We start from the raw sequence: 113,775 nt of genomic DNA, 5'->3' as shown, positions 1-113,775 counted from the left end.
CTGATCGTCGTGGTGCCGGTCATTCTGATGACACTGTTTTTCGCGTGGCGTTATCGCGCGTCGAACAGGAACGCCGAATACAAACCGGGGTGGACTCATTCGACCGCTGTCGAAGTCGTCGTCTGGACGATTCCGACGCTGATCATTCTGTTCCTCGCCGTGCTGACGTGGCGGACGACGCATGAGCTCGATCCGTATCGTCCGCTCGACTCGCAGGTCAAGCCGATCAACGTCGAAGTCGTCGCGCTCGACTGGAAGTGGCTGTTCATCTATCCGGACCTGGGCATCGCGTCGGTGAACCAGCTCGCGGTCCCGGTCGGCACGCCGGTCAACTTCCGGATTACGTCGGACACGGTGATGAACTCGTTCTTCATCCCGCAGTTGGGCGGCCAGGTCTACGCGATGGCGGGCATGCAAACGCGCCTGCACCTGATCGCCGATCACGCCGGCGACTACGCAGGTCTCACCGCGAACTTCAGCGGCAAGGGCTTCTCGGACATGAAGTTCCGCACGCTCGCGACCTCGCCTGAAGACTTCAACGCATGGGTTGCCAAGGTGCGCGCTTCGTCGGACCGCCTCGACATGGACCGCTATCACGCGGTGTCCCAGCCGAGCGAAAAGGACCCGGTGCGGTACTTCTCGACCGTCGATCCGAAGCTCTTCAACAACATCATTGCCCGATACAACAACGGCAACGTCCTCGACAACATGAAGGACGCCAACTGTGCGCCTAAGGGGTAACGCATGTTCGGAAAACTAACGCTCGATGCGATTCCGTATCACGAGCCAATCATCGTTACGGCCGGCGCCGGCATGGTGCTCGCCGCGCTGGCGGTGCTCGGCGGAATCACGTATTTCGGCAAATGGCGCTACCTGTGGAGCGAATGGCTGACGTCCGTCGATCATAAGAAGATCGGCGTGATGTACATCGTCATCGCGTTCATCATGCTGCTGCGCGGCTTCGCCGACGCAATCATGATGCGTATGCAGCTGGCGCTGTCGTACCTGAGTCCTGGCTTTCTGCCGCCGCATCACTACGACCAGATTTTCACCGCGCACGGCGTCATCATGATCTTCTTCATGGCGATGACGTTCATGGTCGGTCTGATGAACCTCGTCGTGCCGCTGCAGATCGGTGCGCGCGACGTCGCGTTCCCGTTCATCAACTCGCTGAGCTTCTGGATGACGGCAGTCAGCGCGGTCCTGATCAACATCTCGCTGGTGATCGGTGAATTCGGCCAGACCGGCTGGCTCGCTTATCCGCCGCTGTCCGAACTGCAGTTCAGCCCTGGTGTCGGCGTCGACTATTACCTGTGGAGCCTGCAGCTCTCCGGTATCGGCACGTTGCTGACCGGTGTGAACTTCTTCGTGACGATCGTGAAGATGCGCGCGCCCGGCATGTCGTTCATGAAGATGCCGGTGTTCACGTGGACCGCGCTGTGCACGAACGTGCTGATCATGGCGTCGTTTCCGATCCTGACCGTCACGCTCGCGCTGCTCGGTCTGGACCGTTACCTCGGCATGCACTTCTTCACGAACGATGCCGGCGGCAACGCGATGCTGTACCTGAACCTGATCTGGGCCTGGGGTCACCCCGAGGTGTACATCCTGATCCTGCCGGCGTTCGGTATCTTCTCGGAAGTCGTCGCGACCTTCGCGAAGAAGCCGCTGTTCGGCTACAAGACGATGGTGTGGGCGACCTGCGCGATCATGGTGCTGTCGTTCCTCGTGTGGCTGCACCACTTCTTCACGATGGGTTCGGGCGCTGACGTCAATGCGTTCTTCGGTATCGCGACGATGGTGATTTCGATTCCGACCGGCGTCAAAGTGTTCAACTGGCTGTTTACGATCTACAAGGGCCGTCTGCAATTCACGACGCCGATTTTGTGGACGATCGGCTTCATCATCACCTTCACGATCGGCGGTATGACCGGCGTGATGATGGCGATTCCGGGCGCGGACTTCGTGCTGCACAACAGCCTGTTCCTGATCGCTCACTTCCATAACGTGATTATCGGTGGCGTGCTGTTCGGCTATCTGGCCGGCTTCAACTACTGGTTCCCGAAGGCGTTCGGCTTCAAGCTGAACGAGAAGCTCGGCAAGGCCGCATTCTGGTTCTGGCAGATCGGCTTCTGGGTCGCGTTCACGCCGCTGTACGTGCTCGGCTTCATGGGCATGACGCGTCGTCTGAACCACTACGACAACCCGGCATGGCATCCGTGGCTGATCGTCGCCGCGTTCGGCGCGGTGCTGATCGCAATCGGTATTGCTTTCCAGCTGCTGCAACTGGCCGTCAGCATCCGCGATCGCAACCTGCCGGAAAACCGCGACCTCACGGGCGATCCGTGGAACGGTCATACGCTGGAATGGGCGACGAGCTCGCCGCCGCCAGCTTATAACTTCGCGCATATCCCGACGGTTCGCTCGCTCGACGCGTTCACCGAAATGAAGTCGCGCAAGGGTGCCCAGAAGGTGCCGGTGTATCGCGACATTCACATGCCGTCGAATACCTCCGCGGGTGTGCTGGTGGGTCTGTTCTCGCTCGTGCTCGGCTTTGCAGCCGTGTGGCACATCTGGTGGCTTGCGATCGTCGGCTTTGTCGGCGCGATCGTCACCGTGATCGTCTACAGCTTCCAGGACAACGATGGCTATTACATTCCGGCCGACACTGTCGCGCTGATTGAAGAGAAACACAGCGGCGGTGCTGGTGCCGTGGCCGGTGTCGGCGCGGGTGCCGACGCGAAGGTCGCCCTGGAGGTGGACTGATGTTACAGAAGACTATTGCGGTTGAGCCGCAACTCGCGCCGGACCACGTTCCGTCGCACTCGGTGTTCGGTTTCTGGCTGTACCTGATGACCGACTGCATCATCTTCGCGGCGCTGTTCGCAGTGTTCGCGGTGATGAGCCATCAGTTCGCGGGCGGTCCGAGCGGCAAGGACCTGTTCGAGATCCCGGGCGTTGCGCTTGAAACGGCGATGCTGCTGCTCTCGAGTATCACGTACGGCTTCGCGATGCTCGGCGCGCACAAGAACCGCAAGGGTGCGCTGCTCGGCTGGCTCGGCGTGACGTTCCTGCTGGGTCTTGCGTTCCTCGTGCTGGAAATGCGCGAGTTCTCGCACCTGATCGCCGACAGCGCGGGTCCGGGCCGCAGCGCGTTCCTGTCGTCGTTCTTCACGCTGGTCGGCACGCACGGTCTGCACGTGACGTTCGGCCTGATCTGGATGGTGGTGCTGGCGCTGCAGGTGATGCGTCATCGCGACCTGACCGAACGCGACATGATCCGTCTGACGTGCCTGAGCCTTTTCTGGCACTTCCTCGACGTCGTGTGGATCGGCGTTTTCACCTTTGTCTATCTTGCGAGCGTGATCTAAATGGACCATAGTCATAGCGCCCATGGCGCACACTCGGAAGGCGGCCACGGCAGCTTCGGCAGCTATACGGCGGGCTTCGTGCTGTCGGTCATTCTGACCGTCGCGGCATTCGCGCTCGTGATGACCGGCACGTTGACGGGCCAGAGCGCTCTGATTGCAATCGCAGGGCTCGCGTTCGTGCAGATCCTCGTGCATCTGGTGTTCTTCCTGCATATGAACACGTCGTCGTCGCAACGCTGGAACGTGACGGCGTTTGCGTTCACCGCGCTGACCGCGGTGATCGTGATTGGCGGCACGTTGTGGGTGATGCATAACGTCAGCATGCATATGATGTCGCGATAAGCGGATAACGCTTTAGCGCTGGCCTCGAAAAAAGCCCCGCAAGATTTCGGTCTTGCGGGGCTTTTGCTTTGTCCGCCGAAACGTGCGCGCACATGCGCGTCCTGGAGGCCATGTTGATGTAATTCGGCCTCGATCAGGTTGCTTACGATGTTCACGCGCGGGTCTTCAAGTCCCTTGCTCATTTTGCCGAGCATGACCGACGAGATGTTCGGCGAGCTATCGGTTATCGCGTACCGATCGATCCGGCATTCGAGTAAGGTGAATGAATCGTGCGATGCGGCCCAGTCGTACCAACCCGGGCCGTATGCATGACCGCGCCGTCGCACGCGATGGCGCAAGCCCTGGTGCTTACAGCGGCACGATTTTGCCCGGCTCCCGATGGCAGACCGGGATGTAGACCGGCCCGCAGCCGTAATGTACCGGCTGGCAGGGGTTGAAGTAGGGCGGGCCGTAGTGCGGCGGGCTGTAAATCGGCGGCTTGTCGCCGTAGCACGAAGGCGGGTATTCGCGCTTGAAGCACGAACTGCCGCCGCGTACGGACTGTGCATCGGCATGGTCGAGATCGTTGCAGCGCGACAGGTCGGCGAGGGTCAAGGTGGTCATGATGGATCTCCGGCAACGTTGAATGGGCATCGAGCGCGCAAATGCTTTGCGCTCGGGTGCTCCAGTTGCACGCACCATGCCACGCGGCGCGATCGACCGCCCGTGCTGACTCGAGCGCTGATCGTCCGCATCTTCATACCCGCAAACTGACCGCAGTCAGCCAACTTACGACGGACCGGTGTCGTTCAGCCGCCAACACGTCGCCCGCTCAGCGCGTGACCCATCCCGCGAGCAATTCCGGTAACTCGGCCATATGCCTGAACACATGCACCGCGCCCGCGCCATGCAACGCGGTCGCGCTGCTATGGCCGAGGTGGCGCGGGCAATAGCCGAACACAGTCGCACCGGCCGCGACGCCCGCGGTCGCGCCCGTCACCGTATCCTCGATCACCGCGCAGCGCGCCGGATCGACGCCGAGTCCCGCGGCCGCGGCGAGGTAGACGTCGGGAAACGGCTTGCTGCGCGGCATTTCGTGGCCGCTGAAGATGTGTCCGCCGAAGCAGTCGAGGAGGCCAGCCTTCACGAGCTGCAATTCGATCTTGACGCGATCCGCGCCCGACGCCACCGCAATACGTCCGTTCAACGTTCGCTGCAGCGCGAGCACCGCGGCGGGCGCGCCGTCGATAGCGCGCAACTCGTTGTCGAGCGCCACGTTGCGCCGTTCGCGGAATTGCGTCAGCCACTCTGCTGTGATCGCGAATCCGGTGCGTGCCTCGATCAGCGCAGCTTCGTCCTTGACCATCTTGCCGACGAAAATGCGCATCGTCTCGTCGACGCTCAAATGCCAGCCGAGCTCGCCAAGCATCTCGGTGAGCACGCGGTTCGTGATGGGTTCGGAATCGACGAGCACGCCGTCGCAGTCGAAGAGTACGGCGTCGAAGGGAAAATCGGCCATCGGGGAGGGGAGGGATAAAGGTCGCGGACCAGGCAAGGATACCTCACCGGCCCGCGTACCGCAGTCTGGAAGCGGCATCGGCAGCGTCCAGATCAGCGACTCATTCCTTGTATCCGTCGCTCAGCGTCTTCATGAACGCGATGATGTCCTCGATGTCCCGATCGGTCATCGCGGGCGGGTCGCCGAACTTGCGGTCGAACGGTGCATCGGCGACATCCACGTTCGCATGATATTGAGCCGGCAGATCGTCGTACTTCTGCACCTTGCCCGACGCATCGCGCGGATAGATCCTGTCCGGCGACGTATTGCGCAGGTTGTAGAAGTCGAGTACCTGCTTGAGGTCGTGATACACGCCATTGTGAAAGAACACCTTGCGCTCGGCGGCATTGCGCAGTGTCGGCGTCAGGAACATGCCGCAATACTGCGTCTCTTTGGTCATGTCGGTCCGGAATGGACCACAAATGCCCATGTCGTAGAACTTCGGATCCTTATTCGGCGCAAGTTCGCGATTGCGCGGCACGCCGAGCGCTTCGTACTGCGTGTCCGTAAAAAGAGGCGGCAAACCGTCCGACGTCGGCTGGCTCAAGTGGCAACCCGCGCAATTGGCCTTGTCCTTGTCGTTGAACAGACGCAAGCCGCGTAGTTCGGCTTGCGTGAGGCGTGCACGTCCTTCGAGCCAGGCGTCGTATTTGCTCGAGAACGGATGGAAGGCCGGGTCTTCGAATTCGTACCGGCCGATCGCGAACATGGCTTCCGACACGAGCAGATCAGGGTCGTTGACGACGCGCGGACCGAAAAGTTGCCTGAGCGTATCGATGTGCTTCGAGTGCATGAGCTTGTCGGCAACCGAAGCCAGATCCGGGTTCGCCATCTCGACCGGGTTCGTCAGCGGTCCGAGCGCCTGCTCCTGCAGCGTGCTTGCCCGGCCGTCCCAGAAGAATCCGCCTTGCGGCACCATGGCCGGCGCGGCAGGCGCAACGCCCGCGGTTTTCTGGGCGCGCTGCACCCCTAGCGCGGCGGACGCGAGCGTGTCGAGATTGACCGGTGCGGCGTCGTTATCGCCCTGATCGGGACCGATGCTGAACGGCGCCTGGCGATACAGGTAAGCGAGCGATGGCACCGGCCGATAGCCCGCTTGCGCCATGTGAGGGCCGCCTGGCTGTACCGTCAGATCGTTGGGAGGCGAGAAAGCATGCGCGGCGCTGTGGCACGACGCGCACGACTGTCTGCCCGACGCCGAAAGCGACGGATCGTTGAACAGTTCCCTCCCGAGCACGGCGACCGCGCTAAGCGGCGCGACGGGGGGACGCAGGAGCTTGACCGGGTGGGCATTGGCGCCCGTCAGATTCTCGACCCTGGCGCCGATCGCCGCGGGCATACGCTCGGGGTGGACCAGCGCGTAGCCAACCACGACGGCGAGCGCGAGCACGATGCCCAGCAATATCTGCATGATCCGGCGACGCAGCGTGCCGCTGGCAGCGCGAGGGGACGGGGCGCTTCCAGCGGGTAGTTGCGAAGACAAGGTGGGGTTCGAAGGACGATTCATGGCGATAGCGGTAGCAAAACCGAACTGCAAATAAGCAAATCGAGCCACCGTACCGGCTGGCTCGACGTCATGACTGATAAACGAGGTGTGGCGCTTTAGTTCGTTGCCGGAGCCGCCGACAGCTTGGTGCCGAGGTTCGTGTCGAGGTACAGCACCGGCGTATTGCCACCGTTCGTGAAGTCGAACAGCGACATGATGCTGCCCGTCGTCGCATCGTGCGAACCGCTGCCGATGCGGGTGCCGCCGAGCCAGTTGTCTTCGATGAACCGGACCACCGAAGCCTGCGTGATCGCCGTATGGTCGATGTAGTTGCTACGTGCGTACGGCGAGATCACGATGAGCGGAATACGCGTTCCCGGACCGCAACGGCCGTTGACGACAGCGCCTGTCACCCCGACACCTTGCGTCGCGCCCGTTGCATTACAGGTGCCCGTGCCGTTCAACTGGTCGGCGGTCGCGTCAAACGACGAAGTCGTCGGCGTCGCGTAAGCGTGGTCGTACCAGCCATCCGAATCGTCGTACGTGATGATGACGGCGGTGTTCTTCCAGTCCGGCTGTTGTTGCAGGAAGTTGACGACCTTCGTCACGAACGCCTGCTCGTCGATCGGATCCGAGTTGCCCGGATGCGCATCGCCGACGGCCGGTGCCTTCAGGTAGCTGACCGACGGGAAGTTGCCCGCCGAGACGGCCGTGAAGAAATCGTTGACGTCGTATTGATGGTGAACCGGCGTGGCCGTCGAATCGAGCGGGTCGGTCTGGCCGATCACCGCGGTTGACGTCGGGCGGGTGTGCGCCAGGTTGGCCGTCGTCGCGTAGTACTGGAACCAGTTGTGGTGAGGTATGTAGTCCGTCTTCGTTGCGCCGAGGACCGATGAGTAGGTGCTGCGCTTGCACGCCGTGGTGCCGTTCGAGTTGGTGGCCGTCAGGTCAAAGCCACCCATGAAGCCGCCCCAGGTGATGTTTTTCGCGTTGAGGAGGTCGCCGATGTTCTTGTTGTTCGAACTGAGCGTGGCCTGGCTGCTCGACGTCGAGGTGTTGCACACGTCGCCGGTCGGATCGGAGTCGCCATTCATCGTGAAGCTGCCCGCGCCGTCGGCAATCACGTTGTCACCCTGCGCGGCGCCGTTCGCCGGAATAGCGCCGTTGGTCTGGCCGGAAATCACCTCGAGCGCGCCCGGCGTCGACGGACCGTAGGTGTCCGTGTACATGTTGTCGCTCATCGCGAAGTTCTGGGCGTAGTTCCAGAGCGCGGTGACCGTGTTGCCGTCGAAGTAGCCCATCACGAGACCCGGGGTGCCGAACGTCGTGCCGCTACCGGCGCTGTTGTTACCCGTGTACTTGGGGAACAGGTCCGCCGCGCCGTTATTGTAGGCGAGCTGTTCCTTCATATAGTCGTGCGACTGGCCGTTCGTGTTGGCCTGGCTGCGGTCGAGGCGGAACGGATTGATACCGCTACCCGCGAAGGCCGCGTTGTTCGCCGTGTTGAGGAAGTTCGGGTTGCTCGTCAGAAGCGACTTCTGATTCAGATTGTTGACCTGGGTCGGCGTGCTCGCCGCCGCCGTGAACGCCGGTTCACCGACCGGGTTCTGCGCGTTCGGATAGGTGCCGAAGTAGTGATCGAAAGAACGGTTCTCACCGAAGATCACGACCAGGTGCTTGATCGGCGTTGCGGTGGTCAGCGCGTCCTGAGCGGATACGGTAGCAGCCGGCGTAGTGGATGCAGCAGAAGAAGAGCTAACGCCGCTGTTTCCGCACGCGCTCAGCACAAACAGTGCGGCGGCAAACGGAATGGGCAAAAGGGATTTGCGAAACATTTTTGTGGGCTCCACAGTCGCGGTCCAGCCCGTTCCATCGTTAGGTATGGACGGTGCTGGGAATTGTTGTTAGAAGCGTAACGGCCGACGATTCGGATTGAAGCCCGCGCATTGAAGCATCGAAAAGTGAAAATCTTCGGTCAGAACGCCGACTATTGCCTTTCGTTGACGCGGCCTATGTGCCCTTTCCCACAAATCGCGCGACGGATTTCTTGCGCTGCCGCGTTAAAGAAGAAACGGCGCGCCGCGAGTGCAACGTTTGCGATCAGGCGAAATCAACATGGCGGCAGAAGGAGTGGCGGCAAGTGAATGACGTCCATACACCCGGACGGTTCAAGGCGGGGTACATCGTGCCGCGATGGAGCCGCGCGTCTTGAACGAAGCCCCTCCCGATCCGGACGCCGAGCTGATCGCGCGAGTGGGCCGCGAGGAGCCCGGCGCGGTGCGCTCGCTGGTCGCGCGCAAGCTGCCGCGGCTGCTCGCGCTCGCCACGCGCATGCTCGGCGATCGCATGGAAGCGGAGGACGTCGCGCAGGAGGTCTTCGTGCGAATCTGGAAACAGGCGGCGCGCTGGCGTGAAGGCGAAGCGAAGTTCGACACGTGGATGCATCGGGTCGCGCTCAATCTTTGCTATGACCGTCTGCGCGGCCAGCGCGAAGACCCGAGCGACGAGCTGCCCGATTGCGCCGATCCCGCCGCGCTACCCGATGCGCGGCTCGAAGCACGCGCCGACCACGCGCGCGTGCGCGCGGCGCTCGCCGCGTTGCCGACGCGACAGCGCGAAGCGCTCGTGCTGACCTATTACCAGGAAATGCCGAACGTTGACGCCGCCGCCTTGATGGGCGTCAGCGTCGATGCGCTGGAAAGTCTGCTGGCCCGCGCGCGCCGCAGTCTGCGCGCTCAACTGGCCGGCAGCGGCCTTAGCAAGGACAAGTCATGACGCCCGAAAGATTCCATCAGATTGTTGCAGCGTACGGTGCCGACTCGCGTCGCTGGCCGGAGCGGGAACGCGAAGCCGCGCAGGCGTGGGCGCGCGCGCATCGCGTCGAAGCCGACGCGGTGCTGAGCGACGCGGCCGGCCTCGACGCATGGCTCGGCGCCGACCAGTTCGAGCCGCCGAGCCGCGCATTGCAAAGCCGCATCATCGCCGGCGCGCCGTTACGGCGCCCGGCCGCGCGCCGGCGTCTGTGGTGGTCGGGTGCGGCGGTGGTCGGCGTCGGGCTGCTCGGCGGCGTGGCCGGCGCGTTCGCGGTGTCGTTCTTCGTGCTGACCGAAAACGCGCCGCTCGTGCATGAATTCTCGTATCTGACTTCGAGCTTCGGCGGTACCACCGCCGATTGGAGCGGCGAATGAACGGGTGCTCGTGGAAATATGCGCTGCTGGGCTCCGCGGCGCTCAACGTGTTTCTGCTCGGCTCGATTGCCGGCGGCGCGTATCAATGGTTCGCCGCGCACGGTGCGAATCAGCCGGCGGCGGCACAGGACCAGCGCGCGCTGCGTTTCGCTGCCGGGCCGCTGCCGGTCGAGCGGCAGCAGGCGTTTATCGATGGCCTGAAGAACGCGCGTCGCGAAGGGCGGCAGTATGCGCGCGATGGGCGCGAGGGGCGTCGCGAGGTACTGCGTCTGCTGGCCGCGCCGCAGCTCGATCGCGCGGCGCTCGATGCCGCGCTCGCGCGCACGCGCGCGGCTGACAGCAGCCTGCGCGCGATGGTCGAAGCGAGCGTCGCCGATTTCGCGGCGACGCTGACGCCCGAAGAGCGCGCCGAGTTCGCCGAGAGTCTGAAGCTGCGTGGGCAATGGCGCGAACCGCAGCCGCCGCCGAACCCGAAGAAGCCGGAGGCGAATGCCGCATCGGGGGAATAAAAAAGTGCATGCGATTGCGACGGATTCCGGCGTATCGGCCGTTTAACGGATAAGCAGGCGTCTTACATGTCGACGAGGATCGTATGGCCAACTCACCGAACCTGAATTCCGCAGCGGTCGCACTGAACCGCTTCGGCCTCGGCGCGCGCGCGGACGAGACGCCGCCCGCCGATCCGAAGGGCTGGCTGCTCGCGCAATTCGAGCAGTACCAGGCGCGGCCGGCCGCGTGGGCGAACCAGCCCGATTCGATCGCGTTGTCGAAGGAGCTCTTGCAGCAACGCATGCAGATCGAGCAGCAGGCGAAACAGACGGCGGGCGAGGGGACCAACGCTAGCAGTGCCGCGACCAACACCGCAGCCGCCATCCAGACCGACGCGCAAGCTGCCAGGCAATCCGAACGAAAGGCGCTGCGAGTCGAAATCCTCGACATGTACCGCTCGTCGGTCAACGCGCGCGTCGCCAGCGCGCTGACCACGCCGACGCCGTTCATCGAACGGCTCGTGCATTTCTGGGCAAATCACTTCGCGGTGTCAACCGAAAAGCCTGGCGTCGCGGCGCTCGCCGGGTCGTTCGAAGCGGAGGCGATTCGCCCGCACGTGCTTGGCCGTTTCGAGGACATGCTGGTGGCCGTCGAGCGTCATCCGGCCATGCAGCTGTTCCTCGACCAGGCCCGCTCGGTCGGCCCCGACAGCATGGCCGCGCTGCGCGCCGTGCAACGCAATCCGGACAACAAACGCGGACTCAACGAGAACCTCGCGCGCGAGATCATGGAACTGCATACGCTCGGCGTGCGCAGCGGCTATAGCCAGGACGACGTGACCGAGTTCGCGCGCGCCCTGACCGGCTGGAGCCTCGTCGGCAATCCGGGGAACGGCGGCGCCAACGCGAACCGCCGCGCGCTGGAGCAGAACGGCGAACCCGGCAGCTTTGTGTTTCGTCCCGCGCTGCACGAGCCCGGCTCGCGCACGATCATGGGACGCCGCTACGACGATGCCGGCGAACAGCAGGCGCTCGCGATCCTGCACGACCTCGCGCACGCGCCGGCCACCGCGCGGCATATCGGCACGAAGCTTGCCCGTCATTTCGTCGCCGACGATCCGCCTGCGGGCGTGAGCGAACGTCTCGCCGACGCGTTCACGCGCAGCGACGGCGATCTGCCGACCGTCTATCGCGCGTTGATCGATACGCCGCAAGCGTGGTCGCCGGGCGCGATGAAGTTCAAGACGCCGTGGGAGTGGACCATTTCGTCGATGCGCGGACTCGGCTGGCACGACCTCGGCAATCAGCAGAGCGCGCCGATCCTCACGCAACTCGGCCAGCCGGTATGGCGTCCCGGTTCGCCCGCCGGCTACGACGATATCGCCGCGAGCTGGGCCGCACCCGATGCGCTCGTGCGCCGCGTCGAAGTCGCGCAGCGTTTCGCCGCGCGCGTCGGCGACCGGCTCGATGCGCGCTCGCTCGGCCAGACCTTGCTGGCTGGCTCGCTCAGCGAGCCGACGGCCACGGCGGTGTCGCGAGCTGAAAGCGCGTCGACGGCGATCGCGTTGCTGCTCGTATCGCCCGATTTTCAACGGAGATGAATGCCATGCTGTCACGCCGCCGGTTTCTGAGCGTCGCCGCCGCTGGTGCCGGCGCGCTGTTTGTGTCGCCCCATATTGCGTTCGCGCACGTCGCGACCGACCGCCGCTTCGTGTTCGTGATCCAGCGTGGCGCGGCCGATGGCCTGAACATCGTCGTGCCGTACGCGGACCCCGCGTATGCGACGCTGCGCGGGCCGCTCGCGATCGACGCGTCGACCGCGCCGCATCTGGATGGCACGTTCGCTTTGCATCCGGCGCTCGCGCAAGTCGCGAAGCTGTACGCGGATCGCGAAGTGCTGTTCGTGCACGCGGTCGCCTCGCCCTATCGTGACCGCTCGCATTTCGATGGACAGAACGTGCTGGAAACGGGTGGCACGTCGCCGTATCAGATGAACGACGGTTGGCTCAACCGGCTCGCCGCGCAACTGCCCGCCACCCGCGAAAACGCGATCGCGTTCGCGCCGACCGTGCCGATGGCGCTGCGCGGGCCGGCCGCGGTGACGTCGTATGCACCGTCGGCGTTGCCGCAGGCGCCCGACGATCTGCTCGCGCGCGTGTCGCAGCTCTACGAGCAGGACGCGCAGTTGCGTCCGCTGTGGGAATCGGCGATGGCGGCGCGCGGCCTCGCGGGCGATGCCGGCGCGCGTCAGGACCCAGCGAGCCTCGGCAAGCTCGCGGCGAGTTTTCTGGCGCGCGACGACGGTCCGCGCATCGCGATGATCGAAACCGGCGGGTGGGACACGCATAGTGCGCAGAACGCGCGGCTCGCTAATCAGCTGAAGGCGCTCGACACGATGCTCGCGGCGCTGCGCGACGGCATGGGGTCATCGTGGAGCAAGACCACGGTGCTGGCCGCGACGGAGTTCGGCCGGACCGCGGCCGCGAACGGCACGGGCGGCACCGATCATGGCACCGGCTCGGTCGCGATGGTGCTTGGGGGTTCCGTGCAGGGTGGTCGCGTGATCGCGGATTGGCCGGGCCTCGCGCCGCATCAGCTTTATCAGTCGCGTGACCTGAAGCCGACCGCTTCGCTCGATGCGCTGATCTCCGGCACCGCGAGTGAAAGTCTCGGACTCGATCCCGAACGCACCGCGGCGGCGCTGTTTGGCCGAACCGTGGCGGGCAGACCGATGACGGGAGTCGTGCGAGCGTGATGCCTTGATTGACGCAAGGGGGGCAGACGTTTCGCGAGGGTTCGCTGACGTACCGGCTCGAAGCGGGAGACGCCGCATGCATCGCATGTTCGCGGCGCTCCCTTCGCGAGTCAAAGGCCGGCGCTCAGCCTCCTCCACCATTGCCGCCGCCGGCCGGCACGCCCAGCGTGAGCCTGTTGTTCACCGAGGTCACGCCCGGAACGCCTTTGGTGACGTCGGCAGCCTGCTGGATCATGCTGCCGTCCGGCACCGAGCCCGTCAACGTCACCGCGCCGCTGCGCGCCCGCACGAACACGTTCGACACGTTGAAGCCCTGCGCTCTAGCGAGCGCGCGCCGCACGTCGCGGCCGAGCTTGCGATCCGCCGCTCGGTTCGACGTGGCGGGCGCGGCTGTCGTGGCGGCGGGCGCCTGAGCATCGCTTGCCTGGGCATAGGCGCTGGATGCGCTCGCCACGCACAAGGCAATACCGAGCGCCTTCACAAGATTGAGTGTTTTCACGTTTTCACCTTCCTCGATAAGTTGATCTCGCTTCGTTACATGTTAGAAACGCCGCGCTTTGTCGAGCAGGTCTGGACTCTGGGAAGCGCCGGTCTTATAGAGGAGTTCCGGATTTGGCGCTTCCGGCGCGCTTAAACAATACTCCAGGACTCACGGGGATGCTGAAAAAAACTGCGCGTGGCAGGATGCTCTGCACTGCCGTGCGACGTCGGTCAGAACCACTGCGGCGCCATGCTGAGCGTCGTATCGTCGAGCGTGCGCAATAGCGCCAGCATCGACGCCACGCGCGGCAGCTCGCAACGGAAGAACCACTGGCACGCGTGCAGCTTGCCGCGATAGAAGTCCTGATCCGCCGCGCCGTTCGCGCGTGGCAACGCCGCGTTGGCCACCAGCGCCTGCCGCAACCACGTCCACGCCAACACAATATGTCCGAATGCTTCGAGGAACGCGTTCGCGTTGGCGAGCGCGCGGTCGGTATCGCTTGCGAGCGCGGGCAGCAGCGCTTCGAGCGTGCCGCTCAGATCGCGCCATGCCGCGCCGAGTGCATCGGCGTGGGCCTGTAGCGGTGCATGCTCGCGCGCGGCGTCGATCGTTCGCTGTAGCTCGCGGGCGAGCAGCTTCAGCGCGGCACCCTGTTTCATCGTGACCTTGCGGCCGAGCAGGTCGATCGCCTGAATGCCGTGCGTGCCTTCGTGAATCATGTTCAGGCGATTGTCGCGATAGAACTGCTCGACCGGATATTCGCGCGTGTAGCCGTAGCCGCCGTGAATCTGGATCGCGAGGCTGTTCGCTTCGAGACACCATTGCGACGGCCACGACTTGACGATCGGCGTGAGCAGATCGAGCAGCAGCCCGGCCTCGGCGCGCGCGTTCTCGCTTTCGCCGGTGTTCTGTTCATCGACGAGCCGCGCCGCGTAAAGGCTCAACGCGTAAGCCCCTTCCACGTAGGCCTTTTGCGCGAGCAGCATGCGGCGCACGTCCGCGTGTTCGATCAGCGGCAATTGCGGATCGAGCGGATTCTTGTTGGTCGGATGACGTCCTTGCGGCCGCTCGCGCGCATAGTCGAGCGAGGCCAGATAGCCGCGATAGCCGAGCATCACCGCGCCGAGACCGACGCCGATGCGCGCCTCGTTCATCATATGGAACATATAAGCGAGCCCGTGATGCGGCTCGCCGACCAGCTCGCCGACGCACTCGCCATGTTCGCCGAACGACAGCATCGTCGAGGTCGTGCCGAGCCAGCCCATCTTGTGAATCAGGCCAGCGAGCGCGACGTCATTGCGCTCGCCGAGGCTGCCGTCGTCGTTGACGCGGAACTTCGGGACCGTGAACAGCGAAATGCCCTTGACCCCCGGCGGCCCGCCGGGAATACGCGCGAGCACCAGATGCACGATGTTCTCGCTCAACTCGTGATCGCCGCCCGAGATGAAAATCTTGTTGCCGCGAATCGACCAGGTGCCGTCCGGGTTCGGTGTCGCCGTGGTGGTCAAGTCCGACAGACTCGATCCCGCCTGCGGCTCGGTCAGCGCCATCGTGCCGAACGCGCGGCCTTCGAGGAGCGCGCCGAGGTACTTGCGCTTCTGCGCCTCGGAGCCAAACCGTTCGATCACGTTCGCATTCGCGCTCGTCAACATCGCGTAAGACGACGTCGCGATATTCGCGCTCTGGAACAGCGACAGACACGCGAACGAAATCACCGACGGCAGCTGCATGCCGCCCCATTCGTAATCCTTGCCCGTGGCGAGAAAGCCGGTCGTGCGCAACGCGTCGAGCGCGTCCTTGACCTCGTGCGGCATCGTCACGCGCTGGCCGTCGAACTGCGGCTCGTGCTCGTCCAATAACCGGTTGTGCGGCGCGAATTTCTCGACCGCTACGGCATGCGCGGTTTCGAGCGCCGCGTTGAAGGTCTCGCGGCTGTGATCGGCGTGACGCGCACGCTGCGTCAGCGTCTCGGCTTCGAGCACTTCGAATAGCTGGAATTCCAGATCCCGCGTGTTGATGATCAGCGCGTCTTGCATCAGTGAAAGCCCGTTTAAAGGTAAGCCGCTGTGCGCAATTGCATGGCGAAGCGCGTCAGTTTATAACGAAAAAGAATGATCGTGCTTTTATTTACATGCCGAATTTCGGCACGTATGATGGCCGCAAACCGTGGAATACCAATCTGCAAGGCAGAACACCTGGAGGAGCGACGCATGTCAGTGAAGGATCTGTTTCAACTCGACGGCAAGATTGCATTGATCACCGGCGGTTCGCGCGGGCTCGGTCTGCAAATGGCCGAAGCGCTCGGCGAAATGGGCTGCCGCGTCGCGATCACCGCGCGCAAGGCTAACGAGCTCGAGGAAGCGAAAGCGCATCTGCAAGGCCGCGGCATCGAGGTGCGGACCATCATCAACGATCTGCAGCGCTTCGAGGGCATTCCCGCGCTCGTCGATGAAGTGATGAGCGCGCATGGGCACATCGATATTCTGGTCAACAACGCGGGCGCCACGTGGGGCGCGCCCGCCGAAGACTACCCCGACGAAGCGTGGCACAAAGTGATGAACCTGAACGTCAACGCGCCGTTCTTTCTCGCGCGCGAAGTCGGCAAACGCAGCATGATTCCGCGGCGCGCGGGCAAGATCATCAACGTCGCGTCGGTGGCCGGGTTGAAGGGCTCGCCGCCGGGCATGAACGCAATTGCGTACAACACGTCGAAGGCCGCGGCCATCAATTTCACGCGCGCGCTCGCGGCGGAGTGGGGCAAGTACAACATCAACGTCAACGCGATTTGCCCCGGCTTCTTCCCCTCGAAAATGTCGGCAGGACTGCTTGACAAGCTCGAAGACGCGATCGTCGCGAACACGCCGCTGCGGCGGCTCGGCGGCGACGAGGATCTGAAGGGCCCCGTGGTGTTCCTCGCGAGCGAGGCCTCGCGGCACATCACCGGTCAGTATCTGGCGGTGGATGGCGGGTCGATCATCGTCTGAGTAGCGCAAAAACAGTATTGCTTCTCGCTCACCTCACGCTTTAGGGCCTTTTCGGTCCCGGCGGTGGAATCGGTTACGCTTTGCCATCAGCAACGCGACCGCCGGGGCATGTGATCATGGCCACGAAGCACGAAGTCAGGCGTTACAAGGCGAATCTCTCCGACGAACTGCACAGCGCCGCCCTGTATGAGACGCTCGCGAGCGTCGAGAAAGACGAGACCCGCAAGCAGGTCTATCAGGATCTCGCACAATCCGAACACAGCCACGCACAAGTGTGGGCCGACAAGCTCAGGGCCAACGGCGTCGAACCGAAAGGCCGTGGGCATGCGCTCAAAACCCGTCTGATGAAGGGGCTCGTGCGCCTGTGCGGCGCGGACTTCGTGCTGCCGACGCTGGCTGCCGCCGAATACGCGGACCGCAACAAATATCGGGGCCAGCGGGACGCGGGCCGCATGTCCGCCGATGAACATCATCACGCGGCCGTCGTGCAGACGCTCGCAAGTAACCATGATTCGAACCTGTCGCCGGGCAGCCGCATCACGGCGGCCGAGTCGTGGCACAAAAGCGCAGCGTCGGGCAACGATCTGCGCGCGGCCGTGCTCGGCGCGAACGATGGCCTCGTGTCCAACTTCTGTCTGATCATGGGTGTCGCCGGCGCGGGCACGGGCAACCAGGCGATCCTGCTGACCGGCCTCGCCGGGTTGATCGCCGGGGCCTGTTCGATGGCGCTCGGCGAATGGCTGTCGGTCACCAATGCGCGCGAACTCGCCAGCACCCAGATCGCCAAGGAAGCCGAGGAAATCGACGAACAACCCGAAGCGGAGGAACACGAGCTTGCGCTGATCTACCGCGCGAAAGGGCTCGACGCGGACGAGGCGAAACGCGTGGCCGCGCAGATGATGCGCGACAAGGACAAGGCGCTCGACACCCTCACGCGCGAGGAGCTAGGGCTCGATCCGGCGGAATTGGGCGGTAATCCGTGGTCGGCAGCGGGGGTGTCGTTCTGTCTGTTCGCGCTCGGCGCGATCTTTCCGGTGATGCCTTTTCTGTGGACGCATGGCGTCAATGCGATCGTGCAGTGCGTGGTGCTGAGCATGGTGGCGCTCGCGTCGATCGGGGTGTTCACGTCGTTGTTCAACGGACGCAGCGCGGGGTTTTCGGCGCTGCGCCAGATCGTCATCGGGCTCATCGCGGCGGGGTTTACGTTCGGCGTCGGGCGCTTGCTGGGCGTGTCGATTTCCTGAACGAATCGGTTCGCAGGCGCCGGACGCTCGCCGCCGTCCGCGACCGCGCCAACCCTTTGTCCCACAAGGCTTTTCTCGTCGCGCCGAGCGCTCTCGCCGCGCCCGGGTGTCGCATTTCCTCATGTGCCTGTCGGAATTAGTCGGCTAGCCGCACTTTTTTCTGGCAACTATGTAGGCACAGCGCGGACCGACGTCCGCACGCGAGGAGAGCATTCGATGAATTCCCCCAAGGTCGTGGTCGAAGGGCTGTGCAAGGTGTTTGGCGCCAACCCGAAACAGGCGCTCGCGATGCTGGCCGGCGGCGCCACGAAAGAGGAGGTGTTCGCCCGCACCGGTCAGATCGTCGGCGTACACAACGCGTCGTTCGAGGTTCGGGAGGGCGAGATCTTCGTGCTGATGGGCCTGTCCGGCTCGGGCAAGTCGACGCTGATTCGCCTGATCAATCGGCTCGTCGAACCGAGCGCCGGCAAGGTGCTGATCGACGGCCGCGATGTCGCGAGCGTGCCGCGCGCCGAGCTGACCGCGCTGCGGCGCAAGGACATGAGCATGGTGTTTCAGTCCTTCGCGCTGATGCCGCAGCGCAACGTGCTGGCCAACGCGGCGTTCGGGCTCGAGGTCGCGGGCGTCGGGCGCAAGGAGCGCGAAGCGCGGGCGCTGACGGTGCTCGAACAGGTCGGCCTCGCGCCGTTCGCGCAGAAATTGCCCGCCGAGCTGTCGGGCGGCATGCAGCAGCGTGTGGGACTCGCGCGGGCGCTCGCGGTCAACCCGTCGCTGATGATCATGGACGAGGCGTTCTCCGCGCTCGATCCGCTCAAGCGCAAGGAAATGCAGAACGTGCTGCTCGAACTGCAACGCGAGCAGCAACGCACGATTCTGTTCGTGTCGCACGATCTGGAGGAAGCGATGCGCATCGGCACGCGTATCGCGATCATGGAAGGCGGCCGCGTCGTGCAGATCGGCACGCCGCGGGAAATCATCAAGAACCCGGCCGACGACTACGTGCGCGCGTTCTTCGAAGGCATCGACACGAGCCGCTATCTGACGGCCGGCGATCTGATGCAGACCGACGCCGTGCCGCTGATGCACGCGCCGCAGATCGATGCGTCGAGCGTCGCCGCGATGCTCAACGGCAGCGCCGACTACGCGTTCGTGCTCGACAGCGAGCGCCGGATTCGCGGCTTCGTGTGCCGCGATGCCACCGGCAGCGCGTCGCCGCAGCTCAACCAGATCGAATGCATCCGCCGCAGCACGCCGCTCAACGACGTGGTCGAGCGCGTCGTGGCGAGCCGCGCGCCGCTGCCGGTCGTCGAAGCGGACGGTTCCTACTGCGGCTCGGTCAACAAGACGAACGTGCTGAACGTTCTCACGCGCCATCGAGGTTCCCATGTCTGAAGTCATTCCACTTGGCGCCTGGGTCGATCACGGCGTTCACTATCTGCTCGATCACGACGCGAAGACTTTCGACACGATCGGCAAGGTCATCGAGAGTTTCGCCGCGGCGGTCGAGCACGGATTGCAGGCCGTGCCGATGTGGGCGCTGATGGCGTTTTTCGTCGGCATCGGCTTGTGGCGTGTCGGCTGGCGCTTCGCGCTGTTCACGCTGGCCGCGCTGCTGCTGATCTACGGCACCGGCTTCTGGGATCAGATGGTGATCACGCTCGGCCTCACGCTGTCGTCGACGGTGATCAGCCTCGTGCTGGGTGTGCCGCTCGGCATCTGGATGGCGAAGAGCCGCACCGTCGAGATGATCGTGCGCCCGGTGCTCGATCTGATGCAGACGATGCCCGCTTTCGTCTACCTGATTCCGGCCGCGATGCTGTTCGGCCTCGGCCGCGTGCCGGGCATCCTGTCGACCGTGATCTTCGCGATGCCGCCCGCGGTACGTCTGACCGCGCTCGGCATCAAGCACGTGAATCACGAAATCGTCGAAGCGGGACAGGCGTTCGGCTGCACGCCGTGGCAACTGTTGTACAAGGTGCAGTTTCCGAACGCGCTGCCATCGATCATGACCGGCGTGAATCAGACCATCATGATGGCGCTGTCAATGGTGATCATCGCGTCGATGGTCGGCGCGGGCGGCCTCGGCAACGACGTGCTCGCCAGCATCCAGCGGCTCGATATCGGGCTCGGCTTCGAAAGCGGGATGTCGGTCGTGATGCTGGCGATCATTCTGGACCGCATCACCGAGAGCTTCGGCCGGGCGCCGGGCAAGTCGCGCGCGCCGCTGTTCGCGGGATTGCGCCAGGCGCTGAAAGTGCGCCGCGAGCCGGCGCCGCAACACGGCTGATCGATCCGCCCATGAAGCGCGACCCAATCGCCTGCGCCGAAGCCGATGCACGGCTGTCCGCCGTCGCGCACGTCGGCTTCCTGACGCTGCCGAACTTTTCGATGATCGCGTTCACCAGCGCGGTCGAGGTGCTGCGCATGGCGAACTACGTGGGCCGCGCACAGCACTACCGGTGGTCGGTGATCACGCCGGACGGCGAGCCCGCGCGCGCGAGCAACGGCATTACGGTGAAGCCGACCACCACGCTCGCCGAAGCCGGCATGCCGGACCTGCTGCTCGTGTGCGCGGGCTGGTACGTGCGCGACTATGTGAACGACGCGGTGGTCGCGCTGCTGCGCGAAGTCGCCGGACAACGCGTGCCGCTCGGCGGCATCTGCACGGGTCCGTACGCGCTGCTCGCGGCCGGGCTGCTCGACGGCTATCGCGCGACCGTGCATTGGGAGGACATGTCGCCGTTGCACCAGCGCTATCCGCACGTGCATTTCGACGACGAACTGTTCGTGATCGACCGCGACCGGCTGACCTGCACCGGCGGCACCGCGCCGCTCGATCTGATGCTGCATCTGGTCGGCAAACGGCTTGGGTCCGCGGTGGCCGCGCAGGTGTCGGAGCAGTTCATCGTCGAGCGGATTCGCGGCTCGACCGATTACCAGCACATTCCGGTCGACGCGCGGGTCGGTCTGTCGCGCGCCGAACTGATCGAAGTGGTGCGGCTGATGGAAGCGAACATCGAGGAACCGCTGTCGCTCGACGAACTCGCGCGGCTCGTCAACCTGTCGCAGCGTCATTTGCAGCGGATGTTCAAGCTCTTCCTGAACGTGTCGCCGACGCATTACTACCTGAGCCTGCGACTGCGCCGCGCGCGCGACCTGCTGCGCAATACCGACGCGTCGATCGCGCGCGTGACCACGGTGTGCGGTTTTCATTCGCCGTGTCATTTCAGCAAGGCGTATCGCGCGCAGTTCGGGCATGCGCCGAGCGTCGAGCGGCGGCAGCCGGTGTAGCGGCCGAATTCAGATCGCCTGCGCGCGGCCCGGAAACGTTTCGTCGTAGCACGAGCCATCGTCAGCTTGCGCCGCCGTGCCGCGCTGCTCGCGATACATCATCGGCGGCAGGCCGAACTGCTTGCGAAATTCGCGTCCCAGGTGCGAGGCGTCGGAAAAGCCGCAGCTCGATGCGATATCGGCGACGGTCTTGTCCGAACTCGTCAACAGCCACGCGGCGGTGCGCAGGCGCACCTGCTTTGCGTAGGCCTGCGGCGCCTTGCCGGTCTGCGCCTTGAACAGCCGTTCGAGCTGACGCGGCGACAGATCGAGCTTGCGCGCCAGTTCGTCGAGCGACAGCGCGCGGCCCACGTGCTGCTCCATCAGCAGAATCGCGCGCTTGACCTTCGGATGCGAGGCCGGCGCGAGACCGGGCGGATGCGGCTGCGGCGCGTTGCCTTTCTGCAGGTCGTCGACTAGCAGGATGCGCAGCGCCTTCTGCACCGTGGCGGGTTCGAAATGACGCAGCAGGATTGCGGCGGCGACGTCGATCGACGCGCGCCCGCCGGAGCACGTAATGCGCCGGCGGTCGATCACGAACAGCCGGTCGGCGACCAGCATCTCTTCGTCGACCGACGGAAAGCGCTCGATGAAATCCCAGTAATGAAACCAGCTCACGCAGATGCGATGCCCGGCGAGCACGCCCGCGCGCATCAGCGAGAACACGCCGGTGCACATGCCGACCAGCGTCGCGTCGTCAGCGGCGGCGCGCCGGATGAACGCGAGCGTCGCCTCGCTCGCCGTAGGCCCCGAGTGCAGCAGTCCGCCGACCACCACCACGTAGTCGAACGGCTCAGCGGTCTCGAAGGTTTCCCACGGCGTGATCTGGATGCCGCAACTCGCGCGCACGGGAGCAAGGGTTTCCCCGATCACGCTCCACGAACAGCGCACCGGCTTGCTGAAGTCACCTTCGTCAGCGGACAGCCGCAGCAGGTCGACGAAACCCGAGAACGCGGTCAGCGTGAAGTTCGGCAGCAGGATGATGCCGAAGCGGATGCGCTGCTTCGCGGCCGCGTCGAGCGATGGAGGAGGAAGCGTTTCAGCGGAATTCATGCGCGCGGCGGGTCGGCGAAAAGAACTGCGAAAGAGGAGCGAACGCAAATCAGAAGGGTGGCAGCAAGCATAGCACCGCGGACCTTCGGCATCGCCGGCCGCAATCGGGGCGCCTGTCGCAAATGCGTCGGAAGTCATCGCAAATGCGTCGCGAGGCTTGTCGGGCGGGCCGTCCGATGGCTCACTTGACGAGGCCATCCCACCGCGATGCCGTTTTTGTTCTATCGATCCAGCCCGGCGTGCGGTGCAATAGGCGCACATTCCATCCGGCCATCGCAACTCGCAGGGCACAACGCACAGGGCACGCCATGAACGTCAGCGTCTTCGATCTGTTCAAGATCGGCATTGGTCCATCGAGCTCACACACGGTCGGGCCGATGATCGCCGCGTGCCGCTTCGTGTCGCATATCGAGGACGCGAATCTGCTCGGCTTCGTGCGGCGCGTGAGGGTTGAACTGTTCGGCTCGCTCGGCGCGACCGGCAAGGGTCACGGCACCGACAAGGCGGTGCTGCTCGGCCTCGAAGGCAATCTGCCCGACCGGCTCGATCCGGACCTGATCGAGCCGCGGCTGCGGACGATCCGCGAGACCAGACAGCTCGCGCTGCTCGGCAAGCATCCGGTCGCGTTCGACCCGCGCGAACATCTTGGCTTCTTCCGCAAGCTGATGCCGGGTGCACCGGGCTCGGGCGTCGTGCATCCGAACGGCATGCGCTTTCAGGCCTTCGACGAAAACGCTCAGCTACTCGTCGAAAAAGAGTATTACTCGATCGGCGGGGGCTTCGTCGTCAATCGCGAAGGGGATCGCGTGAATGGCCGGCGCGCGGGTGCGGAGGTGCCGTATCCGTTTCGCACCGGCGCCGATCTGATGCGCGTGTGCCGCGAAAGCGGTCTGTCGATCGCCGAAGTGACGTTGCGCAACGAGTGCGCGACGCGGCCCGAGCACGAAGTGCGCGAAGGCCTGCTGGCGATCTGGCGCACGATGGCCGCGTGTGTCGAGCGCGGCTGCAAGGTGCGCGGCGAACTGCCCGGCCCGATGCACGTGAAGCGCCGCGCGGCCGACCTGTGCGAGCGTCTGCGCGCACGCTCGGAGGAGTCGCTGCGCGACCCGCTGTCGATGCTCGACTGGGTCAACCTCTATGCGATGGCAGTCAACGAGGAGAACGCCGCGGGCGGCCGGGTCGTTACCGCGCCGACCAATGGCGCAGCCGGCGTGATCCCGGCGGTGCTGCACTACTACGTGAAGTTCATGCATGCGGCGAACGATGCAGGCATCGTCGATTTTCTGCTGACCGCCGCCGCGATCGGCATCATCTACAAGGAAACCGCGTCGATCTCCGGCGCTGAAGTGGGCTGCCAGGGCGAAGTTGGCGTGGCCTGCTCGATGGCCGCCGCGGCGCTCGCAGCCGTGATGGGCGGCACACCCGCCCAGGTCGAGAACGCCGCCGAAATCGGCATGGAACACAACCTCGGCATGACGTGCGACCCGGTCGGCGGGCTCGTGCAGATTCCGTGCATCGAGCGCAATGCGATGGGCGCGATCAAGGCGATCAACGCGGCGCGACTCGCGATGAAGGGCGACGGCAAGCACGTGGTGTCGCTCGACAGCGTGATCCGGACGATGCGCGAAACCGGCGCCGACATGAAGACGAAATACAAGGAGACGTCGCGCGGCGGTCTGGCCGTGAACGTCATCGAGTGTTGAACCGCCCGCAGTATCAGCAAAACCGCAAAGGACCGACGATGAGCCGCTATTCGATATTCAGCCTGCTGCGCAACGGGATGTCGTATCACGAGAACTGGGAGCGGCAATGGCGCAGCCCCGAGCCTAAACGTGAGTACGACGTCGTGATCGTCGGCGGCGGCGGGCATGGTCTCGCGACCGCGTACTACCTCGCGAAGGAACATGGCGTGCGCAACGTCGCGGTGCTCGAGAAGGGCTGGATCGGCGGCGGCAATACCGCGCGCAACACCACGATCGTGCGTTCGAACTACCTGTGGGACGAATCCGCCGCGCTCTATGAGAAGGCCATGAAGCTGTGGGAAGGGCTCGCGCAGGATCTGAACTACAACGTAATGTTCAGTCAGCGCGGCGTGATGAATCTCGCGCATACGCTGCAGGACGTGCGCGACACCGAACGCCGTGTGAACGCGAACCGCCTGAACGGCGTCGACGCCGAATTCCTCACGCCCGCGCAGATCAAGGAAATCGAGCCGACCATCAATCTGAACAGCCGCTATCCGGTGCTCGGCGCATCGATCCAGCGGCGCGGCGGCGTGGCCCGGCACGATGCGGTGGCGTGGGGTTTCGCGCGCGGCGCGGATCAGGCGGGCGTCGATATCGTGCAGAACTGCCAGGTCGTCGGTATTCGCCGCAACGGCAACCAGGTGACGGGCGTCGACACGACGAAGGGCTTCATCAAGGCGAAGAAGGTCGCGGTGGTCGCGGCCGGCAATACGTCGACGCTCGCCGATATGGCAGGCGTGCGGCTGCCGCTCGAAAGCCATCCGTTGCAGGCGCTGGTGTCGGAGCCGATCAAGCCGGTCGTCAACACAGTCGTGATGTCGAACGCGGTGCACGCGTATATCAGCCAGTCCGACAAGGGCGATCTCGTGATCGGCGCGGGCGTCGATCAGTACACGGGCTTTGGGCAACGCGGCAGCTTCCAGATCATCGAGGGCACGCTCGAGGCGATCGTCGAAATGTTCCCGGTGTTTTCGCGCGTGCGGATGAACCGGCAGTGGGGCGGCATCGTCGATGTGTCGCCGGACGCGTGCCCGATCATCGGCAAGACCGACGTGAAGGGGCTGTATTTCAACTGCGGGTGGGGGACGGGCGGCTTCAAGGCGACGCCCGGCTCGGGATGGGTCTATGCGCACACCATCGCGAAGGACGAACCGCATCCGTTGAACGCGCCGTTTTCGCTGGATCGGTTCTATACCGGTCATCTGATCGATGAGCATGGCGCTGCCGCCGTGGCCCATTAGTCGACAAGGAGACACACATGCTGCTGATCGAATGCCCGTGGTGCGGTCCCCGCGCCGAAACCGAATTCTCCTGCGGCGGCGAGGCGGATATCGCCCGCCCGCTCGACACCGAATCGCTCACCGACGAGGAATGGGGCGACTACCTGTTCATGCGCAAGAACCCGCGCGGCTTGCATCGCGAGCAATGGCTGCACGCGCAGGGCTGCCGGCGCTGGTTCAAGGCGCAGCGCGACACCGTCATCTACGCGTTCCAGGGCTACGAGACGTTCGAGCGGCCGCTGCTGGCGCTGGACAGTAGCGACGCACAGATGGCACAGGTAAAGGCACAAGAGGGCAAGGCATCATGAGCCAGAAAGACCGACTCCCGACCGGCGGGCGCATCAACCGAGCCGTTGCGCTCAAGTTCACGTTCAACGGCGTCGAGTATCAGGGTTATCAAGGCGATACGCTCGCGTCCGCATTGCTCGCGAACGGCGTGCATTTCGTCGCCCGTAGCTGGAAATATCATCGGCCGCGCGGCATCGTGACCGCGGGCGTCGAGGAGCCGAACGCGGTCGTGCAACTCGAGACCGGTGCCTACACGGTGCCGAACGCGCGGGCCACCGAAGTGGAGCTGTACCAGGGGCTCGTCGCGAGCAGCGTGAACGCGAAGCCGAGCATCGAGAAGGACCGCATGGCGATCAACCAGAAGATCGCGCGCTTCATTCCGGCGGGCTTCTACTACAAGACCTTCATGTGGCCGCGCAAATTCTGGCCGAAGTACGAGGAAGCGATTCGCGATGCGGCCGGCCTCGGCACCGCGCCGCAACAGCGCGACGCGGACCGCTACGACAAGTGCTTCGCGCATTGCGACGTGCTGGTGGTCGGCGGCGGCCCGACCGGGCTCACGGCCGCACACGCTGCCGCTTTGTCCGGCGCGCGCGTGATGCTCGTCGACGATCAGCCTGAGCTTGGCGGTTCGCTGCTGTCGTGTAGCGCGCAGATCGACGGCAAGCCCGCGCTGCAATGGGTGCAGAAAATCGAGGACGAATTGCGGCAGTTGCCCGACGTGAGGATCCTGAGCCGCAGCACCGCGTTCGGCTACCAGGACCACAATCTCGTCACGGTCACGCAGCGCCTGACCGATCATCTGCCCGTGTCGCAACGCAAGGGCACGCGCGAACTGCTGTGGAAGATCCGCGCGAAACGCGTGATTCTGGCGACCGGCGCGCATCAGCGGCCGATGGTGTTCGGCAATAACGATCTGCCCGGCGTGATGCTCGCGTCGGCGGTGTCGACGTATCTGCATCGGTATGCGGTGCTGCCGGGGCGCAACGCGGTCGTGTTCACGAACAACGACGACGGCTATCAATGCGCGCTCGACCTGACAGCGGCCGGCGCGCAGGTGAGCGTCATCGATCCGCGCGCAGGCGAATCGAAGGGCACGCTGCCTGCGCTTGCGCGTCGCCTCGGCGTCAAGGTGATGAGCGGCACGGTCGTCACGTCGGCGCACGGCAAACTGCGCGTCGCTTCGGTGACGCTCGCCTCGTACGCGCAAGGGCAGATCGGCGCGCAACAGGGCGAGCTGCCGTGTGATCTGGTCGCGATGTCGGGCGGCTGGAGCCCGGTGCTGCATCTGTTCGCGCAGTCGGGCGGTAAGGCGCATTGGCATGACGACAAGGCGTGCTTCGTGCCGGGTAAGGCGGTCCAGGCAGAGACCAGTGTCGGCGCGTGTGCGGGTGACTTCGCGCTCGGCCGGGGGATCCGTTTCGCAGCGGATGCCGGTGTCGAAGCGGCGCGCGCGGCCGGGCACATCGTCGCGCGGCCGAAGCCGCTGCAGGTCGCCGAGTTGAACGAAGCGAAGCTGGAGCCGCTGTGGCTCGTCGGCGGACGTGAGCTGGCCACGCGCGGACCCAAGCAGTTCGTCGATTTCCAGAACGACGTCGCCGCCGCCGATATTTTCCTCGCCGCGCGCGAAGGCTTCGAGTCCGTCGAACACGTGAAGCGCTACACCGCGATGGGCTTCGGCACCGACCAGGGCAAGCTCGGCAACATCAACGGCATGGCGATTCTCGCGCAGGCGCTCGGCAAGACCATTCCCGAGACCGGCACGACGACTTTCCGGCCGAACTACACGCCGGTCACGTTCGGCGCGTTCGCCGGCCGCGAACTGGGTGAATGGCTCGATCCGGTGCGCAAGACGGCGGTGCACGAATGGCACGTGGAACACGGCGCGGCGTTCGAGGACGTCGGCAACTGGAAGCGTCCGTGGTACTACCCGAAGACGGGCGAGGACATGCACGCGGCGGTCGCGCGCGAAGCGCTCGCGGTGCGTACGAGCGTCGGCATTCTTGATGCATCGACGCTCGGCAAGATCGACATTCACGGCCCCGACGCCGCGAAACTGCTGAACTGGGTCTACACCAATTCGTGGACCAAGCTCGAAGTGGGCAAGTGCCGCTATGGCCTGATGCTCGACGAAAACGGCATGATCTTCGACGACGGCGTGACCGTGCGCCTCGCCGAGCACCATTACATGATGACGACCACCACCGGCGGCGCGGCCCGTGTGCTCACGTGGCTCGAACGCTGGCTGCAAACCGAATGGCCCGACCTGCGCGTGCGGCTCGCGTCGGTCACGGACCACTGGGCGACGTTCGCGGTGGTCGGACCGATGAGCCGCAAGGTGCTGCAAAAGGTCTGCGGCGACATCGACTTCGCGAACGCGGCGTTTCCGTTCATGACGTATCGCGAAGGCACTGTCGCGGGCGCGGCGGCGCGCGTGATGCGCATCAGCTTCTCGGGCGAACTCGCTTATGAGGTGAACGTGCCAGCGAACGTCGGGCGTGCGGTGTGGGAAGCGCTGATGGCTGCGGGCGCGCAGTACGACATCACGCCGTACGGCACTGAGACGATGCATGTGCTGCGCGCGGAGAAGGGCTACATCATCGTCGGCCAGGATACGGACGGCTCGATGACGCCGCATGACGTCGGCATGGGCGGGCTCGTCGCGAAGTCGAAGGACTTCCTCGGCAAACGCTCGCTCGCCCGCTCGGACACCGCGAAGGCGGGGCGCAAGCAACTGGTCGGGCTGCTAGCGGAGGATGCGTCGTTCGTGATACCCGAGGGCTCGCAGATCGTCGCCGGTCCGTTCCAGGGCGACACCGCGCCGATGCTCGGGCACGTGACGTCGAGCTATTACAGCCCGATCCTGCAGCGCTCGATCGCGATGGCGGTCGTCAAGGGCGGTCTCGACAAGATCGGTACGACCGTCACGATTCCGCTCGCGAGCGGCAAACAGATCGCGGCGAAGATCGCCAGTCCGGTGTTCTACGACAGCGAAGGAGCACGTCAACATGTGGAATGAAAGAGGCGCAACGGTATCGATCGTGGATCGCACGATTGGGCGGCAAAGCGGCGTGTGGCAGGAGTCTCCGCTGGTCGGCGCGGTTGCGTTGCTGAAGCAACACCAGGCCAACGCAACGGCCGCGTTCCGGCTCGGCGAGCGGCCGTTTCTCGAACTCGTGAACGTGCGCGGCGATACGCGCGACGCGGCGTTCATCCGCGCGGTAGAACAGGTGATCGGGTGCAAGCCGCCGGAACAGGCGAACACGGTTGCGCGCGGCAACGGCTACGACATGGTGTGGCTCGGCCCGGACGAATGGCTCGTGCGCTCGGAGGCCGCGCACGACGCGACACGTACTGCGCCGTTGCAGGGCAAGCTCGGCACGGCGTTCGCGGGGGTGTTCGCATCGGCGGTCGATGTCGGCAGCGGCTATACGGTGCTCGAAATCAGCGGCACACGGACGCGCGAGGTGCTCGCGCGCGGCTGTCCGCTCGATCTGCATCCCAAACTGTTCGGCGTGGGGCAGTGCGCGCAGAGCCACTATTTCAAGGCGTCGATCACCTTGCTGCCCACTGGCGCGGACAGCTTCGATATCGTCGTGCGCCGCAGCTTCGCGGACTACTTCGTCAGGATCATGCTCGACGCCGCCGAGCCGTTGATGTCCTGAGCGATGCACGTTTCGCGTTGCTGATTTCGCCATGACGTCGACACGGGCGGCCACCGCTCGTCTCACGGCGCGCGCGTGCGACGAGCGCGATGCCGGCGCCGCGCTTGCGCTGCTCGATCAAAGCATCGCGTTGCGTCACCGGCGCATTGCGCTGATCCGCTATCTGCTCGCGCGCGAGCTCGGCGCGCCGCTCGAAGCACGGCATCACGCGTACGTCGAAAAGGTCGCAGCCCGTCTGAGCGCGGATGCGCTTGCGCGGATCGCCGGCGCCGCGCGTGCGCGGCTGCGCGCGTAACTACACGGCGTATCAATGGCCGCCGCCATCCAGCGCCGTGAGGATCTGATGCGCGGCGCTCACGCGCGCCTCGTTCGGGAAGTTGCGGTTGGCGAGTATCACGATGCCGACGCGCTTTTGCGGCACGAACGCGACATACGCACCGAAGCCGTTGGTCGAACCGGTCTTGTTGATCCAGACGTTCTGCTGCGGCGGCAACGGCGGTTTGATTTCGGTCGACGGAGTCCCGTTGAGGACCATCTGCAGCGAATTCCCGGCGAGCAAGGTCTGCAACTCGACCGGATAGGGGTACTGCTCCCAGATCAGATCCTGGGTCAGCACGCCGGCCTGAAAGTAGCCGGTATGCGTCTGTGTGATCGCGCGCTGCAACTGACTGTCGACAGGAATCAGGTTCATGTTCGCCTGCACGAACCGCAGCATATCCGCGGCGGTCGACCTCACGCCGTAGGCTTCGGCGGAAAGCACGCCGCCCGTCAAGCGGACCGGCGCACCGTCTTTCGCATAGCCCTGCGCGTAGTTATTCATTTTCGCCGCGGGGACGTCGAGGTAGGTGCTGTTCATACCGAGGGCCGGAAACACGCGTTGCTGCATCAGCACGGTGAAGTCCTGTCCCATGCTCTTCGCGGTGATCAGCCCGAGTGTTCCGATGCCGGGATTGGAGTAGGTCCGGAACGTGCCCGGCGCATGAGCGGGCTGCCAGTCGTGGAAGTACTGCAGCAATTGCGCGTCGTTATGAATGTCGTCCGGCACCTGTAGCGGCAGACCGCCAGGGGTGTGCGTACCGAGGTTCAGCAGGCTGACTTTGCCGAACGGGCGGCCGCGCAACGTCGGCAGATAGCGCTCCGTGCCGTCCGACAACGACAGCTTGCCGTCGAGCTGCGCATACGACGCGAGCGTCGCCGTGAAGGTCTTGCTGATCGAGCCGAGTTCGAACAGCGTATCGCGCGTGACCGGCTTGCCGGTTTGCGTCCACGCGACGCCGTAGTTGTACACGTATGGCTTGCCGTCGTCGATCACGCCGACCGCCATCCCGGCGATATGGTACTTCGCCATCAGCGGCCGGATCGCGGCATCGACGGTGGGCTTGAGTTGCGCGGCGATCGGCTCGGCCGCGTGGCTCACGGGTGAGATCGCACACAGCGTGAGCATTGCGAACGTGGCGGTCGAGATGAGATTGAGCGCGCGGGTCTTCATTGCAGACGGGTCCTTGTTTCTGGGGCGTGGATCGGCGATTCGGCTGAGGTCGCCACTATCGGGCTTGTGCGAACGGCTGGCAAACGAGGATAAGTTGGGCGTGGGTAAAGAAAAAGTTGTGGGCTTCGACTCGCGCGACGCAGGCGTTGTCGGTTCAAGCCAAACGCGTGTCGTGTTCGGCACAGGTGCCGCTGCGGGCGAACGCTACGCTCGTGGAACGGTACGCCGCGCGGCGTGCATGGCGTGCCGCTCACAGACATGGAGACGAGACAATGAGCAGCAACCGCGGCGTCGTGTATCTGGGGCAGGGCAAGGTCGAAGTGCAGTCCATCGATTATCCGAAGATGGTCGATCCACGTGGCCGTTCGATCGGTCACGGCGTGATCCTGAAGGTGGTGAGCACGAATATTTGCGGCTCCGATCAGCACATGGTGCGCGGTCGCACGACCGCCGAGGTCGGCCTCGTGCTCGGCCACGAGATTACTGGAGAAGTGATCGAGTTGGGGCGCGACGTCGAGACGCTGCAGATCGGCGATCTGGTGTCGGTGCCGTTCAACGTTGCCTGTGGACGTTGCCCGACCTGCAAGGCGCAGCACACGGGAGTGTGTCTGAACGTTAATCCGTCGCGCGCGGGCGGCGCGTATGGCTATGTCGACATGGGTGGTTGGATCGGCGGCCAGGCCGAATACGTGCTGGTGCCGTACGCGGACTTCAATCTGCTCAAATTTCCGGACCGCGCGCAGGCGATGTCGAAGATCCGCGACCTGACCTGCCTGTCCGACATTCTGCCGACCGGCTATCACGGCGCCGTGATGGCCGGCGTAAAGCCTGGCGCTACCGTCTATATCGCCGGTGCGGGACCGGTCGGCATGGCGGCGGCTGCGTCCGCGCGTCTGTTGGGCGCGGCCTGCACGATCGTCGGCGACATGAACGAGGCGCGCCTCGCGCATGCGCGCATGATGGGCTTCCAGACCATCAATCTGTCGAAGGACGCCACGCTCGGCGAACAGATAGAGCAGATCCTCGGCAACCCCGAAGTGGATTGCGCGGTGGATTGCGTCGGCTTCGAAGCACATGGTCATGGCAGCAGTGGCTCGCACGAGGAGGCCCCGGCCACGGTGCTCAATTCGCTGATGGAAATCACCCGCGCGGCTGGCGCGATCGGCATTCCTGGCCTCTACGTGACTGACGATCCGGGTTCGGCCGATGCAGCCGCTCGCAAGGGCAGCCTCAGTTTGCGTTTCGGACTAGGCTGGGCCAAGTCGCATTCGTTCCACACCGGGCAGACGCCCGTCATGAAGTACAACCGCAACCTGATGCAGGCGATTTTGTGGGATCGTTTACCGATCGCCGATATCGTCAACGTGACGGTGGTGTCGCTCGACGATGCGCCCGACGGATATCGGCAATTCGACGGCGGCGCGCCGAGGAAGTTTGTGATCGACCCGCATGGGCTGTTGAAGGCGGCCTGAGATTCGTTGGCCGCTCATGCGCTGCGTGGCCTGCTGCGCACGCAGCGCGTGCGTGCGTTGTTCAAGCCGCCAGCACCGGCGCACTCGACAATGAAGGCGCCTGCTTGCGACGCTCGCGGGTCGGCGCGGTGCCGAACGCATCGCGATAGCTCTTCGAGAAGTGGCAGGCCGACTGGAAGCCGCACGCCATCGTGATGTGCATGATCGACATGTCGGTCTGTAACAGCAGCTCGCGCGCGCGCCGCAAGCGCAGCGTCAGATAGTAGTGCGTAGGCGTCATGCCCAGATGCTCGCGAAACACGCGTTGCAACTGCCGTTGCGACATGCCGGCGAGCCGCGCGAGTTCTTCGCGCGACAGCGGCTCTTCGATGTTGTTCTCCATCAGCGAGATCACTTCGAACAGCGACTTGTTGGCCGAGCCGAGCCGCGCGACGAGCGGCATCTTCTGCTGCGCGCTGGTGTCGCGCACGTGTTCGACGATGAACTGCTCAGCGATCTGCGTGACGCGCGCAGTACCGACGCGCGGCCCGATCAGGTTCAGCATCATATCGAGCGGCGCGACGCCGCCGGTACAGGTCACGCGATCGCGATCGATCACGAAGAGCTCTTTCAGAAAGCGCGTAGCGGGAAACTCCTCTTTCAGCGCCGACATGTTTTCCCAATGAATCGCGCACGCGTAACCCGCCAGCAGACCGGCGCGCGCGAGCGCGTAGGTGCCTGTGCACAGACTGCCGAGCACGCAGCCCATGCGCGCGAAACGGCGCAGCGCGGACAGATGATCGGCGGTGGTGGAGCGCTGCACGTCGATGCCGCCGACCACGAACACGATATCCGGTTGACCGACGCATTCGACCGGGCCCGTATCGACGGATAACCCGTTGCTCGCCATCACCGGTCCGCCTGCGGGACTCACGATCGACCAGCGGTAAAGCGTCTGGCCCGTCAGATAGTTCGCCATGCGTAGCACTTCGATCGCATTGCTGAAGGCGATCATCGTGAAGTTGGGAACCGGCATGAATGCAAAATGCGACAGCGACGCCATGCGATCGGTGGACATGAGAACGGTCATTCCTGAGCTGAATTTCGCGTCGCCGTAGGGAGGGCGACTCTGTCAATTCTGAGTATCAGGGCAACTACCGTGCCATCAGGCTAAACCCCTGGATGCTGCACAAAACGCCTGGAATGACTAAGCAATCGCCTGATGAAAGGGCACCCGCGCGGCACCAGAACGACGCGGCGCCGCCCGCGCACGCACCCGATCGGCGCAGCAAAACCGCTTTCCAGTGCAGCCCTGCGCGTGCGAATCGCGCCGACTTGTCGAAAAAGGACTCGCATGGCGGAAAAGGCAAAGAACACGTCTGAATTCATAAATCGGCGCGCGGGCGGACCGTCAAGAATAGACGCAAGGCGAAGCGGTGGCGCTACCCCACCGCAACCCGCAGCGGCCTTTCCGTCAACGATCTCACGGACCTTCCATGTCGAACCCGAATCCCTTCTTCGAAGACTCGCTAGCGGCGCACGATCCGGCGGTGCGCGGCGCCATTCTGAAAGAACTCGAGCGCCAGCAGTCGCAAGTCGAGCTGATCGCGTCGGAAAACATCGTGTCGCGCGCGGTGCTCGACGCACAGGGCTCCGTGCTGACCAACAAATACGCGGAAGGGTATCCGGGCAAGCGCTACTACGGCGGTTGCGAATACGTCGACGCGATCGAGACGCTCGCGCTCGATCGCCTCAAACAGCTTTTCAATGCGAAGTTCGCCAACGTGCAGCCGCATTCCGGCGCGCAGGCGAACGGCGCGGTAATGCTCGCGCTCGCGAGGCCGGGCGATACGGTGCTCGGCATGTCGCTCGACGCGGGCGGGCATCTGACGCACGGCGCGAGGCCCGCGTTGTCGGGCAAGTGGTTCAACGCGGTGCAGTACGGCGTGCGGCGCGACACGATGCTGATCGACTACGAGCAGGTCGAGGAACTGGCGCAACAGCACAAGCCCGCGCTGCTGATCGCCGGCTTTTCCGCCTATCCGCGTGCGCTGGATTTCGCGCGGCTACGTGCGATTGCCGATGGCGTCGGTGCGAAGTTGATGGTGGACATGGCGCATATCGCCGGCGTGATCGCGGCGGGCCGTCATGACAATCCGGTCCCGCATGCGCACGTGGTGACGTCGACCACACACAAGACCTTGCGCGGTCCGCGCGGCGGCTTCGTGCTGACGAATGACGAGGAGATCGCGAAGAAGATCAACTCGGCGGTGTTCCCCGGCTTGCAGGGGGGGCCGCTCATGCACGTGATCGCCGGCAAGGCGGTCGCATTCGGCGAGGCGCTGCAGCCGGGCTTCAGAACTTATATCGACAACGTGCTCGCGAACGCGCGGGCGTTGGGCGAAGTGTTGAAAGCGGGCGGCGTCGATCTGGTCACGGGCGGTACCGACAACCATCTGCTGCTGGTCGATCTGCGGCCGAAGGGGCTCAAGGGCAATCAGGTGGAACAGGCGTTGGAGCGTGCGGGCATCACCTGCAACAAGAACGGCATTCCGTTCGATACGGAAAAGCCGACCGTTACCTCCGGCATTCGTCTTGGCACGCCGGCGGCCACGACACGCGGCTTCGGCGTCAGCGAGTTCCGCGAGGTCGGGCGTCTGATCGTCGAGGTGCTCGATGCGCTGCGCGCGTCCCCCGACGGCGACGCCGCAACGGAACAACGCGTGCGCCGCGAGATTTTCGCGCTGTGCGACCGCTTTCCCATCTACTGAGTCCGCGCGGAGCAAACGATGAGTCAACTGCACGAGAACAGCATCATCATCGACGGGCTGAACATTTCGAAGTTCGAGCGCTCGGTGTTCGAGGACATGCGCAAGGGCGGCGTGACCGCGGTGAACTGCACGGTCTCGGTCTGGGAGAGTTTTCAGAAGACCGTCGACAACATCGCCGAAATGAAGCAGCAGATCCGTCAATACAGCGAGATCCTCACGCTGGTGCGCACCGCCGACGATATCTTTCGCGCGAAGAAAGAGAACAAAACCGGCATCATTTTCGGCTTCCAGAACGCGCACGCGTTCGAGGACAACCTCGGCTATATCGAAGCGTTCAAGGATCTCGGCGTCAACGTGGTGCAGCTTTGCTACAACACGCAGAACCTCGTCGGCACCGGTTGCTACGAGCGCGACGGCGGTCTGTCCGGTTACGGGCGCGAAGTGATTCAGGAGATGAACCGCGTCGGCATCATGGTCGACCTGTCGCATGTGGGCGGCAAGACGTCGTCGGAGGCGATCGCGGCGTCGAACAAGCCGGTCTGCTATTCGCATTGCTGTCCCTCGGGGCTCAAGGAGCATCCGCGCAATAAGACCGACGAGCAGTTGAAGGAAATCGCCGATGCGGGCGGCTTCGTCGGCGTGACGATGTTCGCACCGTTCCTGAAGCGTGGAGCGGAGGCGACCGTCGAGGACTATATCGAAGCGATCGAGTACGTAGTCGACCTGATCGGCGAAGACCAGGTGGGAATCGGCACCGATTTTACGCAGGGCTATAGCACCGAGTTCTTCGACTGGATCACGCACGACAAGGGCCGTTATCGCCAGTTGACGAACTTCGGCAAGGTCGTGAATCCCGAAGGCATCCGCACGATCGGCGAGTTTCCGAACCTCACGGCCGCAATGGAACGCGCCGGTTGGAGCGAGACACGCATCCGCAAGATCATGGGTGAAAACTGGGTACGGGTGTTCGGCGAAGTCTGGAAGGTGTGAGCTTTGCCCCTTCTTTATAGCGGATAACAACGGAGCCCCCACATGCAACCCCAACTGCCTATCGACGTTGATCCGGACACCGGTGTTTGGACCACCGACGCGCTGCCGATGCTCTACGTGCCGCGTCATTTCTTCACGAACAACCACGTCGCTGTTGAAGAAGCGCTCGGCCGCGACACGTACGAGCAGATTCTCTACAAGGCCGGCTACAAGTCCGCCTATTTCTGGTGCGACAAGGAAGCGAAGCAGCACGGCCTTGCCGGCATGGCGGTGATCGAGCATTACCTGAACCGTCTGTCGCAGCGCGGCTGGGGCCTGTTCAGCGTCATCGAAGCCGATCCCGCGAGTTCGCATGCGCGCATCGAATTGCGCCACTCGTCGTTCGTGCTCGCGCAGCCGGGCAAGACCGGCAAGCTCTGCTACATGTTCGCGGGCTGGTTCGCGGGCGCGATTGACTGGGTCAACGATACGGCGCCCGACGGCACGCGCAAGGGGCCGCCGTCGCGATCGCAGGAAGCGCGCTGCGCGGCGGAGGGGCACGAGCACTGCGTGTTCGAAGTCTCGCCCCACACGTCAATCTAATCCGGGCATTCCGAGGTCGATCGCGATGCGTTACCCGAACCTTTTCAAGCCGCTCACGTTGAACAAGCTGACGCTGCGCAACCGCATCGTCAGTACCGCGCATGCGGAGGTCTATGCGGAGCCGGGTGGCCTGCCCGGCGACCGTTATATCCGCTACTACGAGGAAAAGGCGAAGGGCGGCGTCGGACTTGCGGTGTGCGGCGGTTCGAGCCCGGTGTCGATCGACAGTCCGCAAGGCTGGTGGAAATCGGTGAATCTCGCCACGGATCGAATCGTCGATCCGCTCGCGCGGCTCGCCGAAGCGATGCACGCGCATGGCGCGAAAATCATGATTCAGGCCACTCACATGGGACGCCGCTCGGCGTTTCACGGCGAGCACTGGCCGCATCTGATGTCGCCGTCCGGTGTGCGCGAGCCGGTGCATCGCGGCAACGCGAAGATCATCGAGGTCGAAGAGATCTGCCGCATCATCGGTGACTTCGCGGCGGCCGCGAAGCGCGTCAAGGATGCGGGCATGGACGGCATCGAAATCTCGGCCGCGCACCAGCATCTGATCGATCAGTTCTGGAGCCCGCGTACCAACTTTCGCACCGACGAATGGGGTGGCTCGCTCGAAAACCGCCTGCGTTTCGGCGTCGAAGTGTTGCAGGCGGTGCGCGCGGCGGTGGGCGCCGATTTTTGCGTCGGCCTGCGCATGTGCGGCGACGAGTTCCATGAAGACGGGCTCGATCACGAACAACTGAAGGAAATCGCCCAGGCGATGAGCGAGAGCGGCCTGATCGACTATCTCGGCGTGATCGGTTCCGGGGCGGACACCCACAACACGCTCGCCAACTGCATGCCGCCGATGGCGCTGCCGCCCGAGCCGTTCGTGCATCTCGCGGCGGGCATCAAACAGGTCGTGAAGGTGCCGGTGATGCACGCGCAAAGTATTCGCGACGCGGGCCAGGCCGAGCGGCTGCTCGCGAGCGGTATGGTCGACCTCGTCGGCATGACGCGCGCGCAGATCGCCGACCCGCATATGGTCATCAAGATCCGCGATGGCCGCGAGGACGAAATCAAACAGTGCGTCGGCGCGAACTACTGCATCGACCGTCAGTACAACGGGCTCGACGTGCTGTGCGTGCAGAACGCCGCGACGTCACGAGAAGCGACGATGCCGCACGTGATCGCCAGGTCGCGCGGACCGAAGCGCAAGGTCGTCGTGGTCGGCGCGGGACCGGCGGGACTCGAAGCAGCGCGCGTCGCGAAGTCGCGCGGTCACGACGTGGTGCTGTTCGAGAAGAACGATTACGTGGGCGGCCAGATCATGCTCGCGGCGAAAGCGCCGCAGCGCGAGCAGATGGCGGGCATCGTGCGCTGGTTCGACATGGAGACGAAGCGCCTCGGCGTGGATCGCCGTCTCGGTGTCGCCGCCGACGAGCGCATCATCATGGCCGAGAAGCCGGACATCGTCGTGCTTGCCACGGGCGGCTCGGCGTTCACGTCGCAGGTCGCGGCGTGGGGTGTCGATACAGGGCTCGCGGTCAGTTCATGGGACGTGCTCGCCGGCAAGGTCGAGCCGGGCAGGAACGTGCTCGTGTACGACGGTGTCAGCACGCATGCGGGCGCGGGCGTGGCCGATTTCATCGCGAGCCGCGGCGCGAACGTGGAGATCGTCACGCCCGACGTGAAGGTCGCCGACGACGTCGGCGGCACGACGTTCCCGATCTTCTATCGCCGCCTCTACGCGCAAGGCGTGATCCACACGCCGAACTACTGGCTCGACAAGGTGTACGAAGAGGACGGCAAGAAGATCGCCGTGATCCGCAACGAGTACACCGAGGAGCAGGAAGAGCGCGCGGTCGATCAGGTGGTGATCGAAAACGGCAGCGTTCCGAACGACCAGCTTTACTGGAAGCTGAAGCCGGAATCGGTCAATCGTGGCCAGGTCGACGTACACAAGCTGTTCGCGTCCGAACCGCAGCCGTGTCTCGACGAGGCGCTCGGCAACGGTCGCTTCCTGCTGTTCCGGGTCGGCGACTGCATCTCGATGCACAACATTCACGGCGCGATCTACGACGCGCTGCGCCTTTGCAAGGATTTCTGACGATGAGCCCCGTGTTTGTCATCACCGTCCTGCTGTGGGTGTCGGTGGCCGGTCTAGCGTTCGCGCTCGCACGCCGCGCCGCCTACTGGCGCGAAGGCCGCGCGAGCGCCGCGGGCGCGTATGGTTGGGCCAATCTGCTCGCGATCCCGAAGCGTTACTTCGTCGACCTGCATCGTGTGGTCGCGCGCGATCCGTACATCGCACGCACGCACGTTGCCACGGCTGGAGGCGCGATCCTCGCAATGGCGCTCGTGTTCGTCAACTACGGGCTCGCGATCTACTCGCCGTGGCTCGACAAGCTGATTTTTCTCGCCGCGCTGGCAATGTTGATCGGCACGGCGTTTGTGTGGCGCCGCCGGCATGGCGCGAAGGTGGTTCCCGCGCGGCTCTCGCGCGGGCCGTGGGATCAGTTGCCGATGCTGCTCGGCGCGTTCGCGCTCGGTCTCGCGCTGTTCACCGCGCTGCCCGCGACGGCCCTGTCCGGCGCGTTCGCCGTGCTCGTCGCGCTGCTGATCGCGGCCGGCGCATTCACGATGACGTTCGGCGCGGCGCGTGGCGGTCCGATGAAACATGCGTTGGCGGGGCTCCTGCATCTTGCGTTTCATCCGCGTCAGGAGCGCTTTGCCGATTTCGCCGCATCTCGCGAGGCCGTGCCGCCCACCGCGCTGAAAACACCGCAGCTCGACGCGAAAGAATACGGTGTCGGCAAACCGGTCGAATTCCGCTGGAACCAGTTGCTCAGCTTCGACGCCTGCGTGCAATGCGGCAAATGCGAAGCGGCGTGCCCCGCCTTCGCTGCCGGTCAGCCGCTCAATCCGAAGAAGCTGATTCAGGATCTCGTCACCGGCATGGTCGGCGGCACCGACGCGCACTACGCGGGCAGCCCGACGCCCGGCATTCCGGTGGGCACGCACGCGGGCGCACCCGGCAAGCCGCTCATTTCGACTTTGATCGAAGCGGACACGCTGTGGTCCTGCACGACCTGCCGCGCCTGTGTGCAGGAGTGTCCGATGCTGATCGAGCATGTCGACGCGATCGTGGACATGCGCCGCAATCAGACGCTCGTCGAGGGCAGCGTGCCGGGCAAAGGGCCGGCGACGCTCGCGAATCTGCGCGAAACCGGCAGCGTGAACGGCTACGACATCGGCGCGCGTTACGACTGGGCCGTCGATCTGCAGGTGCAGGTCGCGCAGCCGGGGCGTCACGTGGACGTGCTGCTGATCGCCGGCGAAGGCGCGTTCGACATGCGCTATCAGCGCACGCTGCGCGCGCTCGTCAAGGTGCTGAACCGCGCGGGTGTCGATTACGCGGTGCTGGGCGGCGTAGAAACCGATACCGGCGACACCGCGCGGCGGCTCGGCGACGAAGCGACATTCCAGCAACTGGCCCGCACGCTGATCGGCACGCTCGCGCGGTACTCGTTCACGCGCATCGTTACAGCCGACCCGCATGTGCTGCATAGCCTGCGCAACGAATATCGCGCGCTCGGCGGCTTCTATCGGGTTCAGCATCACACGGCCCTGATAGACGAGTTGATCGCTTGCGGCAAGCTGTCGCCGCGCGCGGCCGCCGCGGTCGCAGAGCGCAGCATCACGTATCACGACCCCTGTTATCTAGGCCGCTACAACGGCGAGACGGAAGCGCCGCGTCGCGTGCTGAAGAGCATCGGCATCAAGGTGGTCGAGATGGAGCGTCACGGTCTGCGCGGGCGCTGCTGCGGTGGCGGCGGCGGTGCACCGCTCACGGATATTCCCGGCAAACGGCGGATTCCCGACATCCGTATCGAGGATGCGCGCGCGAGCGGCGCGGAGATCGTCGCGGTCGGCTGCCCGAATTGCACGGCGATGCTCGAAGGGGTGGTGGGGCCGCGTCCGGAAGTGCTCGACGTGGCCGAACTGGTCGCGGCGGCGCTGGAGTAACGCGATGATGAATACGCTCAAACGGATCGATCCGCGCCGCCCGTTCACGCTGACGGCGGAGGGACTCAAACGCATCACGCTCGGCGCGGTTGGCGTCGCGGACGCCGGGGCCGCCACGCTATCGGCTGCACGTCGGACCGCGCATCACGAACAGCCGAAGCCGCGCCGCACGATAGCCACGCCGAATCATGTGCTGCTGGTCGCCGCCCATGCGGAGCGCGGCGCACTCGATGTACACGCACGCCAGACGCTCGCCGGCGCCGCACTGATCGCGGATGACTTCACTGAGGTCGTGCTGCTCGTGTTCGGCCAATTCTCCGGCGATGCCGCCGCGCTCGGTGCCGACAAGCTGATCGAATTGCCGATGTTCGATTGCCGCACGTACGCGCCCGCCGATGAACTGAACGCCTTGGCCGCCTGCGTCGCGGCCTACGCGCCAACTCATGTCTTTCTGCCCGACAACGCGACGGGCGATGGCGACCTCGGCCGGCGTTATGCGGCGGCGGCCGATGCAAGCGTTGCGACGCATGTCGTCGAGATCGATGCCGGGCACGTCGCCAGTTATGTTCGCGCGAATACGGCGCTCGCCTATCGCGCGCTGCCCGAGGTCGTGCTGCTCGCGCCGAATGCGGTCGATCCGAAGCTGCCGTTCGTCGGCGCGGGCGAGCGGGTCGCGTGGCGCTTCGACCGCGAGGCAGACGCCACAGCGGCGCAGCGCGCGGTACGCGATCTCGGCATCGACGAAATCGACGCCGCGCAAGTCGCACTGGAAGAAGCGGACTTCATCGTGTCGGCGGGCAACGGCGTGAGCGACGTGCCCGCGTTCGAGCGGCTCGCGGGCACCCTCGGCGCCGCGATCGGCGCGAGCCGGGTCGCCGTCGACGATGGCAAGTTCACGCGCGACAAACAGATCGGTGCGACCGGCAAGACCGTCGAGGCGAGCGTGTACATCGCGTTCGGCATCTCGGGCGCGGTGCAGCATCTGCAGGGCATCAAGGATTGCCGCCACGTGATCGCGGTGAATCTCGACGCGAGCGCGCCGATCGCGAAGCGCGCGAATCTGACCGTGATCGCGGACGCGCAGGAAACCATCGCGGCGCTCAACGAAGCGGCTGCGGCGGCGCGCGGCGCGCGCGCGACCTCGGCCGCGCTGCTGGAGCCGGGCAGGCTCGCCGAAGGAGTGCTCGCATGAAGATCGCCGTGCTGGTATCAGTCGGACGTCATCCGGTCAGTGGCGTGGCGCGCTACAGCCGCAACGATGCGGCCGCGTTGGCGCTGGCGCTGTCGCTCGCCAGAACGCATGGCGCGACGCTCGACGTGCTGCACGCGGGCGATCCGTCGAACGCTGCGTTGAAGGAGTATCTGGCGCTCGGCGCGCGCTCGGTCGAAGCGCTCGACATGCCGCCCGACGCCGATCCGGTGCCGCACCTCGCCGCGCGCTTGCGTGGGTACGAAATGGTGCTGACCGGCACGCGTGGTGAAGGCGGCTTCGATAGCGGCATGCTGCCATATCGCGTCGCGCATGCGCTGGCGGTGCCGCTCGTTGGCGCGGTCGTTGATCTGAGCGTCCGCGCCGCTTGCGCGCAGGTCCGGCAGTACATGCCGAAGGGCGTGCGACGGCGCGTCGAGGTGCAACTGCCCGCGTTGATCGCCGTGCATCCGCTCGCGAACGCCGTGACGTCGTACGCCTATGCGCGGCTGCGCGAAGGCACGATCCAGTGCAACGCCGCGCCTGCCGCGAACCACCAGCACAGTACCGCTCCCGACCAGTCCGCATGGACCATCCGCCCCGCAACCCCGAAACCGGTGCGGCTCGCCGCCGCCGAAAAGCGCTCGGGCCACGCGCGCATGCTCTCGGCGACGACGACCGAGAGCCGCGGCGGCAGCGTCGTAATTGAAGGGAGTTCCGTCGAAAAAGCACAAGTGATCCTCGCGTATTTGCGCGAGCATCAACTGGTGGATTACTAGGGCCTGGCGCGGCGCCAGACGTGACACGCAACGGAGCACAAAATGAAAGTTTCCGCAGACGTTCGCACAATGATCGAACGCCGCAAGCCGAATTACACACTCGAAGCGCCGTTCTATACGAGCGAGGATATTTTCGCGCTCGACCTCGACGCGATTTTCCGGCGGCACTGGATTCAGGTGGCGGTCGAGCCCGATGTGCCCGAACCAGGCGACTACGTGACGGTGGAAATCGGTGACGATTCGATCCTGATCGTGCGCGACGATGACATGCAGGTGCGCGCGTTTCACAACGTGTGCCGCCATCGCGGTGCACGTCTGTGCAATACCGGCAAGGGCTCGCTCGGCAATATCGTCTGTCCGTACCACAGCTGGACTTACAGCCTGAACGGCGACCTGATGTTCGCCGAACACATGAGCGAGCAGTTCGACCGCTGCAAGCATAGTCTGAAAGCAGTGCACGTCGAGAATCTCGCCGGGCTGATTTTCATCTGCCTCGCCGAGCAGCCGCCCGCCGATTTCTCCGTGATGCGCGCCGCGATGGAGCCGTATCTGTTGCCGCACGATCTGGCCGGCTGCAAGATCGCCGCGTCGATCGACATCATCGAAGAGGGCAACTGGAAGCTCACGATGGAGAACAATCGCGAGTGCTATCACTGCGTCGCGAACCATCCCGAGTTGACCATCTCGCTGTACGAGTACGGCTTCGGTTATCAGCGCACACCAGCAAACGAGGAGGGCATGGCCGCGTTCGATGCGACGGTCGCACGCCGCACCGCGCAGTGGGAGGCGATGCGGTTGCCGTCGGCCGAAATCGAGCGGCTCGCCGATCTCGTCACCGGGTTTCGCACGCAGCGTCTGCCGCTCGATCGCGACGGCGAATCGCAGACGCTCGATGCGAAGGTCGCGTCGAAGAAACTGCTCGGCGGTTTCGAGCTGCCCGATCTCGGTGGACTTTCTTTCTGGACCCAGCCGAACTCGTGGCATCACTTCATGAGCGACCACATCGTCACGTTCTCGGTAATTCCGCTGTCGGCCGGCAAGACACTGGTACGCACCAAGTGGCTCGTGCACAAGGACGCGCGCGAGGGCATCGATTACGCCGTCGACAATCTGACCGCCGTGTGGCGCGCGACGAACGACCAGGATCGCGCGCTCGTCGAATATTCGCAGCGCGGCGCGATGAGCAGCGCATATGAGCCCGGTCCGTACTCGCCGTTCACCGAAGGGCTCGTCGAGAAGTTCTGCGAGTGGTACGTCGGCCGTCTTGCGGATTACGACGCGAACCCGCAGACGTTGCACGGCGAGAAAGTCGTGTCGTTCGTGCGCTGAGCGCAACACCGCAATGAGGAGCGGGGGGACAACCATGATGCGCGATCAGGCCATGTTTCAACCGGGCATCGATCAGACTTTAGCCGACGCGTCGAGCCGCGTCACGCAGCCGCGCTTCTGGGACGCGCTGCCCGCACGCTGGAGCAGCGACGCAGACGACACGCTAGTGTGCTGCCAGGTCCGCAACGAAACGCACGACGTGAAGAGCTTTTTCTTCCGCGCGCCATCCGGTCGGGCGTTCGTGTTCGAGCCGGGGCAGTTCATCACGCTGGAGTTGGAGATCAACGGTGAGACGATCAATCGCTGCTATACGATCTCGTCGCCGCCCACGCGGCCGCATACGATCTCGATTACCGTGAAGCGCGTGCCGGGCGGCACGGTGTCCAACTGGTTGCACGACCATCTGCATGCGGGTATGCAGGTGCGCGTGCTGGGTCCGGCCGGCGAATTCACCTGCGCGCGGCACCCGGCGCGCAAGTTTCTGTTTCTGTCGGCGGGCTCGGGCATCACGCCGCTGATGTCGATGAGCCGCGCGCATCATGAACTCGGCGAGGACAGCGATATCGTGTTCGTGCATAGCGCGCGCACGCCGGACGACATCATCTTCGCGCGCGAGCTCGATCTGATCGCCGCGAATCAGGCGCATTTCCGCACCGCGTTCGTGTGCGAACGTGTGGGAGCGCGCACCAATTGGCCTGGCGTCACCGGCTTTCTGACACTGCCGCTGCTGAAACTCATCGCGCCGGATTTTCTGGAGCGCGAGATTTTCACCTGCGGCCCCGCGCCGTATATGCAGGCCGTGCGCAATCTGCTCGATGAGGGCGGTTTCGATCGCAAGCACTATCACGAGGAAAGCTTTTCGTTCGAGACCGTCGGCGAGGTGGCCGCCCCGGTCGAAACCGCAACCCGTTTCAAGGTGAGCTTCACCCGCAGTCATCGCGAGATCGAGTGCGGCAGTGGCCAGCATGTGCTCGATGCCGCGAAGCAGGCGGGCGTGCGGCTGCCGGCGTCGTGTACGCAAGGCATGTGCGGAACCTGCAAGGTGAAGCTCGTATCCGGCGAAGTGGCGATGAAGCACGCGGGCGGGATCCGTCAGCGCGAGATCGATCAGGGCATGGTGCTGCTGTGCTGTAGCAAGCCCCTGACCGATCTCGTCGTCGACAAGTAACCCGACGACAACATGGCAAGCATTGGGCGGATTCGCGTGGAAGTCGCGTGCGGACAACTGCATGTCGCAAAACAACGCTACCCGGCAATTCTGGTTGGCGATTCTGGATACGCGATGACCGGTTCGATGGCAAACGCGTCAATGGGCAAATGGTGCAACGGGAGAACGGCGATGAGACTGATCGGAAGGATAGTGGTGGCAAGCGCGTTGGGGGCGATGCTGGCGGCGGGCAGTGTGAGCGTGTCGGCCGATTCGAAGCCGACGATCAAGATCGGCTACGTGGAGGGCTGGGACGATAGCGTCGCGACGTCGAACGTGGCCGCCGAGGTGATCGAAAAACGCCTCGGTTATCAGGTGCAGCTGGTGCCGGTCGCGGCCGGCGTGATGTGGCAGGGCGTGGCGCGCGGCGATCTCGACGCGACGCTGTCCGCGTGGCTGCCGGTCACGCATGGCGCGTACTGGAACAACTTCAAGGAAAAGGTGGTCGATCTCGGGCCGAACTTCACCGACGCGAAGATTGGTCTGATCGTGCCGGACAACGTGGATGTGAAGAGCGTCGGCGATCTGGAGGCGAAGAAGGCGGAATTCGGCGCGCGCATCGTCGGTATCGACGCCGGCGCGGGCGTGATGCAAAAAACCAGCGAGGCGATCAAGGCCTACGGACTCGACTATCAGCTGATGCCTAGTTCAGGCAGTGCGATGACCGCGGAGCTGGCGCGCTCGGAGGCGGCCAGCAAGCCGATCATCGTGACCGGCTGGAAGCCGCATTGGATGTTCGCAAAGTACAAGCTGAAATTCCTCGACGATCCGAAGAAGGTATTTGGTGAGGCGGAGCACGTGGATAGCGTGGTGAATCCCGAACTCGAGAAAAAAGCGCCGACGGTAGTAGCGTTTCTGAAGAAGTTTCAATGGAAGCCGGGCGAAATCGACACGGTGATGCTCGCCACGCAGAATGGCGAAAAGCCGGCCGCGGCCGCCAATGCGTGGATCAGCGCACATTCGGATCGCGTCGATAGTTGGGTGAAGTGAGTCGGACAGCGTAGACGCAGCACGCGCAAACGCCGCTTGTTAGCGGCGTTTTTCTGTTTATCGCAGCACGACGGTCCGCTCGCCGTTGATGAAAACGCGCCGCTCGATGAACGCCTTCACCGCGCGCGCGAGCGTAATGCATTCGACGTCTCGCCCGGTCGTCAGCAGCCGTTCGGGACTGTACGAGTGATCGACCGGTTCGACTTTCTGCTCGATGATCGGACCTTCGTCGAGATCGTCGGTGACGAAATGCGCGGTGGCGCCGATCACCTTGACGCCGCGCGCATGCGCCTGATGATACGGTCTCGCCCCCTTGAAACCGGGCAGGAACGAATGGTGGATATTGATCGCGCGTGCGGCGAGCGCCCGGCTCGTTTCAGCGGACAGGATCTGCATGTAGCGCGCGAGAATCAGCAGCTCCGCGCCGGACGTGTCGAACAGATCGAGCAGCCGGGCTTCCTGTTGCGGCTTCGTGTCGGCTGTCATCGGCAGATGATGGAACGGCACTCCGTGCTGCCGCGCGAGCGGTTCGAGGTCGCGATGATTCGAGCCGATCCCGACGATGTCCATCTTCAGCTCGCCCATACGCCAGCGAAACAGCAGATCGGCGAGACAGTGTTCGAGTTTGGACACCATGATCAGGACTTTGGGCCGGATCGCGAGATCGTGGATCGCCCACGTCATCCGGAAACGCTCGGCGATCGGCGCGAATTCCTGCTTCAACGTCGCCAATTGCAGCGCATCGTCGCGATCGACATGGTGAAACACGCAGCGCACGAAAAAGCGCTCGCTGAGTTCGTCGTCGAATACGGTGAGTTCGTCGACATAGCAACGATGCCGCTCCAGAAAGCCAGCGACGGCGGCAACCTGGCCCGCCGCGCTCGGACACGCGACGGTGAGAACCAGCTGAGCAGGACGGGAAACGGCTGACATAAGCTCTCCACATGGACGATCAGGCGATACCGCGGGGCGCGGCACGCATCGTCGCAGTAGAGCAAATCGGGCGCTTGCGCGGCTAGAAGCTAACCGCCGTTGCGCTGGAACGGCAACGCCAAGGGATCGGCGGGCTGGCTTTCGTTCTAATCTGCGGGGGCCGCCGCGAGTCTTCGCTTGAGCGTATCGATCAACGCGCGCACCTTCGCCGGCGGGTGGCTCGTCGGCGGAAACACGGCCTGGATGCTCGCGGGCGCGGTCGCCCACTCGGGCAGCAGCCGGATCAGCCGCCCGGCCTCGACGTCTTCGCCGATCGAAAATTCCGTCAACAGACCGATGCCGCCGCCGGCAAGCGTCGCCGCGCGGCAGGCATTGGCGGTGTTGACGCGCAATGCGGACGCGCAGCGCACACTGGCCGTATTGCCATCGACGTGCCGCAGATCGAGTGTCAACGGATGCGGCAGCACCGACAACGCGCAAAAGGGCAGCGCCTCCAACGCGGCCGGGGTGCCCGGCACGCCCCATGTGCGGACGAACTCGGGACTCGCGACGACCCATCGGACGAAGCTCCCGAGCTTCACCGCGCGATAGTTGGAATCCGCGAGACGTCCAAGCCGGATCGCGACGTCGATACCGTCGGCAATCAGATCGACGTACCGGTCACTGCTGAGCAGTTCGACGTCGAGCTGCGGATGCGTGCGGCGCAATTCAACCAGCGCGGGGGCGACGACGAGCGTCCCGTAGTCGTTCGGCGCACTGACGCGCAGCGTGCCGCTGACTGGCGACGTTTCCCCGCCGAGCGCGTTCAGCGCGTCTTCCGCGGCGCGCAGGATCTTCACGCTCGCCTCGTAGAACGCGCGGCCCGACTCGGTGACGCTGAGCCGCCGCGTGGTGCGCACAAGCAGGCTCGCGCCGACCTCGGCTTCGAGCCGCTGGATGTGCGTGCTGACCATCGTCTTGGTGAGTCCGAGCCGCGTGGCGGCGGCGCTCAGCGAGCCTGCGTCGATGACCGCGACAAAGATCGCGAGGCGGTTCAGGTTCACGTTGCGCACATCGGCCATGATCGATTGTCCAACTTCGCTTGACTGTGTTTCCCGGATTATCAGGCTTCCGCGCGACAGTGCCTACCCGTTATTCTCGGGCTGTCCCTCATCGCAAACGGAGCCTGCCATGCCTGCCGCCAGACCCGCCGAGCCCATCAAGCTGTATACGACACTGCTTTCAGGCCACGGTCATCGCGTGAAGCTGTTTCTGACACTGCTCGACCTGCCGTTCGAAGTCATCGAGCTGCACATGATGGCTGGCGATCACCGCAAGCCCGAGTATCTCGCGCTCAATCCGTTCGGCCAGGTGCCGACGATCCAGGACGGCGAACTCACGCTGTTCGATTCGAACGCGATTCTTGTCTATCTGGCGAAGCGCTATGGCGACGAGTCGTGGCTCCCAGACGATCCGGCCGGCGCCGCGGCGGTGCAGCGCTGGCTGTCGCTCGCGGCTGGCCAGATCGCATACGGTCCGTGCGCGGCGCGACTCGTCACCGTGTTCGGCGCGCCACTCGATCACGAGGACGCGAAGCAGATCGCCGTCAAGCTGTTCGACGTGATCGACGAGGAGCTTGCCGGCAAGCCGTTTGTCGCCGGTGCGCACGTGACGATCGCCGATATTGCCGCGCACACGTATATCGCTCACGCGCCCGAGGGTGGCGTGTCGTTGCAGCCTTATCCGAACATTCGCGCCTGGCTGCGTCGCGTGGAGGCATTGCCGCGTTTCATCGCGATGCCCTCGACGAAGGCTGGATTGCTCGCGGCGTGATTCGAATTTGGAGCCGCCAGATTGTGCATCGGAGTCCGACCATGTCCGAGTTCGTTCCACTGAACAGTTGGGGGGCCGACGTGTCGCCGTTTCACGCCGGCGAGCAGGCCGTGCAGCAGCGCGCGGGTGTGCGTGAGCTGGCGGAATCGATGGGGCGTCGCGGGATTCGCCGCTTCATGCCGGAGCAGCACCGCGAATTCTTCTCCGCGCAGCCGTTCGTCGTGATTGGTGGCGTCGATGCGGGCGCTCAGCCGTGGGCGACGCTGCGTGCGGGTGCGCCGGGTTTCGTCTCCTCACCCGATGCGAAAACGCTGCGTATCGAAGATGGCGTATTGGCTGGCGACCCGCTCGCCGCCGGTTGGCGCGAAGGCGCGCTGCTCGGTGCACTCGGCATCGAGCCGCGCACGCGGCGCCGCAATCGGGTCAATGGCGTCGTAAGGGCCGTGGAAGGGAAGACGTTGCAGATCGAAGTAATGCAGAGCTTCGGCAATTGCCCGAAGTACATACAGAGCCGCACGCCGTCGTTCATCGCGCGGGACGCGGCCGCGACGCGCGCGCAGCCCGAGATCGCCACGCATCTGGGCAGTGACGAGCGCGACTTGCTCGCGAGTGCGGACACGTTCTTTATCGCCAGTGCGAATCTGAGCGAGGAGGCGGGGCCGGGCAGGGGCGTCGACGTTTCGCATCGCGGTGGCGCGCCGGGCTTCGTGCGCGTGGACGACGCCAATACGTTGACCACGCCCGACTACAGCGGCAACCGCTTTTTCAACACGATCGGCAACCTCACGCACGATCCACGCGCGGGACTGCTGTTCATCGACTTCGCGAACGGCGATCTGCTTTACCTGGCGGTGCAAGCGGAGATCATCTGGGACGGGGACGAGCTCGCGGCATTCGCTGGCGCGCAGCGGCTCGTGCGGTTCCATGTGAGCGAAGTGCGACGAAGCCGCGGAGCATTGCCGTTCCGATGGTCGGGTGTCGAACTGGCGCCGCAGTTTCTGCCGAAAGTTCGCGAAAGCGCATGAGCCCACGCGTATGCGCGCGGTTTAGCGCGGTACGGCGATCGCTTTAATGCGCATTCCTGCCGAGCCGATAAGACACGCCGAGCCGGGTAGCCAGTTGCCACACATACACTCGGGAATACGAAATACCGAACTGACGGCTTATCAGCTCGCGCATGCGTGTATTGCTCCAGCCGTCGGCGTCGAAGCCGTAGTCGCGAGGCGAGGCCTTAAGTGCCTGCGCAAGCCAGTCAAGATCCGCCATGGCGAGCGCCGAATGGCGGCCGCCGACGCTCATGTTTCTGAGCGCGTCGAGCCCGCCTTGCTCCAATAGCTTTCGATATCGCTCGACTGTGGTCTTTGCCATGCCCATCTCTTTCGCGACCTCTGTCGCAGCGGCGCCGTCGAGCAGCTTCTTTCCAGCCGCGAGACGCCGTGCGACGGTCGGCAATTCGTCATTCGGTCGATGCATCGCAGAACTCCGTCGTTGGGTTCGATCACCGGACTGCAAGCAGTTACTGGGGTAGACAGAGAGAGGGCGCATAACTTACAGATAATCGAAAATTCCTCAACTGTGTCCAGAAGAATGAAAAATCAATCACGTCTTTTGTCTGATAGGGAAAAGACGCAAACCTGCGAAACCCCGTAGTTCGACCCTTGCTTTCAAAAATGTTAAAAGATTTTCTTGCGATTGAATTTAACGTTTGCTAACCTGATTGAAATGATTTAAATAGCAGTATCAATTCGCCAGCCGGCCTTGCCCGGGCGGGCCGGCCGTGGCCGGATCGTGCGCGTGTCGACGTCTGGCGCTTTTCAACATGGCAGCCTGTCACAAGCCCGAGCCATTTCAAAGCGCGGCTTCTTGTTTTGCGAATGTTTTTAACGCATTTCCCGATGCAGGACAGCGACGTTTTCCGGAAACCTGCGAAAAATGGCGCGGACGATGGAAAACCATTTCGCGGCGTTTTTTCAGCAGGATTATAGGTAATTTTGGCAGTCCTGCAGAGCGTCACGGGAAATATCGAATTCATTAACGATCTGCTTAATCTGGCTTCATCGTTTAATTACCTCTACGCCGGGCACTTTCTGACTCGATACGCATAGCTGCAATTAAAGATGGCTGCGCTTTCAACGGTTGCCGTTGCCCGCCGTGGGCGTTGCAAGCGGACGGTAAGGAGAGCGACATGAACACGGACAGGACCCGCGATATCGCCGCGATGCTAATGCATGCCGCGAGGCGCAAAAGGCTTGTGACGTATCAGGAACTGCATGCGCTTTTTAGTCGGGACGAACCGTTGCAAAGCCGTTATCGGGCATTGGAGAACGCAGCACGCTCGTTGAGCGATTGCGCATCGCTCGACTATGGCTGCCTGATGAGCCTCGACAACGGTCTGCCTGGCGATGACTTCTTTAATCGTTTCAGGCACGGCAGACCGCGTGAATACCAAGAGGTGATGGGCTTTGGGTCGGCGGGGCGCTCGACGACCAGGAAACGACTGATTGCGGATGCCGAGCGCCGCCGTGTGTTCGAACACGCATCACAGATGGCGGGAAGTGGGAACGCGACGAGCACGTTGCGTCCGTACGGCCACGCCACAAGAGCAAAGCCGGCAACGAAAAATCCGCCGCAAAGGCAATAGCAATTTTTGAATTTTCCGCAAAACTTATTCTCTCCGCATGCAGAAAAAGATTTAACAATCGGCTAATTGCTTCATATGGCGCGCATGAATTAACCGATATGCGAAATGGTTCGCAATGCGTCAAGGCTCGTGATTGAGCACGGAACAAAATTGGTATTAAATTGTCTGGCCACTTTCGTTTTGATTACTGCGGCGGCCAGCGCCCGGTGGCAGGGACCCGCGCGAAGTATGTGCAATGTTCGCTAGCGCTGAGATCCACACTTCGAGCCGTTCTCCGAAAATACCAGATTTGACATAATGTAATTTATCACCAGAATGCATGTAGCTCCCAAATAGAAATATCTGATTCCTGCCCCTGATCCGGCGCATGCTGCCGCGTGGCGTTGCCAGGAGCCCCGAGATGAACGGCCGTGAACTGATCACGGCAACCATGCGCAGTTCGATCTCGACCCGCGATCAGCACTTTGCGCCGAACTCCAGCAAAAATCGACGCTGTCACGGCAATCGTCAATCGACCCGTAAATCTTTACCAAACGGGTAAGAGAAAATCGGCTTATGATTTGATGACCGCGTTCAATCGCTTGATCGCTCCGTGTAAGGTGGCGCTCATTGCTTGCGCCTCGTACGGCATATTTTTTGATTACGGTCGTAGAAGAAAAAGCAATTGGAATGTGGGCTATGGACACCCTGACAGACGTACGTGGGCATTCTGAGACTAAGCGGATTCGAATCGACAAAAGTGTCGCTTTGAAGTCTTTCGATGACGTGGTTCCACTGGAGACGATCAGCGAAATCAACCAGCGCATCGATCAATTGTTTGGCAACACGCCGCAGCGTTCGCTGTCCGGCGAGAAGATCGCCGAGATACTGCGTCGGGGCCAGGCCTTTCGGGAGCTCGAGCGGTCGATCTGCACGAATGCGCGGGCGATGGCTGCGAAGAACGGTCTGACAAATTTACCGCTAGAGCCGTATCACGTACTGCGTTGTGCGAGCACGTCGGCGCTGGTGGAGAGCCATTGCCGCCATTACGACTCGCATCTGCTGACGCTGCTGATTCCGCTGCAGCTCGCACCCGACGGTGTTCACAACGGCGACCTCGTGATGTACCGCAAGCCGCGGCTGTCGGTAACGACAGTCAGCAACGTGATCTGCAAGGTGCGTCATGGCTTCCTGCACAGCCTGCCGCTCAGCTGGCGCAGCTGGCATACCTTGCATGATCTGCGTGTCGGCAACTGCAAGCGCATCCCGGTCAAACCCGGCAGCGTGTACGAATTCAACGGCTTCGCAATCCAGCACGCGAACCTCGACGTGCAGAGCGGACAGCGGCGCACGCTACTGATCCACTACTACGACCCCGGCCACTCGCTCGGTCTGAGCGCCGTGCTGCGACGCGGGCGCATCGGCTGAGCTCCGCCTTGCAAGCCTGAAGTCCCCCACTGTTCATTGCCTGTTCCGCAAGCGCATATTGCGAACCCTCCTGAATCGAACAGGAGGCCCTGCGTGCGATCGCAATGCACGAGGCAAGAGGATTTCACTTTGCTTTTAATCCGGCATAGACTGAATTCAGACTTTTTCCGTTAGCCGCTTTCTTCGCACTTGTCGTGGCACTTGCCGTGCGCGGCGACGGACGTCTTTTGTCGTGCTCCACGAGCCGATGCCAGCCGTGCCGGTTCGTGTCTAATCACCAATCGAAAGGGACGACTCATCATGGCCGCTTCCGGTTACATGGCACGCAAGACCGTTGCCGATATCGTCGGCAGCGCCGACGTCGAAGAAGGCCGCAAGCTGTCGAAAACGCTGGGCGCGACCAGTATCACCGCGATGGGCATCGGCGCGATCATCGGCGCCGGCATCTTCGTGCTGACCGGCACCGCCGCCGCGCAGTTCGCGGGACCGGCCATCATGCTGTCGTTCGTGCTAGGCGGCATCGCGTGCGCGTTCGTCGGCCTGTGCTATTCGGAGCTGGCGGCGATGCTGCCCGTGTGCGGCAGCAGCTACACGTACACGTATGCGACGCTCGGTGAGATCTTCGCGTGGATCATCGGCTGGGACCTGATCCTCGAATACGCGATGGGCGCGGCAACCGTCGCGGTCGGCTGGTCCGGCTACATCGTGAGCCTGTTGCGCAACGTCGGCATCGAGATTCCGCCCACCCTCGCCGCCGCACCCGGCACCGTCGTCAAACTGGCCGATGGCTCGACGATCACCGGCGTCATCAACCTGCCAGCGGTGCTGATCATCGCGATCCTGACCACGTTGCTCGTCTTGGGTACGAAGGAATCGGCGCGGCTGAACAACGTCATGGTCGCGATCAAGCTGACCGTGGTGGTCGCGTTCATCGCCATCGGCGTGTTTTTCATCAAGCCGGAACACTGGCATCCGTTCATTCCTGCGAACACTGGCCAGTTCGGCAGTTACGGGATGAGCGGGATTCTGCGCGGCTCGGCCGTGGTGTTCTTCGCGTTCATCGGCTTCGATGCGGTGTCGACCGCCGCGCAGGAAGCGCGACAGCCCCAGCGCGACATGCCGATCGGCATTCTCGGTTCGCTGATTATCTGTACGGTGCTGTATATCCTCGTCGCGGCCGTCCTGACCGGACTCGTTCCCTACACCGCGCTGAACGTCCCCGATCCGATCGCCAAAGGCGTCGATGCGATCGGGCTGACCTGGTTCGCGATCCTGATTAAAATCGGCGCGCTGACGGGGCTGACCACCGTGATCCTCGTGCTGCTCTATGGACAAAGCCGCATTTTCTTCACGATGTCGCAGGACGGTCTGTTGCCGCCGCTGTTCGCGCGCGTGCATTCGCGTCTGCACACGCCGCATCTGAGCCAGATGCTGATCGGCACTGTCGTCGCGATCGTCGCTGCGCTGACACCGATCGGCGTGTTAGGCGAGATGGTCAGTATCGGCACGCTGTTCGCGTTCATCCTCGTGTGCGGCGCGGTGATCTATCTGCGGCGCAGCGACTCCGATGCGTTGCGTCCGTTCCGCGCGCCCGGCGTGCCGGTCGTGCCGGTGCTCGGCATCCTGTTTTGTCTACTGCTGATGCTTGGCTTGCCGCTCGTCACATGGCTGCGGCTCGTCGTGTGGCTCCTGATCGGCATGACGATCTATCTGTCGTACGGGCGCAACCATTCCGTGTTGCGGCATCCGGAGTTGCGCAAGCGGTGAATGATCGGGGCGGGGCGATAGAGGGATTTCAGCGCCCCGCCCTGCTCGTTCGCGAGACGCTGTGTAGAGACGATATGAAAGCTGCCCATCGTGGTTGGTGACAGCCTCCTTTTCTTCTAGGTATCGAAGTACAGGTAAAACTCCCACGGATGCGGGCGCAGTTTGATTGTGTCGATCTCTCGTTTTCGCTTGTATTCGATCCAGGTCTGGATCACGTCGTCGGTGAACACATCGCCTTGACGCAGAAACGCGTGGTCGGCTTCGAGCGCGGCCAGCGCCGCTTCGAGGGAACCCGGCACCTGCCGTATGGCGCTGGCTTCTTCGGGCGGCAGGTCGTAGATGTTCCGGTCAAGCGGATCGCCCGGGTCCATCCTGTTCTCAATGCCGTCGAGGCCCGCCATCATCATCGCCGCGAACGCCAGGTAAGGATTCGCGGACGGGTCCGGACAACGAAACTCGACGCGCCGCGCGTTCGGCGAATCCGAATACATCGGGATGCGCGCCGCAGCCGAACGGTTGCGCTGGGACATCGCCAGATTGACGGGTGCCTCATACCCCGGCACCAAACGCTTGTAGGAATTCGTCGTCGGCGCGCAGAAAGCCATGAGCGCTGGCGCATGGTGGAGCAGTCCGCCGATGTACCAGCGGCATACGTCGGAAGTCAGCGCCCAGCCGCCTGCGTCGTAAAAGAGATTCAGGTCTTCTTTCCACAGGCTCTGGTGACAATGCATGCCGCTCGCGTTGTCGGCAAACAGCGGTTTCGGCATGAAGGTGGCCACCTTGCCGTGCCGACGCGCGACGTTCTTGCAGATGTACTTGTAGATCATCACGTTGTCGGCCATGCGGGTGAGCGTCGCAAAGCGCATGTCGATTTCGTTCTGTCCTGCAGTCGCGACTTCGTGGTGGTGCACTTCGATCTGCACGCCCGCCTGCTGCAGCGTCAGCGCGATCTCCGAACGGATCTCCTGCAGCGTGTCATGGGGCGGTACCGGGAAGTAGCCCTCCTTGTAGCGTTGCTTGTAGCCGAGATTGCCACCGCCGTATGCGCCTTCGTCCCGACCGGTGGTCCAGTCGCCTTCGGCCGATTCGACATAGTAGTAGCCGCTGTGCTGGTCCTGTCCAAAGCGGATCGAATCGAAAATGAAGAATTCCAGCTCTGGCCCGAAATAGCAGGTTGTCGCAATGCCCGTCTGACGCAGATAGTTCTCAGCCTTTTTCGCGATGTAGCGCGGATCGCGCGAATACGGCTGCCGCAGCACCGGATCGACTACGTCGCAAATGATCGACAGGGTCGGCGTGCCACACGCCGGGTCGACGAAGGCAGTTGCCGGGTCGGGCAGGAGCAGCATGTCGGACTCGTGGATCTCCTGGAAGCCGCGGATCGACGAACCGTCGAAACCGATGCCGGCGTTGAACAGATCGTCGTGAACCTCGGGGAGCGTGATCGAGAAATGCTGCCAGAGTCCGGGCAAGTCGGTGAACTTCAGATCGACGATCTGGATACCGTGCTTCTGGAGCAGGTCGATCACATCGCTTGCCTTTTGTGGGCGCGTGACGCGATAGCTGCCCGCCTCGACGGACACCGCAAACGGCGATCCGGTAGTTCCTTGCGTACTGGCCATGACTTTGTCCTCTTCCGCCCCTCGACCCATAGCCCAACGTTAGTACGTCTGCGCGCGAAAACAAGGCAGAAGTGAGTGGGTCTAGCGGTCTTCCGCCAATGCCTTCAGATGGGCTTCCCCTGCGTCTTTTGCAGCGGCGTGAGTCGCATACGTCTCGTCCGAAACGAGCGAACGTTTGACTTCCCGAGCCCCGAAGTCGACCAGCGTGATTACCCAGACATGCTCGCCACCCTGCTCGGCTGTTTGCACGAAAGCGCGCACGTCGCCCTTGTCGTCTGATTTCATCGTGACCTCCTTGTGGAAAAGTCGAACGCGAGAGTGTTAGCTACTCCGCGCGTAAGTCGATCTTAGGCGATGGAATCGCACAAATGACGGTTTTCTCGCTTCCGATATCGAACACCGGCCGTGCGTTCGGTCTCGATCCGGGATTCAGGTGTTTTTTGTGAACGGCGCTTCTATGGCTTACTGGTGCCGTTCATATCAGACAGACTGATTGGATATCAAAGGACGCATGCAAACTGACTGTTAATTCCATTGAAATCGAAAGAAAACTTCTATCGTCACCTGTCCCGGACAAGGCGGCGTTAGGGCTTCTCGGGGCACCTCCGCCGCCATTGCGAGTCCATTCCACTCGCATCGGCCAAGAATGAATTGACAAGTCACCCAGACTCGGTAGGATCAACGGAAATCTCTTCCGGGCATCATCCCGCCTGCCACTTCCCAATAACTAAACCGACCGCAAACCGTTAAACCGTCACCGATCTCACGCGCAAAAAAGACTGCCTTGATCAAAGGAGTTTCTCTTGCTTAGCTCCGCATTCCGCCTGCGTAGTCGTGCCGCATCGCTGCTGATCATCGGTTTGCCGCTCCTGCTTGCTGCCTGCAACGACCGGCAGAGCACTCCCACCGCCGCATCGATGCCGCCGGTTCCCGTGCTGGTCGAAACGGTTTCCACCACCGCTGTCGCCGACGTCGTCGAGTTGCCGGGCCGCATCGAGGCCGTGCGCAGCGCCGAAGTTCGCGCGCGCGTCGACGGCATCGTCGAGCGCACGCTCTATCAGGAAGGCACGGACCTGCCGGCCAACGCCCCGCTCTTCCAGATCGACCCGCGCGACTATCGCGCGCAGTTGGAGCAGGCCAAGGCCGCGTTGTCGCGCGCGACCTCCGTGCGCGACAATGCGACCTCGGTGGTGGATCGATTCAAGCCGCTCGTCGGCCGGCGCGCGGTCAGCGCGCAGGAATACGACGCCGCGCTCGCGACCATGCAGCAGGCGCAGGCCAACGTCGCCGACGCGCAGGCCGCCGTCTCACTCGCGCAACTGCGGCTCGATCGCTGCATCGTGCGCACGCCCATCGCCGGGCGCGCGGGCCGCGCGCTCGTCACCGAAGGCGCGCTCGTCAGCGCCGGCGCGGCCACGCTGCTCACCCAGGTCAACCAGCTGACGCCGATCAACGCGGTGTTCACGCAGTCGAACACCGCGATGCTCGACATCCGGCAGCAGATCCAGTCGGGCACGCGCAACCCGATCAGCATGAAGCACGTCGAGGTGCAGCTGATCCTCGCGAACGGCCAGCTCTACGACGAGCCAGGCTTTCTGGATTTCACCGATCTCGTCGTCGATCCGTCCACCGGCACGCAGACGGTGCGCGCGCGGTTCGCGAATCCGGACCGCACGCTATTGCCGGGGCAGTTCGTGCGCGGGCGCATCATGGCGGCGGGTAATCTGCAGGGCATCCGCATTCCTGAGCGCGCGGTGCAACTCGAGCACGGCATCGCCAGCGTTGCGCTCGTCGCCGACGACGGCACCGTGGTCCGCCGTAACATCGATCTCGGCGAACAGGGCGAAGGACGCTGGACCGTGCGCGCTGGTCTGAAGGCCGGTGAGCGCCTGATCGTCGACGGGTGGCAGAAAGTCCAGCCGGGTCAGCATGTCGACGCGCGGGCCGCGCCCAATGCGTCGCCAGCGGCGCAGCCGGCCGCGTCAGCCGCCGCCGCATCGACCGCACACTGACGGGCTCGCCGATGAATCGATTCTTCGTCGCCCGGCCGGTTTTCGCGTGGGTCATCGCGCTTTTCATCGTGCTGTTCGGCGCGATCGCGCTCGCACTGCTGCCGGTCGAGCAGTATCCCGACGTCGCTCCGCCGTCGCTGAGCATCTCCGCGGTTTTCAGCGGCGCGGACGCGAGCACGCTCGAGCGCGCCGTCACGTCGATCGTCGAAGACGAGATGAACGGCATCGAGAATTTCCTGTACATGTCGTCGGTGAGCCGCGCGAACGGCACGATGCAGATCACCGTGGTGCTGAAGCCCGGCACCAATCTCGACATCGCGCGCACCCAGGTACAGGACCGTCTGAGCCGCGTCGAACCGCGCCTGCCTCTCGAAGTCCGCCAGGTCGGCTTGACCGTGACGAAGGCGTCGTCGGGCTTTCTGATGCTGGTTGCGCTGCAGGCGACCGACGCCACCACCAGCGCTGTCGCGATGGGCAACTTTGCGTCGAACAACATCGTCAACGAGCTGCGCCGTATCGACGGCGTCGGCGACGTGCAACTGTTCGGCTCGTCGTACGCGATGCGCATCTGGCTCGATCCGCGCAAGCTCGCGGGCTTCGGCCTGTCGGCGAGCGAGGTGCTGCAGGCGATCCAGGAGCAGAACAGCCAGACCGCGGGCGGCGGCCTCGGCGACCAGCCGATCGCGCCGGGCTCGGAATTCACCGCGCAGATCGTCACGCAAAGCCGCTTCTCGACGCCCGAGCAGTTCCGCGAAATCATCGTGCACGCGAATCCGGACGGCTCGACCGTGCGGGTGGGCGACGTCGCGCGCGTCGAGCTCGGTAACGACAGCTACGGCAACCGGCTGACCGTCAACGGCAAGGTGTCGGCCGGCATCGCGATCCAGCTCGCGAGCGGCGCGAACGCGCTCGCGGTCGCCAGGGCGGTACGCCAGCGCATGACCGAGTTGCAGCCGATCTTCCCGCGCGGCGTCACGTGGACCGTGCCGTTCGACACCACGCCGTTCATCACGACCTCGGTGAACGGCGTGCTGCGCACGATGGTCGAGGCGCTGCTGCTCGTGACCGTCGTGGTGTTCCTGTTCCTGCAGGACTGGCGCGCGACCGTGATTCCGACGATCGTCGTGCCGATCGCGCTGATCGGCACCTGCGTGGGGCTCTATCTGTTCGGGCTGTCGATCAACATTCTGTCGCTGTTCGGCATGGTGGTCGCGATCGGTATCCTCAACGACGACGCGATCGTCGTCGTCGAAAACGTCGCACGCGTCATGCGCGAGGAAGGGCTCAGCGCGCCGCGCGCAACGGTCAAGGCGATCGGGCAGATTTCGGGCGCGGCGATCGCGAGTACGCTGGTGCTCGTCGCGGTGTTCATTCCGATGGCGTTTTTCCCGGGATCGACGGGCGGCATCTACCGGCAGTTCTCGGTCACACTGGCGGTGTCGATCACACTGTCGACGCTGCTGGCGCTGACGCTCGGCGCGGCCATGTGCGCGGCGCTGTTGCGCAGCGAGGCGGCCGCCAACGCGCCGCCGAAGAACGCGGCTTCGCGTCTGCTGCACCGCGTATTCGACGGCTTCAATCGCGGGCTCGACGCCGGCACCACGCGCTATATCGGCGGCGTCGGCGCGATGTTGGGCTCGCCGTTGCGCTGGCTGCTCGTGTTCGTGGCGGCCTGCGCGATCACCGTGTTTTTCTTCATGCGGCTGCCGACCGGTTTTCTGCCGACCGAAGATCAGGGGCATATCTTCATCACATACACCAGCGCGCCGGGTTCGACCGAGCAGCGCACGCAGCACGCGATCGACCAGGTCGAGGCGTTTCTGCGGCAGCAGCCACAGGTGCGCAACATCGCGTCGGTGACGGGCTTCAGCTTCTTCGGCCAGGGACAATCGGCGGCACTGTCGTTCGTTGATCTGAAGCCGTGGGACGAGCGCCCGGGCGAGGCGAATTCGGCGAGCGCGCTGGTGCGTCGCGCGAATGCCGCGTTCCAGCAGATTCCCGATGCGTTTATTTTTGCGCTCGACCCGCCTGCGATTCCGTCGCTCGGCAACGCGACCGGCTTCACGATGAAGATCCAGGATCGCAGCGGCGTCGGTGGCGAAGCGCTGCAGCAGGCCGCGCGGCGCATGATGATCGAGGCGTCACAAAGCCCTCTGCTCGCGGGCGTACGCGCCGAGGGCATGCCGGAAGCGCCGCAACTCTACGTCGAGATCGACCGCGTGAAGGCACGCGCGCTCGGCCTGCAGATCGGTCAGGTCAATCAGGCGCTCGCGTTGACGTTCGGCGCGAACTACGTGAACGACTTCGTGTTCGAGGGCAACGTGCTACGCGTGCTGTTGCAGGCGGATGCCGAGCAACGGATGCGCGCCGAGGACGTGACCTCGCTGCGCTTGCGCAACAACCGCGGCGAGATGGTGCCGTTCTCGGCCTTCACGCGCGTGCGCTGGATTTCCGGCCCGCAGCAGCTCGAACGCTATAACGGCTTTCCGTCCTCGACACTATCGGGTCAGGCCGCGCCCGGCCGTTCGAGCGGCGCGGCGATCGCCGAGATGGAGCGCATTGCGTCGCACGTGTTGACCGGCAACCTGACCTACGAATGGACTGGCACCGCGCTCGAGGAAAAGCAGGCGGCCGGCCAGATCGGTATGCTGCTCGGGCTGTCGCTGGTGGTCGTGTTCCTGCTGCTCGCGGCGCTGTACGAGAGCTGGGCGATTCCGGTGGCGGTGTTGCTGATCATTCCATTCGGCGTGATTGGCGCGGTGGTGCTGACGATGCTGCGTGGACTGTCCGCGGACGTGTACTTCAACATCGGCCTCGTGACGATCATCGGCCTCGCTGCGAAGAACGCGATTCTGATCGTCGAGTTCGCGATCAAGGAGGAGTCGGAAGGAAAGGACGCGCTGGCCGCGGCCAGGAACGGCGCACAGCAGCGCCTGCGCCCGATTCTGATGACCAGCGTCACGTTCGTGTTGGGCATGATGCCGCTCGTGCTCGCAACCGGCGCGGGCGCCGCGAGCCGACGCGCGGTCGGCACCGGCGTGATGGGCAGCATGCTGACCGCCACGTTATTCGGCATCTTCTTTACGCCGCTGTTCTACGTCGCCGCGCGGCGCTGGCTGAGTCGCAAGAAGCGCAGCATCGATCTCGACGATGACGATTCGACGGCTGCGCCGGGGGGAATGGGTGGAGGACAGCCCGATGCGTAAGAGCCTGCTGTTGCCCCTCTTCTGCTGCTCGCTCACTGCCTGCAATTTTGCGCCGAAGTATCAGCAGCCCCCAGTGCCGATCGCCGATCACTTCGACATAACGGAGACTGCCAATCCGGCCAATGCGACTCTGGCAAAGCAGGTCGACTGGCGGACGTTCTTCGCCGATCCGCAATTGAAGCTGCTGATCGAGACGGCGCTCGAACACAACCGCGATCTCGCCGCGTCTATCGCTCGCATCGAACAGGCGCGCGCGTTCTATCGCATCCAGAACGCCGCGCGTTTGCCGCATGTCGATGTGAACGCGGGCGCGACCCGCACGAAAGCGCCGCTCGGTTCGATCGAACCCGAGTTCGAAGATACCGACATCTCGGTCCAGTTCAACCAGTACAACGTGCAGGCCGCGGTGACGTCGTTCGAACTCGACTTCTGGGGACGCGTGCGCAACAGCAGCGAAGCGGCGCGGCGCCGGTATCTGGCGAGCGTCGACGCACAGCACGCGTTCCGTTTGTCGCTGATCGGCAATGTCGCGTCGAACTACTACGCGATCCGCTCGGGCGAGGAAGGCGTCGAGCTCGCGCAACGGACGCTCGACAGTCGTCGCTACGCGCTCGAAGTCGCCAGGCTGCGGCTCGACGCAGGTGTCACCTCGACGGTCGATTACGACCAGGCCGCCATTCTCGTCACGCAGGCGCAGACGCAACTCGCGGAGCTGCAACGGACCACCGCGCAGCAACGCCATCTGCTCGAAGTGCTGATCGGCGGGCCGCTTGCCGAAGCGCTACCGCACGCGCCGCCGATCGCCGACGCCGCGCAGTTCCGCGCGCTCGATGCAGGCTTGCCCTCCGCGTTGCTGATCGATCGGCCGGACATCCAGCAGGCCGAGCAGCAGCTGCGCGCGGCCGATGCCGACATCGGCGTCGCGCGCGCGGACTTCTTTCCGCGCATCGCGCTGACGGGCAGCTTCGGTTACGTGTCGCCGGAACTCGGCGATCTGTTCGAGCCGGCCAAGCAGGCGTGGACGTTCGGCGCGCTGATCGGCATGCCGATCTTCGATGCGGGTCAGCGCCAGGCGCAACTAGCGGCGACGCGCGCGCGGCGCGACGAACTGGTCGCCGATTATCAGCGCACCGTGCAGAACGCGTTTCGTGAGGTGTCCGATGCACTGGTCGCACGGCAACGCTACAAGGAGCAGATCGCGGCGCAGGAACAGGCGGTGCAGGCGCAGCGGCAACTCGCCGAAACGGCCGAGCTGCGCTACGAAAATGGAATCTCGATCTATCTCGAGGTGGTGGATGCGCGACGCAATCAGTTCGCCGCCGAGCAGCAGCTGATCCAGCTTCGGGCGACGGCGTTGCAGAACGGGGTGTCGCTTTACGTCGCGTTGGGGGGCGGCCCCGACGAGCCGCAGAACGTTTCGCAAGGCACGTCACAAGCGGATCGGGCCCAGCCTTCCAACTGAGGCACGCGCGCTACATCAGCGCGCCGTGCCGGCCGCCGGCATTGCACCGGCGGCTTCGACTCATCAGCCAAGCGTCACTTCGACCGACGCTTGCGCACCGTCGCGCACCACGGTGACGGACACGCTGTCGTCAGCCTGCGCGATCATGCGGCGCAGCTGCTCGACGCCGTGAATCACCTTGCCGTCGACGGCAACGATGATGTCGCCTGCCTGAATGCCGGCTTCGGCGGCCGGACCGGTGGCCTGCTGCACCACCACGCCGCCAGGCAACTGCGCTTCCTGCTGCTCGTCTTCGGTCAGCGGTCGCACGGCGACGCCGAGACGCGGACGGTTTTGCTGCTGCGGCTGTTCCTGCTGCTGTTCGCGCGGCGCGGCCGACGCCACGTCCGACGCTTGCTGCGCGCCCACCGTCACCGACAGCTTGCGTTCGCCGCCGTTGCGCCAGACGCTGATCGTCGCTTCGCTGCCCGGCGAGAGCTGCGCGACCTGCCCGACCAATTCAGTTGCATTGGCGATACGCTTGCCGTTCACGCCGACGATCACGTCGCCTTGACGCAGACCGGCCGCTTGCGCGGGGCCGTTCGGATCGACCGAGCCGACCAGTGCGCCGCCCGTCGAGTCGAGGCCGAGCGCCTTCGCCTTGTCGGCGCTGAGCGGCTGCACGCCCACGCCGATGCGGCCGCGGCTCACGTGACCCGTGCGCACGAGCTGATCTTTCACATGCATCGCCGCGTCGATCGGAATCGCGAACGACAGGCCCTGGAAGCCGCCGGTGCGCGAGTAGATCATCGAGTTGATGCCGATCACTTCGCCGTTCAGGTTGAACAGCGGACCACCCGAGTTGCCCGGATTGACCGGCACGTCGGTCTGGATGAACGGGATCGGGCTGTCGTCGGACATCGAGCGCGATTTCGCGCTGATGATGCCCGAGGTCACCGTGCTGTCGAAGCCGTACGGCGAACCGATCGCCACGACCCATTCGCCGACCTTGCTGTTGTCCGGGTTGCCGATCTTGACCGTCGGCAGATTCGTCGCGTCGATCTTCACGACGGCGACGTCGGTGGTCTTGTCCTTGCCGATCACGCGTGCGTGGAATTCGCGGCCGTCGGTGAGCTTCACGCTCACGCTGGTCGCGCCGTCGACGACGTGATTGTTGGTCAGAATGTAACCGTCCTGGCTGATGATGAAGCCCGAGCCGAGCGCTTCGCCGCCGCTCTTGCGCTGACCGTTTTCATCGACGGACGCGGCTTCTTTCACGCCGATATGCACGACCGCCGGGCCATAGCGCGACACGATGCTGGAGAAGTCCGGCGCCGACGAGCGCGAGCCGACGATATCCGCCGTCGCGCGCAGTGCCGACGTGGAGCCCTGCGCGTCGCTCACGGACGCATCGGCATTGCGATGGCTGAGCGCATACGCGCCGCCGATTGCGAGTGCAACGCAGATCGCAGCGCTACCGCGCCAATAGTTTTTCGTGGTCATAGTCAGGAAGTGTCGCCGATGGTTACGTGATGGGTGCGTAATGTAGTGGCCTCCACTTAAAGCAGGCTTAAAGATGGTGTTCGATCAGGATCAGCGCGCGAGCCTTGATTTACGGGCTATTTGCGTGTCATGCGCGTATGCGGCGATCGATGCACGTGCATCTTTCGCGCGATGTGAGGATGAGTCGCGGCGTAAGTCGTCGTACCCGCCCCGTAATTTCCCCAGGATTGACCTCACCGAAACCGGTTCTGATAATAACCATATCGTGGACGCTTAATCCACAATGTGGACATTCGGTTTTTCAGCACACTTTGCGAGGAATTTCCCCATGCCCGAGGCCAATCGATCCGACCTGACGCCATACCAGTTGCCGTTCCCCAAGGAAGCGCAAAAGGAAATCGTGGTGCCCTTCGCGATTCCGGCCGACGAACGCGTATGGGTTCCGCAGGCCGAAAACGTGTCGTTCCGCCCGCTGTGCCTGAATGCGTCGCAGGGATACTGGATGAATCTGCTGCGCGTGCGCCGCTCGGGCGTGCTGAGCCGGCACCGTCATCCGCAGGGCGTGCACGGCATGGTGCTGAAGGGCCGCTGGCGATATCTCGAGCATGACTGGATCGCGACCGAAGGCAGCTACGTCTACGAACCGCCGGGCGAAACGCATACGTTGTATGTGCCGCGGGACGTCGAGGAAATGATCACGTACTTTCAGGTCAACGGCGTGATGTTCTATTGCGATCCGTACGGCAACTACACCGGCTATGAAGACGTCTTCACGAAAATCGACATGTGCCGCAAACACTACGCGGCCGTCGGCCTCGGCGAAGACTACGTCGACCAGTTCATCCGGTAACAGGCCGCGCAAGCCGCCAACAAAACAACACCGACAACACCGCAACACCGCAAGACCGAGAGGCACGGCAGCACCATTCCCACACCAGCAGGACACATTGCGCAGGAGACAAACATGCTTCAGAAGTCGCAGCGTCTGAAACGTATCCAGGTGGTCGCCGTCACCTTCCTGACGGTCGCGGGCATCGTCAACTATCTCGACCGCAGCACGTTGTCGATCGCGAATCATCTGGTCAGCGAGGAATTGCATCTGTCCGCTTCGCAGATGGGGCTCCTGCTGTCCGCTTTCTCATTGTCGTACGCGTTCGCGCAGTTGCCGGTCGGCGCGCTGCTCGACCGTTTCGGTTCGCGCGTGATGCTCGGGCTCGGCATGCTCGTGTGGTCGATCGCACAAGTTGCGGGCGGCTTCATCCAGACGCTCAATCAGTTTCTGAGCGCGCGCGTCGTGCTCGGCATCGCCGAAGCGCCGCTGTTTCCGGCCGGCGCGAAGGTCGTCAGCGAATGGTTCGCGGTACGTGAGCGCGGCACGCCGATCGGCACGTTCATCTCGTCATCGACCATCGCGCCGATGATCGCTCCACCGCTGCTCACGGTGCTGATGCTTTCCTTCGGATGGCGAACGATGTTCGTGATCATGGGCGTGGTCGGCATTGTCGTCGCGCTCGCCTGGTACGTCGTTTATCGCAATCGCAGCGAAATCGCTCTGAGCGCGGAAGAAACCGCGCATCTGAACGAAGGCACGGCCACCCAGGAAAACCCGCCGGACCTGAGCTGGTCAGAATGGGGCGCGCTGTTCAAACTGCGTAACACGTGGGGCATGATTTTCGGCTTCATGGGCGTGATCTACATGGTGTGGCTCTATCTGACTTGGCTGCCGGGCTATCTGGAACGCGAGCGTCATCTGAGCATCGCGCACACCGGCTGGGTCGTTGCGATTCCGTATGTGTTCGGTACGATCGGCATGGCGAGCAGCGGCCTGATCGCCGACTATCTGTTGAAGCGCGGCATGGCGCCGATCCGCAGCCGCAAGTGGCCGCTGTGCATCGGCCTAGTCGGTGCGGCTGCGTTTACGGTGCCAGCCGCCTATACGCCGAGCACGACGCTCGCGATCGTCTATGTGTCGCTCGCGATGCTGTTCGTGAACCTCTCCAGCGGCAGTGCATGGGCGCTAGTCAGTGTCGCCGCGCCGCGGCACCTGGTGGCGTCGCTCGGCAGCATGCAGAACTTCGGCGGCTATCTGGGCGGCTCGTTCGCGCCGGTGATCACCGGCATCGTCGTCGATCAGACGCATTCGTTCGTCAACGCGCTGCTGATCAGCGCGGCCGTCGCGTTCGCTGCGGCGCTCGTCTATCTGTTCGTCGTCAAGGAAGTGGCGCCCGCGCCGCTCGCGAGTTCGATCGAGCCTCAACCCACCTGATGCGGCTTCCCACATGACATTCCAGAACCAGCTACTCGAAGGCAAGGCCGCGCTCGTGACCGGCGGCTTGTCCGGCATCGGCGCGGCGATCGCCAACGCGCTTGCGCAACTCGGCGCGCGTACGGTGGCGGCTGGCTTGCCGCTGCCCGAAGGCACGCCCGATACGCTCAATCGCGAGATCCCGCGCGTCGCGCTCGATGTACGTTCGGGCGACGCCGTCACCGCCGCGGTGAGCGCGTTCGAGCGTCTCGACATCGTGGTCAACTGCGCGGGCGTGATCAGCCGCGTCGAAGAGCACCGGCTCGACGTGTTCGAACGCGTGATGGATATCAACCTGAACGGCACGATGCGCGTGTGCACGGCCGCGCGTTCCTTGCTGAAGGCGTCGGCGGGCTGCATCGTGAATACGGCGTCGATGCTGAGTTTTTTCGGCGGTGGTCTCGTGCCTGCGTATAGCGCGAGCAAGGGCGCGGTCGCACAGCTGACGAAGTCGCTCGCGCTTGCGTACGCGGCCGACGGCATTCGCGTCAATGCAATCGCGCCGGGCTGGATCGCGACGCCGCTCACGCAGGCGTTGCAGGACGACGATGGCCGCTCGCAGGCGATCCTGGAGCGCACGCCGCTGCATCGCTGGGGTACGCCCGAGGAAGTCGCGCAGGTCGCGGTGTTTCTGTGCACACCAGCGGCATCGTTCATGACGGGCGCGATCGTGCCGGTCGACGGTGGGTATCTCGTCGCGTGATCGAGCCGCGTGAAGGCATAATTGCGTACCCCTCCCCTGCCTCCGTGTAATGTCGAGCTCCGCTTCCAAACCCTCTTCGCGCGCCCGCGCTGTTGCTGTCGAGCAGATCGATGATAAAACCGGCAACAAGGGCGTCGCTGGCGCCGCCGCGTTCTCGAAGTTCATCGCGGTGCTGCAACTGATCGCCGATGCGCAAACGCCGCCCAACGTCGCGAAGCTCAGCGCGGCGAGCGGCTATCCGCGCCCGACCGTGCATCGCATCGTTGCCGCGTTGCAAGCCGAAGGGCTGATCGTCGCGACGGCTAGCGGCAACACCTTTGGCCTCGGGCCGCGCCTGATCAATCTCGCCAGCCATAGCTGGGAGCGCTCGGACCTGCGGCTCGCGGCCGTCGACGTGTTGATGGAACTGCGCGACCTCACCTCGGAGACGATTCACCTCGCGGTGCCGAGCCAGGGCCAAATGGTCTACATCGAGAAGCTGGAGAGCCCGCACGCGGTGCGCATGGCCTCGCGCATCGGCACGCGCGTGTCGCTGACGTCGAGTTCGGTCGGCAAGGCGTATCTGGCGACACTGACGCAGGCCGAGCGCGAGGCGCTGCTGAAGGTCGCGCCGCTCGAACGTTTCACTGAGCACACGCTGACCGACCTCGACGCCGTGCGCCGGGAACTCGACGCGACCGCGCAACGCGGCCACGCGGAGGATCGCGAGGAGAACGAAGCATCGATCTCCTGCTACGGCGCGGCGATTCGCGGCCCGGACGGCCGCGCGGTCGGCTGCGTGAGCATCAGCATGCCGACCTTCCGTCGTCGTGACGATGTGCAAGCCGCTTACATCGAACCGCTGCTGGCGGCGTGCCGCACGATCGCGGGGCGGCTCGGGCCAGCGAGCGAAAGATAGCCAGAGGTAGCGCCGCCACGCGGCCGCGCGCGTCGATAAACTGCTATTCTTTCTGTCGCGCGGCCGCTCTTGCCGCCCGCCGCGTGCAAGCGGCAGACCCCGACAGCCTCCGGGCGGCGCTCACGCGCCCGACTACGCAAAGACAGGAATACGCATGTTCGGTTTTCTGCGCGGCTACTTTTCAAACGACCTCGCGATCGACCTCGGCACGTCGAACACGCTGATCTACATGCGCGGCAAGGGCATCGTGCTCGACGAGCCGTCGGTCGTGTCGATCCGCCAGGAAGGCGGCCCGAACGGCAAGAAGATCATTCTCGCCGTCGGCCGCGAAGCGAAGCAGATGCTCGGCAAGGTGCCGGGCAACATCGAGGCGATCCGCCCGATGAAAGACGGCGTGATCGCCGATTTCAACATCACCCAGCAGATGATCAAGCGCTTCATCCAGATGGCGCACGAGTCGCGGCTGTTTGCACCGTCGCCGCGCATCATCATCTGCGTGCCGTGCGGCTCGACCCAGGTCGAGCGTCGCGCGATCAAGGAGGCCGCGCATAGCGCGGGCGCCTCGCAGGTCTATCTGATCGAGGAGCCGATGGCCGCCGCGACCGGCGCGGGCCTGCCGGTGTCGGAGGCAACGGGTTCGATGGTCGTCGACATCGGCGGCGGCACGACCGAGGTCGGCGTGATCTCGCTCGGCGGGATCGTCTACAAGGGCTCGGTGCGCGTCGGCGGCGACAAGTTCGACGACGCGATCGTCAACTACATCCGCCGCAACTACGGCATGCTGATCGGCGAGCAGACCGCCGAGGCGATCAAGAAGGAGATCGGCTCCGCGTTTCCGGGCTCCGAGGTCATGGAGATGGAAGTGAAAGGCCGCAACATGTCCGAGGGCATTCCACGCAGCTTCACGGTGTCGAGCAACGAGATTCTCGAAGCGCTGACCGATCCGCTTAACCAGATCGTCTCGTCGGTGAAGATCGCGCTCGAACAGACGCCGCCGGAACTCGGCGCGGACATCGCCGAGCGCGGCATCATGCTCGCGGGAGGCGGCGCGCTGCTGCGCGATCTGGACCGCCTGCTCGCCGAGGAAACCGGCCTGCCGGTGTTCGTCGCCGAGGGGCCGCTGACCTGCGTCGTGCGCGGCTCGGGCATGGCGCTCGAGCGGATCGAGAAATTCGGCAGTTCGTTTTCCTATGACTGACACGCGTGCCGAAGACTGAGCGATGACGACCCTGCCCGCCTACGAGCCGCCCCTCGACGAAACCGAGTTGCTATTGAAATGGATCCGCCGCGCGCGCGAATCGCAGATGAGCCATTACGACATGGCGGACCTGCTGTCGGCGCGCGAGCGCGGCATCGGCTGGCTTGTGACCGCGCTGACCGCATTCGTCGGCACGGCGGTATTCGGGTCGCTGAGCACGGCGCCGGTATCGATCGAGATGCGGATTTTCGTTGGGCTCGTCAGCGTGACGGCGGCACTTTCAGCCGCGCTGCAGACGTTCCTGCGCTATGCGGAGCGTGCCGAGAAGCATCGCGCGGCCGGTGCGCGCTATGGCGCGGTGCGTCGTCGGCTCGAAGCAGTGTTTGCCGGCGACGCCGACGCACGCGAAGCGCACTACCTCACCGCGATCCGCACCGAACTCGACCGGCTCGCCGAAGATTCTCCGAACGTGCCGCCGCGTATCTTCTATCGCACGCAGCGCACCTTGCTGGTCGACAGACCACGTCGGCGGGATGTGTGAAACGGGCGGGTTTTCGTTTCCGTTTCAGGTCACGTCGATCGCTTCCAGTCACAAATCGTCCGCGCTGATCCCCAACTCCGTCGCCATGCGCCGCACGACGGTCTGCAGCCGCATGACTTCATCGGCGAGACGCTTCTGCTCGGCTTTCAGCGCCTCGTATGCGGACGGCGGCACGCTGTCGTCGGCGGCAGCGGACTGGGCAGTCTCGCTGATGCTGACCTCGCCGCACAACAGATGCATCCAGCGAGGCTCGCGCTCGCCCGCCATGCGCGGCAGCCGGATGACGCGTGGCGGCTCGCTCGCGGCAAGCTCATCGAGAAACGCCTCGACCGACGAAATATCGGCAAAACCATGCAGGCGCGCGCAGTTCAGGCGCAATTCGGCGGCCGTTTGCGGGCCGCGCAAGAGCAGCATGGTCAAGAGCGCGATCGACTGTCCCGGCAGCCCGAGCACGCGGTTCATGTTGTGCTCGAAGCGCGGCACGCGGCTGCTGCTGCCTTCAAACACGAGGCTCACGCGTTTCAATCCGTCTATCGCGGTCAGCACCTCGGCCTCGGTCGCGTTCATCACCGGCGCGCGGCCGGTCTTCTGATTGCAGCCGAGCGTCAGCGCGTTCAGCGACAGCGGATAACTATCAGGCACGGTGTGCTGTTTCTCGACAAGCACGCCGAGAACACGTCCTTCGAGCACGGTCAGCGCACGCAGCGAGGGTCGGGAAGGAGCGTCGGGAGTCGAATTCATGGGGATGCGAGGTCTCGTGGAAGATGTGCGCGCCGTTCGCAGGGGACGGCGCGTTCTGTCATGTGGGCACTATGATAAACGCGGCGAGGCCTGCGCGGTGCGCAATTCTGCCCTCCCCCGGCTAGCGAGCACACGGGCAAAATCCGCCGCATCTGCTAGTGTGAATGGATCAGTTCCGTTTCGTGGGGACTCCGTGACGTCCACCCGTCTGACCGATGCGCAAATCGCCGCCGAAGCGGCGCGCCGTCTCGCGTGGGACGCGGCCGTTCCGCCGCGCGCCGTGCGCGTGAAAGTCGCGCGGGGGCGCATCACGTTGTCGGGCGAGCTTCAGCGCGAAGCACAGCGCGCCGCGATGCTCGAAGACGTGACGCGGCTGTTCGGCGTCACCGGCGTCGCGGACCGGACCGTCGTCAGAACGGCCTGATGCGGGTCAGCCGACGCCCGCCTGTTGCAGCAGAGCCCGGCAGTGCCGCGCGATCTGTTTTTCCTCTTCGGTGTGCAGCACCCTCACCTTGCCGGCCGGATCGTGCTCGACGAGCCCCGCGAACGCGAGCCCTTCGCACACGCGCCGCCGGACCTCGGTGCTGTGCTCACCAATTCCGCCCGTAAACACGAGCAGATCGATGCCGCCAAGCAGTGCCGCATATGCGCCGATCGTCTTGCGCACCGCGGTCGCAAACGCATCGAGCGCGAGCGACGCCAGCGCGTCGCCAGCCGCCACGCGTTTTTCGAGCGCCTGCATGTCGCTCTCGCCGTCCGCGTAACCGGCGAGACCACTGTGGCGATTGAGCAGCGTTTCGAGCGCGTCGGCGCCGAGGTGTTCCGCACGCATCAGATACAGCAGCACGCCCGGATCGAGGTCGCCGCAGCGCGTGCCCATCGGGATGCCGCCGGTCGGCGTCAAGCCCATCGACGTATCGACCGAACGACCATCGAGCAGCGCGCACAGGCTCGACCCATTGCCGAGATGCGCGAACACCGCACGCGACGGCAACGCCGCACCGAGCTGCCTGACCAGCGATTCGTACGACAGCCCATGAAAACCATAGCGGATCACCCCGGCGTCCGCGTAGCGGCGCGGCAAGGCGAACTGCGCAGCGCGCGGCGGCAGCGTCGCGTGAAACGCGGTGTCGAAGCACGCAAAATGCGGTGCGTCGCCGAAAATCTGCGCGGCTTCGTCGATCAGCGCGAGTGCCGGCGGGATATGCACTGGCGCGTAGTGAAGCGCGTCGTGCAACTGCCGGCGCACGTCGTCGGTGATGCGCTGGTGCGCGCGCAAGCGCGGGCCGCCATGCACGACGCGATGCCCCACCGCGACGGGCCGCGCATGATGCTGTTGCGCGAGCACCTGCGAGAGCGTCTGCAACGCCTCGGTTTGCGATTCGAGAATGTGCTCCTGTTGCAACAGCACGCGGCCGTCGGCCGTTCTGATCCGCAGGCGGCCGTCGGCGCGGCCGATGCCCTCGGCCGCGCCTTCGAGGAGCAGCGTTTCGTCGTCGTCCGAGTGCGCAAAGAGCCCGAACTTCAACGATGACGAACCGCTATTGAGCACCAGAATCGTCCGTTCCTGATCGTGGTTATGCATGACGTCCTCGCTCAACCTTTCCACATCCAGTTGCGGATTTCTTCCTTGTCGATCCCTTCCTCATGCGCATACGCGAGATGCTCGATGATCTGCCCGCGCAGCCATTCCTTCGTATGATCGCCGACGCCGCGTAGCGTCGGCACGCGATCGATCGCATCGATTGCAAGCGTGAAGCGATCGACCCCGTTGATGATCGCGAGTTCGAGCGGCGTGTTGATATTGCCCTGCTCGCGATACCCATGCACGTGGATGTTCTCGTGATTCTGACGGTTGTACGTGAGCTTGTGCACGAGCGTCGCGTACGAGTGGAAGTTGAAAATCACCGGCTTGCTGGTCGTAAACAGCGAATCGAAATCGCTGTCCGACAGTCCATGCGGATGCGCATGCTCGGGCATCAGGCGGAACAGATCGACCACGTTGACGAAGCGGATCTTCAGGGTCGCGAAGTGCTCCTTCAGGATCTGCACGGCGGCGAGCGCTTCCATCGTCGCGATGTCGCCCGCGCACGCGATCACGACGTCCGGCTCGACGCCCTGATCGGTCGACGCCCAGTCCCAGATGCCGATGCCCTTGGTGCAATGCGTGACCGCCGCGCCCATGTCGAGATAGGTCAGATGCGGCTGCTTGTCGGAGACGATCACGTTCACGTAGTCGCGCGAACGCAGGCAGTGATCGGCGACGCTCAGCAGACAGTTGGCGTCGGGCGGCAGATAGATGCGCACGACGTCCGGGCTCTTGTTCGTGACCACGTCGAGAAAGCCGGGATCCTGGTGCGTGAAGCCGTTGTGATCCTGGCGCCATACGAGCGACGTGATCAGCAGATTGAGCGACGGCACCGGCTGTCGCCAGCCGAGATCGCGCTTGGCTTTTTCGAGCCACTTCGCGTGCTGGTTGAACATCGAGTCGATCACATGCACGAACGCCTCGTAGGTCGCGAACAGCCCGTGGCGGCCGGTCAGCACGTAGCCTTCGAACCAGCCTTCGAGCGTGTGCTCGCTGAGCATTTCCATCACGCGGCCATCGGGCGACAGGTCGCCGCCGTCGGCGTCGCTCGCTTCGAGCGCGGCGAGCCAGGTCTTGCCCGATGCTTCATAAACCGCCTGCAGCTTGTTGCTGGCGGTCTCGTCGGGACCGAACAGCCGGAAGTTCGACATGTTGTTGCGCATCACGTCGCGCAGGAACGTGCCGAGCACCGCGGTCGGCGACGTATTCGCCCTGCCCGGTTTCTTCACGGGCACCGCGTAGTCGCGAAACGGCGGCATGTCGAGCATCTTGCACAGCAGCCCGCCGTTCGCATGCGGATTCGCGCTGATGCGGCGCGCCCCAACGGGCGCGAGCGCGCGCAGTTCCTCGACGAGCCGGCCGTTCGCGTCGAACAGCGTGTCGGGGCCGTAGCTGCGCAGCCACTCCTCGACGATCTGCAGGCTCTTGCGATTGGTCGCCGGATCGGGCACCGGCACCTGATGCGCACGCCACGAGCCTTCCACCTTGTGACCGTCGACTTCCTTCGGCCCGGTCCAGCCCTTGGGCGAGCGCAGCACGATCATCGGCCAGCGCGGCCGCGTCGTGTCGTTGTTCTGCCGCGCATGCTGCTGGATCGCACGAATTTCGCCGATGCACTGTTCGAGCGTCGCGGCCATCTGCTGATGCATCGTGTCGGGATCGTCGCCCTCGACGAAATACGGCTTGTGGCCATAACCGACCATCAGCGCTTCGAGTTCTTCACGCGGAATGCGCGCGAGCAGCGTGGGATTGGCGATCTTGTAGCCGTTCAGATGCAGCACTGGCAGCACCGCGCCGTCGCGAATCGGATTGAGGAACTTGTTCGAATGCCAGGAGGTGGCGAGTGGGCCGGTTTCCGCTTCGCCGTCGCCGATCATCACGGTGACGATCAGCTCGGGGTTGTCGAACGCGGCGCCGTAGCCGTGCGACAGGCAGTAGCCGAGTTCACCGCCTTCGTGAATCGAGCCCGGCGTTTCCGGCGTGCAATGCGAACCGATGCCGCCGGGGAACGAGAATTGCCGGAAAAAGCGCCGCATACCCGCTTCGTCCTCGCTGCGATCCGGATAGATCTCCGAGTAATGGCCTTCCAGATAGCAGTGCGCGAGGCTCGCGGGCGCGCCGTGACCGGGGCCGGACAGATAGATCATGTCGAGATCGTGTTTGCGGATCAGCCGGTTCAGATGCACGAGCACGAAGCTTTGGCCGGCGTCGGATCCCCAATGGCCGAGCAGCCGGTTCTTGATGTGCTCGGGCTGCAGCGCTTCGCGCAGCAGCGGATTGTCGCGCAGATAGATCATGCCTACCGACAGGTAATTGCACGCGCGCCAGTAGCGGTCTATGTTGCGCAGCGTGTCGGGATCCAGAACTTGTGGCTGGGTGGGATGCGAGGTTGCTTCGGCCATGGCGTCACTCCTCGAATAGGACTGTCAGGCTGGTTGGCGGATGATGCGGTGCAAGCGAAACGAAGCCGCGGTGCGCGAGTCGAATGGGTTAAGCTGATCAGACCGGGGGCGAATACTTAATACTTGCTACCCCTCACAGTATGTCGCGCTGAATGTTGCATTCGTGCTGCAGCAGCATTGCACCGAGTTTCCCTTTTGTGTTCCTTGTCCCAGATCAATGGCCGCCATGTCGACATCTCCCAGTGCGCTCAAAGTGCTCAAGACCCTGGTCCTTACGCTCGTGTTCCTGTGCGTGGGGCTCGCCGTGCCAGTCGGCATATTCGGGCTGCTAGTGAAGCTGTTCGGCCACGGCTAGCGCAACAACGTGACTGCTCGCGTGCGGACGCTCGCGCCGCGGAATGCGGATGCTTGCGAGCGACCACGGTCACGTCGCGCGACGCAACAGACTTTCCACGTCGATCGCCGCCAACTCGCCAATCCGCTCGACCGTCACGTCGGCGGGCGGATTGCTGGCGATTTCCTTCGGGTCGAACGCATAGTGCCCCTGGCGCGGAAACACGGTCGTCAGCTGCGCGCCCCATGACTTCTTCATCGCGCTCAGAATCCGCAGCTTGTCGTCGACCATCACGTAGTGGCGTGCCGGATAGCACTCCATCACCTGATCGAGCATCAGCTCCTTGTGGATATAGATCAGCACGCGCCCGTCGACTTCCTCCCACAGTCCCGAGCGCGAAATCTTGCGCGGCTGGAACACGACGTCACCATCGGACAGGATCACCGTCGGCCCGTACTGGCCGACATGCCGCAGCGCGTCGAGCGCCCCGGGATAGAGCCGGTTCGCAAACGGATACTCGATCAGGAACGACGACATCAGCAGCAGGCGCGTATCGCGCGGATGCTCGGTCCGGTAGCGTTGCAACGCGCCGAGGTAGTCGGCGTAACCGAGCTCGACGCGCAGGTTCTCGAAGATTTCCCAGTAGCGCGCACTGTTCTCCTCGCCGAACTGGCCCATCATGTGCGCGCGCAGATCCTGCAACACGTGATCGTTGTCGAGCAGCGTGTTGTCGCAATCGAATAGAAACACGACGTCGTGCGGCGTGGCGGTGGTGATTGGCATCGCGGCTCCTTGTGGCGGGTTCGCGGGGGCGATTCGCCGGATTGGCGTGATAGTGGTGGGGCCGGGCGCCTGGCTAGCCTGACCTACTTGAGCCCGCCGTCCGGCGCGGCAGGTTTTTCCGCGTGGCCGCCGAAATCGTGCCGCATCGCGGACAGCACGCGGTTCGCGAAATCTGCCTCGCCGCGCGAGCTGAAGCGCCCGAACAGCGCCGCGCTGAGCACGGGCGTCGGCACGCCTTCGTCGATGGCCGCGGCGACGGTCCAGCGTCCTTCGCCCGAATCCGACACGCGGCCCGTGTAGCTTGTCAGTTCGGTGTCGCTGGCGAGCGACCCGGCGATCAGGTCGAGCAGCCACGAGCCGATCACGCTGCCGCGGCGCCAGACCTCGGCGATATCGGCCAGGTTCAGATCGTACTGGTAGAGCTCGGGACGGCGCAGCGGCGAGGTTTCCGCATCGACTTCGCGCGCGTGCTGACCGGCGTCGGCGTGGCGCAGCACGTTCAGACCCTCGGCATACGCGGCCATCAGGCCGTACTCGATGCCGTTATGGACCATCTTGACGAAATGCCCCGCGCCTTGCGGGCCGCAGTGCAGAAAGCCCTGCTCGGCGGTACTCGCGCCCGCCTGGCGGCCCGGCGTCGCGCTCGCCGTGCCCGCGCCCGGCGCCAGCGTCGAGAAGATCGGTTCGAGCCGTTTGACGACCTCGGCCTCGCCGCCGATCATCAGGCAATAGCCGCGTTCGCGCCCCGCCACGCCGCCGCTCGTCCCTACGTCCACGTAGTGAAGCTGGCGCGCGCCGAGCTGCTGGCCGCGGCGGATGTCGTCGTGATAGTAGGAGTTGCCGCCGTCGATCACGACGTCGCCCGGTTCGAGCAGCGGCACGAGCTTCTCGAGCGTCGCGTCGACCACTGCGGCGGGCACCATCAGCCAGACGGCGCGGGGCTTGTCGAGTTGCGCGACGAGGTCTCCGAGCGAACTCGCGCCGGCTATGCCCTCCTGCTTCAGCCTGTCGACCGCCGCGGGCTGCACGTCATACACGATGCATTGCTGAGAGCCCCTGGTCAGGCGCCGCACCATGTCGGCACCCATCCGTCCCAATCCAATCATTCCTAGCTGCATGGCTCGCTCCGAAAGATGCTGCGTTGCGCTGCCTGATTTTATGGTCGTTGTATTGCGGCGGCGTGGCTGCCCTTAAGCATAGGCGCTGTGTCGAGAGGTGCGCCGATTGGGTCGAAACAAGGCGCCTCTTTTTTGCAGAGGAACGGGAACGCGACGGGCTCACCCGTCATTCGCTACGCTCCGGCACGCGCGTGCCGCGTCGGGCGGCCAGTTTCGCGTATTGCGCTGCCGCGACACGCTTCAGCGCGCGCCACATCAGCGGATAGCGATAGCCTGGCACCGCGAACAGGACGAGCGCGCACACCGCGAGCAGCCCGCAGAACAGGAACGTGCCCCGATAGCTGAACGCCTGCACGAGCAGCCCCGACAGCACGCCCGACAGGATCGAGCCGACCCGCGCCGCGTTGAAGAACAGCGCGGTCGCGCGGCCGGGCGAATGCGGCATCAGATCCTGCACGTAGGTCATGCCGAGGCACGAGGTCACGGCGACCACGAACGCGTTCAGCATCTGCATCGGGATTAGCACGTTGACGGTGCCAGCCAGCGACATCGCGACGAAGTACACCGCATGCACGGCTGCGCACGCGGCGAGCCAGTTCGGCTTGTGCAGCGACGACGACTTCGCGCCGAGCGCGAGCATCATCGGGATTTCGGTCAGCGCGCCGAGGCCGAGCATCACCGACACGTCGAGGTGGGTGCCGTTCAGCCCGTGCACGATGTAAAGCGGCAGCACGATCATCGTCGCGTTCGCCGCGAGGCCGAGCAGGGTCAGCGCCGTCACCGAGCGCATGATGTCGTGCGCCGAGGCGGTCGGCAGCGTTTCGTGCGCATCCTCGCCGGGCTGCCTCAGCGGCGGCACCGTGATCGACGCGGACGGCTCCGACGCGGTGTCCTCGACCGTGTGATCGCCGAGATGGCTCTGCGGCTCGCGCATGCGCCAGACGATGAAGCCGCAGATCGCGAAGCTCGTGGCCGCGAACAGGAACAACCCCACGAAGCTGCTGGCGGCGAGCACCAGCGCGCCGACCGATGGCCCAAACACCCATGCGGCAGACAGGATCGTGCGCAGCGTCGCGCTCGCGAACGCACGCTCGTCGGGGTCCGGCACCGGCAGCGCCGCGCGGCTGAACGAAAACACCATCGAGATCGCCGAGCCGCCCGCGCCGATGAACACGATGCCGACGACCAGCAGCAGCCGGTAATCGCGCACCACGCACAGACACAGATAACCGAGCGCGGCTGCGATCAGCGTCGCGAGCAGCAACGGTCGATGCCGCCCGCTCCTGTCGCTCCAACGCCCGGCGAGCGTACTCGCGAGCACGCCGCTCGCGGCGATCGAAGTCATGAACACGCCAAGCCGGAACGGCGTCATGCCGGCGCGTTCGATGCCGAACAGTGACAGATACGGTGCGGTGAAGGACATCGCCACACCGAGCATGAGCGTGGCGGCGGCGAGCGGCTTGAAGCCAGGAATGCGAAGCAGGTCGAAAAAACGCGCAGTTTTCAACACGGGGACGGTGGGCAGGTGGAGCGGGCTTCGCTGCGCATGAATACGCTGCAAGGCACGATAGTCGTCGCAGGTTCGGGGCCGGAACGACCCGGGCATTATCGACCCGCGGCGCGGCGCGCGTAAACCCGCGAAGATCCGTCCCAAATCCGTGAGGTGCGCCGTGCTGTGCGGATGCGTACCGTTAGCCGCGAACTGACAGCACGCTCGACGCTACTTGCCCCCCGTTGCGCGCATTTGCTGCGCCCGTGCCTTGTGGTCGTAGGTCGGAAAGAACGCAGACGGCGAATGCAATGAGCATCAAACGCCTCCATGGCGGATTGCGTCCACCTTTGATCACACCACGACGTAGCCGCGCTGTTCGAGCGTCCAGCGATGCCACCGGTTGCCATACGCGCCGCAGGCGAGCGCGAACGCGATCGACAGCACCAAGCCGATCAGATCGGCCGTCTCGCCCCACAGGCCGATGCCAGCCAGGATCACGTTGATGCCAAGCATCACGAACGCGGCGAACCACATTCTCTTCGACAGCGCCCAGATAAAGCCGAGCAGGCACGCGCCCCAGCTGAAGCCGGTCGCGACCGCGATAGCGTCCTTGTGTTGCGGGTGTTGCAGATAAATTCGCGGGTTCATTTTTTGAGAGGTTCTTTCGTTGCGTTTCGCGCGACGCATCGATCGGTCGAGCACGCGCGCACCGCTTTTTAACACGTCACGGCGACACTGCGCGGTTCGCGCAGCGTACGAGCGCCTCGCTGACGATCCGCGGCATAGCTGCTACCCTTTGCACATACCCGCGCGCGACACGCCGCGACAAGCAGGCACGACGCGCGCAACCCGTCCAATCAGCAGCGGAGCACGCATGACCACCCCGACAGCTTATTCCCCGCAGGCCCTGACTCGCGCCGAGCTCGACGCGCTGCCCGGCGTCACCGTCGTCGAATTCGGCACCAACTGGTGCGGCATTTGCCAGGGCGCGCAGGCAACGATCAGGCAGGCGCTCGCGCCGCACGCGGGCCTGCGGCATCTAAAGATCGAGGACGGTCCCGGCCGGCCGCTCGGCCGCTCGTTCAAGGTCAAGCTGTGGCCGACGCTCGTGCTGATGCGCGACGGCGCCGAGCTCGCGCGCGTGGTGCGGCCACGCAGCGCCGAGGATATCCAGGATGCATTCGCGTCGCTCTGATTCGCGTCGGGCGTAGGTGCCCGTCATTCACTGCCTCATCGCACCACCCATCCGCCATGCGCCAAGCTATCCATCACTTAAGCGTCCAGACCCGTGGTCGCGGCCTGGTCGAATTTACCGACGACGCGCGGCGCTTCGTCGATGACACGGACATCCGTACCGGTCTGCTGACGGTGTTTTGCCGGCACACGTCGGCGTCGCTGCTGATTCAGGAGAATGCCGACCCGTCGGTGCGGCGCGATCTGGAGCGCTACTTCGAGAGCCTCGCGCCCGAAGACGTCGAGCGCTACGAGCACGACACCGAAGGCCCCGACGACATGCCCGCGCATCTGCGCGCGGCGCTTACGCAGGTGCAGCTGTCGGTGCCGGTCGAACATGGACGGATGCTGCTCGGCACATGGCAGGGGCTGTACCTGTTCGAACATCGGCGCCACGCGCAGCCGCGCGATATCGTGTTGCATCTGCTCGGCGACTGAGGCCGCGCCATTTCATTCACCCACCACGCGAAGGAATCTGTCACCGGCATCTCTGCTCACACCGCATCGAACGGAGCCTACCCAAGGGAGCACACCTCATGGACACCCGTAGCGAGCTGCAAGCCACCGTCAACGCGATGGTTCAACCCGGCAAGGGCCTTCTCGCCGCCGACGAAAGCGGCCCGACCATCGCCAGACGCTTCAAGACGATCGGCCTCGAATCGACCGAGGAAAACCGCCGCGCCTATCGCAACCTGCTGCTGACGACACCCGGTCTCGGCGAGTTCGTGAGCGGCGTGATTCTCTACGAGGAAACGCTCGGCCAGAAGGCCAACGACGGCACGCCGTTCCCGCAGGTAGCCGCCGCGAACGGCGTCGTACCCGGCATCAAGGTCGATCTCGGCAAGGTGCCGCTCGCGCACGCTCCAGGCGACGAAATCACCGAAGGCCTCGACGGCCTCGCCAAACGCTTCGTCGATTACAAGCGGCTAGGCGCGCGCTTCGCGAAGTGGCGCGCGGTCTACAACATCACGTCGAGCTTGCCGAGCCGGCTCGCGATCGAGACGAATGCCGATTCGCTCGCGCGCTATGCGGCGATCAGCCAGGAGGCCGGCATCGTGCCGATCGTCGAACCCGAGGTGCTGATGGACGGCGATCACACGATCGAGCGTTGCGCCGAAGTGACGGAGGCCGTGTTGCACGAAGTCTTTCATGCGCTGCATCGGCATGGCGTGGTGCTCGAACATATCGTGCTGAAACCGAGCATGGTGCTGCCCGGCTCCGAGCATCAGCAGCCGTCGAGCACGGCGCATATCGCGGCGGCGACCGTGCGTGTGCTGAAGCGCACGGTGCCGTCGGCGGTGCCCGGTCTCGTGTTCCTGTCGGGTGGGCAGTCGCCTGAGGAGGCCACCGTCAATCTCAATGCGATGAACCGGCTCGGCGCGCTGCCGTGGAATCTGAGCTTTTCGTACGGGCGCGCGTTGCAGGAGCCGCCGTTGCAGGCGTGGCGCGGCCAGCCGGGCAACGTGAAGGAAGCGCAGCAGGCCTTGCTCAAGCGCGCGCGATTGAATGGCGCGGCCGCGCTCGGCAAGTATGAGGCGGCGATGGAGAAGGATTGAACCCGCGCGGGCACAGGCTATCGGGGAGCCGCGCAAAAAGGCTTCCAGGGCAGAACCCGCCCGCGGAGTTTGCCTGCTCCCCGCGTTGTTCGGTCACGATAAAGACCAGGGATCGACCTTGCCACCCTCGATGACAAAGTGCTTCGCATTGGAGGTTGGGTCAAAAAAGCGCCAGTCTTCTTCATCAGGTGCACTGTTCGGGGTGATGACAAGCCGCAATCCGCCGGACAGTAAAATTTCTGCACCGCCTTCTTCGCTTCCCGATACGCTCTTCACAACGGCACGGCCCTGCTTGACCAGCAGGTCGTCAATGCGCTGGGCCTCCCGGTGTGCCGTTTCGTCGGGCCCGAAAAGGTCATCTTGCGTTGCAACAGCACTTCCTGCCTGTTCTATTTTCCAGACGCATTGGACGTGTAAAGACCACTCCCCAACGTACCTGATCGCACCTTTGAAATTGGCTACCGGTTTTAGCGTGCCGAACTGCATCGTAAGCGTGCCTGCTGCGTGATGTACGGCGCTTACCGACAATCCTTCAATAGCTGACAGGCGGCGCTCAATCTCTTCTCGTGTGTTAATCATTCGATAATCCTTCGGTTTGTTGGCCGCATTACCACAAGTTGAACAGATCTTTAGCTCGTTCCATTATTTCGCGATAGCCGAGACCTTGACCGCCAATTTCCCGATGTAGCCGCTGAGCCTGATCCTTGTTGAGGCCCAATGCAGTTGCAACATCACGGGTCTGCCGATTTTGTGCCTGATTATTACCCGGCATTCCCTCGCCACCCGCCAGTTCTTCAACGTCGCAACTCACCGAGTCCGGTGTGTACTCGAACGCTTGGGCGCTGCCGAGGTTCTGCGATGCGCGTGGGCTGTTGCTATAAAGCAATCTTGCCGTGCTTGCGTCGTCCGGCTGTTGTGCGCGCGCGAGCGCCGGTCCGGAGCCCTTTTCCCGCCGCTCCCGTATCGCCTGCACACACTTGCGCATATCCTCGCGCTCCGGCACAAAGAGCAGGCCACCGTTCTGCACTTCGTTGTAAAGAGCCCTGGCGACGTCATGGTCATTCATTCTTCGCATATCAAAGCGGTTGTGACTTTTCCCAAGCACGTCGCGCAACCTGTGCGACTGGTGGGACAGCAGCATTGAAGGGGCATGTTGCAGCCACGCTGCGCGCGCTTCCTCCATGCCTTGCACCAGATCGTCGTGTCCCTCGCGGCTTGCGCCGGCCGGTAGCGCAAAATGAAACCACCGGTCCACGTCAAACATGCGGGGCGACTTAACGTGAAGGTAGATCGATTTGCGAACGCTCCGCCAGAAGAAATCCCCGTAACGTCTTTCACGGACGTCCTGGCGAAAACTCAGAAAAAGTGAATTCATCGCGCCTCACAGTCGCTCAATGAGGCCCGATTGTGCGGGATAACACGATCCCAAAAAAGTAGAAAGAGCAGAACTGGCCAACGCCTGCCTGACCATCGATCGAAGCCAGTCGAAGCATTACTTGCGAATCTCTATTTACATTTTCCCTTTGAGAGAAATCCGCTTATGCAATATGAATTTGATTGGACCATGCAAATAACGGCTGCCATCACATTCGCAATGATTCGAAATCGTGCCGCGGCACAGCACGATCGAAAAGATCAGCGTGGACGCGACGCGCGTATTGGCCCCGCGCCTTCACGCGCCGCAAGCCACTAGCGCATGCAGTTCGTCGATATTGAAAGGCTTCGCGAGAATAGCGATCCCGAGCCGCCTTGCGCGGTCGAGTTCGTCGGCGTAACCGGTCATCAGCGCGATCCTCTGCGACGGCCACGCGCTGCGGACCTTTTCCGCCAGGTCGATACCGTTCAGCTTGCCCGGCATCTGGATGTCCGACAGCACAAGCTCGAAGCGCTCGCCGGCACTCAGCACGTCGAACGCCTGGTCGGCGGTCGGCTCGTGACGCACTTCGCAGCCGAAGGTTTCGAGCACCGCGGTCACGCCGGCCGCGACGTCCTCGTTGTCCTCGACCAGCAGCACGGCCCCGGCGGCCGTCGGTAGCGGCTGTCGCGCGTCGGCGCCGGCCAGCGCCCCGCGCTCGCGATAGCGCGGCAGAAAGAGCCGCACCGTGGTGCCACTGCCCGGCACGCTGTCGATCTTCGCAGTGCCGCCCGCCTGCTCGGCGATCGACAGCACCTGCGCGAGCCCGAGGCCGGTGCCCGCGCCGCCCAGCCTGGTCGTGAAGAGCGGCTCGAACGCGCGCCGCGCGACCGCCTCGGACATCCCCTCCCCGTCGTCGGAGCAGGCGATCAGCACGTACTCGCCGTCCGCCAGCTGCGTATCGCTGCCCACCAGCCGAATGTTCTGGCAACGGATCACGAAGCGCCCGCCGCCCGGCATTGCATCTCGCGCGTTCATCGCGATGTTCACGATCGCGAACTCGAGGTCGGTCGGATCGGCGAACACCTGCCATAGATCCGCCGGCACTCGCAGCTTCAGCTCGATCGTGTCGCCGAGCGCCGCGTCGATCAGCGGCGCCGCGGTCGGCAGCCAGCGCGCGAGTTCGACCGGCTCCTGCTTCAGCGGCCGCTTGCGCGCGACGCTCAACAAGCGCCGCGTCAGCGCTTCGGCCGTGGCGGTGGCGCGTTCGACCGCGAGCACTTCCTTCTCGAGATCGTTGTAGTGCTTCAGTCGCGCGAGTTCGATGTTCGCCGACACCACCATCAGCAGGTTGTTGAAATCGTGCGCCACATTGGCAACCAGATTGCCGAGCGCGCCCATGCGCTGCAGTTGCCGGCTCGACGCCTCGGCCGACAGCCGCATCGCGACCTCGCCCTGCCAGCGCTCCCACGCACGTCGCTCCGCTTCGAGCTGACGCAGCGAATACAGCACCAGTCCCCAGATTGCGATGCAGGGTAAGGCGGTCAGCGCCGCGATCATGAGGACATGGGTGCGCCACGCGGCCACGATCGACGACGTCGCGTACGCGCTCATCACATACAACGGATAGTCGCCGACGCGGCGAAACGCGAGCAGCCGCTCGACGCCGTCGACGGTCGATTTCAGACGCACGTGGCCAGACAGTTGTTTGTCGCGCAACGCGGACGTGAACGCGCTGTGCATGGACGGCCGCGCGCCGGCCGGCCACGGCGGATAGCGCACCAGCAGATTGCCGTCCTGCCGGTACAGCGCAAGCGCGAGCGACGGATCGCCGTTGGTCAGCTCGCCGTAGAAGCGCGAAAAGTAGGCGTTGCGCAGCGCCACCGTGACCACGCCGAGAAACTGCCCGTCCGCACCCGAGCGGCCGATCGCGGTCGTGAACACGTCGACCTTCGACAGCGTGCCGAAGATCGGCAGCGAAAAATAGGGCTGCGGCCGCATCGCCTTTGCGGCAAGAAAGTCGTCGCGCTGACCGATCGACACCGCCGGCGCCGGATACGCGAAGCTCGACGCGAGCAGCTCGCCGTTCACGCCGAGCAACGCGATCGACGCTACCTGCGGAAAATCGCCGCCGATATAGCGCAGGCGCTCGTGCAGCTCGCCTTCGCGCGCACGGATCTGTGCATCGTCCGAATTGCCGAGCAGCTCGATCACGCGCGAAGCCATCTGCCGGTTCAGGTCCAGCACCTTGACGGCCTGCTCCTCAGCCACGCGCGCGAGGCGGTCGATCATATCGCTCGCGTCGGCGATACGGCGCTGATAGTCGAAGTAGCCGTAGACCGCTAGGCAGGTCAACGGAAACGCAATCGACACGACCAGCACGGTCAGCAGCATGCGCCGCGTCACCGCGAAGTTGCGCGATGGCATCGGCTCATCGACTGCGACACGTTCTGCACGCTGCATGGTCACCGGCTCCATGAAATTTGCATCTCGAAATTTACCGCAACTCGGCCTATCTTCCCAATTAGATCGACAGCACTTCGCTTGCGCGTTCAGGCGCATCGATTGCTGCCCTATCGCTGCCTGCTTCCTTTCGTGAGGCCTCACCATGTCCACGTCTGCCCGCCGCGTCGCGCGGCTATCGGAATTACCGGCGGAGCGCGCCGTGCGCGTGAGCGTGGACGACACGCCGATCCTGCTCGTGCGCGATGGCGACACCGTGCACGCGTATTCACCGGATTGCCCACATGCGGGAGGCCCGCTCGAAGAGGGCGCGCTGTGCCACGGCCGCATCATCTGTCCGTGGCACAAGGGCACGTTCGATGTCGCGACCGGCAACGTGCTGGAGCCTCCCGCGCTGCTGCCGCTCGATCGTTACCCCGTTACGCTCGACGGCGACGACGTGCTGGTGTCGGCAGAAAAAATCGCGCGGCCGGTGCCGGCGGCGCACACGCAACCTGACGATGCCAGCGCGCAGCCCAGGCACTACGCTGTGATCGGCGCGGGCGCCGCGGGCGCCGCCGCCTGTACCGCGTTGCGCGAGTGTGGCTTCGAGGGCCGCATCACGCTGATCGGCGACGAAGCGCACGCGCCCTACGATCGCACGTCGCTGAGCAAGTACGTCCCGTCGTTTGAGATGCCGCCCGCCGACGTGCCGCCATTGCTGCCGCCCCACTGGCTTCATGCGCACGGCATCGAGCGGATCGTTGCGAAGGTCGCGCGGCTCGACGTGCCCGCGCACACGATCCATTTCGAAAGCGGTGCGGGCGGTAGCGACCAGAGCCTCGAGCCGCTGAAATACGACACCGCGCTGCTCGCGACCGGCGGCGTACCGAAAGTGCCCGACATCCCTGGCTGCGACCTCGGCGGCGTGCTCGTGCTGCGCAATCTCGACGATGCCAGCGCGCTGATCGACGCGCTCGGCGACGATGCATCGCAAACCCGCGTCGCGATCATCGGCAGCGGCTTCATCGGCCTCGAAGTCGCGTCCGCGTTGCGCCAGCACGGCGTGCCTGTCACCGTGATCTCGCTGGACAAGGTGCCGTTCGCGAAGCAGTTCGGCGAGCGCGCGGGTCTGATGTTTCGCGCGCTGCACGAAAACAACGGCGTGACGTTTTGTCTCGACGCGAAGGTCGCCTCGCTCGAGGGCGACGAAGGCAACGTGCATACGGTGATGCTCGACAGCGGGCAAGCCATCGCCGCCGACGTCGTGTTGCTGGGCACGGGGGTTGCGCCGGCCACCGGTTTTGTCGAAGGACTGCCGTTGCAGAAGGACGGTGGCGTGATCGTCAATGCGGGGATGCAAGCCGCGTGTGGTCTGTATGCGGCTGGCGATATCGCCGTGTTCCCGCTGCGCGAGAACCAGGAGCCGGTGCGTATCGAACATTGGCGCGTCGCGCAGCAGCATGCGCGCATCGCCGCGCAGAACATGTGCGGCGCGCGCAATCGCTATGCCGGCGTGCCGTATTTCTGGACCTATCACTACGGCAAGAACTTCGAGTACCTCGGCCACGCCGACAACTGGGACGAGATCGTCGTCGATGGTGATTTCGATCATCACTCGTTCATCGCACTGTACGTGCGCGACGGCAACGTCGACGCGGTACTCGCCTGCGAGCGCGAAGCGCTGACCGCACGGCTCTCCGACGCGATGCGCGGCGGACTCTCACGCGCCGACGCGCTCGCCATCATCGGCGCGCCGGAACCGGCGACGTCTTGACCCGCTGCAAGAGCATTCGCTCGGTGTCGCTTACGAGCCTGACGCAGTGTCGCCTTCGTCGGAAGTCAGCTGCTCTTCGAGACTGTCGAACACGCGCTGCGTCGCGCGGCTCGGCGCTTCGAGCGCGAACAGCAGCAGCGAGCGGCCTGTCACCTGATAGGCGTCGCCCGCGTTGAATTGCGGCAGCTCGGCGCGCACCGGCATATTGGTGTCGACGAGGCAAGTCCAGCGCTCGCCCTCGGGAATCTCAGGCAGCGTGAAATTGACGACGTCGTGATGAGCGTTGAGCACCAGCAGCAAGGTCGCGTCCGACGCGAGACGGCGAATGCCGCTCGCCTGTGCGCGACCGTCGATCAGTAGGCCGAAGCAACGCATCGCCGGATCGGCCCACTGCTCGTCCGCGATGTCGGTGCCGTCGGGTGATAGCCAGCGCGTGTCGGTCACGTCGAGCGTCTCGTTGTATTCGCCAGTCAGAAAACGGCCGCGCCGCAGCACCGGCAAGCGGCGGCGCAGCGTGGTCAGATTGCGCACGAACTCGCTCAGCGCGCGGCCGTCGTTGTCGATCGCATCCCAATCGACCCAGCTGATCTCGTTGTCCTGGCAATACGCGTTGTTGTTGCCCTGCTGCGTGCGGCCGAATTCATCGCCGGCGAGCATCATCGGCGTGCCTTGGGACAGCAGCAGCGTCGCAAGCAGATTGCGTTTCTGGCGCTCGCGTTGCTGGCGGATGTCGGCGTCGTCGGTCGGTCCTTCGACGCCCATGTTCCACGACCTGTTATCCGAATGGCCGTCGCGGTTGTCCTCGCCGTTTGCTTCGTTATGCTTGTCGTTGTACGAGACCAGATCGTTGAGTGTGAAGCCGTCGTGCGCGGCGATGAAGTTCACGCTCGCCCACGGTCGCCGGCCGCGATGATTGAACTGATTGCCCGATGCGGTGAGTCGCGTCGCGAGATCGGCGGCGGCGCCCTCGTCGCCCTTCCAGTACGCGCGCACGGTGTCGCGGAAGCGATCGTTCCACTCGGCCCAGCCCGGTGGAAAACCGCCCACCTGATAGCCGCCCGGGCCGCAATCCCACGGCTCGGCGATCAGCCGCACACTGGAAAGCACCGGGTCCTGGCGGCAACTGTCGAGAAAGCCGCCGCCTTCGTCGAAGCCATGATCTTCGCGGCCCAGGATCGTCGCGAGATCGAAGCGGAAGCCGTCCACTTTCATTTCGGTTACCCAGTAGCGCAGGCTGTCTGTCACCATCTGCAGCACCCGCGGATGCGACAGGTTCAGTGTATTTCCGGTGCCGGTATCGTTGATGTAGTAGCGCGGCTCGTCGGGCATCAGGCGGTAGTACGACGCGTTGTCGATGCCCTTGAACGAGATCGTCGGGCCGCGTTCGTTGCCTTCGGCCGTGTGGTTGTACACGACGTCGAGGATCACTTCGAGATCGGCCTGATGAAAGCGGTCGACCATTTCCTTGAACTCACCCACCGAATCGGTCGACGACGCGAAGAAGCGCGGGTCGGCCGCGAAAAAGCCGATCGTGTTGTAGCCCCAGTAGTTCGTCAGACCCTTGTCGAGCAGATGGCTGTCGTTGACGAAGGTCTGGACCGGCATCAGCTCGACCGAGGTCACACCAAGGTCGCGTATGTGGTCGAGCACCGGCTGCTGCGCCAGTCCCGCGAACGTGCCGCGCAGACGCTCGGGCACCTGCGGATGACGCATCGTGAAGCCACGCACATGCGTCTCGTAGAGAATCACGCGTTCCCAGGGCAGCGCGTTGCGCTCCGGATGGCTCCACGAAAAATTCGCATCGACGACCTTGCACTTCGGCACAAAAGGCGCGCTGTCGCGTTCGTCGAATGACAGGTCGGCCTGTTCCGAATCGAGCGTATAGCCGAAAATTTCCGGAGCCCATTTCAGCTCGCCGATGTGCGCCTTCGCGTACGGATCGAGCAGCAGCTTGTTCGGATTGAAACGATGCCCGTTCTCGGGCTCGTATGGACCATGCACGCGATATCCATAGACGTCGCCCGGTTTCAGATTCGGCACGAACACATGCCATACCTCGTCGGTGTACTCGGGCAGCTCGATCCGTTCGAGTTCGTGCCGGCCGGTTTCATCGAACAGACATAATTCGACTTTCGTCGCGTGCGCGGAGAACAGCGCGAAGTTGACACCATTGCCGTTCCATGTCGCGCCGAGCGGAAAAGGCGTGCCTTCGGAAATGCGCGTCGCGTAGCTGGCTGGGGCTGATGGCATAGGCGTTCTCTGTGGACGCAACGAAGTCGGTATTTCAGTGTCGTGCATGTGCTTTTTTTTCAAGTGCCTTTCCACGTGTTCCTGCTGCACGTTATCCGAGTGTAGGGATTCGCAGCGCGGGCGCCGGCCATTGCACAGTGCGCGAAGCAGGCAGGCTGGGTCTGCCAGCAACTTGCGGGCCTGACACTGCGCACCTTTCTTTCCTCAGTTTTCGCTAACCACGTGATTCAGTTGATCGCGCTGTGTCAGCCGCACTTTCTCAAGACGGCGTCGCCGCAGGCAATGCCGCCGCCGATTCGAGCACGCGCAATAGACGCTCGGGCGTCAACGGCTTCGCGCAATGCGCGTCGAAGCCGGCGGCCTTCGCGAGCGCGCGGTCCTCACGCGACGCAAACGCGGTGCACGCCACGAGGAGCATGTGGGAAGTTTGCGGATGCGCGCGCAGACGGCGCGCCAGTTCGAGCCCGTCGAGTCCGGGCATCTTGATGTCGAGCACCACCGCGAACGGCTGCCATTCGCGCGCGGTCTCGCACACGGCGAACGGATCGTCGAGCGCGCGGCAATCGAAGCCGTCCGCGACCAGTAGCATTTGCAGCGCGTCGGCGGCTTCGCGGTAGTCGTCGACCACGAGCACGCGACGATGCGCGGCCATCGCATAGCGGATCGGTCGCCATACGAGCACGTCGTCGCTGCTGTCCACGTTGTCGTTGAACACAGTCACTTTTCTCGCCCTTTTCCATTCGCCCTGAAGGGCATCCCGCGCCACGCGCGCAAGATTCGATCCCCATTGCATGTCCCAGACTGTGGCCAGGTTTTTGCTATTCCGACTTCGCCCGCACGATGCCACGGCGGGCGCGCGTCGTCTCGCATTCCAGTGTTGCAACGACCTGGAATGCGCAATTTGGTGGACCCATTCTTCACGGCGTTTGAACGACGGCGCTCGCGATGCGCGCACTGCGCAACATCGATTAACGCTCTGTCCTTGTGCAGTCCGCCTCGCTCAGGGGCGTCCCACGATATCGGTATTTCAACGGATTGGGATAGCCACGCAATGCATGCCGCTAGCGCTCTTCATGGCGCAAATCGATGACGCGGTCATAACCAAAGAATAAGCGACGATGCCGATAAAGAAATGCTCGACACGTTAGGGGTTTGCGCTCTGCGGGTTATCCCGCACGATCGCCGATGAAGCCGTTCAGCAACCCGGTCGTTGGATTGCGGCGCGGTGTTGCTCTGACATGACGACTGATCCATCGGCTGTCCTTAGGAATAAAACGCGATCTTCCGAACACGGCAAAAGCAAACTGCATGCCGCGCTACGGATGGCCCCATTTCTGCTTACGGTATATAAAGCACACAGGCGTGTCGAGAGCCGCTGCCATCCGGCATGCCCGGCGCGCATCGCGAGGCCTCATGCAGATCCTGCTCGACCAGCATGCGCTGTATATCGTCAAACATCCCGGCCGCTTCCTATTGCAAACGCTGAAGGCGTTTCGCGCCAACCAGGGGCTGCTGCTCGCGGGCGCGGTTGCGTACTACGCGTTGCTGTCAATGGTGCCGCTGCTGATCCTGATCGTGATCGTGCTATCGCGCGTGGTGCCACAGCAGCTCGTGCTCGATGCACTCACGCATCTGCTGCGCTGGCTCGTGCCTGGGCAATCGGCCGCGCTCGTGCGCGAGCTGTCGAACTTCCTCGAGCATCGCGCGGTGATCAGCTGGGTGCTGTTGCTGACGATGATCTTCTTCAGTTCGCTCGCGTTTACCGTGCTCGAAAACGCGATGTCGCTGATCTTCGTGCATCGCGTCGTCGTGAAGCGGCGCCACTTCCTGATCTCGGCGCTGCTGCCCTACTGCTATATCCTGTTTCTCGGCCTCGGCCTGCTGATCGTCACGATCGTGTCGAGCGCGCTCGATACGATCGGCGCCGAAGGGCTCCGGCTGTTCGGCCTGCATGTGCCGTTGCGGGGCTTCATGCGTGTCGTGCTGTATCTGTTCGGGCTCACCGGCGAAATCTTCGTGCTGACCTCGGTGTATCTCGTGATGCCGGTCGGGCGTCCGTCGATCAAACACGCGCTGATCGGTGGCGTGGTGGCCGGCGTGTTGTGGGAGATCACGCGGCACGTGCTGGTCTGGTATTTCGCCACGCTGTCGCAGGTCAGCATCGTCTATGGCTCGCTGACGATGGCGATCGTGATCCTGCTGAGCTTCGAATGGCTCGCAACATTGCTGCTGTTCGGCGCGCAGGTGATATCGCAATACGAGCGCTTCGGCCACGAACCACTCGACGCGCCGCAGCCGACGATTGAGACCGGGTAAAATAGCGCGCGCTCCGTGCACGCGCTCATTGGGCCTGATTCGCTACAGGCCATCACGTCATCACGCCGGCCGCTATTTCATGCTCATACACGTCTTCGCCGTTTCCCCGGCAGCCCACGCTGTGCCATTCGCGTCAGTCACATCATTCGCGCCGTCAAGCATGGACGCTCTCGCCCATGCTTGACGAAACCCGCATCGCGCGCGCCCTGACCGCGCGCGGCATCACCCCCGATGCGCGCCAGCGCGAGGCCATCAGCGCACTCGCCACGTTGCTCGCCGGGCAGCAGCGCGCGCGGCATGCATGGTCCACCGCCGCGTTCGCGCCGCAAGGCGTCTATTGTCACGGACTGCCGGGGCGCGGCAAGAGTCTCGTCGTCGATACGATGTTCGAACTCGCGCCATGCCGCAAACGGCGCCTGCATTTCCATGAATTCCTGCGCGAGATGAACCGCCGGCTCGTCCAGGCGCCGCCTGGCGACGACCGGCTCGGCGACGTATCGCGGCAATGGCTCGACGGTATCGAGCTGTTGTGTTTCGACGAATTCCACGTGCACGATATCGCCGACGCGTTCCTGATGGGCCGCTTTCTCGACACCGCGATCAACCTCGGCACGCGCATCGTGCTGACCTCGAACTACGCCCCGGACGATCTGCTGCCCGACCCCGAGTTTCACGAACGTTTTGTGCCGACCATCGCGCAGATCAAACGCTGCTTCACGGTGATCCATTTCGACGGCGTGCGTGATTACCGCTTTGGCGGCGAGGCGGCCGAGGTGCCGCGCTTTTTCGCGCCGCTCGATGCGTCGAGCCAGGCGGCGTTGCGCGACATCTTCACGAGCCATGAACGCGACGCGAGCCTCGCGCCGGTCAAACTGAGCGCGGCCGGCCGCCCGCTCGAAGCACGCGCGGCCGGCCACGCGCTGCTGTGGGCGGACTTCGAGCAGCTGTGCGTCGCAAGCCGCTCGCACCTCGATTACCTCGATCTCGCCGAGCAATGGCAAGGCTTGATCGTCGATCGACTGCATACGGAAGCGCTGCGGCAGTCGCATACGCTGCAGCGCCTCGTCTGGCTGATCGACATCTTCTACGATCGCAAGCGAGCCCTGTTCATCGCATCCGATCAGCCGATCGAGACCGCGTTGATCGGCCTCGAAGGCGCGCACGATCTGTCGCGTACGCTGAGCCGCCTCGCGGAGATGCAATCGCGTGCGTATCGCAGCACGCTTGAACAAGGCAGCGAGGACAACGCGCAAAACGGGATCGACGGCGAAGCTTCATAGCCCTCCATCAAAGCGCGGCATACACTTGGCGTGTGCGAATCACTTTCCTCGGAGATCGACGCCATGCCTTATCTACAGCTTGATGTAAACGATCACTACTCCGTGGAGAGTAAGAGACTGCTTGCAGCGAAGTTGTGCGAGACCTATGCCCGAATGATGTCAGTCGATGTCAGGCGAATCACCGTCGCCATACGCGAACTCGGTCCAGGTAGCGTCTGGCGCATTACGGAAGAGGACGGGGAACCGGTGCCGGTTGCGTTGATGATGCTGGATATCCGCAGAGGGCGACCGCCGGAGTTACGCATGGAATTGGCCAAAGCCCTCTGCGCGCTCAGCGTTGAGATTCTGGGCTTGCGCGAGGACCGGCTCAACGTGGAGTTCACTCAGCACTCGGGCGATGAGATGTATCACCCGGCGCTTGGAGGTTACAGCCCTGAATGGGAGCCAGGCGAGCGATAAGGGTACGCGGCGGGCGAGGTCAGCCCGCCGCGTACCCTAAAGACTCAGGCGCATCGACTCAAGCCCCCTTCCCCCTTCCCCCTCACCCGCTCGATCTGCTGCTTCGCCGCTTCATACACGCGCTCCGGCGTGAAGCCGAACTTCTTCTTCAGATCGGCAATCGGCGCCGACGCGCCGAACGTACGCATGACCACCTGGGCGCCGAGCCGCCCCGTATAGCGATCCCAACCAAGCGACGCAGCCTGTTCGACCGCGACGCGCGCTTCGACGTCCGCGGGCAGCACCGACTCCTGATACGCGCTGTCCTCGCGCTCGAAGATGTCCCACGACGGCATCGACACGACGCGCGCCGCGATGCCCTCGCTCTTCAGCTTCTCGTACACATCGACACAGATCGACAGCTCGCTGCCGGTCGCCATCAGGATCACCTGCGGCTTCTGGCCATCGGGCGCATCGGCGAGCACATACGCGCCGCGCTTCACGCCGCTCGCCGGCGCATAACGGCTGCGGTCGAGCGTCGGCAGCGCCTGGCGCGACACGACGATGCACGCCGGCCGATGCGGCTGCGTCAGCGCAACGCGCCACGCCTCGGTCACTTCGTTCGCGTCCCCGGGACGTAGCACCGTGAGGCCCGGCACACCGCGCAACGACGCGAGTTGTTCGATCGGCTGATGCGTCGGACCGTCTTCGCCGAGGCCGATCGAATCGTGCGAGAACACCCAGATGGCCGGCACTTCCATGATCGCGGACAGGCGGATCGGCGGCTTCATGTAGTCGCTGAAGATCAGGAACGTCGAACCGTACGCGCGCAGGTTCGACAGCGCGAGCCCGTTGACCACCGCGCCCATCCCATGCTCGCGAATCCCGAAGTGCAGATTGCGCCCGCCGTAGTCGTCCGCTTCGAAACTGCCGGCGCCTTCGAATTTCAGGTTGGTTTTCGTCGAAGGCGACAGGTCCGCCGCGCCGCCGATCATCCACGGCACCCGCTTCGCAATCGCGTTGAGCACTTTGCCCGACGATTCGCGCGTCGCGATGCCCTTCGCGTCCGCCTCGAAGCTCGGGATGTCGCTGTCCCAACCCTGCGGTAATTCGTGCGCTTCGATCTGTGCGAACTCGCGCGCGAGCTCCGGGTACTGGGTCTGATAGCGATCGCGCTTCGCCTGCCATTGTTCGCGCGCCGCCTTGCCGCGCGCGCCGATGCCCTGCGCGAAGCGTTCATGCACGCCGTCGGGCACGTAGAAGAACTTGTCCTCGGGCCAACCGTAGACCTTCTTGGTCAGCGCGACTTCCTCGACGCCAAGCGCTTCGCCATGCGCGGACGCGCTGTCCTGCTTGTGCGGCGAGCCCCAGCCGATGATGCTATGGACCACGATCAGCGTCGGCCGGTCGGTCACGCTCTTTGCTTCGACCAGTGCCTTTTCGAGCGCGGCGGTGTCGTTCGCATCGTCGACGTGCAGCGTGTGCCAGTTGTAGCCGCGAAAGCGGCTCTCGGGATCATCGCTATATGCGAGGTCCGTATGACCTTCGATCGTCACGCGATTGCTGTCGTAAATCCAGATCAGGTTCGACAGCTTCAAATGACCCGCAAGCGAGGCCGCTTCGTGCGAGATGCCTTCCATCATGTCGCCGTCGCCGCATAGCGCGTAGACGCGGTAGTCGAACAGCGGCGCGTCCGCGCGGTTAAAGCGGCTCTCGTACCAGCGCGCGGCCATCGCCATGCCGACGCTATTGCCGAGTCCTTGTCCGAGCGGTCCCGTGGTGGTTTCGACGCCGGTCGTGATCCTGAACTCGGGGTGGCCCGGCGTGTTGCTGTCGATCTGGCGGAAATGCTCGATGTCGTCGAGCGATACGGCGGGCGCGCCGGTCGGCTTGCCGTGTTCGTCGATGGCCTTCACGTTGGCCAGATGCAGCAGCGAATACAGCAGCATCGACGCATGCCCGACCGACAGCACGAAGCGGTCGCGATTCGGCCACAGCGGCTCGTCGGGGTCGTAGCGCAGATGGTGTTGCCAGAGGTGATAGGCGACCGGCGCGAGCGCCATCGGCGTGCCGGGGTGGCCGGAATTGGCTTTCTGCACGGCGTCCATCGACAGCGTGCGGATCGTGTTGATGCACAACTGATCGAGGGCGGGATCGTTTTGCATGGGACGCTCCTTGTTCGGCAATTCGGAAGATGGCCGGCGCGCGCAGGAAATCGCGGCGAAGCCCACAGATGATGCGCCTAACCGTGCAAGTCTGCACGCGACGCCTCGTCAGAACTGATGCATCATCCCGACATAAGCGCCAGTCTGCGATTGGCCAACCAGGGGATTGGTACTGCTCGTCGAATCGCGCGGCGCGGCCTCGAGTGAGAAGTTCGAGTTGCTGCCGTTGCGCACGTAGCCGAGCGTGCCGTACAGGAAGGTGCGCTTCGACAGGTTGTAGGTCGTGCCGAGCACGTACATCATCGCGTGACCGGACGGGTCGTGCGCGGCGTCGCCGGTTCCTTCGCCGACGTGAATGTAGTAGCCGCCCGCAGTCACTGCCCAGCGCGATTGCGGGCCGTACGTGACGCCGAGCCAATAGTGATCGGCAGTATCGGCGACACCGGCCGGCGAATCGGGCGCCGAGTAATGCGTGTACGCGCCCTGCACCTTGAATTCGTGCACACGCAGATTCGCGCCCACGAAATATTCGCGCGACGCCTGGAAGATATTGCTGAAGCGGCCGTTGTTGTCGCGTAGCTCGTCGTAGATGCCGCGCATGTCGAAGAGCGGCGAATGATAGCTGAGCATGATGCCGTCCGAGCGGCCGAACTCACCCGGCGCACCGCTGTTGAACGCCCCCGCCTGATTGCCGAACGCGTATTGCCCCTGGATGTCGAAGCCCGCGAACACCGGGCTATGGTATTCGACGTTGTTGCTCGTCTGCTGCCAGTTACGCCCACGCACGAGCGACGCCGACGCAAACGCCTGCTGCACGAACGGATCGAATTCCCACACGCCATCGCTATCGATAAACAGATTGCGCCCGGCCTGCAATGTGCCCCACTGCTGACTGCGCAAACCGACGAACGCGCGCCGCGACCATAAACGTCCGCCGCTCGTCGTGCCGTCCATGATCTGCAAACCGGTTTCGAGGTTGAAGATCGCATTGAGTCCGCCGCCGAGATCCTCGCTGCCTTTGAGGCCGAACATGCTGGTGCCCCAGTTGCCGCCTTCGGCGCGCCAACGGCTCGAACTACCGCCCTCGCCGTTGTCGATGTGATTCAGATATTCGAGGCCACCGTCGAGCCGGCCGTACATGGTCACGCTGGTCTGCGCGTGAGCGCTCGAAACTGCTGCTATTGCGCCCGTCAGGGCGAGCGCCGCGCGTGCTTTTGCCGATGCTTTCATCTCTGTGTCGTAGGTCCGTCGGTCGCGATACATGGAAGATCGAAAGCTGCCCAAGATAAGATAGTCGGCAATCCGGTTTCAGCCAAATCGAAACGCATCCGCCGATTCGACATTTCTCTTCTTTGCCATGAGCACGCCCGACCTGATCGAACCCGAAGACGGAAACAAGGATGACAATCTCGGCCTCTATCGGCGCGCGACACAGGACGGCGCCGAATGGTGGCGCGTGAGTGTCGGCGACCGGCCCGAAACCTATCGCCTCGAACATGGCGCCGACGATCATGAGAAGGGCGCGGGCACGGTGGATATCGATCTGGTCGTCGATGAGGAGAATCTGCGCGCGAAGCTGAAGAAGTGGCGTCGCGAGGGCTTCGCGATCGAACGCAACGCTGCCGGCGAGACCGCTGCGCCCACGCGCATCGCGTTCATGCCGGAGCTGCAGCGGGCGTCGGCGCGCATGCTCGCGGCGAAGCTGCGCGATGCCGCTGGCCATGCACCGCACGATGCTACGACGGACAGCGTACGCATCGGCAATGTCGACGTCCGTTGCGGCGCCGCGCATCCGCTCGTGCCGCGCGTGAATCCCGCGTATCTGTTCCCGGCGCGCTTCAACGATATCGTCACGGACATCGTCGAGAATCGCCGCGTGATGTTGATCGGTCACACGGGCGCCGGCAAGACGAGTCTGATCGAACAGGTTGCCGCGCGCTCGCAACATGGTGTATTGCGCTCGAACATGAACGGCCAGACCACGGTGGGCGATTTCGTCGGCTTCTGGACCGTTAAGGGCGGCGAGACATTGTGGGTCGATGGCGTGCTGCCGACGGCGATGCGCGAAGGCTTGTGGCTGATCGTCGATGAAATCGATTTCGCCGAACCGTCGATTCTTGCCGCATTGACCGCCGTGCTCGAGCCGCAGGGCCGTCTGGTGTTGAAGGAGAAAGGCAACGAGATCGTCGCGCCGCATCCGGCGTTCCGGCTGTTCGCGACCGCCAACGCGGTCGGCGCGATGAGCCAGTTTCGTCATCTGTATCAGGGCGCGAATCTGATGAACGAGGCGTTTCTTGATCGCTGGCGCGTGTATCTGCTCGACTATCTGTTGCCCACCGAAGAAACCGATGTGCTGATCCGCACGCTCGCGCCGCATATGACACGCCCGCTCGCCACCACGCTCGCGGCGATCGCCGCCGACTGCCGCGCCGCGTTCGCGCGCGAGGACCTGTCGAGCGCTTTCTCGACGCGCCGTCTGCTCGACTGGGCCGAGCTGATGCTGCGCACGGGCGACCCCGAACGCGCGGCGGGACCGGCGATCTACGCGAAGGTGAGCCCCGAGGACGCCGCGCTGATTCGCGGCATCATCCGTCATCACATCGCGCCGGCCGCCTGAGCAGACAAGCTGAACGAGAAACTCACGCCCCCACCCAGCGATGACCGCACGCCACCCCGCTCAGCTGCAACGCGACACACAAGGCTTCGCGTTCGAATCGACGCTTGGCAAGGTCGCGCGCGTGCTGACCGGGCAATATGGCGTGACGGTCGTGTTCAGTCCCGACGGTCCGCGCGTCGAGCCGGGCCGCATCGTGATTCCCGATTACGAGGCGAACGGCGGCGTCGAACGCGATGTGCTGATCGGCTATCTGGACCTGCTGGTCGCGCGAGCGAAGCATGCATCGCTCGCACAACTCGATGCGCTGCCCGCGGGCGTCACCGCGAAGCTCGCGCAGGTGATCGACGATCGACGTGTGTGCGCGCAATTGCTCGACGAATACCCGGGCGCGCGCTGGTTCATCGGCAAGCTGCGCGCGCATGCGGCCGAGCGTGTGAGCCAGCGCTGGCCGAAGCTGCATTGGCGCGACCGGCTCGCGTGGCTCGTCGAACGCGCGCTATGGGACGAGCCGCCCACGCGTACCGAAGCGAGTCATTCTCTGCTTGCCGCGTTGCATGCCGCGCAGGACCTGTTGCACGAGGCGCGCGCAAGCGGTTCGACCGCGCGCAGCATCGCTGTGGCGCGAGATCTGGTGGCGCGCGTGCCGTCCCTATCGGCGGGCGACGCGAACAACATGATCCTCACTGCCGGTCCGGCTGAAGACATCGACACTGAAACGGCCGCATCGGCGGACTCGTTCGGCGACGACGGCACGGTGCCGCCCGATCTCGACAGCGCAGCGCACCCGCCCGGCTCATCGGAGCACGGCGCCGCCCGATCCGACGACGCGGTCGGCATGGGTCAAACGCTCGCCGATACCGCAGCCGCTTCGACACGCGACGCAAGCGCTACGGACACGCCGGCCGCACAGCCCGCGCGCATGCTGCTCTCGATCCCCCTCGCCACCGAATTCGACGTGATCGCCGATCTCACCGGCCAGGGTGACAGCGCCGCGTGGCGCACGTTGCGCGCACAGGCGCGCGCGGACACCGCGCCGCTGAAGGACAAGCTCGAACGCGCGCTGTGCGCCGATGAACGCATCCGCTGGCGCCGCGAGCAGGAACGCGGCGAGATCGACCGCACCGCGCTCGCGAGGCTCGCGACGTCGCCCGGGTATCGCACGCCGTTTCGCACGCAGCGCCCAGCGAAGGGACGCGACGTCGCGGTTACGTTGCTGATCGACCGCAGCGGCTCGATGGCCGGCCGCAAGATCGAGCTCGCACGGCTCTGCGCGAGCGCGCTGTGCGATGCGCTGACGCAGCTCTCGTTCGATTGCGAAGTACTCGGCTACTGCTCGCTCGAATCCGCGCCGATGAAGCGGCTCCATGAGCGGCAGCGCGCGGCCGGCGTGGATTTGCGGCGCTACAACCGCTTCGTCGAGCGGCTCGATCTGAAGGTGTACAAGCGCTTCGGCGCGACCGACCTGAGCGGCATCGCCGAAATCGACTGCGGGCACGAGAACCCGGACGGCGAAGCGCTCGCCTGGGCCGCGACGCGCCTTGCCGATCATCCGGCCGCGCGCCGCATCCTGATGGTGTTTTCCGACGGCTATCCGTCGACCGGCGACGGCGATCCGCAGGTGTTGCGCAGCGACCTGCGCGAACGCGTCGCGGCGATCGCCAAGCGCGGCATCGAACTGGTGGGGATCGGCGTGCTGACCGATGCGGTCGAGGACTTCTATCCGCGCAACATCGTGGTGAGCCGCCTCAACGAACTGCCGTCGACCGTGTTTTCGGTGCTCAGTTCGATGCTGCTCACGCGTTGAGGACGCGATGAGGACGATCCGCCGCTAGCCCGCGGACGGCCGCATCGTCGCAATCGGAATCAGGAATTCCGACACGCCCGTCAGGATGATCTGCACGCCGATGCACAGCAGCAGGAACGCCGACACCCGCAATGCGACCTTGGTACCTTCGACGCCGAGGTAGCGCGCCAGAACGGCCGCGCGACTGTAGATCAGATAGACGCAGACGGCCACCGCGAACGTGATCGCGACCGACGCAATGCTCGAGATCACGAATGCCGACAGCTTGTGCGTGCGATTCGCGGAGAGCGCGATCGCGGTCGCAATCGAGCCAGGCCCGGTGGTCAGCGGCACGGTCAGCGGAAAGAACGCGCGCGACTTCGCGGTTTCGGCATCGACGCGCTTGACTTCGGTCTGCTCGGCCGCCGGCGTCTCGGGCGCATTGAGCATCTGCCAGCCCCCCACGGCGAGCGCGAGCCCACCGCCGATGCGCAGCGCCTCCATCGAGATGCCGAAGAACCGCAGGATCGGTGTGCCGATAAAGAACGCCACCAGCAGCACGCAGGCGGCATAGATCGCGATCTTGCGCGCGAGCACCTGGCGCTCGTCGCTGGTCAACGGCGCGGTCCGGTCCAGAAAAACGAACGCGCCGCCGAACGGATTGATGATGCTGATCAAGCCGATAAAGCCAAACATGATGTCCGAGATCAGACTTGCGAGCATGTGCGTGTCCGTGTGCGCGGTCCGGAAAGTGCTGCAATGCTCGCAGATGATATCGCGGCGCGCCAGTCACGCCGCAAAAAAACCGTCCGGCATCCTGCGCTCCCCGGCGCATCCCGCCTTGCGGTGCAGCAATCCAGACCGGAACGATGCGCCTGCAACGGTCGAAAATCTCACATTTATTTTGACCCACTTTACGGCAGCGAAGTATCCGGCATACAGTCGTCGGCGAAGCCGGAATTTCAACGACAGAGACCTACTGGTTCGAGGAGATACCCACATGCTGCTTCGTGTCCTTGCCGCGCTGCCGTTCATCGGCATCCTGGTCGGCGTATCGTTTGTCAATCGGGTCGAGCCGCTGGTGCTCGGCATGCCGTTCGTGCTGGCCTGGATCGTCATGTGGGTGGTGTTGAGCGCGATCATCATGGCGATCGTCTATCACCTCGATCCGTCCAACCGGCGCGTCGCCGCCGATGGCGAGGAGGTTCGCCCATGAGCGCACTCGTCATCATTGCCGCCGTCACGCTGTTCGCGCTGTTCCTCGGCGTGCGCGCAAAGCGCGGCCACGACATGAGCCTCGAGCAGTGGAGCGTGGGGGGCCGCAGCTTTGGCACCGCGTTCGTGTTCCTGCTGATGGCCGGCGAAATCTATACGACCTTCACGTTCCTCGGCGGCAGCGGTTTCGCTTATGGCAAGGGCGCGCCGGTCTACTACATCCTCGCGTACGGCACGCTCGCGTACATCCTGTCGTACTGGATGCTGCCGCCGATCTGGCGCTACGCGAAGACGCACCGCCTCGTGTCGCAGCCGCACTTCTTCGCGCGCAAATACGAGAGCCCGGCGCTCGGCACGCTGGTCGCGCTGGTCGGCGTGACCGCGCTGATTCCGTATCTGGTGCTGCAACTGAAGGGCCTCGGCATCATCGTCGCGACCGCGTCGTATGGCGCGATTTCGTCGACGGCGGCGATCTGGATCGGCGCGATCGTTGTCACCTCTTACGTGATCGTGTCGGGCGTGCGCGGCTCCGCGTGGAATTCGGTGGTCAAAGATCTGCTGATCCTCGCGATCGTGCTGTTCCTCGGCATCTATATGCCGCTGCACTACTACGGCGGCTTCGGCGAGATGTTCCGCGCGATCGACGCCGCCCGTCCCGGCTTCCTGACCTTCCCGGCGCGCGGCTCGAGCGTCGTGTGGTTCCAGTCGACCGTACTCCTGACGGCGCTCGGCTTCTTCATGTGGCCGCATACGTTCGGCTCGATCTTCACGGCAAAGGACGAGCGCATCTTCCGCCGCAATGCCGCGATCCTGCCGCTCTATCAGCTGATCCTGCTGTTCGTGTTCTTCGTGGGCTTCGCGGCCACGCTGCGCGTGCCGGGTCTGAAGGGCGCCGACATCGACCTGTCGCTGTTCCGCCTGTCGCTGCAGACGTTCGATCCGTGGTTCGTCGGCGTGATCGGCGCGGCCGGTATCCTGACCGCGCTGGTGCCGGGCTCGATGATCCTGATCTCGGCTTCTACACTGCTCGCCAACGACGTCTATCGCGGCCTGGTGAACCGCAACGCGTCGGATGCGTCGGTCGCGATCGTCGCGCGTGTCCTCGTGCCGATCGTGGCGCTGGTCGCGGTCACCTTCACGCTGAACGGCGGCGAAACCATCGTCGCGCTGCTGCTGATGGGCTACAGCTTCGTCACGCAACTGTTCCCGGCCATGATCTGCAGCCTGTTCCCGCACAATCGCGCGACTAAGCAAGGCGCGTTCTGCGGCATCCTCGCGGGTGTCGCCGTGGTCGCGCTGAGCAACACGCTGCACTGGAGCGTCGGCCAGCTCATGCCATTCCTGCCCGATGCGCTGAAGGACGTCAACATCGGCCTCCTCGCGCTCGCGGTGAACGTGATCGTGTTCGTCACCGTCAGCGCTGTGACGCAGCCGAGTCCGGCCGAACAGGAGAAGCCTGCGTCGGCACATTGACGGGGTTGACTAGCGGATCACAAGGGGCTGTCCGCTTCGGCGGCAGCCCCTTATTCTTTCTGTTCGCGGCTCGCCCGCTCTCCCATCGATCCACGGAGCCCCCGACATGTCCTACGTTCTCTACTACTCGCCAGGCGCGGCCAGCATGCCCGTGCACTGGATGCTGCTCGAAATGGGCGTACCGTTCGAAGCGCGCCTCGTCGATATCGACACGGGCCAGCAACGCGACCCCGAGTATCTGCGCCTGAATCCGGCCGGGCGCGTGCCGACGCTGGTCGTCGACGGCGTGCCGCGGCATGAATCGGCCGCGCTGTTGATGCTGCTCGCCGAGCGCCATGCCGACGCCGGCCTCGCGCCCGCGCCGGGGTCGGCCGCACGCGCGGAATGGTTCGAATGGATGATCTACCTGGCGAACACGCTGCTGCCCGCCATGCGCGACTGGTTCTACGCCGGCAGCGACGGCGACGCAGCCGGCGCCGAGGCGGTGCGCGCGCTCGCGCGGCGCCGCATCGAAGAAGCGTGCGCGCGCCTCGACACGCATTTCGCCGGCGGCCACGCCTACCTCGCGGGCGACCAGATCAGCACCGCCGATATGCTCGCGCTCGTGCTGATGCGCTGGACGCGCAACATGCCGCGCCCGGCAACCGCGGGCTGGCCGCATCTCGCGACCTATATCCGCAGGCTGCGTGCGCTGCCGTCGTATCTCGCGGTCAATGAGCGCGAGAAGCTGACGGAGTGGCGCAACGAGGATCAGTGATGTTCTTGCAGGTTCACAACGCCGCCTCCCTGCCCGTCTGCGCCGCGAACGCAAAGCCGTTCTTGCCGCCGCGCTTGACCTGATACATCGCGGCGTCGGCGGCGGCGACCAGCCGGCGGTGATCGTCGACGTCGTCGGGATAGCTCGCGATGCCCACGCTCGCGCGCACGCAGCCGATCCCCATCTGCGCGTCGGTGTCGACCACGCAGGCGATCAACCGCCGCGCGATCTCGGCCAACTCCTCATCGCCCGCGAAGGTGCGCACCAGCACCGCGAACTCGTCGCCGCCGATACGCGCGACCAGATCGCCTCTGCGCACCGACGCGCGAAACCGCGCGGACACCGCGGCGAGAAATTCGTCGCCGGTGCGATGCCCAAACGAATCGTTGACGTGCTTGAAGCCGTCGAGATCGATATAGAGCACGGCGAGGCGTTGCTCGACTACCGCGGTCCGCGCGCTCTTCGCGGCGGCCTCGAGCGCGGCCAGCAGCTTGCGGCGGTTCGACAGGCCGGTCAGCGAATCGTGCAGTGACGCGTGCTCGAACTCGTGCGACTGCCCCGCGAGCTGCAGGTTGCGCTTCGCGTACATGCCGAGCGCCGTGATCAGCATGCAGAACAGCAGCGCGGCGAGCGCGATCAGCGTGCGCGCGACGTGCGCGACGCGCAGCCGCACATCGGCGCTCGACGCGTCGCGTTGCGCGCGCCAGTACGCGGTCACGCTGCCGAGCACCGTTGCGACCGCTTCGGGTGTCACCTGCGTCGTGGACATCGGCGCAATGGGTGGCGCTGGCGACGGACTCGCGTTGACGAGCGCCACGAGCGACGCGAAGCGCCGCGAGAATTCGGCGCGCGCCGCGTCATAGGCCGGCACGAACGCCGCGTCGCGACTCGCCGGGGTATCGGCCATCCGCTGCCACACGGCCAGTTGTTCGCGCGCACTGTCGACGCGCTCGGCCGCTTCGAGCACGAGGCCCGCGTACTCCTGCTTCAATTGATCGGAAAAAACCGTGCGGATCTGCATCGCGACATAGAGCAGGCCGAACAGCAGAAACAACAGCGCCGCCACGGCGATGCTCGTCGGCCCCGGCCGCAAGTGCGGCACCCGCACGCGCGCGGTGCCGCGCAGCCCAGCTTGCCCGGCGATCGCGCTCTCAGGGATGGGAGTACGTATCTTGTTGCTGCCGACCGTTCTCATGTTGACGATAGCTCACGCGTCGAAAGAACTGCCCGATCCGCGCAAACAGACTGTCCTCGTGCTTCGACGCCGCGCGCCGGTCCTGCTGCGCGAGCCGCGTATCCTTCGCGCCATGAGCGGCTGCGGGCTGCGCGTTGGACGCGGCGGCACGTGCGGCGTGCTTCGTGGAGCGCGGGGGTGGCCTGGGAACGATGGGCGCCGCGGGCGGGTCCGCCGGCGGATCGAGCGAAGCGTCGGGCGGCGTATCGGCCAGCGTGGGAGAGAGGCTCGGGTCAGGCGAACTCGGGTGGATCTGACCGGACCAGACGGTCGGGTTGGCGTCCCTGAAGCCACCGGCCCCACCGGTCGCTTCGAGCGCGACGTCAGGCGCAGTGGGCTGCGTGGCAGCCGGTGCGGGTGACTGAGCTGCCAACTGAACTGCCGACTGAGCGGCGGGCTGGTCCGGCGCGTGCGCGACGGCGACCGTCGGCACCGCGCGCGATGCCGGTGAACCGAGCGCCTCGCGCGCACCTGCGATGGCCTCCGCATACGTCTGCTGATCCTCGTTGAACCAGACCCCGTACGCGACGGTGCCCATCACGCCGAAGGTGAGCGCGCCCGCGGCCGCGAGGCACAACGCGAGGCGGCCGAAGCGCGGCGGCGGTGCGCCCGATTCGTCCGGGCCGTCGTGATCGAGGCCGGAGTACCGGCCGTCCGCTGCGGATTGACGCGAGTCGGTATCGTCGGGATCGGTAGCCATCGCAATACGCTCCGGGTACATGCCACTTCCGGCTGACAAACTGGCGAGCTGACGCGCTCACTAGCGAGCCGGCAAACGGCGCGCGCAGACTTCGTCTGCACGCACTGCTCGATGAATGTAATCCTGTCGCGAACGGCCGACAACACACCGGCGTTGCGTTTCCGCCGCGTCTCTATCGCGCCTTGAACGACTCCTCCAGGTGTCGCATCAGCCGGCAAAAAACGTGCAAATCTGACAAAAGCTGCAACCAGCTTGCAGCCCGACAGACGACCGTGCGCCGGTCGCGGGCCGCTCCGCTTGATGCGACGGGGGTTCTGCGAAACGCGCCGGCGCGCTCGCCGTCTTGCACGCAACAACCAGGCCTGGCGGCTGGCTCGCGTAATGGTAAGGTCACGTGCGCACGGGTCACGAACGCGCGCCGTGCCGGGCCCAACTTCACCGGTCAGCATAAAAATCATGTCCAACCTGTATCAGCACAAGCCACTCACGCCTTTTCGCCGGGCGCTTGCGCGCTTTTCCCTTTCGGAAACCGCCAAATACGCGAAGCTGACGCTCGGCCTGTGGATCGGTTTCGGCCTTCCGTACCTGCTCGGCTTCCCCGACGCGGCCGTGCCGCTTGCCGGCTCGACGATGCTGACGCTGGCGCTCGGAAGCTCGATTTCGGCGGCTCGAAGCTACTTCTACAAGCGGGTATTGTCGAACGTGGTGGCCATGCCGATCGCCACGCTGCTGATCTGGCTGACCGCGCCCGATTTATGGCTCGGCGCGACGCTGCTGCCGGTTGTGATCTTCAGCATCGTCGCGCTGCGGCCGTCGCTGTTCCAGATGACCAGCATCACGGTGCCGATCACGCTCGTGCTCTATACCGGTGAACATATTCCGCTGCTCGAACTGCGCCTGATCGGTGTGGTGCTCGGCATGTTCCTCGGCTTCATGATCCAGCAGATCGCGTTTCCGCCGGATCACGGCTACTGGGCGAACACGCTCGTCAACGACGGCAACGAACAGGCCACCGATGTTGTCTCTCAACTGGCCACGGGTCAGCTCGATAGAGCGCAGATCAAACCGGCGGCATCGAAGCTGCGCGCGCTGAGCACGAACCTGAAGCAGGCCCACCAACTCCTGAAGACCGATCTCGAGCAGGCATGGGTGTCGCCGCATCTGAAGCGCAACGCGGCGCGGCTGCCGGTGTTCGCGTCCTATCAGGAGACCTTCGATTCGCTGGTCAACTTTCTCGAAACGATGGACACGTTTCACGACCAGTTCTCCGCGCTCGACGCCGGGTGGCGCGAAGCGTTTCACGCGCGGCTCGCGAGGCTCGCGGACGCGCACCGGCAACTGGCCGAGGCAGCGGACCTGCGTGTCGAGCGCCCGCCCCTCGCCGCGCCGCCGCTGCAGATGGAGGACCTGCGCCAGCTGACCGAGGACCTGCCCGCGTCCAACGTGTTTGCGAGCGTGTACCTCGGGCATCTGACCGGCTATGGGATTCTGCTGTGCAAGTTGAGTCAGATGCATACCGCGTGAGCGGCGCGGGTCGTTGCACCGCTCATTGCACCGTAATAGTCGCCCTCATGTTCGGATGAATGCCGCAAAAGATCTTGTACACCCCGGGTTTATCGAACTTGTACTGAAAGGTGTCGTTCTCATCGAGCGCGGCCGAGCGGAACAGGCCCGCGTCGTTGACCACGGTGTGCGGCTCGCCGTCCATATTTTTCCATGTGACCGTCGTGCCCGCCTTGATGGTCAGCTCCGTCGGCACGAACGCGAAGTTCTTCATGACCATCGCGTTTGGGGCCAACGCGACGGTCTCTTTCTGCGCCTTCATGGGCATCTGCATCTGCATCGGCATCGTCGTTTGCGCGAGGCCGGGCTCGGCCGTCGCGGCCAGAATCGCGAGACTGGCGGGCAGAATCATGAGCGCGCGGCCCATCCTGTTCGTGAGCATGACTGATCTCCTCAAGCGTTAAACAGGCGCGTGCCATCAGGCGAGCGTCGTGTCATTGAGCGTCGCCTTCAGCGGATTGCGCGCAATGCTGACGCTCGTCACGCCGAGCATCTTCGGCAGTTGGTCGCTCGCGACCTTCAGCGGACCCGGGCCGTCGCCGATGCCGGCGGTCGGCTGCGGATAGGCGGTCGAGCGCGCAGTGTGGAACGTCACGTTGCCCTCGACCTTCGTGACGATCTGATGAATGTGACCGTTCAGCACCGTTACCGAACCGAAGCGCTGCAGATAACTCATCGCCTGTCCCGCGTCGCCGGTGCCCCAGCCCCACGGCTCGTAGATCGTCCACATCGGCATGTGCGCGAACACGACGACCGGGGTGCTCGACGAGCGCCCCTTCAGATCGTTTTCGAGCCACTCGAGCTGCTCGTCGCCGAGTCCGCCGAGGCCGTTCGGCTTGAAATGCATCACGTTGACGAGGGCGACGAAATGCACGCCCTGGTGATCGAAGCTGTAATAGCCTCGGTTATCCGACTGCTTGCCGAAGCGGCTGAAGTACTCGGCGCCGGGGCCGTCGGTGACGTCATGCTCCCCGGGCACCGTGTGCAGCTCGGTGATCTTCAGGCCCGACATCAGTTGTGCGGCGAGATCGAACTCCGAGGGTTTCGACAGATGCGTGATGTCGCCGGTGTGAATCGCGAGCGGCGGCCTCGCCGGCATCGCATTGACGTATTCGATCGTCTGTTTCAGCGTGCCCGCGACGTCGGGATTCGCTTCCTTGTTGAAGCCGATATGCGTGTCGCTGATCTGCAGGAAAAGCGGCACGCCGTCCATGGGCCGCGCGGTGCTCGTGTCGGCCGCGAGCGCAAGCTCGACCGGCGTCAGCACGCCGCCGGACAGCATGAACACGGTGCCGAGGCCACCGTACGCAAGACACTTCAGCGCGTCGCGGCGCGCCGGATCGAATGAATGGTGTGACGACATGATGACCTCACAATAAGGATTCGCTGAACCGAATCGGGTTCGTGAGGCATGACTGGCGTGTTGTGGGTTTTATTCCCGCGTCGTGCGCAGATTGTGGGGAGCGGTACGTGTATGCGGATCGAAAGCAGAAAGTAATCGCCGCGCCGGATTGCTCACGGGATTGCGCACTGATTGGCGGACTACCTCAGCCGCTTACCGCCGCGATGATCCGCGCGCGCATCGCTTGATCGGGCAGCGGTCCCGATCCCGCGCGAACGTTGTCCGCCATGTATTGCGGCCGCCCGGTGCCGGGAATCACGACCGTCACCGCCGGCTGCGCGAGCACGAACTTCAACAGAATCTGTGCCCAGTTCGTGCAGCCGATTTCCGCGGCCCATGCCGGCAACGGCGTCTTCATCACGCGCGCAATCAGACCGCCGCCGCCGAACGGCTGATTGATCACGACGCCGATGCCGAGATCGGCCGCCAGCGGTAGGATGCGCTGCTCCGCCGCGCGATCGTCGGCGGCGTAGTTGATCTGCACGAAATCGGGCTTCTCGCTGCGCATCACTGCGGCCACTTCATCAAATGCGCTCGACGTGTAATGCGTGATGCCGAGATAGCGAATCCGGCCTTGCGCTTTCCAGTCGCGCAACGTCGCGAGTTGCGTACGCCAGTCGAGCAGATTGTGAATCTGCATCAGATCGACACGCGGCTGCTGAAAGCGCCGCAGCGATTCCTCCATCTGCGCGATGCCGGCTTCACGTCCCTCGGTCCATACCTTGGTCGCGACGAAGGCCTTGCGATGCGCGTCGAGCTGCGTGAGCAGCGTGCCCGCGACCGCTTCCGACGAGCCGTACATCGGTGAAGAATCGATCACCGAGCCGCCGGCTTCGAACAGGATGCGCAGCACGTCGGCGAGTTGCGCACGCGCGGCGGGATCGTCGCCGACGTCGAACGTGCGCCACGTGCCGCAGCCGATCACCGGCAGCGCTTCGCCGGTGGACGGGATCGCGCGGTGGCTCATGCGAGGTAAGGCGGTACCGGTTTGCGCGGCGGTGAAGCGCGACAATGCCAGCGAAGCCGGCAACCCGAGCGCCGCGCGCAGAAAACGGCGGCGGTGATCGCGGTTCGACGCAAGAGTCATAACGTGAGGTGCCCTCCCACTCGCAGTTCGATGGACGTCGTAACGGCTAGAGCACACCCCGCCGCGCGAGTTCAGCCGACAAGCCCGCCGCGTCGACGAACCGGTAGCCCTGCAACCCAGCTGCGCGCGCGCCGTCCACGTTGGCCTGGGTGTCGTCGATGAATAGCGTGTCGGCGGCGGCCGCGCCGAGGCGTTCGACGCAGCGCAAATAGGTTTGCGCGGCAGGCTTGGCCGCCCCAAACGCCGCCGACGAATAGACGTGCGGCCCGAACAACCGGGCAACGGGCGGATTCAGATAACCGATGTGATCGGTCAGCAGGTGGCAGTTGTTAGTCAGTATCGCGATGCGGCAGCGCTGCGCCGCGCGGGACGCCAGCGCGAGCGCTGGAGCGTTCGGTGTAATCGACGCGAGCCGCGCGTCGAGCCATTCGGCGCGGCTCACCGGATAATTCAGCAGTGCGCCCAGCTCACGCAGATACTCGTCGTCACTGATTTCGCCGCTGTCGGCGCGCGCCTCGAGTCCTGAGCCCCAGATCGCATCACGCACGGTCTGCGCCGAGCAGCCCGTAATCGCCGCGAGCCGCTCGGCGCGCGCAGCGCGATCGTAGTGCGACAGGACACCTTCCAGGTCGAACAGTAGCAGCGTGACGGGTTCGCTCATGCTGTCGGTCTCGCGTGTTGAAGTTTGAGCGCATCCGAGATGCGCCCCAGCGCAGCGCGCCTAGCGCATTGCGCTGCGCAACGGCCTGAAGAACTTTCGAATCTCGGCCGCCAGCAACGCGGGCTTTTCCATCGCCGCGAAATGCCCGCCGCCTTGCATTTCACTCCACTGCACGACGTTGAAGGTTCTTTCGAGCCAGCTGCGCGGCGGATGATTGATCTCCTTCGGAAACAACGCGAAGCCGAGTGGCGTGTCGATACGCTGGCCGTCGGGGAAACGGATCGGCTGCAGGCGGTTCTCCCAATACATCTGCATCGCCGGGCCGATGCACTGCGTGAACCAGTACAGCGAAATATTGGTCAGCAAGTCGTCTTTCGAGAACACGCTTTCCACCTCGCCGCCGCAATCGCTCCACGCACGAAACTTCTCGCCGATCCACGCGGCGAGTCCCATCGGCGAGTCGTTCAACGACGCGGCCACGGTCAGCGGCTTCGTGGTGTGCAGATGCGCGTAACCGCCTTCGAGCGCGAACCAGTCGTTCTTCTCGCGCAGATAGTCCTGCTCGGCCGGCGTCAGCGGCTCTTGCGCCGCGCCGATCGCGGGCTCGTAGGAAGTCGGCAGGAAGTTCAGATGAATGCCATCGACCGCCCGCGGATGCCGCGCGGCCAGCGCGATCGACACGCCCGCGCCGAGATCGCCGCCCTGCGCGCCGAAGCGCTCGTAGCCGAGCCGCCGCATCAGCGACACCCACAGGTCCGCCACCTGGAACGAAGACGTGCCGGCCCGCGCGGGCGCCGGCGAAAACGCGAAGCCCGGCAGCGACGGCGTGACGACATCGAACGCATCGGCGGGATCGGCGCCGAACGCGGCCGGATCGCACAGCTGATCGAGCAGCGCGTGAAACTCGAAGAACGAACCGGGCCAGCCGTGCGTGATCACGAGCGGATAAGCCTTGAAGCCGGGCGCGACGCTTGCCGCGCGCCGATGCGCGAAGTGCACGGTCTGCCCGTTCACGTCGGCGAGAAATTGCGGCAACTGGTTCAGCCTGCGTTCGGCCGCGCGCCAGTCGAAATGCCCGGCCCAATACGTCGCGAGTTCGCGCAGCCATGCCGGGTCGGCGCCCTGCTGCCATGCCGGTGAGGACGTCGCGGGCGCCCAGCGGGTGGCGCGGATGCGGAAGCGTAGATCGTCGATGTCCTGATCGGAGATCGCAATCTCGAACGGGTCAATCTGCATGGAGGGTCGTCCTGCATCGGTCGGCGGTTTTTCCTCATCGTACCCGCCTCGGACGAAAGCCGGATAATAGGCGTCCCTTCCGCACGATTCATTCACCGACCCACAGGAGATTGACACGATGTCCGCTTATGAAACCAAGGTGCCGCGAGTGCTGCTGACGAACGACGACGGTATCGACGCGCCCGGCCTCGCGGTGCTCGAAGCCGTCGCCGCCGAGCTCGCGCACGAAGTCTGGGTGGTCGCGCCCGAGCACGACCAAAGCGGTACGTCGCATTCGATCAGCCTGCATTCGCCGCTGCGCGTGAGCCGCCAGGGTGAGCGCCGTTTCGGCGTGACCGGCACGCCCGGCGATTGCGTCGTGATGGGGGTGCGTCATCTGATGCGCGAGGCGCCGCCGTCGCTCGTGCTGTCCGGCGTCAATCGCGGCGGCAACCTCGGCATCGAAACGATGTTCTCGGGCACGGTCGGCGCGGCGATGACGGGTCTGCTGCTCGGGCTGCCGTCGTTCGCGCTGAGTCAGGTGTTCAGCGATCGTGAGCGCGTGCGCTGGGACACCGCGCGCACGCTCGCACCCGGCGTGATCCGTCGGTTGCTCGCAATCGAGCAGGCGGCGCCGACCTGTCTGAACATCAACTTCCCCGACGTCGACGCAGCCGACGCCGGTCCGATGACGCCGACACGCCAGGGTGTCGGGCTCGTCAAGGACATCGAGGTGCTACCGGAAGTCGACCCGCGCGGCTTCGCGTATCACTGGCTGCGCTTCGAGCGCGGCCCGCGCGCGAACGATGCCGACAGCGAAACGGCGGTGATCGCGGCAGGTCGCGTGTCGGTCACGCCGCTCGCCTTCGATCGCACCGACGAAGCCAGCTTCGCGCGGCTCGCCGCGTCGTTGCGTTAAAGGTTGTCAGGGACGCGGTCCCATCGGCTCGGGATTGCCGAACGCCGGTAGCGTACCGTTCTCACGCGCGCGTTCGAGTTCGGCGCGTACCTCGGCGCGGGTCTTGGGAGCGTCGCTGGCGATTGCCTGGGTCTCGGCTTGCGTGGTCAGTCCCGCGCGCGGTATCGACGCGGGTGACTCGACGCCTTGCGGCCATGGCCGCACCTCTGGCGCAACGCTTGCTGTCTTCTTCGCGGACCGGTCGGCAGTCGAACTGCTCCTGTGGCTGCCGCCCCGCGCATGATTCGTGCCCGAAGTCGTCGCAGAGCTTTGTGCTGAGTGCGGCTTCTTCGTGCTGCCGGACGCACCTCGCGCATGCCCGCCATGCGCAGCGCGGCCAGGGTGTGCGTGCTCGGGGTTGGTCGCCGACGATGTCTGCGTCCGGTTCGAATTCACCGCAGGCTGCCACGGCGTGTTCGTCTGCTGCAACTGGTTCGTCTGCTGCCGCTGGCTCGTCTGTTGCTGGTTCGTCTGCCGCGCGTACTGTAGCGCCGCGATGGCCAGAGCGTCGCCCGCCTGTGCTCCAATTGACGAGGTTGGCTGGGCCCGCAACGCCTCCACGTCGTCGCGCAGCGCTCTGCGGCGCATAGCCTGTGTGCTCGCTGCTGCGTCGGTGCGGCCTTCAATCTGCCCCGCCACCGCGCCCGTCGCGCTGACGCCACGCTCGCCGTCCGCGGCGAGGCTCGCATTCTGGCCGGACGACCAGTCGTTATCGAGCTGCGACACATAGGCCCCAATCGTCACCGCGCCAAAGACGAGGCCCGTCAACACGATCATTCTCGGTTCGCTATACACAGCACGCTCTCCCTTCCAACAGATCGACTGACGAAGCGGACGCACGCGCAACCGATCGACCTACCTGTCAAAGTGTGAGCTATCCCGATGACAGTGTTTTCCTTTTAGACCTGACTACCGAGGAATCGGCGGATCTGGTCGGGGATGTGTCCGAAATCGACGGGCATTCTTCTGTTTTAAACGGCGCAAACGCGGGTTAGACGAGTGGCGGCGGTGGGTTGAAGCTATGCCGCGTCGGCTCGCGCACAAAAACAAACGCGGCGCACCGGGGGTTACGGTGTGCCGCGTTATTGCGTGGGACGCGCTATCGGTACTCGTCGATGTCGATAGCGCCGCCTATCGCTTCCATCATTGCGCGAATATCGTCGGGAATATCAGGTATGCGGTTGCCGGCTTCATTGTCCCAAAAGCACCAGAAGCGGGCCGTCACCCCTTCACGCGCTAGCGTCTCCCGGAGATCCGCTCGTGTGAGATTGAGTCGCCCGATGAGAAATCGCAGGTGGGGTTCGAGCGCGTCGCTGACAACGAACCCCTTGCTGCCGAAGCCCCATAGCCCCACGCGGCCCGGCGTTCGGCTTACTCGCCCGGACGGCGTGGCGAACGGTTGGCCCTTGACAATGGCAACGTCGGGCTTCACTTCGAAAAACCTGGTCCAGAAGGCGGGATCGACGGAATCGCCCATTACGTGAAACGTGGCGTACGTCAGTTGTTGTTCAGACATTGATGATGATCCCATCAGTCAGCCCAATCATGGAAATTGGCAACGAAGTTTCCCTGGAAGTAGACATCACCGTTGTCATGCCAAATAACATTGTCCGCGGGGCCCAAGCCGTTGGCCGGCTTGAATTCATGCAACATCCGGCCAAACGTTTTCTGGTCGTACCCTAGCATCTTCGCGGCGTACTTCGGATTGATCGTGCTAGCCGCCAGTTGATCAACGTCACCACTCGGCACGTCGGATGTGTACTCGAACGGCTGACCATCGCTGAGTGGAGTCGTCGGCTGAACAGAAGTGGCACCTGCCGAGACGGCTTG

101 protein-coding genes and 1 pseudogene (2 of these 102 only partly in view) are annotated in these 113,775 nt (G+C 64.3%); 62 read left to right on the top strand and 40 right to left on the bottom strand.

Annotated features, from left to right (window positions below; all coding sequences use genetic code 11):
- The 4 genes in view from cyoA to cyoD are tightly spaced (at most 3 nt apart) and all read left to right on the top strand, a layout consistent with a single transcriptional unit that may run on beyond the window.
- Positions 1-741 carry the 3' portion of a ubiquinol oxidase subunit II gene (gene cyoA / locus L0U81_RS21695; RefSeq protein ID WP_233805565.1) on the top strand. Its footprint begins 153 nt before the window's first position, so the window shows 741 of its 894 coding nt (coding positions 154-894); its start codon lies off the left edge, out of view; its stop codon occupies positions 739-741.
- A gap of 3 nt (positions 742-744) precedes the next feature.
- The gene (gene cyoB, locus L0U81_RS21690; protein ID WP_233805564.1) at positions 745-2,766 is read left to right on the top strand and encodes a cytochrome o ubiquinol oxidase subunit I; all 2,022 of its coding nucleotides are present in this window, start codon (positions 745-747) and stop codon (positions 2,764-2,766) included.
- A complete protein-coding gene (gene cyoC / locus L0U81_RS21685; RefSeq protein ID WP_233805563.1) occupies positions 2,766-3,371 on the top strand; it encodes a cytochrome o ubiquinol oxidase subunit III in 606 nt (201 codons plus the stop codon). The genes cyoB and cyoC overlap by 1 nt, the downstream gene beginning before the upstream one ends.
- On the top strand, positions 3,372-3,713 hold the full coding sequence (cyoD, locus tag L0U81_RS21680) for a cytochrome o ubiquinol oxidase subunit IV (RefSeq protein WP_233805562.1): 342 nt from the start codon (positions 3,372-3,374) through the stop codon (positions 3,711-3,713).
- A 348-nt stretch (positions 3,714-4,061) separates the two neighbouring features.
- On the opposite strand, the gene L0U81_RS21675 is transcribed toward cyoD, so the two are convergent.
- The 4 genes from L0U81_RS21675 to L0U81_RS21660 form a co-directional block, all read right to left on the bottom strand.
- The gene (locus L0U81_RS21675; protein WP_233805561.1) at positions 4,062-4,316 is read right to left on the bottom strand and encodes a hypothetical protein; all 255 of its coding nucleotides are present in this window, start codon (positions 4,314-4,316) and stop codon (positions 4,062-4,064) included.
- 208 nt (positions 4,317-4,524) lie between these two features.
- On the bottom strand, positions 4,525-5,211 hold the full coding sequence (locus tag L0U81_RS21670) for an HAD family hydrolase (protein WP_233805560.1): 687 nt from the start codon (positions 5,209-5,211) through the stop codon (positions 4,525-4,527).
- 100 nt (positions 5,212-5,311) lie between these two features.
- Entirely contained in the window at positions 5,312-6,661 is a 1,350-nt protein-coding gene (locus L0U81_RS21665; protein WP_233805559.1) for a cytochrome-c peroxidase, read from the bottom strand.
- A 191-nt stretch (positions 6,662-6,852) separates the two neighbouring features.
- The gene (locus tag L0U81_RS21660) at positions 6,853-8,571 is read right to left on the bottom strand and encodes a phospholipase C (RefSeq protein ID WP_233805558.1); all 1,719 of its coding nucleotides are present in this window, start codon (positions 8,569-8,571) and stop codon (positions 6,853-6,855) included.
- 358 nt (positions 8,572-8,929) lie between these two features.
- Between L0U81_RS21660 and L0U81_RS21655 the strand changes: the two genes are divergently transcribed.
- The 5 genes from L0U81_RS21655 (at position 8,930) to L0U81_RS21635 (ending at position 13,167) form a co-directional block, all read left to right on the top strand.
- Positions 8,930-9,511 carry an RNA polymerase sigma factor gene (locus L0U81_RS21655; RefSeq protein WP_233805557.1) on the top strand — a complete coding sequence of 194 codons (582 nt, stop codon included), beginning with the start codon at positions 8,930-8,932 and terminating at the stop codon, positions 9,509-9,511.
- Positions 9,508-9,924 (top strand): hypothetical protein, encoded by a 417-nt coding sequence (locus tag L0U81_RS21650; protein ID WP_233805556.1) that lies wholly within the window; start codon positions 9,508-9,510, stop codon positions 9,922-9,924. Before L0U81_RS21655 ends, L0U81_RS21650 begins: the two co-directional genes overlap by 4 nt.
- A complete protein-coding gene (locus tag L0U81_RS21645; protein ID WP_233805555.1) occupies positions 9,921-10,433 on the top strand; it encodes a periplasmic heavy metal sensor in 513 nt (170 codons plus the stop codon). Before L0U81_RS21650 ends, L0U81_RS21645 begins: the two co-directional genes overlap by 4 nt.
- Before the next feature lie 83 nt (positions 10,434-10,516).
- On the top strand, positions 10,517-12,013 hold the full coding sequence (locus tag L0U81_RS21640) for a DUF1800 domain-containing protein (protein WP_233805554.1): 1,497 nt from the start codon (positions 10,517-10,519) through the stop codon (positions 12,011-12,013).
- Between the two features lie 5 nt (positions 12,014-12,018).
- The gene (locus tag L0U81_RS21635; protein WP_233805553.1) at positions 12,019-13,167 is read left to right on the top strand and encodes a DUF1501 domain-containing protein; all 1,149 of its coding nucleotides are present in this window, start codon (positions 12,019-12,021) and stop codon (positions 13,165-13,167) included.
- A 124-nt stretch (positions 13,168-13,291) separates the two neighbouring features.
- Here the strand turns inward: L0U81_RS21635 and L0U81_RS21630 are convergent, their stop codons facing one another.
- On the bottom strand, positions 13,292-13,666 hold the full coding sequence (locus tag L0U81_RS21630) for a BON domain-containing protein (RefSeq protein ID WP_233805552.1): 375 nt from the start codon (positions 13,664-13,666) through the stop codon (positions 13,292-13,294).
- Positions 13,667-13,878: 212 nt separating this feature from the next.
- Positions 13,879-15,684 (bottom strand): acyl-CoA dehydrogenase, encoded by a 1,806-nt coding sequence (locus tag L0U81_RS21625; protein ID WP_233805551.1) that lies wholly within the window; start codon positions 15,682-15,684, stop codon positions 13,879-13,881.
- A gap of 174 nt (positions 15,685-15,858) precedes the next feature.
- On the opposite strand from L0U81_RS21625, the gene L0U81_RS21620 reads away from it, so the two are divergent.
- The 5 genes from L0U81_RS21620 to L0U81_RS21600 all read left to right on the top strand — a co-directional run bounded on the left by L0U81_RS21620 (position 15,859) and on the right by L0U81_RS21600 (position 21,167).
- On the top strand, positions 15,859-16,632 hold the full coding sequence (locus L0U81_RS21620; RefSeq protein WP_233805550.1) for an SDR family oxidoreductase: 774 nt from the start codon (positions 15,859-15,861) through the stop codon (positions 16,630-16,632).
- Between the two features lie 116 nt (positions 16,633-16,748).
- The gene (locus L0U81_RS21615) at positions 16,749-17,876 is read left to right on the top strand and encodes a VIT1/CCC1 transporter family protein (RefSeq protein ID WP_233805549.1); all 1,128 of its coding nucleotides are present in this window, start codon (positions 16,749-16,751) and stop codon (positions 17,874-17,876) included.
- 216 nt (positions 17,877-18,092) lie between these two features.
- Complete coding sequence (locus L0U81_RS21610) at positions 18,093-19,268, top strand: quaternary amine ABC transporter ATP-binding protein (RefSeq protein ID WP_233805548.1); 1,176 nt, start codon at positions 18,093-18,095, stop codon at positions 19,266-19,268.
- A complete protein-coding gene (gene choW, locus L0U81_RS21605; RefSeq protein ID WP_233805547.1) occupies positions 19,261-20,163 on the top strand; it encodes a choline ABC transporter permease subunit in 903 nt (300 codons plus the stop codon). Before L0U81_RS21610 ends, choW begins: the two co-directional genes overlap by 8 nt.
- An 11-nt stretch (positions 20,164-20,174) precedes the next feature.
- Positions 20,175-21,167 (top strand): GlxA family transcriptional regulator, encoded by a 993-nt coding sequence (locus tag L0U81_RS21600; RefSeq protein ID WP_233805546.1) that lies wholly within the window; start codon positions 20,175-20,177, stop codon positions 21,165-21,167.
- Positions 21,168-21,176: 9 nt separating this feature from the next.
- On the opposite strand, the gene L0U81_RS21595 is transcribed toward L0U81_RS21600, so the two are convergent.
- Positions 21,177-22,259 carry a GlxA family transcriptional regulator gene (locus L0U81_RS21595; RefSeq protein WP_233805545.1) on the bottom strand — a complete coding sequence of 361 codons (1,083 nt, stop codon included), beginning with the start codon at positions 22,257-22,259 and terminating at the stop codon, positions 21,177-21,179.
- 308 nt (positions 22,260-22,567) lie between these two features.
- Between L0U81_RS21595 and L0U81_RS21590 the strand changes: the two genes are divergently transcribed.
- Genes L0U81_RS21590 through L0U81_RS21565 form a run of 6 tightly spaced genes read left to right on the top strand, consistent with a single transcriptional unit; the run spans position 22,568 to position 29,532 of the window.
- On the top strand, positions 22,568-23,962 hold the full coding sequence (locus L0U81_RS21590; protein WP_233805544.1) for an L-serine ammonia-lyase: 1,395 nt from the start codon (positions 22,568-22,570) through the stop codon (positions 23,960-23,962).
- Between the two features lie 38 nt (positions 23,963-24,000).
- Positions 24,001-25,245: a sarcosine oxidase subunit beta family protein gene (locus L0U81_RS21585; protein WP_233805543.1), complete on the top strand. Its 1,245-nt coding sequence runs from the start codon at positions 24,001-24,003 to the stop codon at positions 25,243-25,245.
- 17 nt (positions 25,246-25,262) lie between these two features.
- The gene (locus L0U81_RS21580; protein WP_233805542.1) at positions 25,263-25,592 is read left to right on the top strand and encodes a sarcosine oxidase subunit delta; all 330 of its coding nucleotides are present in this window, start codon (positions 25,263-25,265) and stop codon (positions 25,590-25,592) included.
- On the top strand, positions 25,589-28,591 hold the full coding sequence (locus tag L0U81_RS21575) for a sarcosine oxidase subunit alpha family protein (protein ID WP_233805541.1): 3,003 nt from the start codon (positions 25,589-25,591) through the stop codon (positions 28,589-28,591). Before L0U81_RS21580 ends, L0U81_RS21575 begins: the two co-directional genes overlap by 4 nt.
- Entirely contained in the window at positions 28,581-29,237 is a 657-nt protein-coding gene (locus tag L0U81_RS21570; RefSeq protein ID WP_233805540.1) for a sarcosine oxidase subunit gamma, read from the top strand. Before L0U81_RS21575 ends, L0U81_RS21570 begins: the two co-directional genes overlap by 11 nt.
- Before the next feature lie 31 nt (positions 29,238-29,268).
- Positions 29,269-29,532, top strand: a complete 264-nt coding sequence (locus L0U81_RS21565; RefSeq protein WP_233805539.1) for a hypothetical protein — start codon at positions 29,269-29,271, stop codon at positions 29,530-29,532.
- 12 nt (positions 29,533-29,544) lie between these two features.
- On the opposite strand, the gene ampC is transcribed toward L0U81_RS21565, so the two are convergent.
- Positions 29,545-30,726, bottom strand: a complete 1,182-nt coding sequence (gene ampC / locus L0U81_RS21560; RefSeq protein ID WP_233805538.1) for a class C beta-lactamase — start codon at positions 30,724-30,726, stop codon at positions 29,545-29,547.
- A 272-nt stretch (positions 30,727-30,998) separates the two neighbouring features.
- On the opposite strand from ampC, the gene fdhA reads away from it, so the two are divergent.
- Complete coding sequence (fdhA, locus tag L0U81_RS21555; protein ID WP_233805537.1) at positions 30,999-32,198, top strand: formaldehyde dehydrogenase, glutathione-independent; 1,200 nt, start codon at positions 30,999-31,001, stop codon at positions 32,196-32,198.
- 61 nt (positions 32,199-32,259) lie between these two features.
- On the opposite strand, the gene L0U81_RS21550 is transcribed toward fdhA, so the two are convergent.
- On the bottom strand, positions 32,260-33,255 hold the full coding sequence (locus tag L0U81_RS21550) for a GlxA family transcriptional regulator (RefSeq protein WP_233805536.1): 996 nt from the start codon (positions 33,253-33,255) through the stop codon (positions 32,260-32,262).
- A 418-nt stretch (positions 33,256-33,673) separates the two neighbouring features.
- Here L0U81_RS21550 and L0U81_RS21545 point away from each other — a divergent pair, with 418 nt between their 5' ends.
- From L0U81_RS21545 to L0U81_RS21500, 10 genes are all read left to right on the top strand, one after another.
- Positions 33,674-34,948 (top strand): serine hydroxymethyltransferase, encoded by a 1,275-nt coding sequence (locus tag L0U81_RS21545; protein ID WP_233805535.1) that lies wholly within the window; start codon positions 33,674-33,676, stop codon positions 34,946-34,948.
- A gap of 18 nt (positions 34,949-34,966) precedes the next feature.
- Complete coding sequence (locus tag L0U81_RS21540) at positions 34,967-35,938, top strand: dipeptidase (protein ID WP_233805534.1); 972 nt, start codon at positions 34,967-34,969, stop codon at positions 35,936-35,938.
- A gap of 42 nt (positions 35,939-35,980) precedes the next feature.
- Positions 35,981-36,520, top strand: a complete 540-nt coding sequence (locus L0U81_RS21535) for a DUF5943 domain-containing protein (RefSeq protein WP_233805533.1) — start codon at positions 35,981-35,983, stop codon at positions 36,518-36,520.
- Positions 36,521-36,545: 25 nt separating this feature from the next.
- Positions 36,546-38,609, top strand: coding sequence for an NADH:flavin oxidoreductase (locus L0U81_RS21530; RefSeq protein ID WP_233805532.1), 2,064 nt, complete (start codon positions 36,546-36,548; stop codon positions 38,607-38,609).
- A gap of 2 nt (positions 38,610-38,611) precedes the next feature.
- Complete coding sequence (locus L0U81_RS21525) at positions 38,612-40,528, top strand: (Fe-S)-binding protein (RefSeq protein WP_233805531.1); 1,917 nt, start codon at positions 38,612-38,614, stop codon at positions 40,526-40,528.
- 7 nt (positions 40,529-40,535) lie between these two features.
- Positions 40,536-41,720: an electron transfer flavoprotein subunit alpha/FixB family protein gene (locus tag L0U81_RS21520; RefSeq protein WP_233807875.1), complete on the top strand. Its 1,185-nt coding sequence runs from the start codon at positions 40,536-40,538 to the stop codon at positions 41,718-41,720.
- On the top strand, positions 41,717-42,496 hold the full coding sequence (locus L0U81_RS21515) for an electron transfer flavoprotein subunit beta/FixA family protein (RefSeq protein WP_233805530.1): 780 nt from the start codon (positions 41,717-41,719) through the stop codon (positions 42,494-42,496). The genes L0U81_RS21520 and L0U81_RS21515 overlap by 4 nt, the downstream gene beginning before the upstream one ends.
- 42 nt (positions 42,497-42,538) lie before the next feature.
- Positions 42,539-43,825, top strand: coding sequence for an aromatic ring-hydroxylating oxygenase subunit alpha (locus L0U81_RS21510; RefSeq protein WP_233805529.1), 1,287 nt, complete (start codon positions 42,539-42,541; stop codon positions 43,823-43,825).
- A 34-nt stretch (positions 43,826-43,859) separates the two neighbouring features.
- Positions 43,860-44,993 carry a hybrid-cluster NAD(P)-dependent oxidoreductase gene (locus tag L0U81_RS21505; RefSeq protein WP_233805528.1) on the top strand — a complete coding sequence of 378 codons (1,134 nt, stop codon included), beginning with the start codon at positions 43,860-43,862 and terminating at the stop codon, positions 44,991-44,993.
- Positions 44,994-45,164: 171 nt separating this feature from the next.
- Positions 45,165-46,022, top strand: a complete 858-nt coding sequence (locus L0U81_RS21500) for a glycine betaine ABC transporter substrate-binding protein (RefSeq protein WP_233805527.1) — start codon at positions 45,165-45,167, stop codon at positions 46,020-46,022.
- Between the two features lie 57 nt (positions 46,023-46,079).
- On the opposite strand, the gene purU is transcribed toward L0U81_RS21500, so the two are convergent.
- Both purU and L0U81_RS21490 read right to left on the bottom strand, forming a co-directional pair.
- On the bottom strand, positions 46,080-46,955 hold the full coding sequence (gene purU, locus L0U81_RS21495) for a formyltetrahydrofolate deformylase (protein WP_233805526.1): 876 nt from the start codon (positions 46,953-46,955) through the stop codon (positions 46,080-46,082).
- Positions 46,956-47,101: 146 nt separating this feature from the next.
- Positions 47,102-48,016 (bottom strand): LysR family transcriptional regulator, encoded by a 915-nt coding sequence (locus tag L0U81_RS21490; RefSeq protein WP_233805525.1) that lies wholly within the window; start codon positions 48,014-48,016, stop codon positions 47,102-47,104.
- A gap of 109 nt (positions 48,017-48,125) precedes the next feature.
- On the opposite strand from L0U81_RS21490, the gene L0U81_RS21485 reads away from it, so the two are divergent.
- On the top strand, positions 48,126-48,767 hold the full coding sequence (locus L0U81_RS21485; RefSeq protein ID WP_233805524.1) for a glutathione S-transferase family protein: 642 nt from the start codon (positions 48,126-48,128) through the stop codon (positions 48,765-48,767).
- A gap of 41 nt (positions 48,768-48,808) precedes the next feature.
- A pseudogene (locus L0U81_RS21480) lies at positions 48,809-49,765 on the top strand (pyridoxamine 5'-phosphate oxidase family protein); the annotation flags it as partial.
- Positions 49,766-49,835: 70 nt separating this feature from the next.
- Here L0U81_RS21480 and L0U81_RS21475 read toward each other — a convergent pair.
- Positions 49,836-50,240: a helix-turn-helix domain-containing protein gene (locus tag L0U81_RS21475; protein ID WP_233805523.1), complete on the bottom strand. Its 405-nt coding sequence runs from the start codon at positions 50,238-50,240 to the stop codon at positions 49,836-49,838.
- A gap of 712 nt (positions 50,241-50,952) precedes the next feature.
- Between L0U81_RS21475 and L0U81_RS21470 the strand changes: the two genes are divergently transcribed.
- The 4 genes from L0U81_RS21470 (at position 50,953) to L0U81_RS21455 (ending at position 54,582) form a co-directional block, all read left to right on the top strand.
- Positions 50,953-51,408, top strand: a complete 456-nt coding sequence (locus L0U81_RS21470) for a hypothetical protein (RefSeq protein WP_233805522.1) — start codon at positions 50,953-50,955, stop codon at positions 51,406-51,408.
- A 400-nt stretch (positions 51,409-51,808) separates the two neighbouring features.
- Positions 51,809-51,949 carry a hypothetical protein gene (locus tag L0U81_RS21465; RefSeq protein WP_233805521.1) on the top strand — a complete coding sequence of 47 codons (141 nt, stop codon included), beginning with the start codon at positions 51,809-51,811 and terminating at the stop codon, positions 51,947-51,949.
- A gap of 206 nt (positions 51,950-52,155) precedes the next feature.
- Positions 52,156-52,815, top strand: a complete 660-nt coding sequence (locus L0U81_RS21460; RefSeq protein WP_233805520.1) for a hypothetical protein — start codon at positions 52,156-52,158, stop codon at positions 52,813-52,815.
- Positions 52,816-53,115: 300 nt separating this feature from the next.
- Positions 53,116-54,582, top strand: coding sequence for an amino acid permease (locus L0U81_RS21455; RefSeq protein ID WP_233805519.1), 1,467 nt, complete (start codon positions 53,116-53,118; stop codon positions 54,580-54,582).
- Positions 54,583-54,698: 116 nt separating this feature from the next.
- Here the strand turns inward: L0U81_RS21455 and glnA are convergent, their stop codons facing one another.
- Positions 54,699-56,204 carry a type I glutamate--ammonia ligase gene (gene glnA / locus L0U81_RS21450; protein ID WP_233805518.1) on the bottom strand — a complete coding sequence of 502 codons (1,506 nt, stop codon included), beginning with the start codon at positions 56,202-56,204 and terminating at the stop codon, positions 54,699-54,701.
- 81 nt (positions 56,205-56,285) lie between these two features.
- Positions 56,286-56,489, bottom strand: a complete 204-nt coding sequence (locus tag L0U81_RS21445; protein ID WP_230559253.1) for a hypothetical protein — start codon at positions 56,487-56,489, stop codon at positions 56,286-56,288.
- Positions 56,490-57,007: 518 nt separating this feature from the next.
- Here L0U81_RS21445 and L0U81_RS21440 point away from each other — a divergent pair.
- From L0U81_RS21440 to L0U81_RS21430, 3 genes are read left to right on the top strand one after another with little or no spacing between them, the layout of a single operon-like run.
- Positions 57,008-58,216, top strand: coding sequence for an efflux RND transporter periplasmic adaptor subunit (locus L0U81_RS21440; protein ID WP_233805517.1), 1,209 nt, complete (start codon positions 57,008-57,010; stop codon positions 58,214-58,216).
- Positions 58,217-58,227: 11 nt separating this feature from the next.
- Positions 58,228-61,422 carry a multidrug efflux RND transporter permease subunit gene (locus L0U81_RS21435; protein WP_233805516.1) on the top strand — a complete coding sequence of 1,065 codons (3,195 nt, stop codon included), beginning with the start codon at positions 58,228-58,230 and terminating at the stop codon, positions 61,420-61,422.
- Entirely contained in the window at positions 61,415-62,884 is a 1,470-nt protein-coding gene (locus tag L0U81_RS21430; protein ID WP_233805515.1) for an efflux transporter outer membrane subunit, read from the top strand. The genes L0U81_RS21435 and L0U81_RS21430 overlap by 8 nt, the downstream gene beginning before the upstream one ends.
- A gap of 63 nt (positions 62,885-62,947) precedes the next feature.
- Here the strand turns inward: L0U81_RS21430 and L0U81_RS21425 are convergent, their stop codons facing one another.
- Positions 62,948-64,366: a trypsin-like peptidase domain-containing protein gene (locus tag L0U81_RS21425; protein ID WP_233805514.1), complete on the bottom strand. Its 1,419-nt coding sequence runs from the start codon at positions 64,364-64,366 to the stop codon at positions 62,948-62,950.
- Between the two features lie 328 nt (positions 64,367-64,694).
- On the opposite strand from L0U81_RS21425, the gene L0U81_RS21420 reads away from it, so the two are divergent.
- The 6 genes from L0U81_RS21420 to L0U81_RS21395 all read left to right on the top strand — a co-directional run bounded on the left by L0U81_RS21420 (position 64,695) and on the right by L0U81_RS21395 (position 70,011).
- Entirely contained in the window at positions 64,695-65,216 is a 522-nt protein-coding gene (locus L0U81_RS21420; RefSeq protein WP_233805513.1) for a 2,4'-dihydroxyacetophenone dioxygenase family protein, read from the top strand.
- 114 nt (positions 65,217-65,330) lie between these two features.
- A complete protein-coding gene (locus L0U81_RS21415) occupies positions 65,331-66,632 on the top strand; it encodes an MFS transporter (RefSeq protein ID WP_233805512.1) in 1,302 nt (433 codons plus the stop codon).
- A 13-nt stretch (positions 66,633-66,645) separates the two neighbouring features.
- Complete coding sequence (locus L0U81_RS21410) at positions 66,646-67,374, top strand: SDR family NAD(P)-dependent oxidoreductase (protein ID WP_233805511.1); 729 nt, start codon at positions 66,646-66,648, stop codon at positions 67,372-67,374.
- 49 nt (positions 67,375-67,423) lie between these two features.
- Entirely contained in the window at positions 67,424-68,272 is an 849-nt protein-coding gene (locus tag L0U81_RS21405) for an IclR family transcriptional regulator (RefSeq protein ID WP_233805510.1), read from the top strand.
- A gap of 154 nt (positions 68,273-68,426) precedes the next feature.
- Positions 68,427-69,470, top strand: coding sequence for a rod shape-determining protein (locus L0U81_RS21400; RefSeq protein ID WP_008922841.1), 1,044 nt, complete (start codon positions 68,427-68,429; stop codon positions 69,468-69,470).
- Positions 69,471-69,492: 22 nt separating this feature from the next.
- Complete coding sequence (locus L0U81_RS21395) at positions 69,493-70,011, top strand: SLATT domain-containing protein (protein WP_233805509.1); 519 nt, start codon at positions 69,493-69,495, stop codon at positions 70,009-70,011.
- A 48-nt stretch (positions 70,012-70,059) separates the two neighbouring features.
- On the opposite strand, the gene L0U81_RS21390 is transcribed toward L0U81_RS21395, so the two are convergent.
- On the bottom strand, positions 70,060-70,752 hold the full coding sequence (locus L0U81_RS21390; protein WP_233805508.1) for a YceH family protein: 693 nt from the start codon (positions 70,750-70,752) through the stop codon (positions 70,060-70,062).
- Positions 70,753-70,945: 193 nt separating this feature from the next.
- On the opposite strand from L0U81_RS21390, the gene L0U81_RS21385 reads away from it, so the two are divergent.
- Positions 70,946-71,176 carry a BON domain-containing protein gene (locus L0U81_RS21385; RefSeq protein WP_233805507.1) on the top strand — a complete coding sequence of 77 codons (231 nt, stop codon included), beginning with the start codon at positions 70,946-70,948 and terminating at the stop codon, positions 71,174-71,176.
- A gap of 6 nt (positions 71,177-71,182) precedes the next feature.
- On the opposite strand, the gene L0U81_RS21380 is transcribed toward L0U81_RS21385, so the two are convergent.
- Positions 71,183-72,337 carry an acetate/propionate family kinase gene (locus tag L0U81_RS21380; RefSeq protein WP_233805506.1) on the bottom strand — a complete coding sequence of 385 codons (1,155 nt, stop codon included), beginning with the start codon at positions 72,335-72,337 and terminating at the stop codon, positions 71,183-71,185.
- Between the two features lie 11 nt (positions 72,338-72,348).
- On the bottom strand, positions 72,349-74,742 hold the full coding sequence (locus L0U81_RS21375; protein WP_233805505.1) for a phosphoketolase family protein: 2,394 nt from the start codon (positions 74,740-74,742) through the stop codon (positions 72,349-72,351).
- A gap of 226 nt (positions 74,743-74,968) precedes the next feature.
- On the opposite strand from L0U81_RS21375, the gene L0U81_RS33580 reads away from it, so the two are divergent.
- Positions 74,969-75,097, top strand: a complete 129-nt coding sequence (locus tag L0U81_RS33580; RefSeq protein ID WP_267957178.1) for a hypothetical protein — start codon at positions 74,969-74,971, stop codon at positions 75,095-75,097.
- Between the two features lie 69 nt (positions 75,098-75,166).
- Here L0U81_RS33580 and L0U81_RS21370 read toward each other — a convergent pair whose 3' ends face one another.
- The 4 genes from L0U81_RS21370 to L0U81_RS21355 all read right to left on the bottom strand — a co-directional run bounded on the left by L0U81_RS21370 (position 75,167) and on the right by L0U81_RS21355 (position 79,117).
- The gene (locus L0U81_RS21370) at positions 75,167-75,859 is read right to left on the bottom strand and encodes an HAD family hydrolase (RefSeq protein WP_233805504.1); all 693 of its coding nucleotides are present in this window, start codon (positions 75,857-75,859) and stop codon (positions 75,167-75,169) included.
- 83 nt (positions 75,860-75,942) lie between these two features.
- Positions 75,943-76,977, bottom strand: coding sequence for a phosphogluconate dehydrogenase (NAD(+)-dependent, decarboxylating) (gnd, locus tag L0U81_RS21365; RefSeq protein WP_233805503.1), 1,035 nt, complete (start codon positions 76,975-76,977; stop codon positions 75,943-75,945).
- A 166-nt stretch (positions 76,978-77,143) separates the two neighbouring features.
- A complete protein-coding gene (locus L0U81_RS21360; protein WP_233805502.1) occupies positions 77,144-78,487 on the bottom strand; it encodes a sugar efflux transporter in 1,344 nt (447 codons plus the stop codon).
- A 333-nt stretch (positions 78,488-78,820) separates the two neighbouring features.
- A complete protein-coding gene (locus L0U81_RS21355) occupies positions 78,821-79,117 on the bottom strand; it encodes a DUF2628 domain-containing protein (RefSeq protein ID WP_233805501.1) in 297 nt (98 codons plus the stop codon).
- Between the two features lie 226 nt (positions 79,118-79,343).
- On the opposite strand from L0U81_RS21355, the gene L0U81_RS21350 reads away from it, so the two are divergent.
- From L0U81_RS21350 to L0U81_RS21340, 3 genes are all read left to right on the top strand, one after another.
- Positions 79,344-79,664, top strand: coding sequence for a thioredoxin family protein (locus L0U81_RS21350; protein ID WP_233805500.1), 321 nt, complete (start codon positions 79,344-79,346; stop codon positions 79,662-79,664).
- Positions 79,665-79,720: 56 nt separating this feature from the next.
- Positions 79,721-80,140, top strand: coding sequence for a secondary thiamine-phosphate synthase enzyme YjbQ (locus L0U81_RS21345; RefSeq protein WP_233805499.1), 420 nt, complete (start codon positions 79,721-79,723; stop codon positions 80,138-80,140).
- A gap of 98 nt (positions 80,141-80,238) precedes the next feature.
- Positions 80,239-81,258, top strand: a complete 1,020-nt coding sequence (locus L0U81_RS21340) for a class I fructose-bisphosphate aldolase (RefSeq protein ID WP_233805498.1) — start codon at positions 80,239-80,241, stop codon at positions 81,256-81,258.
- A 93-nt stretch (positions 81,259-81,351) separates the two neighbouring features.
- Here the strand turns inward: L0U81_RS21340 and L0U81_RS21335 are convergent, their stop codons facing one another.
- The 3 genes from L0U81_RS21335 to L0U81_RS21325 all read right to left on the bottom strand — a co-directional run bounded on the left by L0U81_RS21335 (position 81,352) and on the right by L0U81_RS21325 (position 85,075).
- Positions 81,352-81,837 carry a hypothetical protein gene (locus L0U81_RS21335; protein WP_233805497.1) on the bottom strand — a complete coding sequence of 162 codons (486 nt, stop codon included), beginning with the start codon at positions 81,835-81,837 and terminating at the stop codon, positions 81,352-81,354.
- A 28-nt stretch (positions 81,838-81,865) separates the two neighbouring features.
- Positions 81,866-82,633 (bottom strand): hypothetical protein, encoded by a 768-nt coding sequence (locus L0U81_RS21330; protein WP_233805496.1) that lies wholly within the window; start codon positions 82,631-82,633, stop codon positions 81,866-81,868.
- Between the two features lie 297 nt (positions 82,634-82,930).
- A complete protein-coding gene (locus L0U81_RS21325; RefSeq protein WP_233805495.1) occupies positions 82,931-85,075 on the bottom strand; it encodes a hybrid sensor histidine kinase/response regulator in 2,145 nt (714 codons plus the stop codon).
- 145 nt (positions 85,076-85,220) lie between these two features.
- Between L0U81_RS21325 and L0U81_RS21320 the strand changes: the two genes are divergently transcribed.
- Positions 85,221-86,831, top strand: a complete 1,611-nt coding sequence (locus L0U81_RS21320; protein WP_233805494.1) for an FAD-dependent oxidoreductase — start codon at positions 85,221-85,223, stop codon at positions 86,829-86,831.
- 30 nt (positions 86,832-86,861) lie between these two features.
- Here L0U81_RS21320 and glgX read toward each other — a convergent pair whose 3' ends face one another.
- Positions 86,862-89,081: a glycogen debranching protein GlgX gene (glgX, locus tag L0U81_RS21315; protein WP_233805493.1), complete on the bottom strand. Its 2,220-nt coding sequence runs from the start codon at positions 89,079-89,081 to the stop codon at positions 86,862-86,864.
- A 259-nt stretch (positions 89,082-89,340) separates the two neighbouring features.
- The gene (locus tag L0U81_RS21310) at positions 89,341-89,802 is read right to left on the bottom strand and encodes a response regulator (protein ID WP_233805492.1); all 462 of its coding nucleotides are present in this window, start codon (positions 89,800-89,802) and stop codon (positions 89,341-89,343) included.
- A 692-nt stretch (positions 89,803-90,494) separates the two neighbouring features.
- Between L0U81_RS21310 and L0U81_RS21305 the strand changes: the two genes are divergently transcribed.
- The 3 genes from L0U81_RS21305 (at position 90,495) to L0U81_RS21295 (ending at position 93,136) form a co-directional block, all read left to right on the top strand.
- On the top strand, positions 90,495-91,397 hold the full coding sequence (locus tag L0U81_RS21305; protein WP_233805491.1) for a YihY/virulence factor BrkB family protein: 903 nt from the start codon (positions 90,495-90,497) through the stop codon (positions 91,395-91,397).
- Between the two features lie 176 nt (positions 91,398-91,573).
- Positions 91,574-92,677, top strand: coding sequence for a cell division protein ZapE (gene zapE, locus L0U81_RS21300; RefSeq protein WP_233805490.1), 1,104 nt, complete (start codon positions 91,574-91,576; stop codon positions 92,675-92,677).
- Positions 92,678-92,740: 63 nt separating this feature from the next.
- Positions 92,741-93,136 (top strand): tautomerase family protein, encoded by a 396-nt coding sequence (locus tag L0U81_RS21295; RefSeq protein ID WP_233805489.1) that lies wholly within the window; start codon positions 92,741-92,743, stop codon positions 93,134-93,136.
- A 44-nt stretch (positions 93,137-93,180) separates the two neighbouring features.
- Here the strand turns inward: L0U81_RS21295 and tkt are convergent, their stop codons facing one another.
- Both tkt and L0U81_RS21285 read right to left on the bottom strand, forming a co-directional pair.
- Positions 93,181-95,280: a transketolase gene (tkt, locus tag L0U81_RS21290; RefSeq protein ID WP_233805488.1), complete on the bottom strand. Its 2,100-nt coding sequence runs from the start codon at positions 95,278-95,280 to the stop codon at positions 93,181-93,183.
- A 108-nt stretch (positions 95,281-95,388) separates the two neighbouring features.
- Entirely contained in the window at positions 95,389-96,510 is a 1,122-nt protein-coding gene (locus tag L0U81_RS21285) for a porin (RefSeq protein ID WP_233805487.1), read from the bottom strand.
- Between the two features lie 127 nt (positions 96,511-96,637).
- On the opposite strand from L0U81_RS21285, the gene L0U81_RS21280 reads away from it, so the two are divergent.
- The gene (locus L0U81_RS21280; protein ID WP_233805486.1) at positions 96,638-97,897 is read left to right on the top strand and encodes an AAA family ATPase; all 1,260 of its coding nucleotides are present in this window, start codon (positions 96,638-96,640) and stop codon (positions 97,895-97,897) included.
- Positions 97,898-97,937: 40 nt separating this feature from the next.
- Complete coding sequence (locus L0U81_RS21275; RefSeq protein WP_233805485.1) at positions 97,938-99,701, top strand: cobaltochelatase CobT-related protein; 1,764 nt, start codon at positions 97,938-97,940, stop codon at positions 99,699-99,701.
- A 24-nt stretch (positions 99,702-99,725) separates the two neighbouring features.
- Here L0U81_RS21275 and L0U81_RS21270 read toward each other — a convergent pair whose 3' ends face one another.
- Entirely contained in the window at positions 99,726-100,403 is a 678-nt protein-coding gene (locus L0U81_RS21270) for a MarC family protein (protein WP_233805484.1), read from the bottom strand.
- Positions 100,404-100,680: 277 nt separating this feature from the next.
- On the opposite strand from L0U81_RS21270, the gene L0U81_RS21265 reads away from it, so the two are divergent.
- The 3 genes from L0U81_RS21265 (at position 100,681) to L0U81_RS21255 (ending at position 103,125) form a co-directional block, all read left to right on the top strand.
- The gene (locus L0U81_RS21265; protein ID WP_233805483.1) at positions 100,681-100,896 is read left to right on the top strand and encodes a DUF3311 domain-containing protein; all 216 of its coding nucleotides are present in this window, start codon (positions 100,681-100,683) and stop codon (positions 100,894-100,896) included.
- Positions 100,893-102,368 carry a sodium:solute symporter family protein gene (locus L0U81_RS21260; protein WP_233805482.1) on the top strand — a complete coding sequence of 492 codons (1,476 nt, stop codon included), beginning with the start codon at positions 100,893-100,895 and terminating at the stop codon, positions 102,366-102,368. Before L0U81_RS21265 ends, L0U81_RS21260 begins: the two co-directional genes overlap by 4 nt.
- A 106-nt stretch (positions 102,369-102,474) precedes the next feature.
- Entirely contained in the window at positions 102,475-103,125 is a 651-nt protein-coding gene (locus tag L0U81_RS21255; protein WP_233805481.1) for a glutathione S-transferase family protein, read from the top strand.
- A 13-nt stretch (positions 103,126-103,138) separates the two neighbouring features.
- Here L0U81_RS21255 and L0U81_RS21250 read toward each other — a convergent pair whose 3' ends face one another.
- Positions 103,139-104,320: a GGDEF domain-containing protein gene (locus L0U81_RS21250; RefSeq protein ID WP_233805480.1), complete on the bottom strand. Its 1,182-nt coding sequence runs from the start codon at positions 104,318-104,320 to the stop codon at positions 103,139-103,141.
- Positions 104,277-105,059 carry a hypothetical protein gene (locus tag L0U81_RS21245; protein WP_233805479.1) on the bottom strand — a complete coding sequence of 261 codons (783 nt, stop codon included), beginning with the start codon at positions 105,057-105,059 and terminating at the stop codon, positions 104,277-104,279. The genes L0U81_RS21250 and L0U81_RS21245 overlap by 44 nt, the downstream gene beginning before the upstream one ends.
- 456 nt (positions 105,060-105,515) lie before the next feature.
- Here L0U81_RS21245 and L0U81_RS21240 point away from each other — a divergent pair, with 456 nt between their 5' ends.
- On the top strand, positions 105,516-106,583 hold the full coding sequence (locus tag L0U81_RS21240; protein WP_233805478.1) for an FUSC family protein: 1,068 nt from the start codon (positions 105,516-105,518) through the stop codon (positions 106,581-106,583).
- Positions 106,584-106,605: 22 nt separating this feature from the next.
- Here L0U81_RS21240 and L0U81_RS21235 read toward each other — a convergent pair whose 3' ends face one another.
- From L0U81_RS21235 to L0U81_RS21215, 5 genes are all read right to left on the bottom strand, one after another.
- Positions 106,606-107,004 (bottom strand): cupredoxin domain-containing protein, encoded by a 399-nt coding sequence (locus L0U81_RS21235; RefSeq protein WP_233805477.1) that lies wholly within the window; start codon positions 107,002-107,004, stop codon positions 106,606-106,608.
- A gap of 36 nt (positions 107,005-107,040) precedes the next feature.
- Positions 107,041-107,985, bottom strand: coding sequence for a metallophosphoesterase family protein (locus L0U81_RS21230; protein ID WP_233805476.1), 945 nt, complete (start codon positions 107,983-107,985; stop codon positions 107,041-107,043).
- 184 nt (positions 107,986-108,169) lie between these two features.
- Positions 108,170-109,111 carry an aldo/keto reductase gene (locus tag L0U81_RS21225; protein WP_233805475.1) on the bottom strand — a complete coding sequence of 314 codons (942 nt, stop codon included), beginning with the start codon at positions 109,109-109,111 and terminating at the stop codon, positions 108,170-108,172.
- A gap of 46 nt (positions 109,112-109,157) precedes the next feature.
- A complete protein-coding gene (locus L0U81_RS21220; protein ID WP_233805474.1) occupies positions 109,158-109,772 on the bottom strand; it encodes an HAD-IA family hydrolase in 615 nt (204 codons plus the stop codon).
- A gap of 60 nt (positions 109,773-109,832) precedes the next feature.
- Positions 109,833-111,008, bottom strand: coding sequence for an epoxide hydrolase family protein (locus L0U81_RS21215; protein ID WP_233805473.1), 1,176 nt, complete (start codon positions 111,006-111,008; stop codon positions 109,833-109,835).
- 118 nt (positions 111,009-111,126) lie between these two features.
- Between L0U81_RS21215 and surE the strand changes: the two genes are divergently transcribed.
- On the top strand, positions 111,127-111,906 hold the full coding sequence (gene surE / locus L0U81_RS21210; RefSeq protein ID WP_233805472.1) for a 5'/3'-nucleotidase SurE: 780 nt from the start codon (positions 111,127-111,129) through the stop codon (positions 111,904-111,906).
- 6 nt (positions 111,907-111,912) lie between these two features.
- Here the strand turns inward: surE and L0U81_RS21205 are convergent, their stop codons facing one another.
- The 3 genes from L0U81_RS21205 to L0U81_RS21195 form a co-directional block, all read right to left on the bottom strand.
- On the bottom strand, positions 111,913-112,722 hold the full coding sequence (locus tag L0U81_RS21205; protein WP_233805471.1) for a DUF4148 domain-containing protein: 810 nt from the start codon (positions 112,720-112,722) through the stop codon (positions 111,913-111,915).
- Positions 112,723-113,044: 322 nt separating this feature from the next.
- A complete protein-coding gene (locus L0U81_RS21200) occupies positions 113,045-113,461 on the bottom strand; it encodes a DUF4279 domain-containing protein (protein ID WP_233805470.1) in 417 nt (138 codons plus the stop codon).
- A 14-nt stretch (positions 113,462-113,475) separates the two neighbouring features.
- Positions 113,476-113,775, bottom strand: partial view of a hypothetical protein gene (locus L0U81_RS21195; RefSeq protein ID WP_233805469.1) — the final stretch only. The gene runs 432 nt beyond the window's last position; the window shows 300 of its 732 coding nt (coding positions 433-732); the start codon falls outside the window, past its right edge — the gene reads right to left on this strand; the stop codon is at positions 113,476-113,478.

Source organism: Paraburkholderia sp. HP33-1 (assembly GCF_021390595.1).
Lineage (GTDB): Bacteria > Pseudomonadota > Gammaproteobacteria > Burkholderiales > Burkholderiaceae > Paraburkholderia.
The sequence above is the reverse complement of the archived record's forward strand: the minus strand, read 5'-3'. Positions and strand labels throughout refer to the sequence as shown.

Excerpts from the sequence above, each read along its gene's own strand:
- cyoB (WP_233805564.1), top strand. The coding sequence starts at position 745 with ATGTTCGGAAAACTAACGCTCGATGCGATTCCGTATCACGAGCCAATC.
- cyoC (WP_233805563.1), top strand. The coding sequence starts at position 2,766 with ATGTTACAGAAGACTATTGCGGTTGAGCCGCAACTCGCGCCGGACCAC.
- cyoD (WP_233805562.1), top strand. The coding sequence starts at position 3,372 with ATGGACCATAGTCATAGCGCCCATGGCGCACACTCGGAAGGCGGCCAC.
- L0U81_RS21675 (WP_233805561.1), bottom strand. The coding sequence starts at position 4,316 with ATGACCACCTTGACCCTCGCCGACCTGTCGCGCTGCAACGATCTCGAC.
- L0U81_RS21670 (WP_233805560.1), bottom strand. The coding sequence starts at position 5,211 with ATGGCCGATTTTCCCTTCGACGCCGTACTCTTCGACTGCGACGGCGTG.
- L0U81_RS21665 (WP_233805559.1), bottom strand. The coding sequence starts at position 6,661 with ATGCAGATATTGCTGGGCATCGTGCTCGCGCTCGCCGTCGTGGTTGGC.
- L0U81_RS21660 (WP_233805558.1), bottom strand. The coding sequence starts at position 8,571 with ATGTTTCGCAAATCCCTTTTGCCCATTCCGTTTGCCGCCGCACTGTTT.
- L0U81_RS21655 (WP_233805557.1), top strand. The coding sequence starts at position 8,930 with ATGGAGCCGCGCGTCTTGAACGAAGCCCCTCCCGATCCGGACGCCGAG.
- L0U81_RS21650 (WP_233805556.1), top strand. The coding sequence starts at position 9,508 with ATGACGCCCGAAAGATTCCATCAGATTGTTGCAGCGTACGGTGCCGAC.
- L0U81_RS21645 (WP_233805555.1), top strand. The coding sequence starts at position 9,921 with ATGAACGGGTGCTCGTGGAAATATGCGCTGCTGGGCTCCGCGGCGCTC.
- L0U81_RS21640 (WP_233805554.1), top strand. The coding sequence starts at position 10,517 with ATGGCCAACTCACCGAACCTGAATTCCGCAGCGGTCGCACTGAACCGC.
- L0U81_RS21635 (WP_233805553.1), top strand. The coding sequence starts at position 12,019 with ATGCTGTCACGCCGCCGGTTTCTGAGCGTCGCCGCCGCTGGTGCCGGC.
- L0U81_RS21625 (WP_233805551.1), bottom strand. The coding sequence starts at position 15,684 with ATGCAAGACGCGCTGATCATCAACACGCGGGATCTGGAATTCCAGCTA.
- L0U81_RS21620 (WP_233805550.1), top strand. The coding sequence starts at position 15,859 with ATGTCAGTGAAGGATCTGTTTCAACTCGACGGCAAGATTGCATTGATC.
- L0U81_RS21615 (WP_233805549.1), top strand. The coding sequence starts at position 16,749 with ATGGCCACGAAGCACGAAGTCAGGCGTTACAAGGCGAATCTCTCCGAC.
- L0U81_RS21610 (WP_233805548.1), top strand. The coding sequence starts at position 18,093 with ATGAATTCCCCCAAGGTCGTGGTCGAAGGGCTGTGCAAGGTGTTTGGC.
- choW (WP_233805547.1), top strand. The coding sequence starts at position 19,261 with ATGTCTGAAGTCATTCCACTTGGCGCCTGGGTCGATCACGGCGTTCAC.
- L0U81_RS21600 (WP_233805546.1), top strand. The coding sequence starts at position 20,175 with ATGAAGCGCGACCCAATCGCCTGCGCCGAAGCCGATGCACGGCTGTCC.
- L0U81_RS21595 (WP_233805545.1), bottom strand. The coding sequence starts at position 22,259 with ATGAATTCCGCTGAAACGCTTCCTCCTCCATCGCTCGACGCGGCCGCG.
- L0U81_RS21590 (WP_233805544.1), top strand. The coding sequence starts at position 22,568 with ATGAACGTCAGCGTCTTCGATCTGTTCAAGATCGGCATTGGTCCATCG.
- L0U81_RS21585 (WP_233805543.1), top strand. The coding sequence starts at position 24,001 with ATGAGCCGCTATTCGATATTCAGCCTGCTGCGCAACGGGATGTCGTAT.
- L0U81_RS21580 (WP_233805542.1), top strand. The coding sequence starts at position 25,263 with ATGCTGCTGATCGAATGCCCGTGGTGCGGTCCCCGCGCCGAAACCGAA.
- L0U81_RS21575 (WP_233805541.1), top strand. The coding sequence starts at position 25,589 with ATGAGCCAGAAAGACCGACTCCCGACCGGCGGGCGCATCAACCGAGCC.
- L0U81_RS21570 (WP_233805540.1), top strand. The coding sequence starts at position 28,581 with ATGTGGAATGAAAGAGGCGCAACGGTATCGATCGTGGATCGCACGATT.
- L0U81_RS21565 (WP_233805539.1), top strand. The coding sequence starts at position 29,269 with ATGACGTCGACACGGGCGGCCACCGCTCGTCTCACGGCGCGCGCGTGC.
- ampC (WP_233805538.1), bottom strand. The coding sequence starts at position 30,726 with ATGAAGACCCGCGCGCTCAATCTCATCTCGACCGCCACGTTCGCAATG.
- fdhA (WP_233805537.1), top strand. The coding sequence starts at position 30,999 with ATGAGCAGCAACCGCGGCGTCGTGTATCTGGGGCAGGGCAAGGTCGAA.
- L0U81_RS21550 (WP_233805536.1), bottom strand. The coding sequence starts at position 33,255 with ATGTCCACCGATCGCATGGCGTCGCTGTCGCATTTTGCATTCATGCCG.
- L0U81_RS21545 (WP_233805535.1), top strand. The coding sequence starts at position 33,674 with ATGTCGAACCCGAATCCCTTCTTCGAAGACTCGCTAGCGGCGCACGAT.
- L0U81_RS21540 (WP_233805534.1), top strand. The coding sequence starts at position 34,967 with ATGAGTCAACTGCACGAGAACAGCATCATCATCGACGGGCTGAACATT.
- L0U81_RS21535 (WP_233805533.1), top strand. The coding sequence starts at position 35,981 with ATGCAACCCCAACTGCCTATCGACGTTGATCCGGACACCGGTGTTTGG.
- L0U81_RS21530 (WP_233805532.1), top strand. The coding sequence starts at position 36,546 with ATGCGTTACCCGAACCTTTTCAAGCCGCTCACGTTGAACAAGCTGACG.
- L0U81_RS21525 (WP_233805531.1), top strand. The coding sequence starts at position 38,612 with ATGAGCCCCGTGTTTGTCATCACCGTCCTGCTGTGGGTGTCGGTGGCC.
- L0U81_RS21520 (WP_233807875.1), top strand. The coding sequence starts at position 40,536 with ATGAATACGCTCAAACGGATCGATCCGCGCCGCCCGTTCACGCTGACG.
- L0U81_RS21515 (WP_233805530.1), top strand. The coding sequence starts at position 41,717 with ATGAAGATCGCCGTGCTGGTATCAGTCGGACGTCATCCGGTCAGTGGC.
- L0U81_RS21510 (WP_233805529.1), top strand. The coding sequence starts at position 42,539 with ATGAAAGTTTCCGCAGACGTTCGCACAATGATCGAACGCCGCAAGCCG.
- L0U81_RS21505 (WP_233805528.1), top strand. The coding sequence starts at position 43,860 with ATGATGCGCGATCAGGCCATGTTTCAACCGGGCATCGATCAGACTTTA.
- L0U81_RS21500 (WP_233805527.1), top strand. The coding sequence starts at position 45,165 with ATGAGACTGATCGGAAGGATAGTGGTGGCAAGCGCGTTGGGGGCGATG.
- purU (WP_233805526.1), bottom strand. The coding sequence starts at position 46,955 with ATGTCAGCCGTTTCCCGTCCTGCTCAGCTGGTTCTCACCGTCGCGTGT.
- L0U81_RS21490 (WP_233805525.1), bottom strand. The coding sequence starts at position 48,016 with ATGGCCGATGTGCGCAACGTGAACCTGAACCGCCTCGCGATCTTTGTC.
- L0U81_RS21485 (WP_233805524.1), top strand. The coding sequence starts at position 48,126 with ATGCCTGCCGCCAGACCCGCCGAGCCCATCAAGCTGTATACGACACTG.
- L0U81_RS21475 (WP_233805523.1), bottom strand. The coding sequence starts at position 50,240 with ATGCATCGACCGAATGACGAATTGCCGACCGTCGCACGGCGTCTCGCG.
- L0U81_RS21470 (WP_233805522.1), top strand. The coding sequence starts at position 50,953 with ATGAACACGGACAGGACCCGCGATATCGCCGCGATGCTAATGCATGCC.
- L0U81_RS21465 (WP_233805521.1), top strand. The coding sequence starts at position 51,809 with ATGAACGGCCGTGAACTGATCACGGCAACCATGCGCAGTTCGATCTCG.
- L0U81_RS21455 (WP_233805519.1), top strand. The coding sequence starts at position 53,116 with ATGGCCGCTTCCGGTTACATGGCACGCAAGACCGTTGCCGATATCGTC.
- glnA (WP_233805518.1), bottom strand. The coding sequence starts at position 56,204 with ATGGCCAGTACGCAAGGAACTACCGGATCGCCGTTTGCGGTGTCCGTC.
- L0U81_RS21445 (WP_230559253.1), bottom strand. The coding sequence starts at position 56,489 with ATGAAATCAGACGACAAGGGCGACGTGCGCGCTTTCGTGCAAACAGCC.
- L0U81_RS21435 (WP_233805516.1), top strand. The coding sequence starts at position 58,228 with ATGAATCGATTCTTCGTCGCCCGGCCGGTTTTCGCGTGGGTCATCGCG.
- L0U81_RS21430 (WP_233805515.1), top strand. The coding sequence starts at position 61,415 with ATGCGTAAGAGCCTGCTGTTGCCCCTCTTCTGCTGCTCGCTCACTGCC.
- L0U81_RS21425 (WP_233805514.1), bottom strand. The coding sequence starts at position 64,366 with ATGACCACGAAAAACTATTGGCGCGGTAGCGCTGCGATCTGCGTTGCA.
- L0U81_RS21420 (WP_233805513.1), top strand. The coding sequence starts at position 64,695 with ATGCCCGAGGCCAATCGATCCGACCTGACGCCATACCAGTTGCCGTTC.
- L0U81_RS21415 (WP_233805512.1), top strand. The coding sequence starts at position 65,331 with ATGCTTCAGAAGTCGCAGCGTCTGAAACGTATCCAGGTGGTCGCCGTC.
- L0U81_RS21410 (WP_233805511.1), top strand. The coding sequence starts at position 66,646 with ATGACATTCCAGAACCAGCTACTCGAAGGCAAGGCCGCGCTCGTGACC.
- L0U81_RS21405 (WP_233805510.1), top strand. The coding sequence starts at position 67,424 with ATGTCGAGCTCCGCTTCCAAACCCTCTTCGCGCGCCCGCGCTGTTGCT.
- L0U81_RS21400 (WP_008922841.1), top strand. The coding sequence starts at position 68,427 with ATGTTCGGTTTTCTGCGCGGCTACTTTTCAAACGACCTCGCGATCGAC.
- L0U81_RS21395 (WP_233805509.1), top strand. The coding sequence starts at position 69,493 with ATGACGACCCTGCCCGCCTACGAGCCGCCCCTCGACGAAACCGAGTTG.
- L0U81_RS21390 (WP_233805508.1), bottom strand. The coding sequence starts at position 70,752 with ATGAATTCGACTCCCGACGCTCCTTCCCGACCCTCGCTGCGTGCGCTG.
- L0U81_RS21380 (WP_233805506.1), bottom strand. The coding sequence starts at position 72,337 with ATGCATAACCACGATCAGGAACGGACGATTCTGGTGCTCAATAGCGGT.
- L0U81_RS21375 (WP_233805505.1), bottom strand. The coding sequence starts at position 74,742 with ATGGCCGAAGCAACCTCGCATCCCACCCAGCCACAAGTTCTGGATCCC.
- L0U81_RS33580 (WP_267957178.1), top strand. The coding sequence starts at position 74,969 with ATGTCGACATCTCCCAGTGCGCTCAAAGTGCTCAAGACCCTGGTCCTT.
- L0U81_RS21370 (WP_233805504.1), bottom strand. The coding sequence starts at position 75,859 with ATGCCAATCACCACCGCCACGCCGCACGACGTCGTGTTTCTATTCGAT.
- gnd (WP_233805503.1), bottom strand. The coding sequence starts at position 76,977 with ATGCAGCTAGGAATGATTGGATTGGGACGGATGGGTGCCGACATGGTG.
- L0U81_RS21355 (WP_233805501.1), bottom strand. The coding sequence starts at position 79,117 with ATGAACCCGCGAATTTATCTGCAACACCCGCAACACAAGGACGCTATC.
- L0U81_RS21350 (WP_233805500.1), top strand. The coding sequence starts at position 79,344 with ATGACCACCCCGACAGCTTATTCCCCGCAGGCCCTGACTCGCGCCGAG.
- L0U81_RS21345 (WP_233805499.1), top strand. The coding sequence starts at position 79,721 with ATGCGCCAAGCTATCCATCACTTAAGCGTCCAGACCCGTGGTCGCGGC.
- L0U81_RS21340 (WP_233805498.1), top strand. The coding sequence starts at position 80,239 with ATGGACACCCGTAGCGAGCTGCAAGCCACCGTCAACGCGATGGTTCAA.
- L0U81_RS21335 (WP_233805497.1), bottom strand. The coding sequence starts at position 81,837 with ATGATTAACACACGAGAAGAGATTGAGCGCCGCCTGTCAGCTATTGAA.
- L0U81_RS21330 (WP_233805496.1), bottom strand. The coding sequence starts at position 82,633 with ATGAATTCACTTTTTCTGAGTTTTCGCCAGGACGTCCGTGAAAGACGT.
- L0U81_RS21325 (WP_233805495.1), bottom strand. The coding sequence starts at position 85,075 with ATGCAGCGTGCAGAACGTGTCGCAGTCGATGAGCCGATGCCATCGCGC.
- L0U81_RS21320 (WP_233805494.1), top strand. The coding sequence starts at position 85,221 with ATGTCCACGTCTGCCCGCCGCGTCGCGCGGCTATCGGAATTACCGGCG.
- glgX (WP_233805493.1), bottom strand. The coding sequence starts at position 89,081 with ATGCCATCAGCCCCAGCCAGCTACGCGACGCGCATTTCCGAAGGCACG.
- L0U81_RS21305 (WP_233805491.1), top strand. The coding sequence starts at position 90,495 with ATGCAGATCCTGCTCGACCAGCATGCGCTGTATATCGTCAAACATCCC.
- zapE (WP_233805490.1), top strand. The coding sequence starts at position 91,574 with ATGCTTGACGAAACCCGCATCGCGCGCGCCCTGACCGCGCGCGGCATC.
- L0U81_RS21295 (WP_233805489.1), top strand. The coding sequence starts at position 92,741 with ATGCCTTATCTACAGCTTGATGTAAACGATCACTACTCCGTGGAGAGT.
- tkt (WP_233805488.1), bottom strand. The coding sequence starts at position 95,280 with ATGCAAAACGATCCCGCCCTCGATCAGTTGTGCATCAACACGATCCGC.
- L0U81_RS21285 (WP_233805487.1), bottom strand. The coding sequence starts at position 96,510 with ATGAAAGCATCGGCAAAAGCACGCGCGGCGCTCGCCCTGACGGGCGCA.
- L0U81_RS21280 (WP_233805486.1), top strand. The coding sequence starts at position 96,638 with ATGAGCACGCCCGACCTGATCGAACCCGAAGACGGAAACAAGGATGAC.
- L0U81_RS21275 (WP_233805485.1), top strand. The coding sequence starts at position 97,938 with ATGACCGCACGCCACCCCGCTCAGCTGCAACGCGACACACAAGGCTTC.
- L0U81_RS21270 (WP_233805484.1), bottom strand. The coding sequence starts at position 100,403 with ATGCTCGCAAGTCTGATCTCGGACATCATGTTTGGCTTTATCGGCTTG.
- L0U81_RS21265 (WP_233805483.1), top strand. The coding sequence starts at position 100,681 with ATGCTGCTTCGTGTCCTTGCCGCGCTGCCGTTCATCGGCATCCTGGTC.
- L0U81_RS21260 (WP_233805482.1), top strand. The coding sequence starts at position 100,893 with ATGAGCGCACTCGTCATCATTGCCGCCGTCACGCTGTTCGCGCTGTTC.
- L0U81_RS21255 (WP_233805481.1), top strand. The coding sequence starts at position 102,475 with ATGTCCTACGTTCTCTACTACTCGCCAGGCGCGGCCAGCATGCCCGTG.
- L0U81_RS21250 (WP_233805480.1), bottom strand. The coding sequence starts at position 104,320 with ATGAGAACGGTCGGCAGCAACAAGATACGTACTCCCATCCCTGAGAGC.
- L0U81_RS21245 (WP_233805479.1), bottom strand. The coding sequence starts at position 105,059 with ATGGCTACCGATCCCGACGATACCGACTCGCGTCAATCCGCAGCGGAC.
- L0U81_RS21240 (WP_233805478.1), top strand. The coding sequence starts at position 105,516 with ATGTCCAACCTGTATCAGCACAAGCCACTCACGCCTTTTCGCCGGGCG.
- L0U81_RS21235 (WP_233805477.1), bottom strand. The coding sequence starts at position 107,004 with ATGCTCACGAACAGGATGGGCCGCGCGCTCATGATTCTGCCCGCCAGT.
- L0U81_RS21230 (WP_233805476.1), bottom strand. The coding sequence starts at position 107,985 with ATGTCGTCACACCATTCATTCGATCCGGCGCGCCGCGACGCGCTGAAG.
- L0U81_RS21225 (WP_233805475.1), bottom strand. The coding sequence starts at position 109,111 with ATGACTCTTGCGTCGAACCGCGATCACCGCCGCCGTTTTCTGCGCGCG.
- L0U81_RS21220 (WP_233805474.1), bottom strand. The coding sequence starts at position 109,772 with ATGAGCGAACCCGTCACGCTGCTACTGTTCGACCTGGAAGGTGTCCTG.
- L0U81_RS21215 (WP_233805473.1), bottom strand. The coding sequence starts at position 111,008 with ATGCAGATTGACCCGTTCGAGATTGCGATCTCCGATCAGGACATCGAC.
- surE (WP_233805472.1), top strand. The coding sequence starts at position 111,127 with ATGTCCGCTTATGAAACCAAGGTGCCGCGAGTGCTGCTGACGAACGAC.
- L0U81_RS21205 (WP_233805471.1), bottom strand. The coding sequence starts at position 112,722 with ATGATCGTGTTGACGGGCCTCGTCTTTGGCGCGGTGACGATTGGGGCC.
- L0U81_RS21200 (WP_233805470.1), bottom strand. The coding sequence starts at position 113,461 with ATGTCTGAACAACAACTGACGTACGCCACGTTTCACGTAATGGGCGAT.